Annotated in this window: 102 protein-coding genes and 5 tRNA genes (1 of these 107 running past the window's edge); 77 read left to right on the forward strand and 30 right to left on the reverse strand. The window is 43.9% G+C overall.

The annotated features are described in order from the left end of the window. The 3 genes from PHE24_00945 to PHE24_00955 all read left to right on the forward strand — a co-directional run. A partial coding sequence (locus PHE24_00945; protein MDD4901682.1) for an elongation factor 4 occupies nucleotides 1–511 on the forward strand: 511 nt, incomplete at its 5' end. A gap of 409 nt (nucleotides 512–920) precedes the next feature. Beyond that, complete coding sequence (gene recJ, locus PHE24_00950; protein MDD4901683.1) at nucleotides 921–2,702, forward strand: single-stranded-DNA-specific exonuclease RecJ; 1,782 nt, start codon at nucleotides 921–923, stop codon at nucleotides 2,700–2,702. 117 nt (nucleotides 2,703–2,819) lie between these two features. Continuing rightward, nucleotides 2,820–3,248, forward strand: a complete 429-nt coding sequence (locus tag PHE24_00955; GenBank protein MDD4901684.1) for a ribonuclease HI family protein — start codon at nucleotides 2,820–2,822, stop codon at nucleotides 3,246–3,248. 135 nt (nucleotides 3,249–3,383) lie between these two features. On the opposite strand, the gene PHE24_00960 is transcribed toward PHE24_00955, so the two are convergent. The 8 genes from PHE24_00960 to PHE24_00995 form a co-directional block, all read right to left on the reverse strand. Beyond that, nucleotides 3,384–4,316: a thiamine pyrophosphate-dependent enzyme gene (locus tag PHE24_00960; protein ID MDD4901685.1), complete on the reverse strand. Its 933-nt coding sequence runs from the start codon at nucleotides 4,314–4,316 to the stop codon at nucleotides 3,384–3,386. A 48-nt stretch (nucleotides 4,317–4,364) separates the two neighbouring features. Continuing rightward, nucleotides 4,365–4,793, reverse strand: a complete 429-nt coding sequence (locus PHE24_00965) for a hypothetical protein (protein ID MDD4901686.1) — start codon at nucleotides 4,791–4,793, stop codon at nucleotides 4,365–4,367. Between the two features lie 15 nt (nucleotides 4,794–4,808). Next, the gene (locus PHE24_00970; GenBank protein MDD4901687.1) at nucleotides 4,809–5,930 is read right to left on the reverse strand and encodes a hypothetical protein; all 1,122 of its coding nucleotides are present in this window, start codon (nucleotides 5,928–5,930) and stop codon (nucleotides 4,809–4,811) included. Between the two features lie 198 nt (nucleotides 5,931–6,128). Then, the gene (locus tag PHE24_00975) at nucleotides 6,129–7,430 is read right to left on the reverse strand and encodes a hypothetical protein (protein MDD4901688.1); all 1,302 of its coding nucleotides are present in this window, start codon (nucleotides 7,428–7,430) and stop codon (nucleotides 6,129–6,131) included. Between the two features lie 104 nt (nucleotides 7,431–7,534). Further along, entirely contained in the window at nucleotides 7,535–8,764 is a 1,230-nt protein-coding gene (gene porA, locus PHE24_00980) for a pyruvate ferredoxin oxidoreductase (protein ID MDD4901689.1), read from the reverse strand. A 112-nt stretch (nucleotides 8,765–8,876) separates the two neighbouring features. Beyond that, the gene (locus PHE24_00985; GenBank protein ID MDD4901690.1) at nucleotides 8,877–9,167 is read right to left on the reverse strand and encodes a 4Fe-4S binding protein; all 291 of its coding nucleotides are present in this window, start codon (nucleotides 9,165–9,167) and stop codon (nucleotides 8,877–8,879) included. Between the two features lie 109 nt (nucleotides 9,168–9,276). Then, a complete protein-coding gene (locus PHE24_00990) occupies nucleotides 9,277–9,840 on the reverse strand; it encodes a 2-oxoacid:acceptor oxidoreductase family protein (GenBank protein ID MDD4901691.1) in 564 nt (187 codons plus the stop codon). 149 nt (nucleotides 9,841–9,989) lie between these two features. Further along, on the reverse strand, nucleotides 9,990–10,604 hold the full coding sequence (locus PHE24_00995; protein ID MDD4901692.1) for a thioredoxin domain-containing protein: 615 nt from the start codon (nucleotides 10,602–10,604) through the stop codon (nucleotides 9,990–9,992). 82 nt (nucleotides 10,605–10,686) lie between these two features. Between PHE24_00995 and PHE24_01000 the strand changes: the two genes are divergently transcribed. The 21 genes from PHE24_01000 (at nucleotide 10,687) to PHE24_01100 (ending at nucleotide 41,609) form a co-directional block, all read left to right on the forward strand. Next, nucleotides 10,687–10,824 carry a hypothetical protein gene (locus PHE24_01000; GenBank protein MDD4901693.1) on the forward strand — a complete coding sequence of 46 codons (138 nt, stop codon included), beginning with the start codon at nucleotides 10,687–10,689 and terminating at the stop codon, nucleotides 10,822–10,824. Between the two features lie 191 nt (nucleotides 10,825–11,015). Beyond that, the gene (locus PHE24_01005; GenBank protein ID MDD4901694.1) at nucleotides 11,016–11,909 is read left to right on the forward strand and encodes an exodeoxyribonuclease III; all 894 of its coding nucleotides are present in this window, start codon (nucleotides 11,016–11,018) and stop codon (nucleotides 11,907–11,909) included. A gap of 20 nt (nucleotides 11,910–11,929) precedes the next feature. After that, nucleotides 11,930–12,163: a hypothetical protein gene (locus tag PHE24_01010; protein MDD4901695.1), complete on the forward strand. Its 234-nt coding sequence runs from the start codon at nucleotides 11,930–11,932 to the stop codon at nucleotides 12,161–12,163. A gap of 58 nt (nucleotides 12,164–12,221) precedes the next feature. After that, nucleotides 12,222–12,449 carry a hypothetical protein gene (locus tag PHE24_01015; GenBank protein MDD4901696.1) on the forward strand — a complete coding sequence of 76 codons (228 nt, stop codon included), beginning with the start codon at nucleotides 12,222–12,224 and terminating at the stop codon, nucleotides 12,447–12,449. A 139-nt stretch (nucleotides 12,450–12,588) separates the two neighbouring features. Next, nucleotides 12,589–15,597 (forward strand): class I tRNA ligase family protein, encoded by a 3,009-nt coding sequence (locus tag PHE24_01020; GenBank protein ID MDD4901697.1) that lies wholly within the window; start codon nucleotides 12,589–12,591, stop codon nucleotides 15,595–15,597. Nucleotides 15,598–15,705: 108 nt separating this feature from the next. Then, nucleotides 15,706–16,944 carry a hypothetical protein gene (locus tag PHE24_01025; GenBank protein MDD4901698.1) on the forward strand — a complete coding sequence of 413 codons (1,239 nt, stop codon included), beginning with the start codon at nucleotides 15,706–15,708 and terminating at the stop codon, nucleotides 16,942–16,944. A 122-nt stretch (nucleotides 16,945–17,066) separates the two neighbouring features. Beyond that, nucleotides 17,067–17,909, forward strand: a complete 843-nt coding sequence (gene rsmA, locus PHE24_01030; protein ID MDD4901699.1) for a 16S rRNA (adenine(1518)-N(6)/adenine(1519)-N(6))-dimethyltransferase RsmA — start codon at nucleotides 17,067–17,069, stop codon at nucleotides 17,907–17,909. Nucleotides 17,910–18,062: 153 nt separating this feature from the next. After that, a complete protein-coding gene (locus tag PHE24_01035) occupies nucleotides 18,063–18,659 on the forward strand; it encodes a hypothetical protein (GenBank protein ID MDD4901700.1) in 597 nt (198 codons plus the stop codon). A gap of 33 nt (nucleotides 18,660–18,692) precedes the next feature. Further along, nucleotides 18,693–27,143, forward strand: coding sequence for a hypothetical protein (locus tag PHE24_01040; protein MDD4901701.1), 8,451 nt, complete (start codon nucleotides 18,693–18,695; stop codon nucleotides 27,141–27,143). A gap of 327 nt (nucleotides 27,144–27,470) precedes the next feature. Next, complete coding sequence (locus PHE24_01045; GenBank protein MDD4901702.1) at nucleotides 27,471–28,631, forward strand: hypothetical protein; 1,161 nt, start codon at nucleotides 27,471–27,473, stop codon at nucleotides 28,629–28,631. A gap of 564 nt (nucleotides 28,632–29,195) precedes the next feature. Further along, nucleotides 29,196–29,756: a hypothetical protein gene (locus tag PHE24_01050; GenBank protein ID MDD4901703.1), complete on the forward strand. Its 561-nt coding sequence runs from the start codon at nucleotides 29,196–29,198 to the stop codon at nucleotides 29,754–29,756. Between the two features lie 111 nt (nucleotides 29,757–29,867). After that, nucleotides 29,868–32,696 carry a hypothetical protein gene (locus PHE24_01055; GenBank protein MDD4901704.1) on the forward strand — a complete coding sequence of 943 codons (2,829 nt, stop codon included), beginning with the start codon at nucleotides 29,868–29,870 and terminating at the stop codon, nucleotides 32,694–32,696. Nucleotides 32,697–32,719: 23 nt separating this feature from the next. Continuing rightward, entirely contained in the window at nucleotides 32,720–33,667 is a 948-nt protein-coding gene (locus PHE24_01060) for a hypothetical protein (GenBank protein MDD4901705.1), read from the forward strand. 23 nt (nucleotides 33,668–33,690) lie between these two features. Beyond that, nucleotides 33,691–34,065 (forward strand): four helix bundle protein, encoded by a 375-nt coding sequence (locus PHE24_01065; GenBank protein MDD4901706.1) that lies wholly within the window; start codon nucleotides 33,691–33,693, stop codon nucleotides 34,063–34,065. 36 nt (nucleotides 34,066–34,101) lie between these two features. Then, the gene (locus PHE24_01070) at nucleotides 34,102–35,673 is read left to right on the forward strand and encodes a hypothetical protein (protein ID MDD4901707.1); all 1,572 of its coding nucleotides are present in this window, start codon (nucleotides 34,102–34,104) and stop codon (nucleotides 35,671–35,673) included. A gap of 93 nt (nucleotides 35,674–35,766) precedes the next feature. Next, the gene (locus tag PHE24_01075) at nucleotides 35,767–36,258 is read left to right on the forward strand and encodes a PrgI family protein (protein MDD4901708.1); all 492 of its coding nucleotides are present in this window, start codon (nucleotides 35,767–35,769) and stop codon (nucleotides 36,256–36,258) included. A 120-nt stretch (nucleotides 36,259–36,378) separates the two neighbouring features. Then, nucleotides 36,379–37,059, forward strand: coding sequence for a hypothetical protein (locus PHE24_01080; GenBank protein MDD4901709.1), 681 nt, complete (start codon nucleotides 36,379–36,381; stop codon nucleotides 37,057–37,059). Nucleotides 37,060–37,172: 113 nt separating this feature from the next. Continuing rightward, nucleotides 37,173–39,098, forward strand: coding sequence for an ATP-binding protein (locus tag PHE24_01085; GenBank protein MDD4901710.1), 1,926 nt, complete (start codon nucleotides 37,173–37,175; stop codon nucleotides 39,096–39,098). A 97-nt stretch (nucleotides 39,099–39,195) separates the two neighbouring features. Then, a complete protein-coding gene (locus tag PHE24_01090; protein MDD4901711.1) occupies nucleotides 39,196–39,810 on the forward strand; it encodes a hypothetical protein in 615 nt (204 codons plus the stop codon). 84 nt (nucleotides 39,811–39,894) lie between these two features. Continuing rightward, complete coding sequence (gene radA, locus PHE24_01095; GenBank protein MDD4901712.1) at nucleotides 39,895–41,238, forward strand: DNA repair protein RadA; 1,344 nt, start codon at nucleotides 39,895–39,897, stop codon at nucleotides 41,236–41,238. Between the two features lie 161 nt (nucleotides 41,239–41,399). Next, nucleotides 41,400–41,609 carry a hypothetical protein gene (locus tag PHE24_01100; protein ID MDD4901713.1) on the forward strand — a complete coding sequence of 70 codons (210 nt, stop codon included), beginning with the start codon at nucleotides 41,400–41,402 and terminating at the stop codon, nucleotides 41,607–41,609. Between the two features lie 286 nt (nucleotides 41,610–41,895). Here the strand turns inward: PHE24_01100 and PHE24_01105 are convergent, their stop codons facing one another. The 9 genes from PHE24_01105 to PHE24_01145 all read right to left on the reverse strand — a co-directional run bounded on the left by PHE24_01105 (nucleotide 41,896) and on the right by PHE24_01145 (nucleotide 48,533). Then, nucleotides 41,896–42,018, reverse strand: coding sequence for a hypothetical protein (locus PHE24_01105; GenBank protein MDD4901714.1), 123 nt, complete (start codon nucleotides 42,016–42,018; stop codon nucleotides 41,896–41,898). Between the two features lie 116 nt (nucleotides 42,019–42,134). After that, nucleotides 42,135–44,357 carry an ATP-dependent DNA helicase RecG gene (locus tag PHE24_01110; protein ID MDD4901715.1) on the reverse strand — a complete coding sequence of 741 codons (2,223 nt, stop codon included), beginning with the start codon at nucleotides 44,355–44,357 and terminating at the stop codon, nucleotides 42,135–42,137. Between the two features lie 229 nt (nucleotides 44,358–44,586). Beyond that, a complete protein-coding gene (locus tag PHE24_01115) occupies nucleotides 44,587–45,039 on the reverse strand; it encodes a hypothetical protein (GenBank protein MDD4901716.1) in 453 nt (150 codons plus the stop codon). 127 nt (nucleotides 45,040–45,166) lie between these two features. Next, nucleotides 45,167–46,123, reverse strand: a complete 957-nt coding sequence (locus tag PHE24_01120) for a hypothetical protein (GenBank protein MDD4901717.1) — start codon at nucleotides 46,121–46,123, stop codon at nucleotides 45,167–45,169. Then, nucleotides 46,116–46,571 (reverse strand): hypothetical protein, encoded by a 456-nt coding sequence (locus tag PHE24_01125; GenBank protein MDD4901718.1) that lies wholly within the window; start codon nucleotides 46,569–46,571, stop codon nucleotides 46,116–46,118. Before PHE24_01125 ends, PHE24_01120 begins: the two co-directional genes overlap by 8 nt. A 37-nt stretch (nucleotides 46,572–46,608) precedes the next feature. Further along, a tRNA-Arg gene (locus PHE24_01130) sits at nucleotides 46,609–46,680 on the reverse strand. A 278-nt stretch (nucleotides 46,681–46,958) separates the two neighbouring features. Continuing rightward, a complete protein-coding gene (locus tag PHE24_01135) occupies nucleotides 46,959–47,573 on the reverse strand; it encodes a hypothetical protein (protein ID MDD4901719.1) in 615 nt (204 codons plus the stop codon). 148 nt (nucleotides 47,574–47,721) lie between these two features. Further along, nucleotides 47,722–47,793 (reverse strand) — tRNA-Arg (locus PHE24_01140). A gap of 164 nt (nucleotides 47,794–47,957) precedes the next feature. Further along, nucleotides 47,958–48,533 (reverse strand): hypothetical protein, encoded by a 576-nt coding sequence (locus tag PHE24_01145; protein ID MDD4901720.1) that lies wholly within the window; start codon nucleotides 48,531–48,533, stop codon nucleotides 47,958–47,960. A 117-nt stretch (nucleotides 48,534–48,650) separates the two neighbouring features. Between PHE24_01145 and PHE24_01150 the strand changes: the two genes are divergently transcribed. The 5 genes from PHE24_01150 to PHE24_01170 all read left to right on the forward strand — a co-directional run bounded on the left by PHE24_01150 (nucleotide 48,651) and on the right by PHE24_01170 (nucleotide 54,844). After that, nucleotides 48,651–48,740: transfer RNA gene (locus PHE24_01150), tRNA-Ser, on the forward strand. Between the two features lie 240 nt (nucleotides 48,741–48,980). Next, complete coding sequence (locus PHE24_01155) at nucleotides 48,981–51,242, forward strand: glycosyltransferase (protein ID MDD4901721.1); 2,262 nt, start codon at nucleotides 48,981–48,983, stop codon at nucleotides 51,240–51,242. 121 nt (nucleotides 51,243–51,363) lie between these two features. Further along, on the forward strand, nucleotides 51,364–53,757 hold the full coding sequence (locus PHE24_01160) for a plasma-membrane proton-efflux P-type ATPase (GenBank protein ID MDD4901722.1): 2,394 nt from the start codon (nucleotides 51,364–51,366) through the stop codon (nucleotides 53,755–53,757). Continuing rightward, nucleotides 53,744–54,352 (forward strand): MFS transporter, encoded by a 609-nt coding sequence (locus PHE24_01165; protein ID MDD4901723.1) that lies wholly within the window; start codon nucleotides 53,744–53,746, stop codon nucleotides 54,350–54,352. The genes PHE24_01160 and PHE24_01165 overlap by 14 nt, the downstream gene beginning before the upstream one ends. Nucleotides 54,353–54,385: 33 nt before the next feature. Beyond that, nucleotides 54,386–54,844, forward strand: a complete 459-nt coding sequence (locus tag PHE24_01170) for a hypothetical protein (GenBank protein MDD4901724.1) — start codon at nucleotides 54,386–54,388, stop codon at nucleotides 54,842–54,844. Here PHE24_01170 and PHE24_01175 read toward each other — a convergent pair. Beyond that, nucleotides 54,841–56,202: a recombinase family protein gene (locus PHE24_01175; GenBank protein ID MDD4901725.1), complete on the reverse strand. Its 1,362-nt coding sequence runs from the start codon at nucleotides 56,200–56,202 to the stop codon at nucleotides 54,841–54,843. The two genes, PHE24_01170 and PHE24_01175, sit on opposite strands and share 4 nt — an antisense overlap. A gap of 185 nt (nucleotides 56,203–56,387) precedes the next feature. Between PHE24_01175 and PHE24_01180 the strand changes: the two genes are divergently transcribed. The 6 genes from PHE24_01180 to PHE24_01205 all read left to right on the forward strand — a co-directional run bounded on the left by PHE24_01180 (nucleotide 56,388) and on the right by PHE24_01205 (nucleotide 68,424). Beyond that, nucleotides 56,388–59,660: a helicase-related protein gene (locus tag PHE24_01180; GenBank protein MDD4901726.1), complete on the forward strand. Its 3,273-nt coding sequence runs from the start codon at nucleotides 56,388–56,390 to the stop codon at nucleotides 59,658–59,660. Beyond that, entirely contained in the window at nucleotides 59,657–62,917 is a 3,261-nt protein-coding gene (locus PHE24_01185; protein MDD4901727.1) for an N-6 DNA methylase, read from the forward strand. Before PHE24_01180 ends, PHE24_01185 begins: the two co-directional genes overlap by 4 nt. A 4-nt stretch (nucleotides 62,918–62,921) precedes the next feature. Then, nucleotides 62,922–65,261, forward strand: a complete 2,340-nt coding sequence (locus PHE24_01190; GenBank protein ID MDD4901728.1) for a hypothetical protein — start codon at nucleotides 62,922–62,924, stop codon at nucleotides 65,259–65,261. Between the two features lie 106 nt (nucleotides 65,262–65,367). Beyond that, nucleotides 65,368–66,066: a hypothetical protein gene (locus PHE24_01195; GenBank protein ID MDD4901729.1), complete on the forward strand. Its 699-nt coding sequence runs from the start codon at nucleotides 65,368–65,370 to the stop codon at nucleotides 66,064–66,066. Nucleotides 66,067–66,112: 46 nt separating this feature from the next. Further along, nucleotides 66,113–66,898: a nuclease-related domain-containing protein gene (locus tag PHE24_01200; protein ID MDD4901730.1), complete on the forward strand. Its 786-nt coding sequence runs from the start codon at nucleotides 66,113–66,115 to the stop codon at nucleotides 66,896–66,898. Between the two features lie 365 nt (nucleotides 66,899–67,263). Continuing rightward, nucleotides 67,264–68,424 carry a thermonuclease family protein gene (locus tag PHE24_01205; GenBank protein ID MDD4901731.1) on the forward strand — a complete coding sequence of 387 codons (1,161 nt, stop codon included), beginning with the start codon at nucleotides 67,264–67,266 and terminating at the stop codon, nucleotides 68,422–68,424. A gap of 34 nt (nucleotides 68,425–68,458) precedes the next feature. On the opposite strand, the gene terL is transcribed toward PHE24_01205, so the two are convergent. From terL to PHE24_01230, 5 genes are all read right to left on the reverse strand, one after another. After that, nucleotides 68,459–69,994, reverse strand: a complete 1,536-nt coding sequence (gene terL / locus PHE24_01210) for a phage terminase large subunit (GenBank protein MDD4901732.1) — start codon at nucleotides 69,992–69,994, stop codon at nucleotides 68,459–68,461. Between the two features lie 13 nt (nucleotides 69,995–70,007). Then, nucleotides 70,008–70,436 (reverse strand): hypothetical protein, encoded by a 429-nt coding sequence (locus tag PHE24_01215; GenBank protein ID MDD4901733.1) that lies wholly within the window; start codon nucleotides 70,434–70,436, stop codon nucleotides 70,008–70,010. Beyond that, nucleotides 70,433–71,182, reverse strand: a complete 750-nt coding sequence (locus PHE24_01220) for a DNA methyltransferase (protein ID MDD4901734.1) — start codon at nucleotides 71,180–71,182, stop codon at nucleotides 70,433–70,435. Before PHE24_01220 ends, PHE24_01215 begins: the two co-directional genes overlap by 4 nt. Further along, nucleotides 71,169–72,464, reverse strand: coding sequence for a DNA modification methylase (locus tag PHE24_01225; protein ID MDD4901735.1), 1,296 nt, complete (start codon nucleotides 72,462–72,464; stop codon nucleotides 71,169–71,171). Before PHE24_01225 ends, PHE24_01220 begins: the two co-directional genes overlap by 14 nt. Before the next feature lie 164 nt (nucleotides 72,465–72,628). Further along, nucleotides 72,629–73,042, reverse strand: coding sequence for a hypothetical protein (locus PHE24_01230; protein ID MDD4901736.1), 414 nt, complete (start codon nucleotides 73,040–73,042; stop codon nucleotides 72,629–72,631). Between the two features lie 125 nt (nucleotides 73,043–73,167). On the opposite strand from PHE24_01230, the gene PHE24_01235 reads away from it, so the two are divergent. The 5 genes from PHE24_01235 (at nucleotide 73,168) to PHE24_01255 (ending at nucleotide 77,069) form a co-directional block, all read left to right on the forward strand. Then, entirely contained in the window at nucleotides 73,168–73,800 is a 633-nt protein-coding gene (locus PHE24_01235) for a S24 family peptidase (GenBank protein MDD4901737.1), read from the forward strand. 12 nt (nucleotides 73,801–73,812) lie between these two features. Continuing rightward, complete coding sequence (locus PHE24_01240) at nucleotides 73,813–74,022, forward strand: hypothetical protein (GenBank protein MDD4901738.1); 210 nt, start codon at nucleotides 73,813–73,815, stop codon at nucleotides 74,020–74,022. A gap of 1 nt (nucleotide 74,023) precedes the next feature. Next, complete coding sequence (locus PHE24_01245) at nucleotides 74,024–75,013, forward strand: hypothetical protein (protein MDD4901739.1); 990 nt, start codon at nucleotides 74,024–74,026, stop codon at nucleotides 75,011–75,013. A gap of 4 nt (nucleotides 75,014–75,017) precedes the next feature. Beyond that, nucleotides 75,018–75,902: an S-4TM family putative pore-forming effector gene (locus PHE24_01250; protein MDD4901740.1), complete on the forward strand. Its 885-nt coding sequence runs from the start codon at nucleotides 75,018–75,020 to the stop codon at nucleotides 75,900–75,902. Nucleotides 75,903–76,760: 858 nt separating this feature from the next. Continuing rightward, nucleotides 76,761–77,069 (forward strand): hypothetical protein, encoded by a 309-nt coding sequence (locus PHE24_01255; protein MDD4901741.1) that lies wholly within the window; start codon nucleotides 76,761–76,763, stop codon nucleotides 77,067–77,069. Between the two features lie 140 nt (nucleotides 77,070–77,209). Here PHE24_01255 and purD read toward each other — a convergent pair whose 3' ends face one another. Then, the gene (gene purD / locus PHE24_01260) at nucleotides 77,210–78,511 is read right to left on the reverse strand and encodes a phosphoribosylamine--glycine ligase (protein ID MDD4901742.1); all 1,302 of its coding nucleotides are present in this window, start codon (nucleotides 78,509–78,511) and stop codon (nucleotides 77,210–77,212) included. A 281-nt stretch (nucleotides 78,512–78,792) separates the two neighbouring features. Here purD and PHE24_01265 point away from each other — a divergent pair, with 281 nt between their 5' ends. From PHE24_01265 to PHE24_01330, 14 genes are all read left to right on the forward strand, one after another. Next, nucleotides 78,793–79,521, forward strand: a complete 729-nt coding sequence (locus PHE24_01265; protein ID MDD4901743.1) for a ZIP family metal transporter — start codon at nucleotides 78,793–78,795, stop codon at nucleotides 79,519–79,521. A 65-nt stretch (nucleotides 79,522–79,586) separates the two neighbouring features. Continuing rightward, entirely contained in the window at nucleotides 79,587–80,420 is an 834-nt protein-coding gene (locus PHE24_01270) for a C39 family peptidase (GenBank protein MDD4901744.1), read from the forward strand. An 84-nt stretch (nucleotides 80,421–80,504) separates the two neighbouring features. Further along, entirely contained in the window at nucleotides 80,505–80,900 is a 396-nt protein-coding gene (locus PHE24_01275; GenBank protein ID MDD4901745.1) for a hypothetical protein, read from the forward strand. Nucleotides 80,901–81,120: 220 nt separating this feature from the next. After that, nucleotides 81,121–81,207 (forward strand) — tRNA-Ser (locus PHE24_01280). A gap of 285 nt (nucleotides 81,208–81,492) precedes the next feature. Further along, nucleotides 81,493–82,611 (forward strand): hypothetical protein, encoded by a 1,119-nt coding sequence (locus PHE24_01285; GenBank protein ID MDD4901746.1) that lies wholly within the window; start codon nucleotides 81,493–81,495, stop codon nucleotides 82,609–82,611. A gap of 36 nt (nucleotides 82,612–82,647) precedes the next feature. Further along, nucleotides 82,648–83,352 carry a hypothetical protein gene (locus PHE24_01290; protein ID MDD4901747.1) on the forward strand — a complete coding sequence of 235 codons (705 nt, stop codon included), beginning with the start codon at nucleotides 82,648–82,650 and terminating at the stop codon, nucleotides 83,350–83,352. Nucleotides 83,353–83,415: 63 nt separating this feature from the next. Next, the gene (locus PHE24_01295) at nucleotides 83,416–84,180 is read left to right on the forward strand and encodes a C39 family peptidase (protein MDD4901748.1); all 765 of its coding nucleotides are present in this window, start codon (nucleotides 83,416–83,418) and stop codon (nucleotides 84,178–84,180) included. Between the two features lie 24 nt (nucleotides 84,181–84,204). Beyond that, a complete protein-coding gene (locus tag PHE24_01300) occupies nucleotides 84,205–84,528 on the forward strand; it encodes a YbjQ family protein (protein MDD4901749.1) in 324 nt (107 codons plus the stop codon). Nucleotides 84,529–84,543: 15 nt separating this feature from the next. Beyond that, entirely contained in the window at nucleotides 84,544–84,687 is a 144-nt protein-coding gene (locus PHE24_01305) for a hypothetical protein (protein ID MDD4901750.1), read from the forward strand. A 129-nt stretch (nucleotides 84,688–84,816) separates the two neighbouring features. Then, nucleotides 84,817–85,164, forward strand: coding sequence for a hypothetical protein (locus PHE24_01310; protein MDD4901751.1), 348 nt, complete (start codon nucleotides 84,817–84,819; stop codon nucleotides 85,162–85,164). An 18-nt stretch (nucleotides 85,165–85,182) separates the two neighbouring features. Next, a complete protein-coding gene (locus PHE24_01315; GenBank protein ID MDD4901752.1) occupies nucleotides 85,183–85,752 on the forward strand; it encodes a hypothetical protein in 570 nt (189 codons plus the stop codon). A gap of 19 nt (nucleotides 85,753–85,771) precedes the next feature. Next, complete coding sequence (locus tag PHE24_01320) at nucleotides 85,772–86,080, forward strand: hypothetical protein (protein ID MDD4901753.1); 309 nt, start codon at nucleotides 85,772–85,774, stop codon at nucleotides 86,078–86,080. 392 nt (nucleotides 86,081–86,472) lie between these two features. Continuing rightward, entirely contained in the window at nucleotides 86,473–88,176 is a 1,704-nt protein-coding gene (locus PHE24_01325; protein ID MDD4901754.1) for a DEAD/DEAH box helicase, read from the forward strand. 145 nt (nucleotides 88,177–88,321) lie between these two features. After that, the gene (locus PHE24_01330) at nucleotides 88,322–88,582 is read left to right on the forward strand and encodes a hypothetical protein (protein ID MDD4901755.1); all 261 of its coding nucleotides are present in this window, start codon (nucleotides 88,322–88,324) and stop codon (nucleotides 88,580–88,582) included. 44 nt (nucleotides 88,583–88,626) lie between these two features. On the opposite strand, the gene PHE24_01335 is transcribed toward PHE24_01330, so the two are convergent. After that, entirely contained in the window at nucleotides 88,627–89,184 is a 558-nt protein-coding gene (locus PHE24_01335; GenBank protein MDD4901756.1) for a hypothetical protein, read from the reverse strand. Between the two features lie 182 nt (nucleotides 89,185–89,366). Between PHE24_01335 and pyk the strand changes: the two genes are divergently transcribed. The 14 genes from pyk (at nucleotide 89,367) to PHE24_01405 (ending at nucleotide 102,169) form a co-directional block, all read left to right on the forward strand. Continuing rightward, on the forward strand, nucleotides 89,367–90,425 hold the full coding sequence (gene pyk / locus PHE24_01340; GenBank protein ID MDD4901757.1) for a pyruvate kinase: 1,059 nt from the start codon (nucleotides 89,367–89,369) through the stop codon (nucleotides 90,423–90,425). Nucleotides 90,426–90,448: 23 nt separating this feature from the next. Beyond that, nucleotides 90,449–92,275 (forward strand): hypothetical protein, encoded by a 1,827-nt coding sequence (locus PHE24_01345; GenBank protein MDD4901758.1) that lies wholly within the window; start codon nucleotides 90,449–90,451, stop codon nucleotides 92,273–92,275. Nucleotides 92,276–92,300: 25 nt separating this feature from the next. Next, on the forward strand, nucleotides 92,301–92,606 hold the full coding sequence (locus tag PHE24_01350) for a DUF2584 family protein (protein MDD4901759.1): 306 nt from the start codon (nucleotides 92,301–92,303) through the stop codon (nucleotides 92,604–92,606). A gap of 37 nt (nucleotides 92,607–92,643) precedes the next feature. Next, a complete protein-coding gene (gene mutM, locus PHE24_01355) occupies nucleotides 92,644–93,513 on the forward strand; it encodes a bifunctional DNA-formamidopyrimidine glycosylase/DNA-(apurinic or apyrimidinic site) lyase (protein ID MDD4901760.1) in 870 nt (289 codons plus the stop codon). 191 nt (nucleotides 93,514–93,704) lie between these two features. Beyond that, the gene (rpmG, locus tag PHE24_01360; protein MDD4901761.1) at nucleotides 93,705–93,860 is read left to right on the forward strand and encodes a 50S ribosomal protein L33; all 156 of its coding nucleotides are present in this window, start codon (nucleotides 93,705–93,707) and stop codon (nucleotides 93,858–93,860) included. A gap of 79 nt (nucleotides 93,861–93,939) precedes the next feature. Beyond that, the gene (locus tag PHE24_01365; GenBank protein ID MDD4901762.1) at nucleotides 93,940–94,353 is read left to right on the forward strand and encodes a hypothetical protein; all 414 of its coding nucleotides are present in this window, start codon (nucleotides 93,940–93,942) and stop codon (nucleotides 94,351–94,353) included. A gap of 28 nt (nucleotides 94,354–94,381) precedes the next feature. Then, nucleotides 94,382–95,440, forward strand: coding sequence for an AI-2E family transporter (locus tag PHE24_01370; GenBank protein MDD4901763.1), 1,059 nt, complete (start codon nucleotides 94,382–94,384; stop codon nucleotides 95,438–95,440). Between the two features lie 18 nt (nucleotides 95,441–95,458). Then, nucleotides 95,459–96,523, forward strand: coding sequence for an AI-2E family transporter (locus PHE24_01375; protein ID MDD4901764.1), 1,065 nt, complete (start codon nucleotides 95,459–95,461; stop codon nucleotides 96,521–96,523). Nucleotide 96,524: 1 nt separating this feature from the next. Beyond that, nucleotides 96,525–96,869 (forward strand): hypothetical protein, encoded by a 345-nt coding sequence (locus PHE24_01380; GenBank protein MDD4901765.1) that lies wholly within the window; start codon nucleotides 96,525–96,527, stop codon nucleotides 96,867–96,869. A gap of 36 nt (nucleotides 96,870–96,905) precedes the next feature. Then, a tRNA-Trp gene (locus PHE24_01385) sits at nucleotides 96,906–96,976 on the forward strand. 114 nt (nucleotides 96,977–97,090) lie between these two features. Continuing rightward, nucleotides 97,091–98,320: a DNA double-strand break repair nuclease NurA gene (locus PHE24_01390; protein MDD4901766.1), complete on the forward strand. Its 1,230-nt coding sequence runs from the start codon at nucleotides 97,091–97,093 to the stop codon at nucleotides 98,318–98,320. Between the two features lie 17 nt (nucleotides 98,321–98,337). After that, nucleotides 98,338–99,999: an ATP-binding protein gene (locus PHE24_01395; protein MDD4901767.1), complete on the forward strand. Its 1,662-nt coding sequence runs from the start codon at nucleotides 98,338–98,340 to the stop codon at nucleotides 99,997–99,999. A 5-nt stretch (nucleotides 100,000–100,004) separates the two neighbouring features. Then, nucleotides 100,005–101,216 carry a DUF4338 domain-containing protein gene (locus PHE24_01400; GenBank protein MDD4901768.1) on the forward strand — a complete coding sequence of 404 codons (1,212 nt, stop codon included), beginning with the start codon at nucleotides 100,005–100,007 and terminating at the stop codon, nucleotides 101,214–101,216. A gap of 44 nt (nucleotides 101,217–101,260) precedes the next feature. Then, the gene (locus PHE24_01405; GenBank protein ID MDD4901769.1) at nucleotides 101,261–102,169 is read left to right on the forward strand and encodes a restriction endonuclease; all 909 of its coding nucleotides are present in this window, start codon (nucleotides 101,261–101,263) and stop codon (nucleotides 102,167–102,169) included. A 378-nt stretch (nucleotides 102,170–102,547) separates the two neighbouring features. On the opposite strand, the gene PHE24_01410 is transcribed toward PHE24_01405, so the two are convergent. The 3 genes from PHE24_01410 to PHE24_01420 all read right to left on the reverse strand — a co-directional run bounded on the left by PHE24_01410 (nucleotide 102,548) and on the right by PHE24_01420 (nucleotide 104,482). Continuing rightward, nucleotides 102,548–103,597, reverse strand: coding sequence for a reverse transcriptase domain-containing protein (locus PHE24_01410; GenBank protein ID MDD4901770.1), 1,050 nt, complete (start codon nucleotides 103,595–103,597; stop codon nucleotides 102,548–102,550). A 16-nt stretch (nucleotides 103,598–103,613) separates the two neighbouring features. Continuing rightward, nucleotides 103,614–103,769: a hypothetical protein gene (locus tag PHE24_01415; protein ID MDD4901771.1), complete on the reverse strand. Its 156-nt coding sequence runs from the start codon at nucleotides 103,767–103,769 to the stop codon at nucleotides 103,614–103,616. A gap of 233 nt (nucleotides 103,770–104,002) precedes the next feature. Then, the gene (locus tag PHE24_01420) at nucleotides 104,003–104,482 is read right to left on the reverse strand and encodes a hypothetical protein (protein MDD4901772.1); all 480 of its coding nucleotides are present in this window, start codon (nucleotides 104,480–104,482) and stop codon (nucleotides 104,003–104,005) included. A 197-nt stretch (nucleotides 104,483–104,679) separates the two neighbouring features. Here PHE24_01420 and PHE24_01425 point away from each other — a divergent pair, with 197 nt between their 5' ends. Then, nucleotides 104,680–105,519 carry a hypothetical protein gene (locus tag PHE24_01425; protein ID MDD4901773.1) on the forward strand — a complete coding sequence of 280 codons (840 nt, stop codon included), beginning with the start codon at nucleotides 104,680–104,682 and terminating at the stop codon, nucleotides 105,517–105,519. 46 nt (nucleotides 105,520–105,565) lie between these two features. On the opposite strand, the gene PHE24_01430 is transcribed toward PHE24_01425, so the two are convergent. Further along, nucleotides 105,566–106,279: a ComF family protein gene (locus PHE24_01430; protein ID MDD4901774.1), complete on the reverse strand. Its 714-nt coding sequence runs from the start codon at nucleotides 106,277–106,279 to the stop codon at nucleotides 105,566–105,568. Nucleotides 106,280–106,386: 107 nt separating this feature from the next. Next, the gene (locus PHE24_01435) at nucleotides 106,387–107,625 is read right to left on the reverse strand and encodes a hypothetical protein (GenBank protein ID MDD4901775.1); all 1,239 of its coding nucleotides are present in this window, start codon (nucleotides 107,623–107,625) and stop codon (nucleotides 106,387–106,389) included. A 250-nt stretch (nucleotides 107,626–107,875) separates the two neighbouring features. Here PHE24_01435 and pilM point away from each other — a divergent pair, with 250 nt between their 5' ends. The 8 genes from pilM to PHE24_01475 all read left to right on the forward strand — a co-directional run. Next, complete coding sequence (gene pilM, locus PHE24_01440) at nucleotides 107,876–108,919, forward strand: type IV pilus assembly protein PilM (GenBank protein ID MDD4901776.1); 1,044 nt, start codon at nucleotides 107,876–107,878, stop codon at nucleotides 108,917–108,919. A gap of 142 nt (nucleotides 108,920–109,061) precedes the next feature. Then, a complete protein-coding gene (locus PHE24_01445; protein ID MDD4901777.1) occupies nucleotides 109,062–109,970 on the forward strand; it encodes a hypothetical protein in 909 nt (302 codons plus the stop codon). Between the two features lie 78 nt (nucleotides 109,971–110,048). After that, the gene (locus tag PHE24_01450; GenBank protein ID MDD4901778.1) at nucleotides 110,049–110,696 is read left to right on the forward strand and encodes a hypothetical protein; all 648 of its coding nucleotides are present in this window, start codon (nucleotides 110,049–110,051) and stop codon (nucleotides 110,694–110,696) included. A 75-nt stretch (nucleotides 110,697–110,771) separates the two neighbouring features. Beyond that, nucleotides 110,772–111,059, forward strand: a complete 288-nt coding sequence (locus tag PHE24_01455; GenBank protein MDD4901779.1) for a hypothetical protein — start codon at nucleotides 110,772–110,774, stop codon at nucleotides 111,057–111,059. A gap of 118 nt (nucleotides 111,060–111,177) precedes the next feature. Beyond that, nucleotides 111,178–112,941 (forward strand): GspE/PulE family protein, encoded by a 1,764-nt coding sequence (locus PHE24_01460; GenBank protein MDD4901780.1) that lies wholly within the window; start codon nucleotides 111,178–111,180, stop codon nucleotides 112,939–112,941. A gap of 168 nt (nucleotides 112,942–113,109) precedes the next feature. Further along, the gene (locus tag PHE24_01465; GenBank protein ID MDD4901781.1) at nucleotides 113,110–113,523 is read left to right on the forward strand and encodes a response regulator; all 414 of its coding nucleotides are present in this window, start codon (nucleotides 113,110–113,112) and stop codon (nucleotides 113,521–113,523) included. A 91-nt stretch (nucleotides 113,524–113,614) separates the two neighbouring features. Continuing rightward, nucleotides 113,615–114,631: an ATPase, T2SS/T4P/T4SS family gene (locus tag PHE24_01470; protein ID MDD4901782.1), complete on the forward strand. Its 1,017-nt coding sequence runs from the start codon at nucleotides 113,615–113,617 to the stop codon at nucleotides 114,629–114,631. 153 nt (nucleotides 114,632–114,784) lie between these two features. After that, a protein-coding gene (locus PHE24_01475) for a type II secretion system F family protein (protein ID MDD4901783.1) crosses the window boundary here: on the forward strand, nucleotides 114,785–115,343 show its beginning. It continues 647 nt past the right edge of the window; the window shows 559 of its 1,206 coding nt (coding positions 1–559); it begins with the start codon at nucleotides 114,785–114,787; the stop codon falls past the right edge of the window.

A 115,343-nucleotide genomic window follows, 5' to 3' on the forward strand; every position in this document is an offset into this window, starting at 1 on the left:
TTACAAAAATACCGAGTATCTTGACGAGTCGAGAGTAATTTTGCATTATGATCTGCCCATGGCTTCGATCTTGACTGATTTTTATGATAAGATGAAAAGCGCGAGTTCCGGATTTGCTTCGATCAATTATGAATTTTTGGATTATCGTCCGGCTAAAGTGGTCCGGCTGGATATTTTGGTGGCCGAAGAGCCGATCGAAGCATTATCGACGATCGTTTATGAAGATGAGGCTTTCCGGCAAGGACGGGCCGTGGTGGAAATTTTGAAAGATACCTTGCCCCGGCAGATGTTTGTGGTTAAATTACAGGCGGCGGTGCAGGGAAAAATAATCGCGGCCGAACGCTTGTCGGCTTTGCGCAAAGACGTTACGGCCAAATTATATGGCGGCGATGTGTCGCGCAAGAAAAAACTTTTGGAAAAGCAGAAAAAAGGCAAAAAGAAAATGATGGTTGCCGGGCGGGGATCGGTTGAGATACCGCCGGAAACATTTGTAAAAATTTTAAAGAAATAAAAGACTATTATAATGCAATACTAATGCCATACGAATACATACTAATATGACGAATGCCCGTTAAAAAATATTCGTTATATTAGTATGTATTCGTGCGATTAGTATTACATTTAGAAATTGAAAATAAAATAAATTAAACTTATGATAAAAATCAAAAGAAAATTAATAGTCAAGATTGTTTGGATCTTCATTTCCTTCATGGTTATTTTTTCCATGGTCGCCTGGACGGTCGGCACATCGTTTTAGCGGATAAAACGAATAAAGGATTGGCCCCGGCAGAATCTCCGCCGCGGGATTCTGCCGAACCGCGGATAGCGCCAGAATCCCCTAAACGGGAGATTCTGACGAGACCAATTTTCCGTGTTCGTAGTATTCGGATATTTCGTAGGTTCGGATTATATATTTTTATATGAATAAGGTTTGGCAGATCGCCCCCAAAGTCCGTGAAGAATTTTTCCGGAAGTTTCCCGAATATGACCGGGTGATTTTGCAATTGCTCCATAATCGCGGCCTAAAAGAGAGCGAAGAGATCGATCTTTTTCTGCATGGCCGCTTTGAAAATAATCTCAATCCTTTTTTGTTCAATAAAATGGAAGAGGCGATCAATTTGACCATCGCCCATATCAAAGCTGGAGATAAGATCTGTGTTTATGGCGACTATGATGCCGATGGCATGACCGCCTCCGCCTTGCTCAATGAAGTTTTAAGCACTTTGCGCGCTGATAGTTTTGTTTATATTCCCGACCGCGGGAGCGAGGGCTATGGCTTGCATCATGAAGCGATCGACAAGGCGATAAAAAAAGGCGCTAAGCTTTTGATCACCGTTGACGGCGGCATCCGCAATAAAAAAGAAGTCGATTATGCCGCGGGGCGAGGTTTAAAAATAATCATTACCGACCATCATACTCCGCCGGAGCAAGCGGCTGATCTGCCTCTTTGCCCGACCATCAACCCTCATCTTAAGGGAGAAAAATATCCCTTTAAATTTTTAGCCGGCGTGGGCGTGGCTTTTAAATTTTCCCAGGCCCTGGTGGAAAAATCAAAATTAAGCGTTGAGCAGAAAAAAAAGATTTTGGAAAAGACTCTGGATCTGGTGGCGATCGGCACGGTCGCCGATTGCGTGACTTTAATGGGTGAAAATAGGCTGCTTTTAAAAAAAGGCTTGGAAATATTGAATGCGACCAAACGGATCGGTCTGAAAGAATTGCTGAAAGCCGCTAAGATCGAAGACCGGGAATTAGAGGCTTGGAATATCGGTTTTCAAATCGCGCCGCGCCTTAATGCCTCGAGCCGGATGGGTTCGGCCGGCAACGCCTACAATTTGCTTTCCACCAAGGTTAAAGCTGAAGCGGAAAAAGAAGCGCAATTATTGAACGACCGCAATCAGCGTCGGCAGAAAGAAACGGAAGAATTGGTTGGGGAAGTCGAAGAACAGATCAAAAAACAATTGGACGAAAAAATAATCATCGGCATTTGTCCGGAAAAATCTCAGCCGTGGAACGAAGGGATCATCGGTTTGGTGGCCGGAAAGATCGCCGAGAAATATTATAAGCCGACTTTGATCATTACCAAAACCGGGAAGGGGTATAAAGGCTCGGGACGGAGCATTGAAGAATTTAATTTGTTCAAGGCGATCGAGGAAGCCGGCGATTTTTTAGGAAATCATGGCGGCCATCCAATGGCTTGCGGGTTCAATTTATCGATTGCTAATCTGCACGCTTTTGCCGATCAGATCAGAAAAATAGCCAGGCGCGAACTAGGCGAGATGGAATTGGAGCCGAAATTAAAAATTGACTGCGAGATTTTGATCGATGAAGCCAGCCGTTCGCTTTATCGGGAAATATTGCGTCTGGCGCCCTTTGGCCAGCATAATCCTGAACCAAAATTTTTGAGCGAGAATATTCAAATTAAAGATATTGTGAAAATGGGAGCCTCAAGCCAGCATATAAAATTTCGCTTTAACTCTTCCGAAGGCGCCAGGGCTGGCGGTTTGTGGGGAGTTGGTTTCAATCACGCTGAGGAATGGGGAGATTTTAAGATCGGCGACACGGTCGATGCGGTTTATACTTTGGATGAGAATGAATTCAACGGCAATACCAGTCTGCAGTTAAAACTGGTTGACCTTAAATTGCATGGCAGCGAATTGATCAAAAAGGGGCATTGGTCGCCGGAGATGGTCTACGTTGATTAAAAATTGCTACACTGTTTCATTGTTACATTGTTGCGCAACGAAGTTAAAATTTTTAACAATGTAGCAATGTAACAATGTAACAGCGAAACAAAAAATTATTTGTAATAAAATTTTATTATGGCGACGGATAGTAAAAATAAGAAATTAATAATCTATACTGATGGCGGCGCCCGGGGCAATCCCGGTCCGGCGGCGATTGGCGCGGTTTTGCAAAACGAGGCAGGGGAGACGGTCGCGGAAATTTCCGAATACATCGGCGAGACCACCAATAATCAGGCAGAATATCGGGCAGTGATCGCGGCGATGGAGAAAGCGAAAAAGCTCGGCGCCGAGGAATTGCAGTTTTTTTTGGACAGCGAATTGGTCGTCTGCCAATTAAATCGCGAATACAAAGTCCGCGATAAAGGGCTGGCCCCGCTCTTTATGAAAATTTATAACGGATCAATGAGCTTTAAGAAGGTCACCTTCAAACATATCCGCCGGGAACTCAATGTTGAAGCGGATCGATTAGTTAATTTGGCGCTGGACAAGAGAGAAAAGGGTTAATTAGTTAATTGGTTAATTAGGTAATTAGTTGTAAAATATTAAATTTCTCGATATAAAAAACCGTTAGCTCGTTTCGCGCTAACGGTTTTTTAAAATTCAAAACAAATTGCCTATAACAACTAATTAACCAATTAACTAATCAACTAATTTATATTTTTTAATATTCTGATTAGCCAATTCCTGGATATATTCGATTTCTTTTTTTCCGGCATCAGAAGAGAACAGGTGCTTGAAGCGCGACTGGATCTTTAGATATTCTTCGACTTTGACCGGAGTTTGTATTTTGGAAACATTGACGAGCTGGCCGTCGACATATTCTAGCAAGGGATAAAGGCCGGTTGAAACCGCCAGCTTGGCAACCTGCATCGCTTCGGAAGTCTTGATGCCAAAGCCAGGAATGCAAGGCGACATAATCTGGATATAAGCCGGACCATTTGTTTCGATCCCTTTTCTGACTTTAGCCGTGATATCCAAGGGATAGCCGGCGGTGGATTGGGCGATATATTTTACTCCGTGGGCCAAAGCAATGGCGAGCATATCTTTTTTACGTTGCGTTGAACCGAGCGAAAATTTTCCCGGCGGAGTTGTCGTAGTGGAAGCGCCGGGCGGAGTCGCGCTTGAGGCTTGGACGCCGGTATTGGAATAAACTTCGGTGTCGTAGCAAATATACAAAATATTTTCGCCCCGTTCCCACATTCCCGAGATCAGGCCAAAACCGATATCGAAAGTCGAGCCGTCGCCGCCCTGGACGATAACTTTTATCTCCCCTCCTTTCGAAGGAGGGGTCTGGGGGTGGTTCTGGGGGTGGGAGTTTTTGTAATCCAGCGCGGCCCTGATTCCGGAAGCGACCGCGGCCGGATTCTCGAATAAAGAATGGATCCAGGGAACTTTCCAGGAAGTTTCCGGATAAGGCGTGGTGGTCACTTCCAGGCAGCCGGTGGCATTGGCGATGATCACGTCCGGACCCATGGCGCGCGAGGCGGCGATGGCGGCGATCATCTGCCCGCAGCCGGCGCAAGCGCGATGGCCGGGCGCGATCAGTACGTCGCCGATTTTTATTTCCGTCATTTTTTTAAAATCATTTTGCATAGTCGATAAAGCGAAACAATAATTTAATTAAAACGGTTTGCCGTTAGGGCAGAAGCTTAAGCCGAAATTTATTCCGGCTGCATCAGCGTTGACGCTGAAAGGCACTAATAGTTGGACATTCAACCGACAAGCTTGATCTTTGCCGATTTTTAGAGTTGCCAGAAAATCCGCCTCGGCCTTAACGCGAGCCGCTTGAATATCAGAATTAATTATTGTAATGATAAATAACTTGTCTTGAGCATAATAATTTAAGGTGTAATCAGCTGTTGCTTTGTATACCAAGACAGAGTCGGGCAGGGTTTGCGCCGGATTTTTAGTGATATCGTTGACTTTAACCGTTCCCTTATTTGTTGTTATTGATAATTTATTAATATTGCTCAGATAATAATAACCGATGATGCCGGCGGCGATTATAACCAAGATAATAATTAAAATATAAATATTTTTTTTGCGCATATGATATATTTTTAATTAAAAAGCCGATTTACAATTTTTTAGATAATATCCCCATTGACCCCATCCCGAGGCAGAATATATTCCGTAGGCCGCCGGGAGATTGATATCCGGATCTAAAGCCGCATTGACACAATCATTATACAGACTCGGATTGGTTACATGGCAATTGTGGCTGGCCGCATCGCCGGTGTATTTATTGGAAAAAGCCGACGGGCAGTTCAGTCCGTTAAGTTCGTGAACTGTTAAGTTAATTTGAAAAAGACCAATGGAAACCGGGTTATTATCACCGAGGCAAATATCAGTAGTGCTTTTTAAAAGCGTGCCGTTAGCGCTTTCTCCGTTGCAAATAGCCGAGGCCTGTCTGGCGATAGTGTCATCGCCAAAACCGGTCATTTTATCGACGGCGCAGGCGCCGCTGGTGACGGGCTGGCATTGTCCGGCGGCTTGAGCGGCGACCACCGGAACGCAGCAGCAATGAGAAGAATTATCGATATAAGTGCCGTCGCCATTATCTTTGATGTAATTCGGTCCGCAATCCTTGGTGCCCTGGGATATCTTGCCGTTGGGAAAAGGCAGGATCAAATCGGTTTCACCCGTGCCGCAGGGGGCATGCGACCAGTGGCAAATTTTTTGCGCTGTTGGCGGCGCCGTCGTGGTTGTCTGAATTCCTATCAGGTTTGAACTTAAATTTACCAGCGCCGGGTTGATCTGGTCGAGAAGCAGATAGGAAGCTAAGACTAAGACAAAACCGGTGAGAGAGGCGGTGATCATTGCTTTTGCTTCGGTAACATTGGAGGCGTTGCCTCCGGCGGTGATCCACATCAAGCCCCCGATCATCAGCACTACGGCCGCCACGATCCCGACGACGCCGACGGCATAGTTGTAGATCAGTTTGATATAATCGGCGATCGGCTTGGTCGAGCCGCTGAAGTTTATCTCGGTGGTGAGGTTAATCTGGCCGCCGGATAAAGTCGGGATCGGCACTTGCAATTTGAGCGGTGGATAAGGGGCTGCTTGCGCTGTTGCGGGCATAAAAAATAACGCGGCGGCGGCAATCGCTTGCACCAGAAAGGCGGCGGCAAAAACGGATATCAAGATAACCGAAAATGATTTTTTGCTGGTAAATTTTTTAGCCATACAGCGATAATTTTGTAATTTTTAAATTTTGTAATTTTTTTAAAAATCGAAATTTTTTCAGCCAGTGGCTGATCAGCCTTTGGCTGAAATTTTTAAATTCCTTGCTTTATTCAGGCTTTTAAAAATTAAGGTTTAAAAATTATTTTAAAATTCAAAAATTATAGAATTAAAACTTCCGTGCTTTTATAATTCATCATCTTAAGGCTCGACGTGAAGATGAGTGCCGGTACCGGTGGGATATTTTTTACAGTTTACCCCGGCATTCGTATAAGGCGTGCAGCAATCAACCGAGCCATAGCATTCATATACGCTTTTTAAGCCGGCATTTTGAATTTGAACTTGATCAGCTTTTATTGCGGCCGGCGTATCGACTCCGTCGGCGGTTATATCCGCGCAAGTGCCGTTAGCGTGGCAAGAATCAAGGTGAGTGACTGTTGGCGGCCAGGCTTCTCTGATGGTGAAAGAAACCGTCTGACTTAGCACATTGAGCTTGTTTAAGAAATCGGAATTTAATTTTACGTCGTTTTTTGTCAAGTGGTAGATGCTGCCATCCAAATATTTAAAGGCATCGGGCAAGGATTGGCAATTTAAGCAAGTTGAGCAATTTATTGTTGGGTCTTGGATGCATCCGGCGGCGTTAGTGACGGGCCCGCTGACAGCCGGGCAGCAGCACCAATTAGCATTGCCGAGCGTGCCGCATTTTTTTACCGCCTCATCGCCGGTCGAGAAAGATTCGTTGGCTTTACAATAATCAGCGCCGTTGTTGCTAATTAGCGTTTGGCTATCGACCGGCGCGGAGGACCAATAACATTTAGTGGTAGGATCCTTGATATAAGAACAGCAACATTTGTAGGTCGAATTTTGGCCAGGGGAAGCGGGCATTGCCTTGGTGCAGGCGCTTACATCATCAGAAGCTTGGCCGGCGGCAAAACATCCGCCGGTGATGCCCAGACCCGGAATAGTTGTTTGAACTATCCAGTCGCAGACGCCCCTGATTGTCAGTGGCGCGCCCGTGGTGATTTGTTGCGTTACTGTCGGCGTGCCGATTACGCCTGATTGCAGATTTACCAGCGCCGGATTGATTTGATTGAGAAGCAAATAGGAAACAAGCACCAAGACAAAACCGGTTAGCGAGGCGGTGATCATTGCTTTCGCTTCGGTAACATTGGAGGCATTGCCGCCGGCGGTGATCCACATTAATCCCCCGATCATCAAAATTACGGCCGCGACGATTCCGACTACGCCGACAGCATAGGAGTAGATCGCTTTAATGTAATCGGCGATCGGCGCGGTAGTACCGTTGAAAGTGACGGTCGCGCTCCCGCCATGAAGAGTGGGGATGGGTACTTGCAAGGTAAGGGGAGGATAGGGAGCCGCTTGCGCCGCGGCAGGCATAAAAAACAAAGCGGTAAAGGCAACGGTTTGCGCCAAAAAGACAACGGCGAAAATAGACATAAATATCGCCGACAAGGATTTTTGGTTGGCAAATTTTTTAAACATAATATAATATTGTTGCATTGTTAAACTGTTACATTGCTACGCAACGATTTAAAAAATGATTAGACAAAAAACAATGTAACAATTTAACAATGTAACCAAAAATTTTATTTTCCCACAAACTCAACTTCTCCGCCTTTTCCGACCGCTTTAGCAATGATACTTCTGATCATTTCCCGCGTTACGTCCCGGCCGCCGAGCCCGACAATGAAATTTTTAACGTTGGCGTTGATTTTTCCCTGCACCGCCGCTTTTACCTCCAGATATAATGGTCCGGCATAGCCTAAGGAAACGGCTTTTTCCGCGACCGCGACATTTTTGGCGCCGACATCTTTCAAAATTTTTATTATCTCTTCCGCCGGAAAGGGCCGGAAAGTTTTTAATTTCAAGACGCCGATGCCGCCACCGGCACTGAATATTCCGCCGGACGATTTTTTTTCATCAATCACTTCCTTAATCGTTCCAACTACCGAGCCCATGGCGACGATCACGGTCTTGGCCCGCGGCGATCCGTAATATTCAAGAAGTCCGTTGTCGATAATTCCCCTCTCGAGAGGGGTGGATCCGCCCCTGGCGGAGACGGGGTGTGTTAAGCTTGGAAAAGCTTTATTATATTTTTCATACTCATCTTTAATGACCGGCAACGCAGAAATCAAATCATCGTGCAATTCCTGGCGGATCTCCATATAATCAGCCGGCGTCGCGAACGCGCCTAAAGTGCGCGGATTAGCCGGATCAAGATAGGTTCCGTTTTTCGGCTGATAATCCGGCAAGAATTTTTTAATGTCTTTTTCCGAGGGTATAGAAACTTCTTCATAGGAATGGGTTAAGACAAAGCCGTCGACGTTGACTATCACCGGCAGATTTAATTTTTCGGCGATTTTGTAAGCCAAAATATGTTGCGTCACCGCTTCCTGATGATTTTCCGCGAACAGCAAAATCCAGCCGGCATCGCGGATCGTCATCACGTCCTGGGCATCGTTCCAAATATTGATCGGCGCGGAAACGGCGCGGTTGGCGCAAGTGATCACCACCGGCAAGCGCATGCCGGCGATATTGAAAATCACCTCGGTCATCAATAATAATCCTTGCGAGCTGGTTGAACTGTAAACGCGGACGCCGGTCGCCGAAGCGCCCAAGATTATGGAGGCGGCGGCGAATTCGCTTTCGGCCCGCACGTATTCATAATCAGCTTCGCCATCGGCTTTGAAGTGCGCCAAATCTTCCACGATATGCGTTTGCGGCGTGATCGGATAAGCGGAAACAACTGAAGGTTTTATGTTCTTGATTGTTAAGGCAATAGCTCTTGATCCTTCAAGAATTTGTGGCTTAGACATAATATGGAAATAATTTTTAATTTTTATAATTTTTAAAGAAATCCAAATTTTTAATTTTTAAAAATTAGACCTTAAAAATTCTTTAAAAATTTAAAAATTACAAAAATTAAATTTATTTTCGTTCCAGTTCCATCTTAATCACCTTGACCGGGCATTCGGAGGCGCAGACGCCGCAGCCTTTGCAGAAATCGTAATCGGTCTGCGGCTTGGGTTTCGGAACCACCCCCAGCCCCTCCTTCGGAAGGAGGGGAGCCGTCATCTTGATGCAATTTTCCGGACAGACGCGGGCGCAGGTGCCGCAGGAAATGCAGTGCTCCAAATCCGTGCTGGGGCGGAAAGTGCGCCAGCCACCCGTCTTATTAATAGTGGTTGAACCTGGTTGAACAGTAATATCTATAGACATATTGTAGAATTTTTAATTTTTAAATTTTGTAATTTTTAAAGAAATCGAAAATTTTTAATTTTTAAAAATTATGCCTTAAAAATTCTTTAAAAATTTAAAAATTACAAAATTAACTATTATAGGCTTTCTCTATCGCATTGATATTTTTATTTACTATCTCTTCTCCTTTTTCTTCGAATTTTTCTTTGATCGCTTCGCGCAAGCCGTTAATACTGACGAGGTCGATGGCTTTGGCCAGTACGCCGAGAATAGTCGTGTTGGCCAGATTGCGTCCCAAGATTTCCATGGCGATTTTACTGGCATCAACCGCGAAAATATCCGCTACCGGTACCGGTAATTTTTTCGGTCCATAAGTGAGTTTGAGTTCGCCGGCCGGTTGCGTGGTATTAACGATAATTTTTATGCCCTTGCCGCAATCCGAGGTCATATCGACCAGGCCGATCAAAGTCGGATCAAGAATAATCAAAATATCCGGATGATAAACCTGCTCGCGGTTGCGGATGAATTTGTCGTCGATGCGGGCAAAGGCCTGGATCGGCGCGCCGGTCCGCTCCACGCCGAAAGAGGGGAAGGCCTGGGCTTGGCGGCCGTCGGCATAAGCGGCAATGGCGATGAGCTCGGCGGCGGTGACGACTCCCTGTCCGCCGCGGCCGTGTAATCGGATCTGCTTCATAAATATTTTTTGCTCAATTGTTGAATTGTTTTGTAAACGTAATACTAATCTACGAATACATACTAATATAACGAATATTTTTTAACAGGCATTCGTCATATTAGTATGTATTCGTATTAAATTAGTATTACAATGAGTCAATCCGATTTTTACTTTAAAAACCGCTGGATTATTTCTTCAAACTTGTCGGCCGGAATTTCTCCGGCCAACTTATAGCCATTGATGAAAAAAGTGGGCGTACCCGCTACTCCTAAAGATTGGCCGTCGGCATAATCAGCCCTGATGTCATCTAAATATTTATTGCTCGATAAGCAATTGGTAAAGACGGTTTTATTGGCGCCCACCGAGATCGCCAGATCAATGAGGGAGCTGGTGGCGAATTGGCCTTGCAAGGCGAATAATTTATCATGCATCGGCCAGAAAAATCCCTGTTCGCCGGCGCAGCGGGCGGCTTGAGCCAGATCAAGCGAGTTGCCGTGCAAAGGAAAATCTTTAAAAATTATTTTGACTGATTTTTTATATTTATAGCCGATTTCCCTGACGACAGTATAGTCGTTGCGGCAATAGGGGCAGGCAAAATCGGCGAATTCAACAATAGTGATTTTCGGCGTGGTGGTGCCGAAAGAATAATCGGCCGGCCGATCCGGCACCACGAATTTTTGCGCCGTTTCCGTTGGTTTGGCCGGCGCCGTAAAATGCGCGATCAGCGCGCCAACAACAATTATCGCCGCGAAAACAATGACCGCGATCGTTTTTTTACTCATATTATTAATTGCCGGCGATAAAAAAATAATCTATAATACAGCTAGCGGAGAATTGATTTTATTATATCATTTTTTACTTTCTATGGCGATAGCCAATCTTAATCATTGGGAAAAAAAGGCGTTAGCGAAAAGCGCCAAGCGGGAGAAGAAAAAAAAGCCGAAGATGAAAGTATCGGGGGCTTCAGTAAAAAGGCTGCAAAAAATTATTAATGAAAAGTGAAAACACCTTTTTTTGTCATCCTGATCCCGCTTTGGCGGGAGAAGGATCTAATGGGCGAGAAGTTCGTATAATAACTTTAAAAATTTTTGTCGAAAAAATCCGCAGTTCCTGCAAATTAGATCCTTCGTGCGGCGCTTCCTCCCCAAGGCGGACAGGCAGGATGACAAAAAGGGGGATGTGAATCGAAAATTATGAAGATTTTTTCTTGGAATGTAAATGGTATAAGAGCGGTAGTAAAAAAAGGCTTTACGGATTTTTTAAAGAAAGAAAGACCCGATATTTTATGTTTGCAGGAAATCAAGATTTCCGCTGACGCGCGCAATAAGGAAATTTTTGATTTTGCCGGCTATCAGGAATTCTGGCATTCGGCTCTGCGGCCCGGCTATTCGGGGACGATGACTTTGGTCAAGGACGATCTTGTCATTGCGAAGAGCGGAAACTCCCAAGTTTTAACACACCCCGTCTCGCGCGGCAGTGATTCTCGGAAACCCACCCCGTCCGGCCAGGGGCCGTCCACCCCTCCCGAGGAGGGGAATAGCCACCCCTCCCGAGAGGGGAATAAATTAATTGGGCTCATAGATTTTCCCGACGACCCGGAGGGGCGGGTGCAGATTTTGGAATTCGCTAAATTCTATCTGGCCAATGTTTATTTTCCGAACGCCAATCATGAATTGTCGCGGCTGGATTTTAAATTGAAATTCAATGACCGCTTGTTGAAATTTTTGAAGAAGTTGGAAAAGACCAAGCCGTTAGTTGTCTGCGGCGATTATAACGTCGCTCATGAGCCGATCGATCTTTTCCATCCCAAAGAGAACGAAGGCAACGCCGGCTATACGGAGGAAGAGCGGGACTGGATGACTAAGTTCTTAAAAGCCGGTTTTGTCGATACTTTCCGCGCCCAAAATCCTAATAAGGCGCAATATTCCTGGTGGAGTTTCCGGATGAACGTCCGAGCGCGTAATATCGGCTGGCGTATTGACTATTTTTGCGTTTCGTGGTATCTTTTTAAGTCAGTTAAAAGTTCTTTCATAATGGATAAAATACAAGGTTCTGACCATTGCCCGGTCGGGATCGAATTAAAATAAATAAATGAAGGGGGTTCAAGATGACACCATATGGGAAAAAAGGATTGATCCGTACAATGGTAAGTTTTTTCGTCGCTATGGTACGCCGTCTCGTTGCCGCGCTGAAGATTACCGGAGAGGCAATGGTAGAAGGCGCCATTATTTTTTTATTCATGTTCGTGAGCGTATTTTTCTTCCTGATCTGGCGCCGGCGAGCGTACGCAAAATACCGGGAGTTGATCTGGCGAGAGAGAGACGAAAAAAAGCCGCAATAAAAGCAGGGGATCGATATGATTTTATCAACTCACCTTTAACCGCGAGAGGGCAAGAATAATGTACCAAAAAGTCGTGCGGAAAATCGGAACGGGAACGATGGGGGCGCTGGGATTTAATGCGATTGTCGCCGCTATTCTGGCAGCAGCCAACATGTCGGCCTCAAAACCGGTATTTTTTTTCGGAGCTTATGCCGGAGCCAGCGTACTGGCTTTTCTGCTGGCGATTTTCCCGTTTTGGGATAACGTCGAAAAGAGCAGAAAAAATATCGCGTCAACGCCCGACTAAAAAACGGGCAAAGCAATCAACGTTCGGCTGAAGTAATATTCAGCCGTTTTTTATTTGCTTTTTTGTGTTTTTTTCGGTAAAATGACATTATGATTTTTGTAATGTCATCACCGCGCGAGCGGGGATCCAGTTTTATTGTATGCAAGACAAATTCGATCATAAAGGAATTGAAAACAAGTGGCACGGGGTCTGGGAAGAAGAAAAGATCTATCTGACCCCCTCGGCTTCGCTCGGGGCAGGCGGCGAGGATAAAGCCAGGCCGAAATATTATGTTTTGGATATGTTTCCTTATCCTTCGGGCGCCGGGTTGCATGTCGGCCATCCCAAAGGTTATATCGCCACGGATATTTTGGCGCGGATGAAAATGATGAGCGGTTTTAATGTTTTGCATCCGATTGGCTGGGACGCTTTCGGCTTGCCGGCGGAAAATTACGCTCTAAAGAATAAAGTTCATCCGCGGATCGCCACCGAAAAAAATATCGCCACCTTCAAGAGCCAATTGGAAAAGATCGGCCTGACTTATGATTGGGAGCGGGAAATAAATACTACTGACCCGGAATATTATAAATGGACGCAATGGGCTTTCATCAAGATGTGGGAAAAAGGCTTGGCTTATGAATCGACCGAGCCGATCATCTGGTGTCCGACTTGCCAGACCGGGCTGGCGATGGAAGATCTGGAAAACGGCAAATGCGAGCGCTGCGAATCCGAAGTGGTGCGCAAACCGATGCGCCAATGGGTGATCAAGATTACTGATTATGCCGAGCGATTATTGAACGATTTGGATAAGCTTTCCGGCTGGGAAGATTCGATTAAAGAAATGCAACGCAACTGGATCGGGCGTTCGGAAGGAGCCGAAGTGAAGTTTGAAGTAAGAAGTAAGAAGGCAGAAGAAAAAAAGTCCCCCCTTGCTTGCCCCGCAAAGCGAAGCGATGCGTGGGAGAGGGGTGGCGCCGCCGCGGCGACGGGGTGTGTGACGGTTTTTACAACTCGTCCCGATACTTTGTTCGGTTGTACTTATGTGGTTTTGGCGCCGGAACATCCGGAAATTGGAAATTGGAAATTGGAAATTGGAAATTGGAAAGAAGTTGAAAGTTATATTAATGAAGCCAAGAAAAAAACTGATCTTCAACGTACTGATTTAAACAAGGATAAGTTTGGAGTAAAGCTTGAGGGCGTGATGGCAGTCAATCCGGCGAATCAGGAAGAAGTGCCGGTGTTCATCGCCGATTATGTCCTGCCGAATTATGGCACGGGCGCGATCATGGCCGTGCCGGCGCATGATCAGCGCGATTTTGAATTCGCGCAAAAATATGATTTGCCGATTAGAACTGTCGTCACAACTAATAAAGATAATATTGTTGGTGTCGGCGCGATGATCGAAACGAAAGAAGGAAAATTTTTATTTCAAAGACGAGATAAAAAAACTGATCGGAATCCGGGCATGCTGTCTTTTTTTGGCGGTGGCACAGAAAATAATGAAGACACCAAAGAAACGTTAAAACGAGAAATAAAGGAAGAATTAAACTTGGAAATAAAAAACAATTTTGTTTTATTGAATAAATTCGAAAGTATTAATCATCCCGGAAGATTTTTAGATCTTTTTTACGTTAATAATGTTGACGAGGAAAACATGAAGCTTGGTGAAGGAGCGGCGATTGAAAAATTTGATTTAGCAGAAGCTTTACAGCGCGACGATGTTACGCCGTTTACAAAAAATGTCATAAAATATTTGCAAGATAAAAAATGTTTTACCGAAGAAGGCATAAATGAGAATTCCGATTTTCTCGATGGCTTAAAAACAGTCGAGGCGAAGAAGAAGATGATCGAGTGGCTGGAAAAAGAGGGGAAGGGGAAAAGAAAAATTAATTACAAATTGAATGACTGGGTTTTTTCAAGACAGAGATATTGGGGCGAGCCGATCCCGATGGTGCATTGCGAGAAGTGCGGGACCGTGCCGGTTGCGGAAAAAGATCTGCCGGTGCGCTTGCCCGAAGTTGAACATTATGAACCGACCGGAACAGGGGAATCGCCTTTGGCAAATATCACTGAATGGGTAAATACGACCTGCCCGAAATGCGGCGGCCCGGCCAAGCGCGAAACCAATACTATGCCGCAATGGGCCGGTTCGTCTTGGTATTATTTAAGATATATTGATCCGAAAAATAATCAGGCCTTAGTTGATAAAGAGAAAGAAAAATATTGGTCGCCGGTGGATTTTTACGTCGGCGGCGCCGAGCATGCTACGCGCCATCTTATTTACGCGCGCTTTTGGCATAAATTTTTGTTTGATATCGGCGTAGTGAATTACGAAGAGCCGTTTGCCAAATTTACTCATGTCGGCTTGATCATGGCCGAAGATGGGCGGAAAATGTCCAAGCGCTGGGGCAATGTCATTAATCCGGATGATATAATAGAAAAATTCGGCGCGGACGCGATGCGCGTTTATGAAATGTTTATGGGACCATTCACTCAATCTTGCGCCTGGAGCACCAACGGCTTGACCGGCGCGCGTAAATTTTTGGATAAGGTATGGGTCATTGCGGAAAATTCCCCTCTCGAGAGGGGTGGCGCGCCCCTGGCGCGACGGGGTGTGTTAACGCCGGATAGCACTAAAGAAATTAAATCCTTGCTTCATAAAACAATCAAAAAGGTTTCCGAAGATATCGCGGACTTTAAATTTAACACTTGCATTTCGGCAATGATGATTTTGTCCAATATGATTGAGGTGGCAACCACCCCTGACCCCTCCTTGGAAAGGAGGGGGATTGGCAAAGAAGATTTTGCTAAATTCATCCAGATTCTCGCGCCGTTCGCGCCGCATCTGGCTGAAGAAATCTGGCGGGAGAAATTAGGCAATAAAGAAAGCGTTTTCAAATCCGCCTGGCCTGAATATGATAAAGAATTGATCAAAGATGAAACGGTAAATTTGGTAGTGCAGGTTAACGGAAAATTGCGCGCGACTATCTCCGTTCCCGCGGGAATTTCTAAAGATGAAGCCAGGGATTTGGTTTTAAAAAATGAGAATGTAAAAAAATGGCTGGCAGGGAAAAAAGTGACGAGGGATATTTATGTTCCAGACAAACTTTTTAATATCGTGGTTGTCGAATCTTTTGATATGAAGAGCCTTGCAAATCCTAATTCGTGATACCCGATTATAAATTTTTTGGCAGAGTCCCGAGGCGGAGACTCCGCCATAGCCAATATCGTTGTAAAATAAATTTTTTACTTTTAACTTTTTACTTTTAACTTATTTATGTTTCGTCCTTCCTATCTTAGCAACCGCCTTTCCGGAGGCTTGGTCTCGATCTATTCTTCCCGGATAATTTTGAGCATCGCTTCATCACTGATGGGCCTGTTTTTACCGATCTTTTTATTTGAGATTTTTGATCTGAAATTAAGCTATACGCTGATTTATTTTTTGATCGATTATGCCATTTACTGCGCTTTTGTTTCTCTGGGCGCGAAATTCGCCTTGAACAAGCTGGGGATGAAGGCAGCCATCATCATCAGCACTGTCTGGGGCTCGGTTTATTATTTGATATTTTATTTCATGACCGGCGCGAACAACACGGCCGTATCGGCTTTGGGGATGGGTCATGAAAGAACACTGATACTTCTGGGGGTGTCGATATTCTTTATGAATCTGCATCGCCTTTTGTATTGGGTGCCGGTGCATACCGAGATGACCAAGTTCACCGACCGCGCCAATCTTACCCGGGAATTATCCTTGCTCGAGGCGACCTGCATCGCTTTCAATGCCGTGGTGCCGGCTTTCGCGGGCTGGATTCTGGTCGCTTTCGGCTATAATATCCTTTTTGTCATCACCATTTTTATTTTTTTCCTTTCGGTCGTCCCGCTTTTTTCCCTGCCCCGGACGGAAGAAAAATTCAGCTGGACTTATTGGCAGACCTGGAAAGAATTTTTTTCCAAGAAGCGGCAAAAAACCGTTTTGGCTTTCATGGGCGACGGCGCTGAAAACGTGGTTTCAGGTATAGTCTGGCCGATCTTCATCTGGCAGATCTTGCAAGGCAATTATTTGACGGTCGGCGCGATCTCTTCGGCGATCGTTTTGTCCACCATTATTTTGGAATTGTTCGTGGGCAAATTCGCCGATTCGGGCAAGCGCGACAAGATCCTCCATTGGGGCACGTTCCTTTACGCTCTGGGCTGGTTCATTAAAATTTTTATCGATACCGCTTTCCAAATCTTTGTCGTTTCCACTTATCATAATCTTGCCCGTATTTTTACCCGCACGCCGTTCGATGCCGTGCTTTATGAGCGCGCCGCCGATCAGGGGCATTATGTCGATGAATATACCGTGATCCATGAGATGGCCTTGATGGTCGGCCGCATCTTGATAATTCTCCTCATGCTTCTTTTGGTGCCGGTTTTCGGCATCGGCCTGACCTTTATTTTGGCCGCCGCCTCCACTTTATTAATGAATCTTTTGATCGATGAAAAAACCGTGCAGGAGATCAAAGCGAGAATATAAACATGATGCGAATACTACAAATTTTGCGCGAATACCGCGAATAGATTAACGAATTATCTAAAAATAATTCGTTAAATAGTTCGTAGTATTCGCGAACGATTCGCAGGTTCGTATCATATTTTATGGATTTATTAGAAAGAACCAAGAAAATATGCAAACTGTATGATATCTGGCCTTCCCGTTCCAAGGGTCAGAATTTTTTAATTACCGAAAGTATTTATGATAAAATAGTCGCGGCGGCGGATTTATCCAAAGATGATATTGTTTTGGAAGTCGGTCCGGGCTTGGGATTCCTTACCGCCAAACTGGCCAAGGCGGCCAAGCGGGTGATCGCCGTGGAATTGGACGATAAACTCGCCGCCTATCTTCGCGACGCGATTTCCGCCGGTGATGTCAGTAACGTGGAAATAGTCAACGAAAATATCCTTGATGTTCAGGTTGTGGAATTTTTTTCCAAATTCCAAATTCCAAATTCCAAATTCCGCATTGTTGCCAACCTTCCTTATAATATAACATCGGTATTTTTACGAAAATTTCTGTCCAACGAACCGCGGCCCGAATCCATGGTTTTGATGCTGCAAAAAGAAGTGGCCCAGCGCATCTGCGCCAAGCCTGGTGATATGTCGCTCCTTGCCCTGTCAGTGCAATTTTACGCCGATCCGGAAATAATCGAAATTGTCCCGAAAAATAATTTTTGGCCCGCGCCGAAAGTGGACTCAGCCATCATTAAGATAAGAGTTAAGAGAGAAGAGAGAAAAGATGTCGAAGAAAAAAATTTTTTCCGGCTGGCGAAGTTCGGGTTTTCGGCCAAGCGCAAGATGCTGAAGAATAATTTGGCCGGCGGCCTGCGGATCAAACCGGCCGAGGCGGAAGCGATTTTGGTTAAAGCCGGTTTTAATCCCAAGATAAGAGCGGAAGATCTGGGAGTTGGAGATTGGCGGAAGATAGTAGAACAACGAACATAGAGCAAAGAGCAAGATACAATTAGCGGTCTTCAGGGAGCAAATATTCAAAGCTTGTTCTTTGTTCGCTGTTCTTTGTTCTGATCAAATATGTCATTGTCGTTTTTTGTCCAAATATGTTATAATTATGCACAAAGAAGATAAGGGGATTTTCGCATGGCTGAGACGAGGAATAATCTTGATAAAAGGCAAAAGTTGGCTTTAGCCGGGTTAACCGTTTTTGGCATTTTGTTGGTCGGAATTTGGCTTTTAAAATTAAATAGTGAAATCGTGGGTCCGTTGAGTTATTATTATTCCCCTGATAATTACGCCTCGACCACCGTCCAAGACGCGGCGGATAAATTAAAGAGTCAGGATACCGACGGCGACGGCTTGTCCGACTGGGACGAGCTTAATGTTTACGGCACTTCGCCTTATTTGGCGGACTCGGATAGCGATGGCATCGCGGATGGCGTGGAAATTAAAAATGGCACTGATCCGAATTGCCCGCAAGGAAAAATTTGCAATTCGGTTTTACCGGTCAGCGTCTCAAGTACCATTCCGACGATCGGCCAGCTCGGCGCGGGGCAAAGCGCCGCTTCCAGCAGCCAGCTGGAGATGATCAATTTGCTTACCGGCGGGAGCGACGCCGCCACTTTGAGGAATTTGTTATTGCAAGCCGGGGTGGATAAGGCTTCTCTGGATCAAATTTCCGACGAGGACTTAATGAAAAATTATCAAGCTTTGGTCGCCAGCAGCACCAAGGGGCAGTGAGCAATTTAGAGTTTCAAATATTAATTACAAAGTATGCTTCTTCAAGGGGATCCAATCAAACGCGGAAAAAAAGGAAAACTGATTAAGATTTTCGCTACCGTATTTTTGATTTTTTTCCTGTCATCCTCTTTTTTGTTCATGGCTCCGGCGCCGGCCCGGGCCAATTTGCCCGTGGTTGATCTTTTGGGCAACGCGTTAACAACGGGCAAAACCATTTGGGATAAGATTCAAAATGTCTTAAAAGTCTTGTTGGTTAAGGTGGCGGGTTCCGCGGTGGAATCAGCTCTCTCTAATACTTTGAAAACGATCGTTTACGACGAGGCGACTTATTTGGGGACCGGCCGCGAAGGCCAGAAGCCGCTTTGGGAAACCGGCAATATCGGCACGATCATGGGCAATATCGGCGATAACGCCGCCGGTAATTTTATTTCCCAGCTCGAAAAGCAATTCGGGGTTAATCTTTGCCAGCCGTCGCTGCCGACAGTAAAGTTATCGATCGGCTTAGGCCTGGTCGGCGCGAAACGGCCCCCGCAGCCGGATTGTACCGCTTCCACGATGGTAAAAAATTGGGACGCGACCCTTAAAGCGTTCGCTTCCCAGAATCGCCAGGATTTCTTGAAACAATTTGCCGGAATTTTTGACGTTACCGGCGGCAAGAGCGATCTCTCCGCCGCCTTATCCATCCAATCCGGTTTTATCGAAGCGCAAGCCACGGCGACAGCCAATAAGCAATTATCAATGCTCGCCGGCTCGGCCGGGCTGATGCTTGACAATCGCAATGTCGCCGGAACCGTCAAAGGGATCCCGGGAAAGAGCCAGCAAGATTTCAATAATACAATGGCAGCGGAAAAAGCTTCCCTGATGAAATCCACCCAGAGCGACTTGTCCGACCTGGTTTCAATCTTTATCAAGCAGCTTTCGATCACCGGCATTCAGACGATAATGAAAAAATTTACCGAGTCTTTGAACCAGCCCGCGGCCAATTCAAGCATTTCCAATCCCTATGCCGCGCCGCAATCCGGCGGCATTGCCGCGGCCCAAGGCGTGCTGCGCAAGATAATCGAACCGCAATTTTCCAGCAAGGCGGATTATGATATTTTACAGCAATTGTCAGTTTGCAATGTCGGCGTTTTGGGCGGTGTGGGTCCGACCGATTGCGTGATCGACGATAGTTTCAGCCAGGCGATCTCCAACCGCAAAACAGTGGGGCAAGCTTTTGTCAACGATACCAAACCGTTCGGCTTTATCGCCGGTTCGGCCAATAATTCCGCGCCGATCGAACCGTCCTATACCCAAGGCTATCCTTACCGCTCGATGTCCATTTTGCGCAAATACCGGATCATCCCGGTCGGCTGGGAATTGGCCGCGCAATATATCGAGGCGCATCCCGAAGTTATCAGCGGCAATCATAATAATTTGAAAAGTTTGATCGCCTGTTACGATCCAAATGATTTATATCGCGGTTATAATGATAATGGCGACGAGAAATGGTGCCAGGGCTTGGTTGATCCCACCTGGGTTTTGAAAGCGCCGCAGAATTATTGCTCGAAACAGGGGTATGGCCCGCAGATCTTAAGCGGCCAATCGGTTTCCGGCGGCGTGGATGCCGACGGCAAGGCTTTGCAGACGGAATTTCAGGTGGTTCGTTCCGATTCTTATTGCGGCGACGAGAAATCCTGCATCAAAGAAAACGACGACGGTTCCTGTAAATATTTCGGCTATTGCACCGAAGATAAGCGGTTGTGGAAATTCGGCGCCAGCGGCTCTTGCGACGCGCAATATAATACCTGCCAGACTTTTACCGATAGCCAGGGCGGCCGGGTTTCTTATTTGAAAAATTCGATACAATTTTGCGACCAGATCAACGCCGGCTGCCATGAATACGCGATCGCCGCGCCCGAAGGTTATAATTCCGCGACGGAAAATTTGGACTGGACGAAAAGTCCGGACTCGGTTTTTCTTAATAAGAGCGCCAAGACTTGCGATCAAAGCAATGAAGGCTGCCATGAATTTTTACGGTTCTCGAGCGGGCTGGGAACGAATTTAATTATTAATTCGGATTTTTCCCTGGATACGGATGGCAACGCGCCGGCTCATTGGCCTGCCGATGTCCTGGCCAGGGTTTCCGGCGCCAATCCGGGCGGACACAGCGGCAATGTGGTACAAATAAATTCCAACTCGCCGGAAGCTTTTTATACCAAAGATTGGTCAGCCTCCGCGGCCGGTTTTATTTCGGCCTTCCCCGCCGGCTTCGTGATGCAACCGGAAGTTTCTTATACCTTGAGCGCCGAAGTTAATTTGCAATCAGGCGACAGCGTGACCATCGGCATCGGCCGGAGGGAAAGCACCTGGAAAGAAGCCAGGACAAAGGTTAAAGGCTGGCAGCCGCTTTCCATCACCCTGCTTAATAATAATGATATTCTGGCCAACGAGATCAGGATTTACGGAACCAGCGCCAATGGCACGGCGGTATTTTACGTCGCCAATATAAAATTCGAAGTCAGCACCGGTCCGACCGCTTACAGCGCTTACCGCGGCAATAATCTGGTCTATGAAAAATTTATGCCCGATTATTTGCGGGACGCCTGCTATGCCGATCCGGCTAACGGCGATTTCCGCTTAAAAGACAAATTGACTCGTCCTTCGGCCTGCGATAATTTCGCCCGCCAATGCAACGCCGATGAGGTCGGTTGTGATTCTTACACCAGGAATGACAACCCGGGCCAGCAGCCGATCCCGGCGGCCATTACCGAAGTTGATAATTGTCCGGCCAAGTGCGTCGGCTACAATACTTATATCCAAAGCCAAAATAATTTTACTACCGCTCACGTTAAATATTTCATTCCTTCGACGGCGAAAGCCTGCTCGGCGGCTTCAGTCGGCTGCCAGGAATTCACCAACTTGGCTTCCAGCACGGCCGGCGGCGAGCGCAAGGAATATTATTCCTATCTGCGGCAATGCGTGAAGCCGACCGACCAGAACGCCAATTGCGGAGATTTTTACGCTTGGGAAGGCAGCGGCACTGGGGGCCAGCAATTGGTCAAGTACAGTTTGAAAACCAATGGCGGCGCGCCGGCCGTAACCAGCGACGACCAGGCTTTGTGCAACCCCTTTGTTTATGGTCTTAATCCTTTGAACCCGGCCGCTAATGCCGATTGCCGCCAATTTTACGATAACCAGGGCAATATTTCCTTCCATCTTTATTCCCGCACGATCTCTTGCAGCTCTAATTGTTCCGTTTATCGCCTGACTAAAAAAGATAAACTTGATAATATCAATAATTCGGCCGATTGCGCCGGCGGCAATTGGGATGACGCGGCCCAGGCCTGTTATGTCTGCAAAAACGGCGGGACTTGGAACGCAAATCAGAACGCCTGCGTCTATCAGGCGCTTCCGGCCGGAAGCGCGGCTTGCTCGGCGGCTGACAACGGCTGCGCCGAATACAACGGCAATAGCGGCGCCAATACGCAGAATGTTTTCTATAATGATTTTGAAAACGGTACGGCAGACGGCTGGAGCGGCGGGTACGGCGCCAGCGTCAACACTTCCGCTTATATCGCCGGCACTCATTCCTTCTCATTCACCAGCGACATCGTTAAGACTATCGGCGCTTCCGCGGTCGTGCCCGGTTCGTCTTACGTCCTGACTTTCTTGGCGAAAACCGACAATGTCGATGTTACTTTGAGCGCCGAACTTAATAATCAAACCGGCGGGGGCGTGTTGTCTTTTGATAAATCAGTCACGGTCAAACCGAGCGAATGGCGGATCTATAGTTTGAGCTTGCCGGTGGTCAATCAAATAGTCGCGGCAGGTGAAACTTTGACCATTAAAGTCGTTTCCGGTTCGGACCAAATTTACCTCGATAATATCCAGCTGATGAAAATATCCGATCGTTATTATTTGGTCGATGGCTCCTGGAAAACTCCGGCGGTTTGCGATCAGGATACCAATGGCAATGCTTATCCTTTGTTCACTTTGGGCTGCGCTTCTTATAATAATCTTGCCGGCCAGACGAAATATCTGCATAGCTTTGACCATATTTGCCAGGCTTCGGCCGCCGGCTGCGAGGCGATCATCGACACGCAGAATACCGATTCGGCCGACGCGGATATTTCTCACGGCGCGACCACGACTATTGCCGCGGATCGCGTGGTCAATGTTGTTTACGATCAGAATTTGCTTTGCGATAAAACTAATCAGGGCTGCGAGCGCCTGGGTTTGAAAAAACCCTATGCCGGTCAATCAACTTTCCAGGATACTTATGTCCTTAATAATCCCCAGCTTTACAGTTCCACTCTTTGCTCTCAGCGGGGAGTCGGCTGCGATCTGTACACTTATACTTTGGGCGCCGGACAGAGCGTGTCGCAAGCTTATTTCAAAGACCCGGGCGATCAGGTTTGCGAATGGCGCCAGTCGCCGGGAGTCGCTTCCAACAACGGCTGGGGCTGGTATAAAAAGAAAGTAACGAAATGCGGCGGTGTTGCCGCCGGCGAGGTTTGCGTTTTCAATAAGGATTGCCCGACCGGTTCCTCCTGCGCTCTGGAAAAAACCGACACTCCCTGCCCCACGGAAAAATTAAAAACTATCGGTTCGGGCGGCTTAGGCAATGAAGTATTCCAGCCGGGAAGCGACGGGATTTATCAATGGACCGGCCTTTGTCCGGATACGCAATCAAGCTGCGCGGAATATATCGATCCGGTCAGTGATTTTTCCGGCAATCAGGTGGCCAACGCCGACTTCAGCCAGCATATCGGCAGTTTGGATGTCGCGGATGATTGGGAGAAAACCAGCGGAATTCAAAATATCAACTTGGAAGGCGGAACTTTATACGTTTTGGCGGTCGAAGGGCAAAACACCGCCACCTTGGATTTCAGCACTTTCATTTCCGGCGTTAAACCTTTCCATGTTCTCCAGACTGACAATAGTTTTGCTCCGGCGATTGAAAAGATTCAAGTTGGTCCTGATTCCAGTGAACTATTTTATACCGATAACACGATAAAAGAAATAAAAGTCGCTAACGTGGCGCCTCGCGCTAATGGCAATCAAAGCACAATCATTTTAAGAAAGGCCATTGTCAATTATCATTTGTCCGAGGGTGCTGACGGCGTTGATAATAGTTCTTGCACTCAAGGCGCCAATCCTTCGGCCGGTTGCGTTTTCTTCAATGAAAGATCGGCGACTGTCTCGGGAACGTTTAAGCCTTTGGATCCGGGTCCGACGATCGACCCTTGGGCAAGCTATGGCATTACCGGCATTAATTCCGGCGCGATCAATTTGGCCAACGGCCCCCTGCCGCTTAAAGTGAATCCGGACCGGGATTGCGCCCAATGGCTTGCTTGTAAGAGCTATATCAAAGATGAAAATACCGACAGCAATGTTTGTTTTGACATTGCCAATTGCAACCGCCTTGACGATTCCGGCAGCTGCGCCAACTTCACGGTTTTGGCCGACAATCAAACCGGTAATCGCATTTTCCCGACCTCTACCGCGGAAAATATCGAGACGATCAAAAATCTGACCGGTTATGTCAGGGTCGGCTTTCCGACTGTCAATCCCTTGACTGATCTGAGGGATATTCCCGATGATCTGCTTAATCCGGGAGTAATGGCGCAAGTCGGAGCGAACGTGATCATTCCCAACGGCGATTTTGAATTAGCTACGGTAACTTCGACGCCGATCAATGCCGGCGTGAACTGGATCGGCAATCCGTCCAATTGGACGCCGGCAGGCGGCGGAAAATGGTCGCGGGACACGGCTGACTCGCTCTACTCGGTGATTTCCGATCCGGAGACCGCGCAAAATTACAGTTTCTTTGCTGATCGCCAGAAAAGCGCGAACACTTATCCGATGATCGGCAAATCATTCCTGCGCTATAATGCCACCAATCGCGACGGCACTTCTCCTAATTTCCCCAAGTCTGACGTAATTTACGTCCAATCGGGCAAAGATTATTATCTTAGTTTTTACGTTGATACTTTTAGCCTAAAGACCGGTTCGGATCTTACTCCTTATGCCCAGGTCAGCATTCTGGACGGTAATGGCAAAGTGATCGATTCGGTAACGCAAGACTACCAGGACGGCTGGATATTGAAAACGCAAAAATTCCGCGCCACTTCCAAGACGATCAGATTGCTTTTGGGCGCCACCGCTTCTTCGTCCGGCAATGTCTATATTGACGATATCGAGATTACCCCGGTGCTCTTGGCGCGCCAAGCTTCCAATTATCATGACGCCACGATCGGTAGCGGCCAGTCGGCGAATATTCCGGCTCTGTATGATCGGCAAACCTGCCGGCTTTACCCGCAAGAAAATTCTTTAGCTTGTGATTATTATGACAGCGCCGGCATTCTGCAAAAAGGCGACCGCGGCTATTGTCTGCAATATGATCGCTTCCCGGGCGACCCGAACGCCTGCATTCTCTGGTGGCCGATCGACAAGGTCAAAGGCGCCGGCATCCAAACCGGCCAGGCCAAGGGCTATTCCGGGCGCGCGCCATTATACTATTGCACTAAATCCCTCTATACCGATCTTTTTTTCACCCCCGCCGACTTTAAATATTTCAGCCCTTCGCAATTCGATTATAAAATTACCACTAACAACGGCGCTGGATTTGGGAAGATAGAGGGGAATATTAATCCTGAACCGAGTTGCTGTTCTATTGTGTGCTCTATTTTTTCTAGTATTTTTGGTTTTGTTCCCGGGTTGGCCGATCTTTTTGACACTATTAATTTTGAGCATCCAGAAAAGATAAGCAGCGACTTAAGTACTATTATCTCCGATGGAGGCAATGATAAACCTTTGAATTATGGAACAAATTACATTCAAGTAACCCTTATTAAGAATGATCTTAGCTGTCTCACCAAAGAGCTCCCCTCGTTGTTTCAGTTTTCCGGAAAATATCACTATAAAAATGGCGATCAAACAGTAACCAAAAGTTTTGATTTTGTCCAAATGTTTAAAGATTTGCAGGGAAAGAGCTGCGGTAACGGGACTTGTGCCGCCGATCAAGAGCAGATCCACAAATATTCTGACGGAAGCACTTTTCAAGTCTTGTATAGCTGCGGAACAGCAGCAAATAATGCTCATGACAATGGCGTGCAAGTTAAGTTGATAGGCTCCCAGGAGTTTATTAATTATGCTTCTTGCACGGGAGGCGATAAATTTGTAAGGTTAACCTATACATTTAACGCTCCCAGCGGTCCCGCTTGCGCGCAGATAGCCAATGTGGTTAATATTGACGGTCAAAACAAAGCTTGGGCAGAAAGAGTGCGGCAAGGAAGTTCTTATGCGGGGGCTACCTGCAATAAAAATATGCCCCCCGCCTTTTTTAACGCCAGTTTTGATCCTAGTCCGCCAGTCTTTGTTCCTGCTCCGACAACGGATCCCGCCGTCATCAGCAAGCTAATTCCAATTGATCCCCCGGGGAGTCCTGGCGGCAGTTCTTGTTCGTCGGTCGCGGCATCGCCTCCTTTTGGTTCGGCCAATTCGCCAGCCGGCGATTTAAGCGATTTGAGCGATCCGGCTGTTTGGAAAAATGCTTTGCCGTATTGGTCGTTGACTCCCGAGGAATCCGCAATTAATGGTTCGATGGGGCAGCTTTATGACAAGACTGATTTAAGCTATCTTTTCGCGCAAAGTAACGGCATTTGGAATTGGGATTCAACCAAGGGTTATTATGTTAAAGCTCCTGATACGGAAAATTGGTCGGCGCCTGCCAACAGATGCGATAATAATGTCCGGTCGGCTTGTTATCAATATCCTGCTTATGGCGTGGCAGAAACTATGAGGCATATGGTTTGCATCGCTGATCATACTGCCCTGCCGGATTGCCTGCAATTTCTCCGTATCGCCCCTCCGCTCGGAACTCCTGACTGCAATTGCGCCGTGGCCCCGACAGTTTCCAATATCAGCCTGAATAGCGCCGGCTCGGCTTATATTTACGGGCGGGGATTTGTGAATCTGACATTCAATTCCCAAGTTGATTCGGAACAAGCGCCACTGGTTTCCTATTCGATTGATTGGGGCGACGGCCTATCTTCGGCGCTGGAAGTTTCCGGCGCGGATATGAATCCTCGTCCGCCCGGCACGCCGCCGCATTCCGCCTATCACGCCTATGATTATTACGATCTGCTGAACAAATATAATAAGGGCGAGAGTGATAGTGATGGATTTAAAACGCTGCCGACCCTGGAGTGCAAAGATTCCATCGGCCAATGTGTTGTCAAACCCCGGGTCAAGATCGTCGATAATTGGGGCTGGTGTTCGGAGGGGGTGACCGGAAATCCTTGCCCGACAACCGATATTGGAAATACTATAAGCGGCCTTTGTATGAATTCCGCTGGAAGTATTGAAAATCCGGCTAGGCGTTGCTGGAGTAATAGCACGATTAAAAACGGAAGCAAAATTTGTACCAATAATAATTATCCTTATTGCGGCGATGGCTGGTATGAGTCAAGCGGACAAATAATCGTCTACAAACAATGAAAAATAAGACCGCAATTAATATTGCGGTTTTATGTTATCGCTTCGCGACCCGCGCTACGAATGCGGGACATCCGAATGTTTTTCTGATTTTAGATTCGGACAACCGGTTTGTTTTTGCGATAATAATTTTTTATTTAAAATTAGCTAAGATATCTTAATTTTATTGACCGTTCCTTGAAAATATGCTATTGTTATAATAGCAATTTATACCCTGCAAAAGGGATAAAGTGATCTTTCAAAAATGAGAAGGAAATGTCCCCCTCCTTTTTAAGGAGGTGTTAGGGGTGGTTTGGTAAACACAGTAAAATTAACCAATTGGAGGAACAAATGAAAAAGGCATTAGTAACCTTAACGGTTCTGGTTTTCGCGTTTGTGTCAGCGGCGCAGGATTTTCCCGCGTCGGATTGGAAAGTTCTTAATCTTGTCGGTAACGCCGGCGGTACTCATTTTATCAAAAAGAGTCCCGCGGGCGCATATTGTCTTGATGGGGCGAATATTGATGCTTCCACCGGGGCAGGTCTTCCTGATTTTCCCCTAAATATTGCCAGAGACGTTGATTGGGATTCGGCAGGCAACACATACGTAGCTAGCGATAATGGCCTTCGCCGTTATGGTCAGAAGGATACTTCCATCTATTTGATCACGAACGGGATGCCCGCCAATTCGCTGCGGACGCTGGAGTGGGACAAAGCGAACAACCGTTTGATTGTCGGAACGGACAATGGCTTGTCGGTCGTAAAGCAGGACGCATCAGGCAAACCGCTGTCATACCAGAACTTGTTGGGCGGACAAACTTTCCATAAAGTGGGAACTTATGGCCAGGAAATGTGGGCCGTAAATTCTCTTCGTGTTTATCATATTGTGGGAAGCGACACCGCTGTCTATGACACGGGTAATTCGACCATCAAATATCCCTACGGCGCCTTTGTCGCTCCAAGCGGCAATGTCTACGTCGGAAGTGATAGTATGGTTGGCGCCGGCGGCTATGGGTATATCGCCGTTTTTGATCGGCAAGCCGGTTCATGGAGTAAAATCATTCCTGACTCCGGAGCGACCAAAGATTCGCGGATTCCGAGCGTTGTAGTTGATAACCAGAATGCTTTGTGGCTAACTTGCATGAAGTATCTGGTACGCGTCGATCTTTCGACGATGAAGCAACGCCGATGGCCGCTTGATGGAAGCGTAGTGCCCTGGCTCAATGACGAGGGAAGTTCACTGGCGATTCCCACTCTCGGCCTGACTATCGACGGCTATCTGCTGATCGCGGGTAATGGCGCCATCGCTGAAAGGAAAAGCACTAACGCCGTGCGTTGGTATCCGGTCCTCGCGCCTAAAGTCGCCCGCGGGAGTTTCAAAATCATCGGCCAGATCGACCCGCTCGGTCGGCTCGTCAAATCCTTCTCGCAAAATTCGGCTTCCGGGGTCAGCTTTACGCTTATCCGGACAACCGAAGGACTGCAAGCGGTTAAAACGCTTATCGCTCGATAAGCTTCCGCTCGTTCTTCTTCATGGAGCTCGCGACACAATTGTTGCGGGCTCTCTTTTTTTATTCCCCTCCCCGGGAGGGGTGGCCGCCCCGGGCGGACGGGGTGGGTATATTCCCGACAATATTAATAAATTTTCAAAAATCTTTGCCACTTTTTTAAAAAAAAGTGGCGCAAACAAACCACCCCCAAACCCCTCCTTGGAAAGGAGGGGAGACGCGCAGGGCTTGTTTCCTATCACTCCGCCAGTCCCGCCGCGGCGGGATACGCTGCGTGATGACGGAAATTTTCCAATGCGCGCTATAAAGGAATTTATTTAAATTTAGGTATATAAATACTAAAAATTGCAATCAGATAAATTATGGAAAAAGGCGATTTTTATTTGTCTTGCTCCATGTTTTATGCTCTATGTTCCGTGTCTTTTTCCCTATTCAATATTTTTATCGATTATGTTATAATAAAGTCAGTAAAATGCGCAGGGAAATTCCCGTGTTTTTTGGTATTTGTCTAGCTATTTATCGTAGGAACGCAATATCTCGCGTTCCTATAAATTGAACGATCAAATCGCATGCCCAATAAAAATTTAGAATTACCAAATCAGCCGACTTTGGCGTCCGGGCAAGAGCCAGAAGCCGCCAGACAATTAGGGAGCGAACAGGCGCAAGCCAGAAATGGCAATGTTCCCGAAAATGAACCGCAAGGGGATACTTTGGAACAGCAGCAAAGCGCGGCCCGGATCGCCCAGGAAAAAGAAGCTTCGGCCAAGACTTCCGCCGGGGAGGAAGGAGCGCTCGACGCCAAACTCAATCCCACCACCAAACTTTTGCAAGGAGCCGAGCGCATCCTTATTACCCCGGGATTTGCCTTAGGTTTTGCCTGGATCAATATTCATGTTTGGTTTTTAAACAGGATTTTCGGCGAAAAATTATTTTGTAATCTGGGCAAGGAATGGGCTCCCACCGATCCGAGCCTGGCCGCGAGTTTAGGCCTGGGGGAAAAAATACTGCTGATCATTCTGGATGTTGTCGCCTTGGTCGCTTTGCTTGTGGCAGCGTATGTTATTTTGGAAATAGTCAGAAAATTATATCCGTTATTGAAAGTTTATTTATGGTTCGCGCAATTTTCTTAGGATGGTTTATTCCGCGTCGAATATTTTGAGCAGTTTTTTTTCAGGATTCATTCGGTATTTTTTCAGGATATTTTGAAGTCAATAATTTTTTTCGCGATGGGAGAAAGAAAGATGAAAAATAAAAAATTTCATTTCTTGAATGCCAAGACAGTTTTTTTTGTTGTCTTGTTTTTGCTGGTCGGCTTATTTTTTGCCAATCATTTTGTTTTCGCCCAACCCGTACCTGCCCAACAGACCGCGGGCATTCCTGCGGTTACGGGTGGCACCACTTTAACGGGAGGTACCGGCAGCACGGCTGCTACCGGTAGCGGCGGCGGCAGCGGTATTTCCGACTGGATCGCCAATACCCTTTCTTTCATCGTCGGCGGCCTGATCAGCACTGTGGGGGTTCTGCTCATGATATTAATGAAAGGAGTGATTTTCGTGGCCCAGTATAATGATTTTACCAGCTCGGCTCCGGTTACCAACGGCTGGGTGATCGTGCGCGATCTCTGCAATATGTTTTTTATTCTGATCCTCTTGCTCATCGCTTTTGCCACGATCTTGCGCGTCGAAGGATATGATATCAAGAAAATGGTGCCTAAGCTGATCATCATGGCAGTCCTTATTAATTTTTCCAAAACCATCTGCGGCCTGATCATTGATTTCGCCCAGGTCATCATGAACGCTTTTCTTAGTCCGATCGCGGTGATCGGCCCCGCGAATATCACCAGCATGCTCGGTTTGCAAGATTTGATGAAGTTTTCTCCCGGTACCACCACAGCCGCGGATAGTTGGAAAATTTTTGGCGCCTATGTTTTCGCTTTAGCTTATGTCTTGATCGCCTCCGTGGTCTTGCTGGTTATTTTCGCTGTCTTGATCGTCAGGGTCATTATGCTTTGGATTTACATCGTGCTTTCACCATTGTCTTATTTGTTAGCGACTTTTCCTCAAGGGCAAAAATACGTTTCGCAATGGTGGGATGAATTCACCAAAAATGTCATTGTCGGCCCGGTCTTGGCTTTTTTTCTCTGGCTGTCTTTTATTTCTCTGGGCAATTCAACTCCGGGAACCACTATTTTGGGAAATAACGCGCCAAGCGGTGATTTAGTCAAAATAACCGATTCAATGCCCAAGGAGTTAACCAGCGCGATGACTCTTGACGCGCTGATCAAATTCGCCATTGCTATCGGGATGCTCGTCGGCGGCCTGATCGTCACCCAGCAGATGGGCGGCTATATGGGCAAGATCGCCGGCCAGGGCATGGCCAAGATCCAAGGCGGCGCCAAACTCTTGGCCAAGGGCGCGCGGAAAGCCGTGACTGCTCCCGTGAAATATGCGGGTGGTTTAGGTATTGACGCGCTCCAACATAAAGGCATCGTTGATTTGAATATTCCCCGGGCTTGGAAAGGATTTCAGGAGAGAAGACAGGAAAGGAAAGCATCGCTGTATAACCTGGGCCAAAAGCAGGCCGCGGAACGTTTACAAAAGACCGGTATTGTTGGCGGCGCCTTGGCTTTGACCGCCATGCCGCGCGATGCCTATAATCAACTTAACAGCAGGGAGGGATTAGTGGAAAGACTGCGGGGAGGCAAGAGAACGGCGGAGTTAAGAACTGAAAAAGGGAAACAGCTTGCCGCAGAGGAGAAGAAATTAACCGTCGCTCAACGTTTAAAAGAGATTGATGATCGGTCAATTCCCGCGGTGATGGCAGAGCAGGACGACAAGGCAAGAATTCAGGCGCAAATGGCGGGATTGGATCACGACCAGCGCAAGAACGGTATTACTAGCGAGAAAGATGAAATTACTGCCGCTAAAAATAGAATAGCAACGCTTCAAGAGGGTCCGGCCAAAGATCAGGCTGAAGCAGAAGTGCGCGAAAAAGAGAAGAGGCTGGATTGGATGAAGCAAGTTGACGCAGATATCGGCGATGAAAAAGGCGAGAAAGCCGATCCGGAAGCGATTGCGGATAAAAAAGCGGCTTATACTGCTGCTGCAGACCCGGTCGCGAGGGCGGAGCAAAGGCAAAAAGAAGCGGCCAAGAGACAAGAACTGGCAAAGGAATTAAGTTCTGCCGATTTGGCGACTTATGAAAAAGAAAAATCAACTGAGCCTTTTGAACAAAGGGTGAGAGCGGCGAGGGCAAAGCAAGGCGCTTATGCGCCTTTCTACAATGCCGAAGCCAGAAACGCCGGGCAGCAAGCTGAAGCGGTGGAGGGGGCAAAGACTAAAGATATTCTGGATTCCGACGAAAAATTAAGAATGTTAATTTCCGCGATTAAAAATAAAAACCAGCCGGCGGTTAGGGCGATTTTCAAGCAAATGGCGATGAATGGCGATGATAATGAAGCTCTGCAGCCTTTGGTGGGGGATACTTCCGCTTTCGGCATCCAAAAGCTGATGAGAGCTTTATCCGGTACTTGCACTAAGGAAGAATTGGCGGAAAACCCCGATTTAGCCAATCTTAACGCCGGCTTCTCCGAGCAGGACTCTATGGCTTTGGGTTCTGAAATCGGCATGATTAACAAACAGACTAATCATTGGAACGCTACGGCGCCTTATAAGATGCGAGGCGGCGTTTGGGAGAAAAGCACGGAAAAAGATATGTCGGATTTCCGCAGCGCGGAAATATCCAAAATGGATCCCCAGGTGATCGCCAGAGCTTTTAACCGGTTGGCTTACGGCCGTGAAAATAACAAGAGAGAATTTAAGTTGGATGCTGCCGGCGTGATCAGTTTGAGGCTATTGGATAACGAGAACGGCATTAAGCAGATTGACGGAAGAATGACGCAAAATACGGCGACGAAGTTGACTCAGGGTGATTCAGGCAAGAAGCTGATTGAATTGGCTAAAAATGGAATTTTATCCCAGCAGATTGTCGATATGCTTTTTAAGCGGGCGAGAACTACGGCTAAAAATCCAGCAGCCGATTTGGATGAGATACATAAGGTTTTGGGGTAATATTAAATTTTTGAGCTTGAATTATGGCGATAAATTCTTTGCCGACAAATAAAACCAGCTATCAAGACCCGTCGTTTTTAACCAAGGTTGAGGATTTTTTAAATTCTGCCGCGGCCGAGGATGATTCTAAGCGGGCCCTGGTTTTAAGCCGGATTATTGCGGAATTTTTGACGCGGAAAAAAAGTGAGTTAGAACGCAATCCTGACATTTACGATTTTTACCGGAAGGCCTTGGTAAAAGCGCAATTCATCGCTTTGCCGCTTTTGGACAATAATGTTGTTATTGATCTCCTTAAAAATCATTTTGTCAGCCAGTTCGAGATTGATCTGTATAATCTCGCGGATAAATTTAGGACTAAATTGATTGGTATTCCAGTCTATGAAGACCGCGACGCTTTGCGGAGAGAAGTCGGCAAAATTATTTTAGCCAGCGGGCAACTTTTGACCGGCGGGGCAACGCCGCCGCGCACGGTCGGCGAATGGATCAAGGATTACAGCGCCAAATTAGGCGTCGGCCGCGTGGACAGCTTGAAAAGAACCCAATATTTTCTTGATCTGGGCCGGGAGAAAAAGTTAAACGAGAAAGACCAGGGAAAATTAAAAATATTGTTTGATCTTTATGAGGAAACCAAATTATCCTCCTTGGATCCTTTTGGCTATGATTATGACGTTCCCGTGATAGTCCAAAATCAATATTTTAGCTACAAAAGAGGCTTGCTGGAAAAATTGGGAGGAAATGAAAATGAATTGGCGAAGATCAATGAGTTATTAAAAACCGGTACGTTGACCGCGGCAGTAGCCGGAGAAAAACCGGCAACTGTCCCGGGCGCGCCGAGCCGGCCGCCGGATGCCGCCGCCGACAAGCGGATCGCCGACTTAAAACAAACCGCGGCCCGATATCGTCCCGGCAGCCTGGAAAGAAAAGCGGTGGAAGCGGAAATACGGAAATTAGAAGTTAGAAGTAAGAAGTAAGAAATATTAAACAGTTATTTAATATGAGGGAGGGAAGTTATCAAGATATTGATCAGCGGACGTTTAATTTTGCCAATAGAGTTATAAAGATGGTTCCTCAATTGCCTAATAATGTGGCAACTTGGAAAATTGGCGCCCAGGTAATTGATTCGGCCACGTCGGTTAATTCTAATATTGTTCAAGCTCGCGGAGGATTATCAAAAAAGGATTTTACCCACCACTTAAGGATCTCTTTAAAAGAAGCGCGGGAAACAAAGAGATGGCTGGAAATGATCGTTGCTGTCGGCTTGACCGATATTCAGAGAATGCAGCCTTTGTTGAATGAAAACGAGGAAATAATTTGCATATTAGTAACAATGATAATAAATTCTCAAGATGAAGATTTGAACAAGAAGTAATTTCTTACTTCTTACTTCTAACTTCTTACTTCAACTGTGTTGGAATATTTAGAAAAATTTAATAATTTGCCCTCCGAGGTTAAGCAGAAAATTTCTTCCGGCGCGGTAATGGCCGCAATCGAAGAGTTGGAGGGCGAATATGGCCTGGAACTGGCCGGCTTTGTCATCAGAGTCATGGTGGGCGAATTGTATTATAAAAATCTTACCGCTAATCTGATCATTGAATATGATTTAGAACCGGAGGTGGCCGAAAAGTTGGCTCAGGATTTGCAGAATAAGATTTTTGATTCAGTGACGGACTATTTAAGCGGAGCAAGGCCGGCGATGAGTCTCAAACAGCCGGAAGCCGGTTCGCCATTTTTTGGCAATCAAGCCCCGTTAAAATCGCCCTTGCCCCGGGTAGCGGCACCGGCTGGGAGCAACCCGGCTGTTGCCAAGCCGATCGCTCCGATAGTGCGGCGCGCGCCGATAAATCCGGCGGCCGCGGCCAATTACTTGGAAGAAGATCAGGCGGATATCACCGCGGCGGGAAAAATAACCACGGCGATGAAAACGATGCCGCAGGAAAAATTCAGCGCGCTATTGGCGGGAATAATCGCGGAAGCGAAAATCAGTTTTGCCAGCGAAACTTTGTCCAAAAGATTCCAGGAAATTTTGCTTTCTTATTTGCGCGGCGTGCGGACTAAAGTCGGGGTTAAAGAAAATTTATTGAAAGATTTTGCCTCGGGCGGCGTGAAAATGTCCGAGTCCGAAGCGGACCGGATCTTGAATATCGCGCAAAAAAAATTGGCCGGCGATGAAGAAAAATTTTCTCCCAGCCCCGGCAAAGTCACGGCCAAAAGTAACGCGGGCGGCACCAATTTTATTTTTAACGAGGAAGAGATCAAACAGGCTCTTGCCCAGCGAAACGGGATGATGAAAAGCAAGACGCTTGATTTGGGGGTGTCTGGCGCTCGCGATGTCGGTTATGATCTATCGGCTTTGAAAAATTCCTCCTCCGCCAAGGCTTCCGCCTACGCTAAGGCTTCGGCGGACAAGACGGAGGACAAGACGGAGGACAAGTCGGAGGGCAAGCCGGCCGCGGCTCAAGCCCCGGTGAAAAATATTCCGCCCAGCGTTCCTGAAACTACAGAAATCATACTCAAGCCGCTCGCGGCAATTCCGGCTAGTCCGGCAAAGGTTGAAACCCCGGCGCCGGAAAAAATATCAGGTAACGAACCGAAGCGAACGGCGGCCGTGGTGGGAAATAAAAAAAGAATGGAAGATATCAAGCCTTCGCCGCGCGTCATGAGCCCGATTGACGAATTGGCTTATATGGATTTGGTTAATTTTCGCCGGCTTGATATTGCGCCGGCCAATCGGGTGGCCAAGATCGAAGCCAAGATCGCCCTTTTGGAAAAAGAAGGGATTGATAAAAAGATCGAGGGCATCCGGGTCTGGCGGCTCAATCCGGTCAATAAAACTTATTTGGCGATGGGGCAGGAAAGCATCGGTTCAGGCAAAACCATTACTGATATAATCAAAGAGCGCAAAGACCAGGGATTGAACTACCTTTCCCAGGAAGAATTCGAAGCGGTGATGGATTTAAATAACAATCTTAGGTTTTAGTAAAAAATAATTTCGAAAAGCAGAACATTAACCCATTTTAAATTACGGAAATTTGATATTAGAAATTGGAAATTTGTCGCTTCGGTAGTGACCATGAAACCAATTTCCAATTTCCAATTTCCAATTTCGTCCGTGCAGATGTTCACTGTTCCTCAATTCATCGATGTTGAGGATAAAATTATCGGGCCGATCACTACCAGGCAATTCATCATTTGTCTGGTGGGTTTGGGCGTTTTGGTTCCGGCTTGGCGATTGTTGGATCTTGTCTGGTTTATTTTGGTGGGCTTGCTTGATTTCGTGATCGTCGGCGCTTTCGCTTTTGCCAAGATCAACGGCCGACCTTTTCATTATTTTGTTTTGAATGTCATTCAGACCATGAAAAAACCGAATTTGCGCATTTGGAATCATCATAATCCGCTGAAGGATCTGCTTTCGGCCGAAGAAATAGCCGCCGAGGAAGTGCGGACAGTGACCAAGCCAACGGCAACCCGCGAACGCCTGGTCAGCTCCCATCTTAAGGAATTATCTTTGATTGTTGATACCAAGGGAGTTTACAAGGGTGAAGAAGGGGAGGAGATTGTTTAGAAGAACATAGAGCATAGAACAGAGAGCAGGCACGTGGAAATGTTCTTTGTTCTATGTTCTATGCTCTTGCTTGAATCAGCCGAACAGTTTGTTAAAAATAAAACACCAATTAATTATTGTATGCCAACAAATCAGCTCGCTAAGGGAAAGATTTCCATTTCCACCCAGCAGTATTTGGATATTGCCGAGGTTAAGGATGACGTGGTGGTGATGCGCGACGGCACTTTGCGGGCCGTACTTTTGGTTTCCAGCATCAATTTCGCTTTGAAAAGCGAAGACGAACAGGAAGCGATCGTTTCCTCTTACGTCGGCTTTTTGAATAATATCAATTTTCCGGTGCAGATCGTCATCCAGTCGCGCCGGCTGAATATCGAAGGCTATTTGGCTGAATTGAAGCAAAAAGAAAAAGAGCAATTGAACGAACTGCTGAAGATCCAAACGCATGAATACATCCAATATATCCAGGAATTGGTGTCCTTGGGAGATATTATGAGCAAGAGTTTTTACGTGGTGGTGCCGTACAATCCTTTATCCGACAAGCACAAAGGATTTTTTTCCTCGATCAACGAAGTTTTGAAACCGGCGACCTTGGTGCGGATGAAAGGAAAAAGATTTGATCGCTACAAAAAAGAATTGGACCGCCGTTTGGAATCGATCGCCTCGGGTCTTGCTTCGGCCGGCCTGAAAACCGTGCAGCTGGATACGCAAGGTTTGATCGAATTGTATTATAATACTTACAATCCGGTAACTTCGGAAAACGAAAAATTGACCGAGATGAAGAATCTGCAGATAACCGAATAATTCTCGCAACCCGTAACCCGTAACTCGTAACCCGTTACGCGACGAGATAATAATTTAGAAAAATATTCATAAGCACGCGTTACGAGTTGTGAGTTACGCGTTATGAGAATCAAATGATTGACATAAGAAGATCTAATTTAGAAGAAAAAAAGCCGCCAACCGAAGAGGAGGTGCTGAACGCGCAGGCCGGCAACGAGAACGTGGCGGTCGTTTCCGAGCTGATCGAGGAGGAAAAAGCTTTCCGCCGCGGAGTTTTGTCAGTGCTGGATCTGATCGCTCCGGCCGCGATGCAGATGTTTCCCGATCATCTCCGCCTGGGCGATAAATTCGTGCGGACGATTTTTATCATCGGTTATCCGCGCTACATCAGCGTCGGCTGGTTCGCGCCGGTCATTAATTTGAACGAAGTTTTCGATGTGGCGATGTTTTTCTATCCGGTCAATACGGCGATCATTCTTAAGCAATTAAAGAAAAAAGTAGGTTCGCTCGAAGCGCAGATAATTTCCGACGCGGAAAAAGGCGCGGCCCGCGATCCGCTGCGCGAGACCGCCCTGAAAGATATCGAATATTTGCGCGACGCGCTGACGCAAGGCATTGAGAAATTTTTCCAGTTTTCTCTTTATGTCACGATTTACGCTGATAATAAAGAAAATTTGGATAAGCTGTCCAATCAGGTCGAAGATATTTTCGGTTCCCGCCTGGTCTATTCCAAAAAAGTTTTTTTCCAATCCGAGCAGGGCTTTAATTCCACTATTCCGCTTTGCAATGACGAACTGTACATCACTTTTAATATGAATTCTTCGCCGGCCGCTTCTTCTTTCCCTTTTATTTCGAGCGATCTGACCTCTGATCACGGAATTCTATACGGCATCAATCGCCATAATAACAGCTTGATCCTCTTTGATCGTTTCAGTTTGCAGAATGCCAACAATGTCGTTTTTGCCACTTCCGGAGCGGGCAAAAGCTATGCCATCAAGCTGGAAATTCTGCGTTCGCTGATGATGGGCACGGACGTGATCATCATTGATCCGGAATATGAATACAAGCATTTAGCCGAATCGGTCGGCGGCACCTACATTAATATCTCGCTGGCTTCGGAAGAGAAGATCAATCCGTTTGATCTGCCCCAGTCGATCGGCGGCGAATCCAAGCCGGCCGATATCATCCGCGGCGCGGTGATCACCGTCAAAGGTTTGGTCAGGCTGATGCTGGGCGATCTCACTCATACCGAGGATTCCATCGTTGACCGGGGACTTTTGGAAACTTACGCCAAGAAAGATATCACTCCCGACGCCGATCTGTCGCAAGTCGAGCCGCCGGTGATGGAAGATTTCCAGGAGGTTTTGGAAGGCATTGAAGGCGGCGCCGACCTGGCGATGCGTTTGCGCAAATACACCGAGGGAACTTTTGCCGGCATTTTGAACAATCCGACCAACGTCAAATTGGACAATCAGCTGGTGTGTTTTTCCGTCCGCGATCTGGAAGACGAATTGCGGCCGCTGGCGATCTACACGATCATCAACTACATCTGGAATATTGTCCGCTCGGAATTGAAGAAAAGAATTTTGGTGATTGACGAGGCCTGGTGGCTGATGCAGAACGATGACAGCGCCAAGTTCATTTACGCTTTGGTCAAGCGCTGCCGCAAATATTATCTCGGTGTTACTACCATCACCCAAGACGTCAATGATTTTTTGCGCTCGCCGTACGGGCAGGCGATCGTCACCAATTCTTCTTTGCAGTTGTTATTGAAGCAGTCGCCGGCGGCAATCGATCTGATCCAGAAAACTTTTGTCTTGACCGAGGGCGAAAAATATTTGCTGTTGGAATCGGGCGTGGGCGAGGGGATTATTTTCGCCGGCAACAAGCACGCCGCGATCAAGATCGTCGCTTCTTACAGCGAAGATCAATTGATCACTTCCGACCCGCGGCAATTATTGGAGATCGAAGAAGCCAAAAAAGAATTTGCCGCTTCAATGGGCCAGGAAGCGCAAGGAGAGCCGGCTGCCGCTCCGGCCTTGCCGGATATGGAAATATAATCAGAGAACATAAAACATAGAACATAGAACATGAAAAAGAAAGAACATGATTAAGCTAATGTTCTATGCTCTTTGTTCTTTGCTCTATTTATAAAATATGAATAAACGAACAATCAGGACGATTATTTTGATCGCTGTCATTATTTTGCTGCTTCTCATCATTGCCTATTTTCTTTGGATGTTTAAGTTTCCGGGAAGCGTGATTCCCAAAGCGGTTAGCAAGGCCACGACCAGCCCGATAACCAATACGATCGGTCAGAATTCAACTATTGCCGCGACCACGCCGGTTACGCCGGTTAAACCAAGCGTTCCGCCGGCCTCCAGCGAGACGATTACCCAGGCCAACTTGGTCAAGATCGCCGACTCGTTCGCCGAACGCCTGGGCAGTTATTCCAATCAATCCAATTTCAGCAATATCAATGACTTAAAACTTTTGATGACCGCCTCGATGCAATCTTGGGCGGATAAATATATCGCCGCCAACCAAAAAGCGGCTTATTCCGGCGTTTACCAGGGAGTAACCACCCGCGCGATTTCGACCGAAACCATTGATTTTAATGACGCCAAAGGCCAGGCTGACTTTTTGGTGCATACGCAAAAAGTGGCGCAAACCGGCGCGGACAAGCCGGTGGTCACTTATCAAGACATCAGTATTGCTTTCGTCAAGCAAAATAATATCTGGCTGGTGGACAATGCGGTGTGGAAAAAATAGAAAATTAGAAAATTAGAAAATTAGAAAATTAGAATCTCTTCTTATTTCTCGCCTATTAAATTATCGAAACAAGGAATTATTGCAATGGCTAATAAGGTAAAGAACGTTTACGTCTGCACGAATTGCGGCGCCCAATCCATCAAATGGAGCGGGCGTTGTTTGGAATGCGGCGGCTGGGGAACTCTGACGCTTGAAACCGTGGCCGAAGGCGAAGCTAAGATAGCGGCAAGCGCGGTGCCGGCGGAAATCGTTGACTTGAGCAAGATCAAGGAGACAAATTTGAACCGGCTCGCGACCGGGATCGGCGAATTTGATCGCGTGGTCGGCGGCGGCATCGTGCCTGGCTCATTATTGCTTCTTTCCGGCGAGCCGGGGATCGGCAAATCAACTATCGTGGCGCAAGTGGCGGACAAGATCGGGCTCTCGGGCATTGGAAAAGTTTTTTATGTTTCCGGCGAAGAATCGGCCGCGCAGGTGAAATCGCGCCTGGACCGGCTCAATTGCGGTTTGGATAATATCAAGTTCATCAGTGAAACCGACGCGGATAAAATTTGCGCCGCGCTCGTCAAAGAAAAGCCGGCTTTGGCGATCATTGATTCCATCCAAACCGTTTATTGTCCCGAAGTCGCTTCCGAAGCCGGCGGCTTGAGTCAGATTCGCGCCGCGGCCGTAAAATTTTTGGAAGTGGCCAAGCAAAAGGGGGTTGCCGTGCTCTTGATCGGCCATATTACCAAGGACGGGCAGATTGCCGGGCCGAAATCTTTGGAGCATATCGTTGATACGGTGATATATCTGGAAGCGGATACGACCAATGATTACCGCGTCTTGCGGGCGATGAAAAATCGCTTTGGTTCGGTGAATGAATTGGGAATTTTTGAGATGACCGGCGCCGGCTTCAAAGAAATCATCAATCCGTCGCTTGTTTTTGTGGAAACCGGTTTGGAAAATATTTCCGGCTCGGTCTTGTCGGCGGTGATGGAAGGCACGCGTCCGTTTATTGTCAATGTCCAGGCTTTGGCTACTAAAACGGTTTTTGGTTATCCCCAGCGCCGCGCTTCGGGCTTTGATCTTAATCGTTTGCAAGTTCTGGCCGCGGTGCTGACTAAAAAAGCCAAAATAAATCTGATGGCCGAAGATGTGGTTTTAAATATTGTCGGCGGCTTGAAACTAAATGATCCGGCCATGGACTTGGCGGTTTGTCTGGCGATCATTTCTTCTTTATTAAATAAAGTCATCGATAATAAAACGATCGTTTTGGGCGAGGTCGGCTTGGGCGGGGAAGTGCGCTCGGTGCCGAAATTAGCCGAGCGCCTTAAAGAAGCGGAAAAACTTGGCTTCACGCGCGCCATAATTCCCGATGCCAAAATTTCCAGCGGCAAATTAAAACTTACCAAGATCAAGAGTGTTTCCGAGTTATTGGACATTTGACAAAAATAGTAAAATGAGCTATGGTGCCTTGAAGCGTTTTTTTATCGAAATAAAAACATTTTCAAGGGAGGTTTATTTTGCAAGTTAAAATTTGCATTCCCGAAGGGCATGCTGCTGCGAATGGAACTTCTTTCATTGGAAGTTTTTTTCTTTTTAAATCAATGAGCAGGAGGGGAAAGCCCAGATTCGATTTTCACGATAGCGCTGAAAAAACTAAATTTAGCCGCGTGATCGAGGTACTGGAAAAAAAAGAAGGCGCAAGGTTGGATAATTTTTTCACCGAAGCCAGAAGCCGGCACATGGCGAAACGGCTCGGAGTGGTAGTAGTTGTTGAAAAACAGGCCTATTTTCCGGAATTGATCGTGGCTTAAAAACAGCGAATTTAGCTCAAAAATGACGAAAATAATAGCGGTTTCCCAATGAAATCGCTATTTTTATTACTATTGACTTTTTATTATTTTTATGCTATGATAATAACAGGTTTATAATTAATATTTGAACCTTGAAATATACTAATTTAACCTAATAGAAGGGGCTAAAATGGAAAATGCCGCTATCGGTTTTCAATCAGGAACGATGTTAAGGACAGTGAAAACAGTATGGGTCAGAAATATTTGGCGCAAAATTACTCCGAAGATTAAGAGCTGCTGGCACATTTTACTGCAGATAACCCGCCTTTGCTTCTATTTTTTCATCAGTCTTTATTTTGTTGGCATTTTTCTTCTCTATCAGATTTCCACCAAAGAAATCGCTGATGGATGGACGAGATTTCCTTTTCATATGGCATCGCATCTTTGGCAATATTTACTGCGTAATTTCGCGGGATGATTGCATTTTTTTTCACAGTAATAATGAGCCCGGTTCGAAATCGAACCGGGCTCAAATTTTTTTAAATGCTATTCCAAATGAATTTTTTCTTCGAAAATTTCCATTTCCTGCTTTAAGGCAGGATTTTTTTTAAGGTCTGGATCGATGTTGAGCAAGGCGACGGCTTCGTTTTGCGCTTGTTGCATTAATTCATAATCCCAGAGCGTGGCGATCTTCAATCCGGGGAAGCCGGATTGGGCCGTGCCGAAAATTTCGCCCGAACCGCGCAATTTTAAATCCATCTTGGCCAAGGCAAAACCGTCGGAAATTTTTTCCATCGCTTCCAGGCGGCGGCGAGTTTTTTCATCGTTGGAAGAAGGGAAGAGAAAACAATATGATTGCTCGGCGCCGCGCCCGACCCGGCCGCGGAATTGATGCAATTGCGCCAAGCCGAAACGATCGGCGCCTTCGATCATCATAATAGTTGCGTTGGGAACATCGACGCCGACTTCGATCACGGAAGTGGAAACCAAGATTTTATATTCATTATCCAAAAAGCCGCGCATGATTTCTTCTTTGTCTTTGGCCTTAAGTTTTCCGTGCAGGGCGGCCATCTTTATTTCCGGAAAAATTGCTTTGTCTAGTTTGATAAATTCTTCTTTGACTGATTTCACGCCATAAAGATCAGATTCTTCAATCAGGGGACAAATGACAAAAGTTTGCCGGCCGGCCTTGATTTGTTTCCTGATAAAATCATAAGCGGCGGCGCGTTTTTCTTCCGGAACGATACGGGTCATGATCGGTTTGCGCCCGATCGGCATCTGTTTGATCACGGAAATATCCAGATCGCCAAACAGCGCCAGCGCCAGCGAGCGGGGGATCGGCGTGGCCGTCATCGATAATAAATGCGGCGTCAAATCCGAATGGCCGGATTTGGCCATTAAAGTTTTTCTCTGCTCCACGCCGAAGCGGTGCTGTTCGTCGATTACGGCTAAAGCCAAATTTTTAAATTTCACATCTTCCTGCAATAACGCATGCGTGCCGATAATGATATCTATTTCGCCCGCCCCGACCATCTTTAAAATTTCCGCCCTGCCGATTTTTTTCCCTCCTTGCGAAGGAGAGGTTAGGGGTGGTTTGTTTTTGTCATCCCGCCTGCCCGGCCAGGGAGCACAGGCCGCCTCGGCGACGGGGCAAGCAGCTGAAAAATCCCCTCTTGGGAGGGGTGGCCGCGCCGCGCGGACGGGGTGGGTATATTTATTTTCGTTATTTAAGAGTCGATAATTATTTGTCAGTAAGGCAATTCTTAATGGAAAATTATTTAGCAATCGCGAAAGCGAATTAAAATGCTGCTGCGCGAGAATTTCCGTCGGCGCCATCAAAACGCCCTGCTTATTATTCAGCGCCACGTTTAGCAAGGCGATGACCGCTACCAAAGTTTTTCCCGAGCCAACATCGCCGTTCAAGAGCCGCGACATCGGCCGCGTTTTGCCCAAATCGCCTAAGATCGCCCAAGCGGCTTGCCGCTGGTCGTCAGTTAATTTGAAAGGCAAACCGGCCACAAATTCCTTGGTATCTTTTTCCTTGAATTCGATTTTTACAGCAGTTGCCAAATCGCGGTCTTTTTTTACCAATTGCGATTTTAATTGCAGCAAAAATAATTCATCGAAGGCCAGGCGGCGGCGCGCCGTCTCCGCGTCAGCCCATTTTTTGGGGAAATGGATCAGTTTTATCGTTTCCTTGAGCGGTAATAAATTAAGTTTTTTTCTGATTTCTTCCGGCAGAGCGTCGGGTAAATTATGGCTAAGATCGATAACCTGGCTGATTAAAAATCTTAATTGTTTTTGGGTGATCTTTTCAGTCAAATGATAATTGGGCACCAAGCCGGAAGTGTGAATCAGTCCTGATGTGCTGACCCGTTCATAAACCGGCGAGGCCATGGTCAAAACGCCCTGATCTTCGGCTCGGCCGGCGAGCGAGATTGTGTCGCCGACGCGCAAGGTTTTGCCGATGAACGGCTGATTGAACCAGATCACTTTTAAAGTTTCCGTTCCATCGTTAATGAGCGCTTCAGTGATATACATGCGGCGATGGTGGGCGCGGCGATTCTCGATCAATTCGATCTGGCCGATGACATTGGCGGCAATTCCCGGCCGCAAATCCTTAATTTTGGTCGAATGGGTAAAATCGTCATAACGATAGGGAAAATAAAAAAGCAGATCTTCTGCGTTATTAAGACCGATCATTGCCAGACGCTTGCCGATGCTCGCGCCCACGCCTTTGAGGGAAGTTAGAGGAGTATTTAAGTCCATAAATATAACGCGAATACTGCGAATTTTACGCGAATACAACGAACTATTTTTAATTCCCCTCCGCGGGAGGGGTGGTCCGCCCTGGGCGGACCGGGGTGTGTCATCCGATTCATAGAGTTTGCGGTATTCGCATTATGTATCTGATTTTACCTTTTTTCACCTTTTATTTCAAATAAAAATCCCGCACCTTTTGTAGAGAGTATTCTCAAAAAGGTGCGGGATGCGAGATTTAAGCAAGCAATTTGGCGACTGCTTGTTTTATTTTTTTGTTGAGTTTGATGGAAATGTTCGGGTCGCCATCGCGGCCTGTTCCGGGACAGGGGATGCAAAGATAATTATGATCGCGGATAAACTTGGCTTGCTCGGCCGCGTCGCCCCCGTAGTGATTGATCAGCCATTGGCTTTGATTATCGATAGTGGCCTCGATTAAGCCAAAAGCATTTTGTAATGACTCCTTTTTCATTATCCTGCACCCAGTCACTATTTCAGAAGGGCCGTGAACGACTCGCCAGGCTACGTCATAATAATTTTCGGTGAAGTTTTTTGATATTGTTAATTGTTCCGCTCTTCCGCCAATGGCCAGATAGCCATTTTCTCTGATAAAATTTGTTATCCGCATTTCATCGCCATGACTGTGCCACCAATCGGGACGCTGTTTTAACCGAGGTATTTTTGTCGCCATCAGAACCTCCGTTTTTGTTTTTAAGTTGCAAATTTAAGCCGATTAGCTTAACAGATTATATTAAGGCAAAACAACAAAAAAGGCAAGAAATAAAAAAGCCTGGTTTTTGAGGCCAAGCTTTTGCGAGTCAGAGTGAAAAAAAACTCGATTTCTTCTTTTTTTGCTTAGTATTTTTGCTTTTTTCCGGAGCGGGCGGCAATTTGATTATGTCATTAATCGGGTGGCAAATGGTTTCGGTTGGCGCTTTGCGACGTTTAGGAGACTCCGCCGAAGCCGTTTCGATGCCATATTTTTTTCCCAGCGCCAGATAGATTTCCATGAAGATTTTTTCCGCTTCCTTGATCATTGATGAGCCCGGGGGATAATTGATGATCGGGTCTTTGATAACCAGATAGTCGGCGTTGGAATTGATTGCCGCGGTCGGGGTAATCGTTTTCCCCAGACAATTTGACGAACCTTTCGGGTCAACACCATAGATCATTTTCTTAATGTGTCCAAAAGCGATTTTGTCGTCGTATGATTTAATATCTCTGGGGCTGCAAATCACCCCATCTAATTCGCGTCTGGAAACAATATCCTGGAAAGATTTCATCCGGCCATAAAATTCGCCAAAAATCGGCGCAGCAGCACACGGTTCAAGGTTAATGGGTATGGTAATGGCAAAGATCAACGGTCGGAACGGCAAACTGGACGAGCTTTCTTCCGGCTGGATTTCCCATGCTTCCCGAAATGGCCTGGTGCCTTTGTTCATTTCATCAACGAAATTTTCGATTGCTTTAAACCCGGCGGAACAATGGATGCTGACCATTGCCGCTCCGCTGTCTTTGAGCTTTTTTCCCAGATTACCCATTTCATCGTCAGGCACATTGATGTTCAAATTAAGGAAAATGCGCGTCTTTAAGTCTTTAGCCGCCAAGAGTATCGCATAGTAAGAACTTAGGCTGGCTGCCAGATTTACGCAAAACCCTCCGACATGGGGAGATAATTCCCGCATAATCGGATGGGCCTCATCAAAATAAGCAAAATCAGACATGTCGACCATCATTATGCCTCGAGCTTTTAGTTTCAGGGTGGCTTCATCCATGATAATGTCCTTTTTTAAAGTGTTTAAAGAGCATTACAAGTTTTCTATCTAAAATACCATAAAGATTAAAATTAATCAATGGGTACGTATGTAGCGGGATATTGATAAAATAAAAACAGGCCTCGTCGGCCTGCTTTAAATTGTGCTCTCGACAGGAAATCGAATCGTCGCTTCGCTCCTCTTTGGAAGGGGTTTCCACCCCTTCCAATACCATCCCCCGAAAACAGCGGGGAACTACCGTTCCCCAAACCCCTCCCGTTCGATTCCTGTCGGACAAAACAAAAACGGCCGCCGATGCGTCCGCTTTTGTTTTGTGCTCTCGACAGGAAATCGAATCGTCGCTTCGCTCCTCTTTGGAAGGGGTTTTCACCCCTTCCAATACCATCCCCCGAAAACAGCGGGGAACTACCGTTCCCCAAACCCCTCCCGTTCGATTCCTGTCGGACAAAACAAAAACGGCCGCCGATGCGTCCGCTTTTGTTTTGTGCTCTCGACAGGAATCGAACCTGTATCACAAGCTTCGGAGGCCTGCGTCCTATCCGTTGAACGACGAGAGCTAAATGTGTTTCTTTATCTTTTTTTACTTTGTAAAAAGTGTAAAACGCGCCCGGCCCTGCCGGGCATCCGTTGCCACCCAGAGGGTGGTCCGCCTTTGGCGGAAACGACGAGAGCTTCTAGTTAATTATAAATTAAAAATTATAAATTATAAATAGGCGATTTGTTCATAACAAATAAAACCCTTCAAAGGGTTCTATTTGTACAATTTTTCATCTTTAATTTTTAATTGATTCATGTGCCCTTATGGGGACTGGATTGGAACCGAATACTGCGGGAATTAAGGTTTTGGCAGGGAGTGCTCCAGTCCGCCGAATAAGCGTTTCCTGTATATGGAAAAAAGTATTAACGTGTTCGCAATAAGTAAATAGATTTGAAATGCAGAATTTTCTATGTTCCATCTTGGAATAGACGGAAGAACCAACACTACTGCAACCAGGCTAGCAATAAAGGTAACCCCAGTCTCTGTTTCGGGATGCGTCCAGGCTTTACGAATTGTAGGAAGTGATGCAAGGCCATCACCAAGAGCCGCTAGTAGTATTGCACTACGAGGAGAATCAGCTAACGCCCAAACAATTAGTGCCAACACCGAACATAAACCACACGCCAAATCAAATCTTGTTAGTTTCCAATAGCTCTGCTTATTAACAAATGAAACAAGAAAGACGAGTAAGGGTAAAAAACCAGCGAGGAAAATTCTAACCGTTGCCCAAACATCAGCGTGGGCATAAAGAGCGGCGGCAGTTCCTATAAGTGGGGCAAGTGCCCACATAGACCAAGAGATGCGGTTGGGTTTTGTTTTACCATTCAACGTATCTCGAATATAGGCAAATGAGCCAAGCACGCTTATAACCGCACTTATTATGACCAGCCAATGAATTAAAGGTAATCCCATATTTGTAGCTTATCGTAGATTCAAATAGTTTATTATGGATTGGTGCTCTCGGCAGGAATCGAACCTGCATTACAAGATCCGCAATCTTGCGTCCTATCCATTGCCACCCAGTGGGTGGTCACCCTCTGGGTGAAACGACTTGTGTAAGTGCTCTCGGCAGGAATCGAACCTGCATTACAAGATCCGCAATCTTGCGTCCTATCCATTGAACGACGAGAGCTCAATAATTTATCCATTGCCCGCTACATCGGCCTTTGGCCGTGAGCGGGTCCGCGCACGCCGCATCTGGCGGCGATGTCGCGGAAACGACGGGCGCTTTTTTAAAATACCCCTCCTTTCCAAGGAGGGGATGGGGTGGTTTGATTCACCGCTATGAACATCTTGCTATAACCGGAACAGTTTTGTCAACTGTTCGGACAGGGGGATGGTCGTTCTTTCCAGATTTTCTTTGACGTATTTAAGCAGATTCCGGCGGATGACGATCGGATTCATATCATCCAAGGGGATGGAAAAGCGGGTGCGGGCGAAATTGACCAGCCAAAAAAGCCAGCTATAGCGGGCCGGTTCGTTGGCCGGCAAAGCGGGTCGGGCAAATCTCTTGAATTCCAAATAAAGATTTTTTACTCCCTCGTCCGGCTCATAAATTATAAAAAAATCCTGAATAAGGCCATAATCATAAAATTCTTTGCCCACTGTCACGCCCCGATCGCTTAAAGTGACATTAAGCGATCCTGGTCTGCCACCGTCAAAAATTACGAGCAAGACCGCCGCAAAAATAATAATGATGGCAAAAATCAGATTTTGCGTAAAAATCGCGTAGGTCAAAAGAGCGATGGCGATGAGCGAGTAGATCGCGTACCAAAGCTTTGTTTTCCCTTCGCTTTGATATTCGGGTATTTGCCAGCTGATGACGTCGGTTTCGGATTTGATGTCTTGAGTCGGCTTGTATTCTTCGGCCATATTGTTTGACAGTCAATTTTTTATCTTATATTATGATTATATCATATTTGTAAGTTAACGTAAAATATACCAATAGATAAATCGAAAATCTGAAATCTTAAATCGAAAATCGAAAGAGGAGAGGTGGCTGAGTGGCTGAAAGCAGCACACTGCTAATGTGTTAACCTAGCAATAGGTTCATGGGTTCGAATCCCATCCTCTCCGCCAAGATAACTAAGTATCGTGCAGACCCGAGTGGCTTTAAAGTGGGGAGTTCGCTGATAATAAAAAAATAACGATTTTAAAGTCGTTATTTTTTTATAGCAGAGGAATTTATACTCATTTGATAAGCGATTTTGAAGCCCACAGGCCGTCGCCAATCCGATACCAGCCATTTTTTTCTTCAAACGCTTGTATTGCAGCATCTCATCATTTACAAGACTCGTTTTTCGCGTTATTATTTTGAATATGTTCAAACATTTAAAAACGAAAAAATGGGTTGTTTATGTGTCAACTTTTCCGCCCCGCGAGTGCGGAATTGCCACCTTTACCGAGGATTTAATGGATTACTTCGACGAAATGTATAAGCCTCATGAAGAGGCGAAAGTTATTGCCATGAATCTTGATCGGACTTCCCGATATGCTTATGATCAATCGAGGGTTATTTATCAGATTCCCCAGCCGAGCGAATCCCGTTATGAGGACGCCGCAAAATACCTGAATTCTCTTGACCAAGTAGCCCTTGTCCACGTTCAGCATGAATTTGGAATTTTTGGCGGATTATATGGCGGTCATCTGATTCTTTTTCTGCGTGAGCTCAAAAAACCAGCGATAGTTACTTTTCATACGGTATTACCTTCGCCTAATCCCGAGCTGAAAGATATGGTGGGCGCGATCAATAATCACGTACAGAAGATCGTGGTCATAACGGAAACCTCAAAGCGGATACTGATTGCCGAATACGGAATCGACCCGGAAAAAATCGTCATTATTGCCCACGGCATCCATCCGGTTAATTTTTCTAACGGCCAAAAAAATCGCGCGGATTTAGGGCTCGAAAAATCCGTGGTTATTTCAACCTTCGGCTTGATTGGAAGAGGCAAGGGGATAGAGTACGGCATTGAGGCCATGGCGGAAGTCGTCAAAAAAAATCCCAACGCCATTTATCTTATCATCGGCGCTACGCATCCGGTTGTTTTAAAAAACGAAGGCGAAGCTTATCGGAATTCGTTAGAGCAAAAGGTCCATGATCTTGGCCTCGAGGATCATGTTTTCTTTTATGATAAATATCTTGAACTCCACGAGTTGCTTTATTTTCTGGATGCCACGAATATTTATTTGGCGCTTTCCCAAGATCCGAATCAAGCTGTTTCCGGAACTTTATCTTATGCGCTGGGCTGCGGCCGTCCGGTTGTTTCTACGTCGTTCGCCCAGGCCAAGGAAGATGTCACCGAAGATATCGGCATCTTAGTCGGTTTTAAGGATGTAACCGGCATAGCTGAAGCTCTTTCTCATTTGATAAATAATTCAGAGCTTCGCGGCCAGATGGGCAAGAATGCTTATTTTAAGACGCGAGTCAGAACGTGGAGAAATTCCGTGCTCCGCCATATGAATGAATATATCCGCCTGGTGCCCTCTTTGGGAGAAGAAGAAAAAAATCTGCCCAGGATACGGCTTACCCATCTTAACGCCATGACTGACAGCTTTGGCATCATCCAATTCGCCAATCTGATAACGCCGGATCCGTCCTCCGGATATACTCTTGATGATAACGCACGGGCATTGGCGGCGGCGGTAAAATATTATGAAATTTCCGGCAAGAAAAAAGTTTTTCCGCTCATTCATACTTATCTGAATTTTATCGAGTATGTTCAAAAGGACGGCGGAGGTTTTCATAATTACGTGGATGCTAAAAGAAAAATTATCGGTAATGAGCAGCTTGATGAAAATCTCGAAAGCGCCAGCACCAGGGCGATGCATGCTTTGGCGGCAACCGCCGCTTCTCCTTCTTTGCCGCAACAGTTCCGCGAAAAGGCGATTGCAATGTTTAAAAAGAACCTGCCTATGCTATTAGCCGTAACTTCTCCCCGCTCAATCGCCTATGCTATCAAGGCGCTCCGTTTTTGGAATTCCGCTTATCCTTCTCCCGATACGGTCCAGGCCGCGGCCAAGCTTGCCGACAAGCTGGTTGAATATTACGAAAAGACCAGCGCTCCCGATTGGCATTGGTTTGAAGATATCCTGGCTTATGCCAACGGCATCATGCCCGATTCCCTGATCGACGCGTATTTGCTTACTAAGAACGAAAAATATTTGAGCATCGCCCGCGAATCGCTCGATTTTCTCATCGGCAACAGCTTTAAGGAAAATATTTGCGTCCCGATCGGCCAGAACGGCTGGCTGAAGCGCGGCGAAAAGAAATATAACTACGATCAGCAGCCGGAAGAGGCGGCCAGTCTGGTTATAGCTTTAAAGTCAATGCACGAGGCCACTCGCGATGAAAAATACGCGCGCCGGATGCGCCAGGCTTTTGATTGGTTTTTAGGGAACAATCTTCTTCGCCGCGTCGTTTATGATCAGAATTCCGGCGGCTGCTTTGACGGCCTCGGCGAAAACGAGGTTAATCTTAATCAGGGCGCGGAATCCACTATCATGTATCTTCTGGCGCGCCTTGAATTCGAGCAGTCTTTAGTAGGGCGGCAAAACGAGGACATTAAGGACGCGGTTTAGAGTATTTTTTGGTGAAGTAATTTTTCATAGGACGGATACCGCTCATAAGCCTTATTTTTGGGAGGCTTTTTTATTTGTCTTAATTGGATTTTTATGATTTTTTGTGTTATTTTTAAGATATATGACTGATCAAGATTATCCCGGACTATCAACCATTGAGGCGGAAAAAAGATTGGAAAAATTCGGGCTGAACGATGTTGAAGAAAGGAAGAGCGGCTTGGTGAAAAAGTTTTTAGCGCCTCTATACTCTCCCATCTCGCTCATGCTTTTGGGAGCGGCTTTTTTGTCGTATATAAACGGCAAGATTTTCGATTTTTATTTCATTATCGCCCTGTATTTCGTTAATTACTCAATCCAAAAATGGCAGGAATTCAAAGCGGACAAAGCCATCAAGGAGTTGCAGGACAAACTGTCGTTCGATGTCTGGACTTGGCGCGACGGAAAATGGGATTATGTCAATGCCAAACGGTTAGTTCCCGGCGATCGCATCCGCCTGGGTTTAGGCAGTATTATTCCGGCCGATGGAACAGTCCTGTCAGCCAAGAATCTTTCCGTGAATGAAGCGGTCCTGACCGGAGAATCGCTGCCAAAAGATAAAAAAACAGGTGATAAGATATTTTCCGGTTCGTTCATCGCCGCCGGTAATTTTGAAGCCGAGATCACGGCTACGGGAAAAGATACGAATTTCGGCAAGACAATATTTTCTATCGAACAATCGACGGAAAAAAGCATTTTGGAAAAAGACATTTTAAACATTACCCGATTCTTAACAATTGTCAGCATTGTGTCAGTAATAATTCTTTCCGTTGTTTTTTTTCTCCGTGGTTTTTCCATCGCCGATCTTCTGACGCTTGACCTGAGCTTGATAATCGCGGGCATCCCGATCGCCTTGCCAGCAGTGATGGCAATAATCTTGAGTATCGGGGCCGGCGGCTTGGCCAAAAAGCAAGTGGTGGTTAGGCGGCTCTCGGCCTTGCAGGATTTGGCCAATGTCAATTTGCTTTTGACTGATAAGACAGGGACGCTGACCAAGAATGAAATCAGCGTCGTCAGCGTCGTTTGCTATCAGCCGAATTTGAGCACCGATGATGTTATTGAATTGGCGAGCTATGCCGCTTCCAACGATATTCCCGATGCGATTGACTCGGCAGTTGTCAAAAAATTCAAGGAGACCGGCCGGCAGCCAGCCAAGATTGAAATTATCCATTACACTCCTTACGACTCAGACCGGAAGAGATCGACAGCCTTCATTAAGAAGGGCGAAGAAAAAATACTGATCAGCCTGGGCGCGCCGCAAGTGATAATGGCTTTTGATGAATTCGGCTCGAAAGAAACGGCGGAAAAGTTCGAAAAAGATATTCAGGATGCGGCCAATGAGGGCTATCGGGTTTTGGCAGTGGCGGTCAAGAATGGCGGCGGCGATGAAGAAAAGCATATGCGGATCGCCGGCTTGCTTTTGCTGGCCGATCCCTTGGACGAAACTTCGAAAGAAGCGATGAGGTTTATGCGGGATAACGGCATCGGCGTCAAAATGCTTACTGGCGATAATAAGGTCATTGCCGAACGGATCGCCAATGAGCTGGAATTTTCCGGAACGATTTTGGCCGCGGCGGAAGCGAGAAAATTATATGAAAACAAAAAAACTTTTCAAAAGAAGCTGAATGACATTTCGGTTTTCGCAGAAATCCTGCCCAAAGATAAATATGAGATCGCCAAAGCCTTCGAGAAGAAATACGTTGTCGCCGTTACCGGCGATGGCATCAATGATCTACCCGCTCTTAAAGTTGCCGATGTCGGCATTGCCGTTTCCGGCGCCGTCAGCGCCCTGAAAAGTCTGGCAGACATAGTTTTGCTCGGCCAAGGACTCTCGGTTATCAAAGACGCTATTTTGGAATCGCGGAAGATTTTTGTCCGTCTTTATAATTATACGGTTTATCGCATCTCCGAAAGTTTCCGGCTCATCATCACTATTTTGATCCTCGGTTTATGGATCGGCGCTTATCCGCTTCAGCCCTTGCAGCTTATCCTTTTGGCTTTTCTTAATGATATTCCGATAATCTCCTTGGCTTTTGACCGGGTAAAAATTTCCGCCAAGCCATCAGAAATAAATAACAAAGAAAGATTGGTTTCTAGTTTGTTGTTCGGTTTGGTAGGAGTATTGAACAGTATGCTGATGTTTTTTCTGATGGCTAATATTTTTCATCTATCTTTGCCGGTTATCCAAACGATGTTTTTCCTTAAGCTGACCGTGTCCGGCCATGCCTTGATTTTTGTGGCTCATACCAAGGAGCGCTGGTTTAAATTCTTGCCTGCCAAGCAGGTGATCATCGCCACCTTGGCCACGCAAGCGATTGCGACTACCTTGGCCATTACCGGTTTTATGATGCCGGCGGGAATCAATCCTTTGTATGCCTTTTTCGTCTGGTGCTGGGCTTTATTCTGGATGCAGATCGGTGAATTAACCAAAGATTTACAGACAAAGTATGTGAAAATAATAAAAAATGGAACAAGATAAAAAAATAAAAAAAATATTTGCATTAATTTTTCCTCACACAAGGCTGAATAATAGCCTGCGAATTTTGGTAACAACTAACGCCATTTTCGTTTTTATTATAGGCCTGTTTGCGCCATTTTATGCAGTGTTTATCCAGCATATCGGCGGGAACATTGCTTTTGCCGGATTATCGTGGGCTATATTTTCAATTGTTAGCGGCGTGCTGATATTTCTTTTTTCGAAGTGGGAATTAAAGGTAAAAGAGCCAGAGCTTTTGATTGCATTGGGATATATTTTGCGCAGCGGCGTATTCTTGAGCTATGCTTTTATGACAAGCATTACCCAGCTAATTGTCACCCAAGTTTTTTGGGGAGTGGCAACGGCTTTGGGAACACCGGCATTTGATTCTGTCTATGCTAACCACACAACTAAAGAAAATTCCATTGTTGAATGGGGACAATGGGAGGGTATTTCAGCTATTGTCACGGGCACAGCGGCGCTTGTCGGCGGATTCTTTATTCAAACATTCGGCTACCAGGTAATTTTTATTATTATGGCGATAATATCTGCTAGTTTGGGAATTTATATTTGGAAGTTGCCGCGTGAAGTTTTATAAAATAAATAATTATTTTAATAAAATTATAAATTTATGCGCCGAAAATTTATCCTATCCGTATTAAACGTTTTAACACTCTGTGTTGTCATCGCCGCCGTTAGCATATCTTTTGTTGAAAACAACAAATGGATGGGCATTGTGTTAATTGTTCTTGCTATTCTTTGCGTTGTTTCTCTTATACCTTTTAAAATTAATTTAAAATCCGCCTTGCCTGATATTTTTTTTGGCGTAATTGATAATGGTATTTTGGCCATTTTAGCTATATTTGGCGGTCATTTTGCGGGCGTAGTCGGCGCAATTATCGGCGGAGTTGTCGGCAACGCTATAACCGATGGCATCGCTGGCATATTTGAAGGACATATGGCAGAAAGATTAAGATTACGGTTTGTTAATGAGGAGAGAACGATGCTTAAGTCGGCCGTCGGGAAAATGGCAGGCTGTCTTTTGGGTGCGGGAGCTGTTTTGGCCGCAAACAGTATTATAAAATTTTAAGTTCTTTCATATTTTAAAAGAGTTAAAGTTTTGTCTTTGTAGACTATTTTTGATCTTAGATTTCCAAGCAGTTCGCGTTTTTCCGATACCGACCCCTCTTTAAGAATATATTTAGCGTAATTACGAATATCCATATCATCCCTGGTTTTTACTTTATCTGTACTGCCCAGCACCGATCTTTGGAAGATATTGAACCGGGCAATTTCGTCTTCTAGCCGTTTTCTCATGCCAAGTTCGTTGATATCTACCTTGTCTAATATTTTTAACAGTTCTTCTATTAATTCTTCTTCCCGGATATATTTATTTTTGCAATTCCGGTCTCTCGCCCTAGAACAAGAATAATAGACATATCTGTTGTGCGTGCCGTCTTTAAGCTGTTTGTATTTTTCTTCGGCCGAGATGCCCGATCCGCAATAGCCGCAAGTGAATAATTTGGTGAAGGAAAATTCATGATTTTTTCTCGTGATATTATCCCTCTCTAATTGCGCCTTAGCCTTTTCGAATAACTCCTGGGTGATAATCGGCTCGTGTTTGCCGGTATACCAATTGCCGCTGTTCAGCGGACGTTCGAATACTCCATAATAGAAAGGATTATTCAGGATGCGATAGACTCCGCTTAATGTCAGCGGTTTGTTGCCCCGAGTATAAAAATTCAGTTCATGCCTGAGCCAGTTATATATCTTTCGGCCTGAATAATTATCAAAAGCGACTTTCTCAAACATTTTTTTGATAACCGGCGCCCTTTGCGGGTCTAATATAATTTGGCATTTTTTATCCATCCGATTTTGATTCAGATAACCCAACGGCGCCAGCCCTGCCCAGAGCCCCATCTCGGCTCTAGTCCGCAGACCGCGTTTAACATTTACTCCTCGGTTATCGTTTTCTAATTTTGCCTGCGATCCTAAAATCATTAGTAAAAATTTTTCATTGGGGTTGTTGCCGAACCTTTGGCCGTAAGTTCGGATGTCTTGCAGTAACCCCGAATCCATTAAATCGACGATTCTGCCTAAGTCCCCGGCATTCCTGGAAATGCGATCCGGTGCCCATGTCAGAATACCATTAAATTTTTTCTGCTTGATTTCATCGATAATCTCATTAAAAACCGGCCGTTGGCCGGTTTCTTTGGCAGAATGGGATTCTCGCTTCATGGTCACTACTTCCAGATTTTCCTTTTCGGCCAGCAAAAGCATCTCTTTAATTTGACTGTCGATTGAAAGGACTTGCCGTTCCTCGGATTCGCTCGATTTCCTAGCATATAAGCAGTACTTCACCGGAACGTCCAAAGAAACTGAATTTGACCCCGAATTTCGCCCCGGGCTCGCGGATAATACCGCCGTGTTTGTTGCCTGTTGTTGCATAATGTTGTTGGTTAGTTACTTAATTACAACAACATTGATGACGCAACGGTTGGAAGGAGTCCAGAGGGTCCCGAGTAGGTAAAATGTTGATAACCCTAAGTAAAATAGACTGAAAATTGTCTATAATCCGCCTTTACTTTTGGCTAAAAGTATTGTAAATTAGATATATAACCATAAAAAATATTATGCCAGCTATAACTAATACGGGAACAAATACGCTATCTAGCAAGCTAAAAAGTATGCTTCCCGATTGCGATAAAATCGACGCCCTTGTCGGCTATTTTTATTTTTCCGGGTTTAAAGACTTGCACAATGAGTTGAGGGATAAACAGATAAGGATTCTTGTTGGCATGGATATTGACAAAAAGATCATTGAAAAGGTTTCAACGCTAAAAGATCTTGATTTGGATTCCCATGTCGTTGAAACAAAAAAATCTTCTAGAACGGGAGCAAAAGAGGACTATATTGAAAATTTTTCGAAGATTTTTAATGATACGGACTATTTTGATAATGATGAGTCCCAAAAAGCATTTGAAATATTTTTGGATAAAATAAAAGATGGAAGTCTTCAGATTAAAAAAACGGCGGTCGCTAATCACTCGAAATTTTATATTCTTCACAACAAGACCGGTGACGGCGTTGTGATTGTTGGATCAAGTAATTTAACTGTCTCCGGCCTTAGAGAGCAGAGAGAGCATAATATTTTGCTTTCAGAAAAACATTATTATGATAGCCATGTAAAAGATTTTGAAGAGTGCTGGGATGACGAGGATAATATAACAATTACGGATATTGGTTCGTCAGATAATTTTATTACTGAAATAAAAAGTAGAATCTGGCTTTATTCCTTGCCTGACCCAATTTTGATGTATTACCGCGTTTTAAGTGAGTATTTTGCCGTAAGCGAATCTGCTGATATGAAAACGCCGATGCGCATTACCGGCGGCAAATTTTTTGACCTCAAGTATCAGAAGGACGCGATCAATCTTGGTATAGATAGAATTAAAAAATTTGGCGGCGTTATTATTGCTGATGTCGTCGGTCTTGGTAAAAGTATTATCGCTTCTGCGATTGCGCATAATCTTGGCATGCAAACGATTATCATTGCTCCGCCTCATCTCGAAAGTCAGTGGAAGGATTATATGGCTGAATTTGATTTCAAGGGCCAGGTTTATACGACCGGCAGAATCGAGGAGGCCCTCGAAAGACATAAGGACAATGGAGGGAAGCTTTTGATTATTCTTGACGAAGCCCATAAACATCGTAATGAAGATACTGATAATTATAAGGTGTTGCATAGATTGTGCGCCGGTAATTTTGTCATGGCTTTGTCGGCGACACCGTTCAATAATGATCCGAAAGATATTTACGCCTTGATAAAATTGTTTAGTACCCCCGGACAATCTACTGTTCGAACCGTAGAGAATTTGAGCATGTCTTTTCATATGCTTTTCAAGCGATATAAAAAGGTTAGAAAAGATTTGAGAAAAAACAGCGATGGTGATGAAAAAGATAAATTAGAAGTTAAGACAGAATTGCATTCTATCGCAGATGAGCTCAGAAAAATGATTGAGCCACTTGTTATTCGCCGTTCGCGTTTAGACCTAGAAGAGATTGAAGACTATCGTGAAGATTTAAAGAGGCAAGGAATTTCCTTTGCCAAGGTGAAAGATCCGGAATTGCTCGAATATAATCTTGGCGACATGCTTAATTTGTATATAGACACTCTTGAAAAAATATCACCGGACGATAAAAGTACCAGCTTTATTGGCACACGCTATAAACCGGCAAGCTATATTAGGGAAGGTTCAGAATTTATAAAGAAATTGGCAGAGAGTGAGGATGATGATGAAAGTGGCGCTTCCCCGGAGGAACAGATGCAAAGAATTAAGCAAGCTCAGGTTAACGTGGCAAAGTTCATGAGAAGATTGTTGGTTAGGCGCTTTGAAAGCTCGATCGGTGCCTTTAAGATATCCCTTGATCATATGATCACTTCTTCGGAAACAATGCTGGATTGGTATGTAAACAGACAGCAAGTTCCAATTTTTAAAAAAGGAGCACTCCCTGAAGTCGATGAATTGGAAGAAATGGAAGATAAGGAAAGGGAGGAGCTATTTTCAAAGCTAGAAGGAAAAGGACTTATACTTATCCCAGCCAAGGAAATTGATTTGAATTTTGAGCGCGATTTAAAAGCCGATATTGAATTGTTGAAAAAAATTCAAACGGAATGGTCTCAAAATAGCAATGATTATAAATATGAATTTCTTAAACAAAGATTATCAGAATCAATTGCCAAAGATAGGAGTAGGAAAATAATTATATTTACTGAGTTTTCAGATACGGCTAATTATGTTTACGAAAAATTAAGCAAAGATGGTTTTAAACGCGTGTTTAAATATAGCTCGGCGGATTCATCGGACGAAAATAAAAAAATAATTCGGACTAATTTTGATGCCGGCTTAGATTTAGCAAAACAATCCGATGATTTTGATATAATTATCGCGACCGACGCGATTTCGGAAGGTTTCAATCTTCATCGCGCCGGGACGATTATTAATTATGATATTCCCTATAATCCGACCAGAGTTATTCAGCGCGTTGGCCGTATAAATCGTGTCAATAAAAAAGTTTTTGACGAGCTTTATATCTATAATTTTTTTCCGACAGCCACCGGCGAGCAGGAAACGCAGACAAAAGCAATTTCAACTTTAAAAATGGACCTTATCCATACTCTTTTGGGTGAGGATACAAAAACTTTAACATCGGACGAAGATTTAAAAAATTATTTTGCTAAACAGTACAAAGAAGAAAACGCGGAAAATGAAAGTCTGTCATGGGATGCGCCGTATAGGAACACTTGGCTGAAAATTAAGGATGATCAAGCGATAATGCAAAAGATTTCGGAAATTCCTCATCGTTCAAGAATTGCCAGAAAAGGAAAAGTGGCCGGGGTGGTGGCGTTTGCCAAGAAAAGCGGGAATTATATTTTTGCCTTTGGTGAAACGCCGGAAACGGTTAGTATTGTGTCGCCGCAAGTGGCATTGCCGCTATTTGACGATACGACTGATTCAGAAAAGGCATTACAAACAAGCGTCAACTTTGACCCCATTTATAAAATGGCTAAGGAGCATATTTTTAAAGAAAATACTAAGCCGCCGGTTGAAACCGGAAGGAGACAGGATGCTTTAAACAAAATTAAGATTTTAGCCGATAATTACCCCCAGGCGCATGATTTGTGTCTTGATGTGATCAAAATAATTAAAGATCTTGATGGCTTGCCCAATGGATTGCTCAAGGACATTGCCGAAATAAAGATTGATAAAAAGGATTTTGATTCTGCGCTTAAAGCACTAAAACAGTTGGTGCCAATTAAATATATTGAAAGTATTTTTAATACGGCGGAGCGGGCTAACGATACCGGCAAGCTTATTGTTTTATCGGAAGAATTATTTATATGATTAAATTTAATGAGAAATATGATTCAGGCAATTTTTTGCAATTTCTGCAGGATTTTTTGCCTTCTGATTTTGTAGAAAAAGAAGAAGATGTAGTTATAAACAAAGATAGGTATAAAGAAATAACCAAGGCTAAGATATTGGGCTATTGTGAATCTCTTGATCTTTACATCTTAGAAATGGAGCACTCTAGAGAAAAAGATCCTAGGGTGACTATTGCCACTGATGCATTCAAAATTTTAGCTGATCACTGGATCCATAAGGCGTTGGTTATTTTTGAAAATAAGGACTCTGATAATTATAGATTTTCCTATCTCACAATCTCTTTAGATTTGAATGAAAAAAATAAGGCGGTAAAAAAATATTCAAACGCTCGCCGGTATTCTTTTTATTTGGGGGTTAATGCGAAAGTTAGAACGCCAGAGCAGCAACTCATTAAGAAGGGGAGACTTCAGAACATAGAAGATTTGTTTAACAGATTTTCCGTCGAGGTGGTAAATAAACAATTTTATTTAGAGGTTGCAAGATTTTTTGATGAATTAGTTTCTGGATTATCACTTCCCAGTGTTTCCCAGGAGAATATAAATATCAAAAAGACTTTTGCTGTCAGATTGATCGGCCGGCTTATGTTTTGCTGGTTTTTGAAGCAGAAAAAATCAGCATCCGGTCAGCTTATACCTGATGAAATACTTTCTTCTAAAGTCGTATCGAATAATTATTATCACGGGATTATTGAGCCGCTTTTCTTTGAGGTGCTAAATACCAGCATTGAAACCCGTGGAATAAGAAATGATTTATTTGATAAAGTTCCATATTTAAATGGCGGTTTATTTAATCCCCAGTCAGAAGATTATTACGAATTAGACAGGGGAACGTTCACCTCGAAATTTATCAACACTCTAAAGATAAGTGATGATTGGTTTAAGAATTTTTTTGAGCTTCTTGAAACGTATAATTTTACTATTGATGAAAATACTGTTTTTGATCAAGAGCTTTCGGTTGACCCGGAAATGCTCGGGAGAATTTTTGAAAATTTGCTCGCTGAAATTGATCATAAAGAAGGCAGTAGCGAACAAAAAAGAACAGGGAGCTTCTATACCCCACGTCAAATAGTGGAATACATGGTAGATCAATCGCTCATTGAATATTTAAAAACAAAGACTGGCATAGAATCGGAAAAGCTCTCAGCTCTTTTAAGTTATGATTTAAATGACGACGAAGATTATCCGCTTAATGATATTGAAAAGCAAGAAATTGTTGAAGCTATTGGTTCTTTGAAAATTTTAGATCCGGCGTGTGGGTCAGGCGCTTATCCCATTGGTGCACTTCAAAAAATTGTTTACGCCCTACAATTAGTTGATCCGGATTGTAAATTGTGGCTTGATTTAAAATTAAAAGGCGTCCCAGATTTATATAAGCAAAAAATAATCAATGAGGTGCAAGAAAACCCTTTTGATTATGTCCGCAAGCTTGATGTTATAAAATATTCAATCTTCGGAGTTGATATTCAGCCAATAGCCGTAGACGTATCGCGCTTGCGTTGTTTTTTAACCCTTGTTGTTGAATCTGAAATTGACGACGCTAAATCAAATAGGGGAATTGAGCCGTTGCCTAACCTGGATTTTAAATTTGTCTGCGCCAACACTTTGATTGGTTTGCCGAAGGTTGAAAAGACCGGACTTTTTGATGATCATTCCGGGATCGCCGAGCTTTCAAACATAATGTCAGAATATTTTTCTTGCAATAGTCAAGGTAAAAATGAAATAAAATTAAAGTTTGCCAATTCACAAAAGATGATTCTGGAAAAAACAATATCGGCTTTTAGGGGAAGCACGGGGGATTTGACTTTAAAACTAGTTAGCTGGAACCCTTTTAGTAATAATTGCAATCCTTGGTTTGATCCGGAGTGGATGTTCGGAACTGAGGAAAAATTTGACATCGTGATTGGTAATCCGCCCTATATCAAAGAATACACTAACAGAGGCGCATTTGATGGGGTAAGAGAAAGTGATTATTATCAGGGCAAGATGGATATTTGGTACATGTTTGCCTGTATGGGGTTTGATTTTTTGAAGGAAAATGGCGTTGAGTGTTTTATAGCTCAAAATAACTGGGTAACAAGTAGCGGCGCTTCAAAGATGAGAAATAAAATAATAAGAGATAATCAAATAGTAAGTATTCTTGATTTTGGAAATTATAAAATTTTTGAAACGGCTGGGATACAAACAATGGTTATGCTTTTTAAAAAAAGCAGCTCATTGGATAATTATCAAATTGATTATAGGAGGCTCAAGGGTGAAGACCTTGTTATTGGTGACGCCCTTGATCTTCTGATGAAAAAAACAAACCCCAACGCTGAGTATCTAACCCCAGAAATCAGCAGAAAGGAGTTGTTTGATAAGAAAATTACATTTAGTGATTCGGTGTCGGACAAAATACTTAAAAAGATTGTCAAAAATTCAAATTTTAAATTGACCGAAAAAGAAGTTGCAAATGGTATACACCATCATCACGATAGGATAAATAAGGATAGAAAAAATATTCTTAATGGCCGGTATAAAGTTGGCGATGGAATTTTTGTGCTTAGCAATCAAGAAAAAGATAAAATTTGCTTTACTCAAAAAGAATTAGAATTAATAAAGCCATCGTATACTACCAAGGAATTGATAAAATGGTACGGAAACCCTCATAATAAGGAATGGGTAATTTACACCGATTCAAGTTTTAGAAATGAGGACAAAATTAATGAATATCCAAATATAAAAAAACATCTTGATCAATTCAAAGAGGTTATAACTTCGGATAACAAGCCATATGGATTGCATAGATCTAGAGAAGAGTATTTTTTTAAAGGAGAAAAAATAATTGCAGTTAGAAAATGTCTAACCCCGACATTTACGTATACTGATTTTGATTGTTATGTTTCGGCGACTTTTTATGTAATTAAAACAGAAAGATTAAATCAAAAATATTTAACTGGATTGTTAAACTCAAGCTTGATAAAGTTTTGGTTAAGGAATAAAGGCAAGATGCAGGGTAATAATTTCCAGATAGATAAAGACCCTATAATGGATTTGCCACTGAGCATCGCTACTAAAGAAAAGCAATATGAAATTTCTAATTTAGTAGATAATATTTTGGCATTAAAAAGGAATGACCGTAATGCGGATATCAAAAGTTTTGAATCGCAAATTGATAAACTAGTTTATGAAATTTATGGTTTAACCGAAGACGATATTAAAATTGTCGAAGCCTCTTAAAATTATGCCCACCACTTCGCTTTCAATAAAATATCGTCCGGTAAAAATAGGCTTTTTGGTTAGAGATGGAAATATCGAAGATTTAGTTAGGGCCGCTGAAATCAATACCTTGTTATGGGGAGGTGTGCGCAACCCCATAATTCCAGTTTCAGCATCAAATAAAGATTTTTTTGACCAGCTTGTAAAACTGTTTTCCGTCGATGTTTTTTTTGCAATTTCCCATACGCCTGAAATTGATAAAATAATTAGTGACAACCAATTCCTTAAAAATCCTAATCATTATGCCGAAAATATATTTTATGAGGATTGGGATACTAAAAAGAATGCGCTCGGGTATTTAGATTCAATAAACATCGTTAATTATTATTGGGAAAAAGAATTTAAAAATAAATCTAAAGGTTATAGAAGTAATTGCACTCTAGTTGAGTGGGATGGAAACGATCCTTGTAACGATTTATTTTCAATACTTTTTGGACGCTTTCCAGAATCGTTCAATCTAAAAGATGATTTTAAAAACGCTTTTCTTAAAGGGTTGTGTTCAAGGGAGGTTATTATTGCTCAAGGCGGTATTATTGACAAGGTTATTTCTAAAAGTGTTAACCCGCTTACAGCGACAACACTCGAGTTAAGCGGTTACGGAGGGACATGGCGTGGTAATGGACTTTATGTAGGCTCTGGAAACAACTTTTCAGACTTAATGTCTTTTTGGAACTTACGCGCATCTGGATTAATGCTTGAATTTTTGCCCAGAGAGCATGTTGATAGATTTGATGAATTTATCAAAGCTTATTTAAAGAGGCTTGACGATTATCCTAATAGAAATCCAAATATTGAAGATTGGATAACCGTCTATTATGGTGGTGGCCATGAGGTCGTTAAAGAAGTAATCAAAGGTTTTACAGTAAAGAAACGTTTTGTTCTTTCGCATTGCGATGAGGTTACTTGGAATGGTTTAAATATTAAACCGGCCGATTTTTATTTTAATTGGCAACAAGTAACAGCAAGTGTAGAAAAAAACTATGATAGATATAATGTTTCTGTGACATTGCCAAACAAAAAATTTCTTGATCCCGATCAGGGTAGACGAGATAGGAATATTGATTATCAGAGTTTGGTTGTTTCGATAGATCCGATTGGTGAATTTGGATATCCTGAGCACACACTAAAACCGCCGTTCATTAGAGAATTAAATGAATTTTATAGTAGGGAAATCGAATTTGATCCGTGGCGTGTCAGGTCTGAACAAAATGGCATTGGCATATTAATACAGGCTCACGATAATTCACTTTCTCTTTACCCAATCGCTCATTATAAATTGATGGAAAAAATTTTCGAGCTCGCTGGGTACAGGGCAGATATGAGTCAGGCTGGGTTACTCGCTAAACAGATTGTACGCGGAATGAGGGAGGATAACCCCCTTGAAGCTTGTCGAGTATTTAAGATAACAGGCGCACGAAAACTCATTAGTTCACTGAAAGCCGATGAAGATGTTGAATGGAAAAAAGCAATTAAAACAATAGGAGAAAATAGTTTTGATAAATTCAAAAAATTATATATCGAATCAAGAGAGACACCAGAGCTGACCCCAATTGATGTTTTCAGTTTTTTGCTAAAGAAAAAAGTTTTTTCCCCAAAAATTAGAATCCGATACAAGATGCTTAGATCAAAATGGAAATTTAAATGTATAAATTGTGGACTGGAGGAAAAAATTTTAGTTAAAGATTTTGAGAGTTTTTGGGATTGCCCTTATTGTGGGTACAAACATTATATGCCTTCTTACATAGCAGAATCTTTCAAACGCAACCAGAATATTTATTGGAATTTTAAGAAAAGCGGTTTGTTTGCAAAAGACAATAATCAGGAAGGAGCTGTTCCGGTAATTGTTAGCTTACTTACTTTTGCCAGAATTTTTAATAATAATAAATTAATTTATTCCACATCGTTAAATTTACAAAATTCTAAAAAATGCGAGATTGATTTTTGCGTTCTGCAACATGATCGTGGCGATAAGATCCAACTTGGAATCGCGGAATGTAAAAGCGAGGGGCAGGAAGTTAACCAACAAGATGTTAATAATTTAAAGCGTGTTCAAGACGATATCAATAAAGTTGGGATTGACTGCTACATTATTTTTTCTAAAACCGCAGACAATTATGAGGCGTCTGAGATAGAGCTTTTTAGGACATTAAAAAATGAAGGTCGAAAATTTGTAATTTTGAGTAACAAAGAACTCGAACCATATCATCCGTATTGGGAAATGGAAAAAACCGACAAGTTGCCGGAAAAATACGCCCTAGATTTAATGGGCATGTATAGAAATTCATTATTTTTATACCTCAATTAATCTCGTAGTTATTGGGTCAATTTTAAATAGGTAATGAATTTAACAATTAAAACAGCCCTTGATCTTCATACGTGGAGTGGGATACGGTCAAGAGGGGGTTGATAATATGAGTTTAATAGAATTTATAAAAGAATATCAGACTTTAATCGGTTCTCTTGTCGGTTCGTTTTTTGCTATAATATCATCTATCGGATTGTGGTGCCTAAAAACATATGTTGAAAAAAAGCGTCAGATAAAGGGGGATAAAAAAGAAGTAGAGAATATTTTTCTCAGGGCTTCCAGGGAGTGTCAAGATTCAATCGGCAATCTTAAAAATTTTGTAAATAAGTCGGGGGAGATATTAAAAAATAGGACAGCAGAATTAAATGTAATTTTTCCGGCGAAATTTAATAAAATATATATTAATGAAGAAAGACTGTTTGTTTTAAGTAAGAATTTTCATTATATTATTTCACAACAAATTGACATAGCTGTTTCTGCGGCTAAAAAATTTAATTCTTGGCTGGAGATGTACGAGGAATTCCCTGAAATTTTTTATAATCATAACATCGAAGATCTGAAGGTGAATATTAAGTCAAAAGACGAGATGATAAAAAGTTTTCAAGAAGATCAAAGACAATATATTTTAGGAATAGAAGATTGTTTGAAGAATAAAGTTAAAACAATTCAAATTCAGTTGTTAAGACCTGCGGTTGCACTGCAAAAAAAAGATAATGAACTGGAGGGGATGGCGCTATCTGGTAATTTGGATAAAATTCTAGATCATGAAGCAAGATTTAATTTAGAGTCGAATGATGCGATTTAATTTCGGTTTGCATTTTTGGCGTTATTTAAATTAGCAATTTGTAAAAATGAAAACTATCGGAAATAAAAAATCATATTCTGAAAGCCAGCTTAGAAAAAATAGAATAATAAAATATAGCGCGCTAGTGACTCTTTTGGTGATTTTTATAGTTCTAATAAAATACGCCATCTTGCCTATATTTCAACCCAAGGTATGGATGAATGCGAATTCTTGGGTAATTTTAATACTTATAGTTTTGGGGGCTATTACCGGAATTGCCGCGCTGGCTATGTCAAAGTGGTTAGAATCATTTTTCGACAAGGTGAATTATAATATAAGCATTTCGGCAGCAGGGGACGAGGGTGAGAAAAAAGTTTATGATGAGTTGCGTAAAGTTTTAGACGATAAATATACCGTTTATCCTAACTATATTATTCCCGGACATAAATTCGATCTCGATTTTTTGATAGTCGGGCCAAAAGGATTGATAGTGATGGAAGTTAAGAATTTTTCCAATTCGACTGTTTTTTCTGAAGATAAAGCCCTTAGTGTAAAAGAGTCTGGGTATAAGAAAGAAGTTACAAAACTGGTCGGCAGTTCCGATCCGCGCAATAAAATTGATATTCATTGCAAGGTTATGAATAGTTATTTAAATTATTTGAATTTTGATAATATTAAAATCAGAAAAGTTTTAGTGTTTGCGAAAGATCACATTACAATTGAAGGAAAATCTAAAATTTATATCGTTAAAAAAATTAACGAATTAGGTCAATATTTTGATAGTCTTTATCGAGACGAAAGATTTACGCCGGAATTTTGCGAGGAAATAAATAAAAAGTTATTAATTAATTAACTTAATTATAAAATTTTTAATTATTTAAAATTTGTTCCAGAAAATGTAGTAGATAAGATGTAGACAACTAGCCCTTCGCAAATTAGCTATTCTAAGCTAAGATACACTGGACTTTAACCCATATATTGGTTAAACTATAATTGACAATTTAAGCCGGGTAAAACCGGGCGCCTAAACTCGTAAGACCTCTTGCGGGCATGGTGCGAAAACTCGTTGAAAATACTGATCCCCACGATCAGCGACTTTTCAACGAGTCATATCTGGAAACGGGTATGGGACCGCAAGGTCTAGCTGGCGTGGGGTTTAGTGTTTCTATGACCAGCTAAACCACTTAGTTGGTTTTTTATTATTAATTAATAAAAAATATGGAAAATTTAGTCGCCACTTTATTTTTAGCCTCATTTGTTTGTCTGATTATCGGCCTGGTTCGTCCGAATTCATTTAAGGGATTATTTAAGGGTAAAGAACTGAATAGAAAATCCATTCTTAAAATATTCGGAACAGCTACGGCTGTTTTATTTGTTTTCACGTTGTTTTTGGCTCCGCCGGCAGAAAAGTTAAGTAATGACACAAAGCAAAGCACTGCAACCACTTCGAAGATCACGGATCAGAATAGTGCTTCGCCGTCGGCAGGGGATTTGGAAAAAACGCAGTCGCAAACGGCTCCGGCGGCCACCGGCACGGAGGAGGTTATTGATAACGGATCAGGTATTGTTGCTGACGCACCAGTTAATAATAAGTTGGCAGATAATTCAATATCGGGGCGGGCGACAATTTCAGCCGAAAAGAATACTCCGCCCGCAACGGCGCCAGTTAAGACGAATGATCCGGCGCCAACCATTCCGGTTACTGCTAAACCGAACTCCCAGTATGTATTTTATTCGGTGACCGATGTTGTCGATGGCGATACGATCAAGGTAAATATAGGCGGTACGATTACGACGCTTCGTCTTATCGGTATCGACACGCCGGAAACAGTGGATCCGAGAAAGCCGGTTCAATGCTTCGGCAAAGAGGCGTCGAACAAAGCCAAAGAACTCCTTTCCGGCCAAAAGGTCCGGCTGGAAAAAGACCCTTCGCAAGGCGAACTGGATAAATACGGCCGCACCCTTGCCTATGTCTATCGCGTAGATGGTTTGTTTTACAACAAATATATGATCGCTCAGGGCTATGCCCACGAATATACTTACGATACTCCCTATAAATATCAGGCCGAATTCAAAGCGGCGCAAAAGACGGCCCAGGATAACCAGTTGGGATTGTGGTCGCCCAGCACTTGCAATGGCGACACTACGCAAGCCGCCGTGTCCTCGGTACCATCCGCAAATACGAGCGCGACTGCCGATTCTACACCGTCCGGTAAATTTTACACATCTTCATATAGCACTTCTAAGTATTATTATCCGGCCGATTGTTCGGGCTGGCAGAGCCTGACTCCTAAATATCTTAAGGCGTTTGATTCTCTGGCCGCGCTATTAGCCGCTTATCCATCCCGGACTTTAAGTCCGCAGTGTCAGAAAGAGTAAAAAAAGCTTTGTGATCCCGTTACCCGTTTCAATATTAATCGCAAACAACGTCTTGCGGGTACTCGTCGTCATCTTCGCCAATAATTATTACGGGACTATCGATGTATAGGGTGTGATCTCGATGGATCATTTTAGTCGTCAAACAGGTAAAAGCATCTACCAAGTCATCGTGTTTTTCTTTGCCGAAATTAACCATTTGATTTATTAACTCCTCGGCGCCATGCTTCGGAAATAATATTTTACCGTTTTGAATATAAGGGCTGATAGCCGCCAACCTGGCTCTTTTATCTCCTTTTGGTATATAATCCTCAATTTTTAATCGTTTAGGTTCACCCCAGGTTTTGTAGACATTATCAATATCTTTTTGAAGCAATTGAATTAATGCTTGCTGATATCCAACACCTTCGATAAATATTCGATTTTTTTTGTAGGAGCTGTTCAGCTCAATTAATTCTCTGACGGTTTCCACCGTTTTCGGAAAAGTCAGTCTCTGGTTAAGGGGATTGGGTAAAATATATATTCGAAAAAATTCTTCCGCCCCGAACATTTCCGCTGATACCATAGCCGTATAATCGGCTGATTCCTTCTCTGAAATTGCCAGATCAATGCCGGTGCCGTGAAAGCGGAATCTGTCCTCTTTGGTCTGCGTTTCGTAGTCGTTTGGTATTTCGTCGTAATAATGTATCCATTCGGGATGAACAACCCTTTCCTGGTCGGAAATTATTCTTAAAAGATATTCTCTCTGCCAAGATGATTCGTTGGCGATTTTTTTTCTCTCTATTTCAATTTCGTCCATATTCTTAAATTTTCCAGTCCAGGTTATTTGGTTTGCTTCGTCAATCAAAGGAACGGTCAGCAGTCTGGCATTCATTTCTCCGGCTTCAATTTTTTCTTTTATTCTCATAAGCAAAGAATCCTCGTGGAGCAAGTTGCCGACGAATATTATTTTAGTGCTTTTATCCCCGGCCGGAATAACTTCGCCTGATATCCATTGATGGATTTTGTCCCTGCCCTCTTTTGTTTTAACGCTTTGCAGATCCTCAATATCGTCGCAGATTATTAAATCCGGACGATACTGCATGTGCTTCATGCCCCGGATGGTTTGCTCCATGGAAGCGGCAGTAATGCGCGCTTCATATTTCGGAATTACTAAAGACATCGATCCCCACTCATCTTCAATTTGCTGAAACGGTCCGAGGTCTGCTCTTAGCAATTCGTTTCCTTCCAATTCTTTGCGGATATTTATCAGATGTTGCCTGGCTTGCCGCTGGGTTTGCCCAAGAATGATAACAAATTTTTTTTGCGGTTTGCCAAGGATGGACCAAATGGGATAAGACAAGGTAAAGATCGTCGATTTTGCGCTGCCCCTGAAAGCCATGATTAAGGCTGTGTTGATTGTTTCATCTTCCGTTATATTGAACATTTTGTAATGAAAATCGGCAAAGGGATAAAACATGTAATGGTTGAAGTAAACGCTGAAAAACCAAAGATGGCTGTCGTTGGTTACGGCGACTCTTGATTTGCGGTCGCGAATCATTTCTTCAACTTGCTCTTTGTTGATCTCGGCCATATGTTTTTTATAGTTAAGAAGAAGCAGGTTTTTCTTCTTGGCTAGTAAGTAAATTATTGTTTTCAAACAATGAGGCGAGTTTTAATGCTTGCTTGATGCTTTCCTCTTGCTCGGGCGTCAGGCGGCCGTTGTCAGTTTTTACTCTCCCGTCTATCTCCAGTTTGTTGGCGTAGTTTTTATGATTGTGGTTGAGCCAGTAAATAATCGCCGTAAGATTGTTATTTTTAATAGCGGTGAGCAGTTGTGATTCGGCAAAATCATTTATCAAGTGCCGTCCGTCGCAGATAGCTTTGTTGACGGCTTCGGCGAATTTTTCGTCATTTTCTTTCCAGCGGTAAAAGGTTGTCCGGGGAAGACCGATTTTTTCGCAAACGACCTGCACAATCGGAGTTTTATTCAATTGCTCGATGGCTAATTGTTTTAATTTTTCATCGTCTTTCATATTTTTTCAGATTTTAAGCCTGCGATTTTTTCCCAGCGGGCGATAATAGTTGAACAATGGCCTTCGTCTATTTCGACTAATAGACATTTTCTTTTAGTTTGTTCGCACCCGATTAAAAGCGATCCGCTGCCGGCAAACCCATCAAAGACAAAATCGTTTATTTTGGTGCTGTTGAGGATTAAGCGCCTTAATAATCCGACCGGTTTCATGGTACTGTGCAATTTGCTTTTATTTGGTTTAGGATAGAACAAGACGCTCTTATCCTGGGAGTGGCGGAAGTCATGGGCGCCATACCAGCCATAGGCGATTAATTCATGCTGGGGCAGATAATCCAAGCGGCCAATTACCGCTTGTGATTTAACCCAAATGAGCAACTGGGTGAATTTGTATTTGGCCTGAAGCATTGCCTCTCGCAAGGCGAAAATCATCTTGTCGCTGTTAAAAATATAGACGGCATTTTTTCTGGCCAGATACGGTTTTATGTTTTCCAGCCACTGAATCGTGAAGTCGCGATATTCTTCGTCGCTTTGCGCCTGGTCGTTGGCAATGATTTTTTCACAGCCCAATTTTTGCTTGAACCCTGATTTGCTCTCGACGTAGCCAACTCCATAGGGAACATCGGAAATAATCGCGGTAATTTTATCCTCGCCGATAAGGCGTTTTAATAATTCCTTATCATTAACATCGCCGCAGGCCAATCGATTATTGCCCAAGCGGAAAATTTCTCCCGTTTTAACTTTTTTCATGGTTGTATTTTGCCTTGTTGAGCTTCTTGGCCCTCAGGCCACTAAGCTTTTCAAAGCGATTAATTATTAATTGGCAAAAAATTTGATCCTTTTCGATTAGGTATGCCCGCCGTTTTAATTGCTCGCAAGCGATCAGCGTCGATCCTGATCCGCCGAACAGATCAAGCACGATGTCATTGATCTTGGTGCATCGTCTGAGGGCTTTTTCATGTAGAGTCGGCGGCTTTGATGTTGGGTGCTCATAATCCTGCCCGGGCAGACGTTTAACCAGCCAGATATCAAGAAGATCGAGAATATCTTCGATTGTTCGGTTGCCGGTGCCGATTTCTTTGTTTAGGATTTCATTAAGGTTGTTGATCGGCGCTACGTAGGGCTTGTTTTTAATGCCGTAAACTACTGGCTCATAGCATTTGTTGAAAGCGACTTGCGGGGTTACATTAAATCCATTTTTCATCCAGAGGCAGGTTCGCTGGTATTTTATGCCGAGTTCGGCATACAGCGCTTGGATCATGCCCACATACTTCTGATCGCAATACCAGAAAAAATGCAGATCCGGCTTGCTGACCGACAAGGCGGTTTGCATTGCCTGTTTGGTAAACTCTCTGAATTCTGCGTCGGTTTTGTTGTCATTGACTTGTCCGCCGTAGTTTTGTTTTCCGCCCAAGCCTTTAGCGTAGTCGAGGGAAATATTATAGGGGCTATCGCAGTAGACCATGCTGGCTCGCTCTCCGGCCAACAGAATTTTTCCGTTATTCTGATCGGTCGAATCGGCGCAGAGGAGGCGATGGCTGCCTAACTGGAAAAGGTCGCCTGTTTTAATGCTGGTCTCCTTTATTTTTTCTAATTCCTTTTCTTCTTGAAAATCGTCGTCCTCGATTTCTAAAACGTCATTCCAGATTGCGCCGATTTCTTCGGAATCAAAACCCACGTCCAGCAAGGTTTCGATTTCAAAGTTTTTCAATAGCTCAAGATCCCATTCTCCTTGCGCCTTGTTCATTAATAAATTCAAATCTTTTTCCTTTTTGGGATTTAAATTTACGAAAATGACCGGCACTTCTTTGTAATTTAATTTTTGGGCGATTTTCCATCTTTGGTGGCCAGAAATTATCACGTTCTCGCGCCCTTTGAATCGGTTGGCGACGATTGGATCCAGAAGCTGGTAAGTTTCAATGCTTCTGGTTAATACTTTTTCCTGGCTGGCCGTAAGGCGTCGAGGATTATATTCGGCCGCCTTGAGCTGTGCCGGAGGCACCATTATGATCTTAGGATTGATTTTCTTCATACGGATTTAGTTTTTAGTTTATTAATAAATCGCGCGGAAATAAAAAAACCTACTCCGCACGCGAAATAAAAGAAGTCGACGCTTCGCTTATTTCTTGCGCGGAATAGGCATGGCTCTTTGAGCGCTACACTACTCGCTTTTTACTACGCAGTATTATTTAATTTTTAACTTTCATTTTTTGCCAATCTTCTTAAAATCCTTTTTCCTTTGACGCTATTTTTAAATTCAACAGCATCCTTTCCAAGAAGGATCGGCACATTATTCGGCACGCTTATTAAAACGCGCCTTCCTTGCTTTCGGCATTCGTTTATCGTCTCTTGCAGAACCGGATCATTCAGGCCCATGTCAATATTAAAATTAATTATACCTTCTTTATTTTTTTCTTGCGGCGGAAGAGGGGAGTAGAGTCTTGCTGGTTTTTTCCAAAAAATCAACCTTTTAAAAAATTTGCCAATCTCATTTGTAGTTCGGGTATTTGTGTGAAGCTGAATATCGGTCATTTGTAAAACAATATCCTCTGGTCCGGGAGCAGACTGAGCTGGCTTAAGTTCTAATTTTTGGATTATTTTTTCTTCCATGTCTTAAGTATAGCACGCCGTACAAATTACGCAAGAGGTACAACAAATATTTGACTTGTTTCGAGCTCTATGCTAAGCTTGTGATAGCTAATATAAAAGCACGTAAAATTCAACTTATGAAAAAAATGAACGAAAATCAGCAAAAAATTCTCAAACTTGCTTTAAAAGAGGATATAAGCAAGTTGACCCCAATGGAAATAGCTAGAAAAACGGGCATTGATCACGTCTTCAAAGTTCAATACCATATGGATCAACTTAGAAAAAAGGGCTTGCTTTATTTCAATAAAAAAGACAAAAAAAGCGAAGTTGCCAAGAGTGGATCGTTTGTTATTGATAAACTTTTACGCATTCCGATTGTTGGCGCGGCTAATTGTGGTCCGGCTACCGAACTGGCTCATGAAAACATAGAAGGATATTTGAGTGTATCCAAAGAATTTTTGCCTAAGGCAGACCAGAATAGCTTGATGGCGGTCCGAGCAGTTGGCGAATCGTTAAATAAAGCCAAAATTGATGGCGAGAGCGTCGAGAGCGGCGATTATGTTATTGTCGACTGCAATAGAACCCCAGAGCCCGGTGATTACGTCTTGTCGGTTATTGATGATGCCGCCAATTTTAAAAAGTTCTATAAGACCGGAGACGAGGTTAGGCTTGTATCGGAATCGACCCTAGACATTCCGCCCATCGTTTTACACAAAAAAGATTTAGACTCTATCGGCTACGCCGTTAACGGCGTAGCGATAAAGGTATTTAAAAAATAATATTTTAAATGTATGCCTCCAAAATACATTCGCAATGCCGGCAAGCAATGGACTCCGACAGAAGTGAAACAATTAAAAGTCCTTGCTAAACAGGACACCCCAACTCGTGTAATCGGTTTAAAATTAGGCCGTCCGGTTGCCGGTGTTCAGAGTAAAGCCTCGGCTCTTGGCGTGAGCTTGAAACCGACAAATCAAGCGCCGTATAACCGCAGAGGAAAATAATATGATAAACACTTTATTAGAGAATTTTCTTATTAAGAAAATTAATCCGGATCCGGAAATCATTAATCAAGCCTCTGAAAGCCAGGAAAGACTTAGAGAAATTTTGGCAAATAAGTTGGAAGAAGACAATAGCTTGCCTTCCGTTCTTGAGGGCGAGGATTTTCTCTACGGATCTGCCATCAGGGGAACAAAGCCAGCACCGTTTGATGATGTTGATTTAATGCTTGTTTTAGATGGATCAACCTTGGTTGCCAAAGAAGGTGGTCAGGAAATGGGTCCAGCATATGGAAGCGGGAAAACATTTAATCCGCTGACTTTGCCGCAATATAAAGATGAGTTCGGAAATATATCTTCTCAAAAAATTCTAAACCGCATCCGCGAAGTTTTAAGTGAAACTTATTCTCGTTCCGAAATCAGAAAAGATGGGCAAGCAATTAATGTTTGGTTGGATGCATATGGTTTTGGAATTGATGTTGTCCCTGCTTTTAAAATCGCACATACTAGAGCCGGTACCCATTATTTTATTCCCGAAGGAACAAATTCGAATATGTGGCAATCTACGAATCCGCTTTCTGATATTGAAGCATTTAAAAAAGAAGATGCAAGATTGGGCGGTGTTTTATCTTCAAGTTGTCGACTTATGAGAAAATGGAATGAGTTGAGTAACGCTGACAGGCTTTCAGGATTCCATGTGGATGCGCTTGTTTATCGTTCGCTCTTTGGGAAAAATATTACGACACTTGAAAATGCCTTGCGAGAGTGTTTTAATTTGTTTGATCAGCATCTTGTCTTAACTTGTCCGCAATTTTCTGGGTTTGCCCCACATATTGATTACAAACTTTCGGCTGAGAATCGAGCACAAAGCATCAAGATGGCACAGGAAGCAAAGAATTGTTTTTCGGCGCCTGGGTCTGGTCTACTCTTTTCCCTGCCAGCAAGCACTAATATGCGACTTTGGAATAAAATATTCAACGGGGAATTACTTAAGTAAAAGTATGAATAATATTATTGCCAGACAAAATCAACCCGATCAGATTAATAGATTGGCCGCCCAAAGGTATCTATATTCTAAAGCGAAAAATTTTTTTCTTGCTCGGCTGTTTTTATCCCTCGTGTTTGCAATCATCGCTCCAATTTTAATGTTAGAATTTAAAAATACCCAATATTATATCGCCATATCCGCAGTTTTTTATTTGTTTGTTGACTTTTTCTTTTTAAGAAGAGTTGAGAATTCTGATAGAAAAAATGCGGCAAAAATTCAAGAAAGTTTTGATTTGGAATTATTTGAACTGCCGTGGAACGATATAGTTGCTGGGAATAAAATTGAAGAAGAGAAAGTACTTTCGTCCTCGAAAAAGTATAAGAAAAAAGTGAAAAATAATTTGGCAAATTTGTATGATTGGTATTCTAAAGAAATAGGAGATATTGATCTTCTGCCCGCGGTTGCCATTTGCCAGCGGACAAACGTGTATTGGGACGTGTCTTTGCGAGAGAAGCTTTTTTGGTCAATTATGGCCATAATTTTATTGTTAAGCTTCGTATTATTTTTTTGGGGCAAAAATTCAATAGTGTTTTTATTTTCAGTTCTTCCTTTTTACGAAGTTATCATTGATTATGCGGCATCGCAGTATTCTTCGGTAGGCAGAATTAAGGAACTTAAAAATAAAATTGAAGAATTACTGGAAAAGCTACCTGAATTTAAAAATATCAACAGTGGCATAAAAGGCAGTCTAAGAGCAATTCAGGATCAGCTTTTTAGACACAGGGAGTCGTGTTCGTTTGTTCCAGATTGGTTTTATAAAATTTTTAGAGACAGACAGGAGGAGGAGATGAATTATTGTGCGAAACATTATGTTGATAAATTCCTAAGTAAAGTGTAGCAGGTAATGAGTTGTGCTATGTTTTGATATTTTTGTCAAATGGTGCATAAAAGCAATCCCTTTTTATAGTGTCCCATTTGTCCCATTTTGTTTTTAGACCCTTGACCCAAGTGCCTCATTTTTGCCCCTGGACGATGTCGCATAAAACCCTTATGATGATTGTATAACTGGGGTACTTAACCCAAGTGTCCCGCTAACTAAAATAACCTGACCTGCGTCAGGTTATTTTAGTTAGAATGGAAAAGGATAGGATTCGAAAGGCGGAGCGATGTTGGCCGAGCTTTTTGGCGAGGCCAACCGCGAGCCGGGGTCGCGACCGAACGAGCGGAAGCGAGTGAGAGTTGTGACCGAATCCCATCCTCTCCGCTCAAATATAAAATCACGGCTCGTCGCCGTGATTTTATATTTGAGAAGAAAGGGAAGGGGATTCGAACTGGTTGCGAGCGAGCTATGAGTCGCGAGGGAACGAGCGACGAATAAGCGAGCGACGCCAGACGCGACCCGCGGGAGCGTTTGGCGGCAACCCTGGACAAGAGAGCGAGCCGCTTTCCGGCGGCGAGCGAACGCGTTTCTTTCTGACCTGCGTCAGGTTATTTTAGTTAGAATGGAAAAGGATAGGATTCGAAAGGCGGAGCGATGTTGGCCGAGCTTTTTGGCGAGGCCAACCGCGAGCCGGGGTCGCGACCGAACGAGCGGAAGCGAGTGAGAGTTGTGACCGAATCCCATCCTCTCCGTTCAAAATATTCAGATTTCCAAAAGTTATTTTTGGTATTTGACGCTTACCGATATTCATGCTATATTTCGGATAAGAAAATTACATCGTTATTTATCAATAAATCTTTACCAAAGGAGGAAGTTGTGAACAGAATCGTGAGAAGCGCGGCCGGAAGCGTTTTTTTGGCGCCGAGGGGCCTTGTCGCGCCCGTGAAGTCCAAGATGATTTCGAAGAGAAGGATTCGGAAAGATTGGCGGCTGGATTTGAAAACTCTGGTGTGGATGCTGGCGATTACCATTTCTGGCGGATACGTGATTGCCAATTGGGATGAGCTCGCGGCAAAATTCAGCTCACCAATTTCGTATCAGTATGACAAATTCACGTCGCTTATCGAGCGCGGAGTTGTCGCGCTGGAGCGTGATGCCAACAACGGTACGCCCCGGCGTCCGTAAAGATCAATCAAGCCGAAAAGAAAAAGGCGGTGGGAGTCAGAACTCGACCGCTTTTATTTTATCTAAAAATTTTTTTGATTGAAATAAAATAGCCAGGAAAACTGATTCCTGGCTATGCGCTATTTTTTTTGAGATCCTTTTTATGCCCGTCCGATGGCTTTGAAGCCGATGTCAGTGCGGTAACGCGCATTTTCCCACCTGATCAGCTTTACTGCCTGGTAGGCCCGAGTTTGAGCGTCGAATAACTTGTCTCCCTTTGCCGATACATCGATAACTCGCCCTCCTGCCGTCAAATACACGCCGGATCGGGGGTCGAGTCCGGTGGCCGCGTGTAATATTTGCACATCGGCCAGGCAGGCGGCTTCTTCCAGTCCGGAAATCGGAAGTCCGGTTTTGGGTTTTTCCGGATATTCGCCCGACACCATTACCACGCAAAGAGCCGGCCGCGGATCCCACTGAATCGTCATGCCGGCTAAACTTCCTTTGGCCGTTGCCAAAAGGAAGGGCAGGATATCAGACTTCATCCGCAGGAGGATCGGCTGGATTTCCGGGTCGCCGAAACGGATGTTGAATTCCAGCACCCGCACGTCTTCGCCGTCGATCATCAGTCCGGCGTAAAGGAGGCCGCGGAAAGGCATGCCTTCGTTCTTCATCGCTTCAACCGTCGGCTTCATGATCGTCTCCATGATTTTTTCACTTAAAGCGGGGGTAACGACTGGCGCCGGAGAATAGGCTCCCATGCCGCCGGTATTGGGGCCTTGGTCGTTGTCGCGGGCTCGCTTATGGTCTTGGGCGGTGGCTAAAGGTAAAACGCGCTTGCCGTCCACGAAGGCCATAAAGGAGGCTTCTTCGCCCGAAAGGAAATCTTCGATGACGATCTGATTGCCGGCATCGCCGAATTTCTTGTCCACCATCATGGCGCGGATCGTATTTTCAGCCTCGGCAAGCGTTGGGCAATCAATCGCCCCTTTGCCTGAAGCCAGGCCCGAGGTTTTGATGAACACGTGCGGGTCTGTTTTGCGACGCATATATTCCAGCGCGGAATCGGGATTGGAAAAGGTATCGAAGGCCGCCGTAGGAATTTCGTATCTTCTCAGCAGCTGCTTCATGGCCGCCTTGGAGCCTTCCAAAATCGATGCTTTTTTGGACGGACCGAAAACCGGGATGCCCGCTCTCCGCAAACGGTCAGACAAACCGGCCACCAGGGGCGCTTCCGGCCCGATCACCGCCAAGCCGATCTTCTTGACTTTGGCAAATGACACTATGGATGACGGATACTTAGCATCAATAGGTACGCACTGGGCTGTCCGGCTGATTCCGCCGTTGCCCGGCAGGCAGTAAATTTTTCCTGCCAGCGGGGATTGGCTGATTTTTTCCACGAGCGCGGCTTCACGGCCGCCGCTGCCGATCACCATGACATTGAGTTTAGCTTTTTTGGCCATCGACTCCTCCTTGATTGTTGAGTGATTGGGGATTAGAAAATATCGACTTATTATGTGGAATAATTCAAAGGGCTATCAAAAAGATTTGTCGGAACGCTTTTTGTTTTTTTTTCAGAAACAAATCATCCAGAATCAATAAATTTTATTCCTATATTTTTTATCTGTCAATGTCAATGCCGATCAAGACAGGAGACTTTTTTATAAAACTTTGCCGACTGCAGAAAATAAGATATAATATATTCGGTGATTATAAATCAAATCGTTAATTTAAAAATGAGAACATGAATATTTTATTTTCTATCATCTTGGCTTGTTTCGCGATCAGCTTATGCGTCTGGGTGGCGGTTTTGTTTTTATTTTTCAAGAGAGAAACGCTGAGCAAGATAACGATATTCTTGGTGTCGCTTTCCGCCGGAGCTTTGATCGGCGGCGCTTTTTTGCATCTTTTGCCCGAGGCGGCGGAGAAAATGGATTCGACCATGCTTTATTTCATAGTTTTGTCCGCTTTCATTTTTTTCTTTTTCATGGAAAAATTATTATTTTGGCGCCACTGCCACGAGGAGAATTGTTCGGTCCACTCTTTCGGTTATATGAATTTGGTCGGGGATTCGGTGCATAATTTTATCGACGGGTTGGTGATCGCCAGCACATTTTTAATCGATATCAAATTGGGAATAATCACGACGCTGGTTATCGCCTTGCACGAAATCCCGCAAGAGATCGGCGATTTCGGCGTGCTGATCCATGCCGGATTTGAAAAAAAGAAAGCCCTGATAGTGAACTATATCGTTGCCTTAACCGTTGTTTTGGGCGGAGTCGTCGGATATTTTATCTCCTTCGCCCTTAATAATATTATTCCCTTTCTTTTGCCTTTCGCGGCGGGCGGATTTATTTATATCGCCGCTTCCGATCTGATGCCGGAAATAAGAAAAGAAACCAATTTAAAGAAAGCCGTCAGCTCTTTTGTGATTTTTATCCTGGGCATTGTTTTGATGTTCGTGCTAAAATAAATCGGTGGTTAAGAAAAAATTACGGCCCACTTGTTTTTTTATTAATTTTTTGATAAATTTAAAATATGATGAAGAAAATCAGTTATTGCGCATTGGGCGCTTTTGTTTTTTTGGTGATCGTTATATCGCCTTGTTTGGCGCTGACTGCGAGTTCGGCTAATTTGACAGTGCCCTATATCAGGGAAGTTCCGGCCGGCACCTCGGGCGGCCCATGGAAAAATGCCTGCGAAGAGGCATGTTTTGCGATGCTGGAAAAATATTATACTGGCAAAAAAGTGATGAATCTGGCCGAAGGCAAAGCATTCATGATTATGCTTTTTAACAAGCAGAATGTCCTTTATGGTTCAAATGTCAATTCTGATATGGCGCAAAGCAAATATCTGATCAATACTTATACGGTTTATAATGCCAAGATCGTGGAAAATCCCACCATTGCTCAAATTAAAAGCGAGATCGACGCCGGCCGCCCGGTAATTACGCCGCATTACGGTTTTGCTTTGCATAACCCGAACATTCCTTTTTTGCGCACCGGCACTTCTTATCATATGACGGTCATTACCGGTTATGACGATGCCAAACAGCAATTCATCACTAATGATCCGGGAGATACGGTCGACGGCCAGAGCTATCGTTACGGTTACGATCTGTTTATGGGGACGATCCACGATTACAGCTATAAGACAAAAAAGGCCAACGGTCCGGCGCGGGCGATCTTCACTTATCCGAAATTGGTTAAAGTCGCGGGCAGTTCGAGGATTTATTATCTCCATGATAATATCTGGCAATACGTGACCGATCCGGCGGCTTTTAAAAACCATGGTTGGAAATGGGAAGCGGTAAATGTCGTGGACAGAAAATGGCTGGCCACTTTCAAAATGGGCGAGAATATTAATAAATGATGGTTGACAAGTCTTTTGTGTTATTATCGAACAATTGCTCATTGATTATAATCATTTAACGATAGCAAGAAGGGAATAATGCCTATGCCTCATGTTTCTCAGGGAAAATTCGGCACTGTCATCAATTGCATGGACGGCCGCACCCAGCAAGTTGCGGCTGATTTTTTGCGATCGCGCTACGGTTTGGATTGGGTTGATACGATCACCGAACCCGGACCGGACAAAATTTTAGCCGATGGCTTGGAATTTAGCATCATCGAGAATATCAAGCATCGCTTGGGAATTTCCATCAACAAACATGAATCAAGCCTGATCGCTGTCGTGGCGCATGAAGAATGCGCGGGCAATCCGGTGGAAAAGGAGGAGCATTTTAAGCATCTGCGCCAGGCGCGGACCAAAATTGAACAATTCGGTTTTGCCGCCGAAATAATTCTGCTTTGGGTGCCGGCCGGCTGGGATAAAGTTGAAGTTATTGAATAATAATTTAACCGGAAAGATAAATTGCGGTAGCCAAAAGCTGCCGTGTTTTTTATTTGACGATTAGCACTAAAATAAGGTATTTTACCAAGTAGAGTAATACTGGAGGTGTGCTAGAGTGGTCGAATAGGACAGTCTTGTCAGCCAGAGGCTGATCCGCCTTTGGCGGAAAAACTGTTTGCCTGTTAGGGTAAAGATGATATTTTTAAAAAAGAATAAATTCGGAGGTGTGCTAGAGTGGTCGAATAGGACAGTCTTGAAAACTGTTAGGCCAGCAATGGCCTCAGAGGTTCGAATCCTCTCGCCTCCGCATAAAATTCAAAATGACCTTTTGTCTTTTAAATTTTATATGAAACAAGAGAGATTCGAGCGGGGAAGGTTTGGAAACCGGGAGGTTTCCACTGTTTCCGGGGGATGGTATTGGAAGGGGTGGAAACCCCTTCCAAAAGCGAGTCGCCCCGGGCGGCGAGCGCGTTCGAATAGCGAAGCGCCTCTCGCCTCCGCATCAGTTCGCCCGGGTATTTACCCGGGCGCCCCGTCGGATGACGGGGCGAATCTCGCCCTCTCCGCATTAAATAAATAACAAATAACAATTATGAAAAAGAAATTTTTCATCGCGGTAATTCTGTTTCTGGTGGTGATTATTATCGTGGGAGTGGTAAGTTATTTTGTTTACCTCAAACGTCAGACGCAGCCGCCAAATCCGCCCAACGTCATTACTTCGATCGTGATTGACTGCGGCGATAGTTATGATTGCCTGGGCCAGCAAGTTTCTCAAGGCAAGGCTGCCAAAGTCGTGATCGATGAAAAAATTACTTCTTTAAATTTGGAAGAAAAAAGCGAGGTGAAGATTGAGCCGGCGAACGGTCAATTCCGGGTGACGATGACCGAATTGGAATTGAAAAAAATTGTCAGTCCGCCGCAGCCGACCAAGTCGATCGTCGGTTCGATTGTTTCAGGTGGAACGGGTGGAGCTGCTTGCCCAAAAATACTTGATAATCTTTTATCCCTTGAATCAACTACTGCCACGTGTTTGACTGATACGGCCGATGAAGCGTGGACTCTGGCTAAAGATGGATTGTCAGATTCGGCGATCAAGAAGTATTCCTGCCAGGGCAGCTTGATCGATGAAATAAAAAGAATTTGCACCAGCCCGGATTATCCCAATTTTCCTCCCTATGTTAAAAAACCCGCTGTTTATCTTTATCCCGAGCAGCCGACCAAAGTTAGCGTGGCGGTTGATTTGAAGGGAATCATCACCAAGAGCGACCCGGAGTATTATCAGGGTTGGGAAGTAACTGCCGAACCCGGCGGGCTGATCAACGGCCAATATGATTATTTATTTTACGAGGCGCAATTGGACCAGCTCCAGCTGCCCCGCGAAGGCTGGGTTGTTGCCGGTGAAAAATTAGAAAATTGGTTTGATTCGAATTTGCCAAAACTCGGTTTGAATGGCCATGAAAAATCGCAATTCAAGGAATATTGGTTAGCCGAGCTGCCGCCGGCGGAATATTATGAGATCAAACTTTTGTCCGATTCTTTTCTCGCGCAAAATATGAATTTAAAGATAAGTCCGCAACCGACCACGTTGATCCGACGCGATTTTTATTTCCAGCCACTGGAAAAAAAGATTATTCTGGCCGAACCGCGAATCATTACTCCGGAGCGGAAAGGTTTTACCGTCGTTGAATGGGGCGGAATGTTAAATGAATAAAAGTTTCGCGATGATTTATTTATAAATATTATTTTTATGGATCAAAAAATTTCGCAATCTGGCAAACGGCCATTTTTTCGCTTGCCTTCTTTAACGGTTATTTTGGTCGGTGTCGTTGTTGTTGCTGTTCTTGCGAACCTCGGTTTTTATTGGTATCAACGGACTAAATATAAAAAAGAGATTATCCCCTTGAATTTTATCGGTGAAAAGGTCGCCGGCGATTACCAATGGACTGATACAACCCTGGAGGCGAAATACGCCAAAGTGCCTTGGGATAAAATTATCGCCACTAAACTGGTCGGACTTTCCTACGGCGGACCTTTGGTGGAAAAAAAGACGGACGGCTGCGGGGCCAGCGATGGCGGGGATTATCTGCGCATTGAAGGCGGTTTATGCGCTACCGGTTATTGGTTGGAAGATTCCAATGGAACAAAAATTGATTCAAAAGAAAAATTGGCTGCCCGTTTCGCGCCAATCAAAAGCGAGACCGTTGCCGCGTCTTATGTTGCCGTGACGCAAAGCAGCCTGGTGCTCGACGAGGACGGAATTCCGGCCGGCAATACTTTGACAATCACCGATGGATTCTTGGTTCAATTATTTTATGGCAATGCCTATGGTTGCGGCACTCATCAGCTAACCGGCGTGATTTATAAAGTTTCGTCCAGCGGGGAGATCAAACAAATAGCCGCGGAAAAAGAAAAACCGCCTCAGCCGGGTGAGCCCATCATCTGCGTTGATTAACAAAGTCCTTTCTCCCGCCTACGCACAGCTTCGGCGGGCAAGGCAAGAGAGGGTCTAAATCTTATGACCAAGAAAACTATAAAAATTGTGCTTTGGTGGGCGCTGTTAGTAATTATTCTAATAGCCATCGGTTGGGTGGTTTGGGAATTTACGCTTGATGATACCAAGGGAGAAGAAAACCCGGTGAAGATCGCGGTCAGAACGGCTTATTATAAGGTCGCGCTGGTTATCCCGACCAAGTCAAAACCAGCGGTTAAATTGGCTGTGCCTTATCATCGCCAGCAACATAATCTTTCCTGTGAAGTCGCTTCGCTCGTTATGGCGCTGCAATATCAGGGAGTTAAGGTGACCGAGAATGAATTAATCGCGCAATTGCCAAGCTCTGATCCGGGACCGCGCAATCCGGGAAATATCTGGGGCGATCCGAATTTAGGCTTTGTCGGCAACATCAACGGCTCAATGCCTAACACCGGCTATGGCGTTTACGAGCAGCCGATTTTTGACTTGGCAAACAAATACCGCGCGGCCAAAGTTATCGCGAGCGGCACACTCACTGATTTGATCACCGCGTTGACCGATAATAATCCCGTGGTTGTTTGGGGCGTGATCGGAAAGGGGAGAGATATTTCCTGGCAAACTTCCGCCGGTTTGATAATTAAAGCGAAGATGGATGAACACGCGCGAACTTTGATCGGTTACACCGGCACCTCGGATAATCCGCAATTGATGATATTGCTTGATCCGATCTTCGGCGAAATCAGAATGAAAGTCGCGGATTTTTTAACCAACTGGGGAAAGCTTGATAATAAAGCCGTGGTTGTATATTAATTTTTAAAAATTAACTAAATTTTTATGGACAAATCCAACATCACGACAGCTTTTGAGTTGCATGGTAAAAAGATCGTCAAGAATTTCGGGCTGGTCAGAGGCATCACCGTCCGCTCGCGCTCGATCGTCGGGTCGATCGGCGGCGCGCTGCAAACTTTATTAGGCGGCAACATCTCGCTTTTCACCTCGCTCTGCGAAAAGTCTAGAGAAGAAGCTTTCGAGCTGATGATCAAGCACGCCGAAGAGCTGGGCGCCAACGCCATCATCAGCGTGCGCTACGACGCCAATGAAGTCATGAGCGGAGTCACTGAAGTGCTCTGTTACGGCACGGCGGTGAAAGTCGAATAAATTAAATTTAAAAATATGAGGAAAAATTGGTCATTGGGATTTTTGGGGTTAATGGGGATCAGAGGTATAATAGGGATGATCAATGGCGATTGGCTGGAAGCGATCTGGGTCGCCTGGTTTGCCTGGTTTACCTATTTTATTCCCGAGAAAAATGAATAACCACGCCTTGTTTTAATAAACTGGCTTGGAATAAAATTCGGCGAAGTGAACAGCAATTAATATTGTCGGGAATATACCCACCCCGGCAGCTTAGGCGTGGCCACCCCTCCCAAGAGGGGAATAAAATTTATGTCTAATCTCATCAAGTCATTTTTGTCGGTCAATTATTTCCATTGGCTGCTCATTTCGATGGTTTTTTACGCGGGCGGAGAATTTTTTTCCAAGAAATTCGCCATGGGCCCGAAGGTAAGCATCTTAATCGTGGTTTTAGTTTTTTATTCCTTGAATGTCTTGGCTTGGCTGGCAGCGCTTTGGAATAAAGAGGAACTGGCGATCGTCGGAACGACTTGGGCGGTGCTTAGCGTGATGGTAACGATTTCCATCGGGATTTTTATTTTTGGCGAAAGATTGAATGGGTACGGGATCGCCGGAATAATTTTTGGTGTTGTCGCCATCGCCTTATTATCAATGGCTTAATAATTAATGATGAATTTTATGAACCAATTTTTTAAAAAAATAATTTTTATCGCGGTTATCTTGGCTTTGGTTTTTGGCTTTGCTTATTCGATCTGTCAGCAAGTTTTGCGCCAGGGCGCCAATGATCCGCAGATCCAGATTGCCCGCGACGCTGCCGTCAAGCTGGCTTTGGGCGAAGGGCCGGATTATTATCGCAGCGATGTTTACGGCCAAGTTGACATTGCCAAGAGTTTATCGCCGTTTTTGATGACTTTTGATGGCTCAAGAAATGTTTTATCCACCAATGCCACCTTGAACGGCAAAGCGGCCGTTCCGCCGGCCGGAGTTTTCGCTTATGCCAAAAAGCATGGCGAGAATCGGGTGACTTGGCAACCGGCCAAGGGAGTCAGAATTGCGGCAGTAATGGTCCATTATAGCGGCGTGGGGGAAGGTTATGCCTTGTCCGGCAGATCATTAGCCGAAGTGGAAAAGCGATCTGGGTCGCTCGAATTTTTAACTTTTTGGGTATGGTTATTCTCGGTAATAGTTTCAGCAGTATTAATTTTTGTCGGTGAAAAAAATGTCGTACCAGCTCGAAGATTCAATTAGTTTTAACTTATTTATCAATATGAAAAATTCAAAATTAGCCGTTTTAGCTCTTCTACATTCCTTGGGGATCGCGGTTTATATCGCCATTGTCGCCCTGATCATGCAAAACGCCGAAAAAATGTTCGGCAAAATGAATGATATTTTTGGGCCGATCGCTTTCTTGCTCTTGTTCGTTTTGTCGGCGGCGATCACTGGCTCGTTAGCGCTTGGCCGCCCAGTCATACTTTTTCTGGATAACCGCAAAGCCGAGGCGATAAAAATGTTTCTCTATACCATCGGCTGGCTTTTGGTGATTACCGTTATTGTCTTTTTGATTAAGATTCTTTAATGATATTGTCTGGCTAGTTGACAGAATTTTTTATCTATGCTACAATGATATTACTAATAAATTAGGCTATTCTATTAATAGATAGCCTTGATTCGATCTCATTGCGTTTGCAACTCTCTTCTATATAAGATTGGCGACCATTGTTGAACTCGGGTCGCATTTATTTTATATTGTCATTACGCTTCATTTGTTGTGGCGGATAATGATTTAACTTTTTTTGTCATCCTGATCCCGCCTCAGCGGGAGAAGGATCTATTTGCGCGAAGCGTGAGTACTATCGACAAAAATTTTTATCGTCTTTATTCGAGCTACCTCATCATAGATCCTTCGTCGCCCCGCAGGGCGGAACTCCTCAGGATGACAAAGAAAACGGAACGACAATCAAATCAATTATGTCAGAAGAAAAAAACGAGACCTTGAGTTTCAATGGCCTTGGCATTGCCGAGAAGCTTTTGGAAACTATCAACAAGCTGGGTTTGTCGGAACCGACGCCCATCCAATTTAAGTCTATTCCTGTCGCTGTCGAAGGAAAGGATATTATCGGTGTGGCTCAGACCGGAACTGGCAAAACTTTAGCTTTCGCTATCCCCATGATTCAGCGTTTGGCTTTGTATAAAGGTAAGGGATTAGTGCTTTTGCCGACCCGCGAGCTCGCTTTGCAGGTGGATGAAAGTATGCGCGCTTTTGGCGCTTCGATCGGATTGCGTACCGCAGTTATAATTGGCGGCGAATCGATTAATCGACAGCGCGAAATGGTGCGCCGCAATCCTCATGTCTTGATTGCGACTCCGGGCCGGATGAATGATTTTATCCAGCGCGGTTGGATTAATTTAAGCGATGTCAAAGTATTAGTCTTGGATGAAGCTGATATGATGTTGGATATGGGATTTGCTCCCCAGATCGAAACCATCATCAAGAAAATCCCCAAGGCAAGGCAGACCATGCTTTTTTCCGCGACCATGCCTAAGGAGATCATCAAATTAGCTGCCAACCACATGGCCGAACCGATTAGCGTGGAGGTGGCGCCGTCCGGACAAACCGCCGCCGGCATCAATCAGGAGATTTATATCATCCATAAAGACGCCCGCTTGAGTCAATTGGAAAAACTTCTGCAAGAATCGGCCGGTTCGGTTTTGATTTTCTGCCGCACCAAGCGGGGAGTGAAAAAATTGACCGAGCAAGTGGAAATGATGGGCCATCGCGCCGCGGAAATCCATTCGAATCGTTCGCTGGAACAGCGCCGCAAGGCCTTAGCCGGCTTCAAGTCCCGCAAATACCGGGTATTAGTTGCAACTGACATTGCCGCACGCGGCATTGATGTGAAAGACATCGAGTTGGTTGTCAATTTCGATCTGCCGGAAGATCCGGGCGATTATGTGCACCGCATCGGCCGCACCGGACGCGCCGGCAAAACCGGCAAAGCGATTTCTTTCGCCATGCCGGATCAGATCCGCGACGTGCGCGCGATCGAACGCCTGATCAAAAAAACCATCCCCTTAACCAAATTAGCTGAGTATAACGAATCAAGTTCGTATGCTTCGGCTCCGGCTCGCCATTTTGGCAGAAAATTTTCCCGGCCATTCAATCGAGTCCAGGCTGGATTTGCCAAAAGGGGCCAGGAAAGATTCGGTTATAAAAAATTTAATCACACTGATCAACCTAGCGAACGCGGCTTTAGTAAATACAAGTCTAAACCGGCTGATAACCGCTCTGATTTCGGTAATGATAAATTCAAACCCAAACGGGAAGGCTTCCGCTCTGATTTCGGCCATGATAAATTCAAGGCTAAAAAAGAGGGATACCGTTCTGATTTTGGTCGCGACAAATTCAAACATAATAAACCAGGTCTCCATTCTGATTCCGGCTACAATAAATTTGCGCCGCATTTGCGTCGCAGTCCCGCGGCGGAGACTGCGGCGGGGCAGAAACGCGGTTTTGATCCGTTAGAATATTTTTCCAATCGTCCGGAAACCCGAGTTATGACTGATAAAGAAAGATTCCGCGCCAGCTTAAGAGAAGGCGATGATCGCCCCTCGTTCGGCCGCAAGAAGAATTTTTCCGGCAAAGGCCGCCGCGATAATCGATTTCATCGATAAAAGATTATAATAAAACAGCGCTGCAAAAAAATGTCAGCGCTGTTTTTTATTGGCCATGCAGCAGTCTCGCGTTTAGCGGACTGCTGCCAACGGCAAAAAAGTCCCCTCTCGAGAGGGGTGGACCGCCGCCTCGGCGGGACGGGGTGTGTTACAACTTTTTTATGGTAAAAAATTTTCGCCACTTTTTTTAAAAAAAGTGGCACATCCCGCAAAAATGACGGGACAAGAAAAACTGCGCGCTGGACAAATTTTGGGACGCTCCGCCATGAAACCTAGTAAAATTTCGAACTCGCTTGCGCGGCGCAAGCTCAAACAACGAAATTTTGCACGGTTTCCACGCTGTGCGTCTTATCCAAAATTTTCCAATGCGCGCTACAAGGAAGTTTATTTATTGATTAATGAATAAAAAATAAAAAAGGCGAGTAGCTGATGCTAAACGCCTTTTGTGTGTTACTTACGAACGGCCAGGACGCGAATATCTCGGCTTAGATATCCGTTGGCTGTATCAAGCCAACTTAATGTTATGGTTACCTTGGAAAATTGCTCGTTCCAGTAAGTATACGGTATTCGGGGACAACCTTCGTCATTCCAGATTGACCCTATTTCAAGGATCACGTGCGTTTTTGATTCATCGGGGTAATACTGACCGAATATTAGAAGCTCCGGCAATGTCCCTGGACGAAATCCCGCGTTGTCCAAATCATTTAGAAGATTTTTGTCTGGGGTGTGATCTTTAAACTGTACAAACTGAAGATCAACTTGAACCTTCCCATGACCGGTAACGGGAAAGTTTTCGGTGGTATAGTCTGGCCGGTAACAACCATAATTGCTCAAGGATATCATTGAATCCAGGGAGAGAGAATAATCAATCGATACTGGAAAAATATTTGACACTGAAAGAATGTCTGGATTGCCAGATGGTCCCGTGGGGGAATTTTTTGCGCAATTTGTAATCATGGTTAAACCGATAATAGTGGCAAGGGCAAGACAAATGGTTTTGTGAAACATGGTGGAATACCTCCATTTAAAGATTTAAAGAACAAGTTTGTTATTCTATATACTGTATGCATATCATATTTTAGCAAAAAAGTCAATGGTGACGTAATGGAATTGAATAGACAGATTAATTTGGATAATTTATAATATTGACACGGCCTAGATGCCGTATTTATATTAATTTTTAGGCTGTTATGAAACAAAAGATAATCGCTACAATCGGCAAGAAGACTGAAAGTTATGAGATGTTGAAGGCTTTAACTTTGGCCGGGATGGATATTGCCCGGATAAATTTTTCCCACGCCACTTACGAGCAATGGAATGATATCCGGGAAAAATTGAAAAAAATTAAGGAAGAGACCGGCAAGGATGTGAAGATGATGATGGACTTGCAAGGCCCGCGCATCCGCGTCGGCGTACTGCCTCACGAATTGCATTTGAATGAAAATGAAGTATATTGTTTTTCTTCCCGGGACGCCGATATTGAAAAAAAAGAAATTCCGATCGATCATGAAGAATTGGTCGATGATGTGAAATTGGGTGATCCATTTTATTTGTCCAACGGCTCGATCGAAATGAACGTCACGGAAATTAAGGATAAGAAAATTTGCGCCCGGGTCGAACGTGGCGGATTTTTGGCCTCGCGCAAAGGGATTAATGTGCCAAAAACTCATTTGTCCGGCGGCGGTTTTACTCCAAAAGACGCTGAAGACGCCAAATTCGGCGCGGAAAATGGAGCTGATTTTATATGTTTATCGTTCGTGCAAACTCCCGATGATGTTAGAAATTTGAAAAATCTTTTAGGCGATAAAAAAATTCCCGTGATCGCCAAGATCGAGCGGGCCAACGCCTTAGACGTGATTGATGACATTATCAAAAATTCCGACGGCATCATGGTTGCTCGCGGCGATTTGGGGATCGAAGTTCCTTATGAGGATCTGCCGATCATCCAAAAAGACCTGATCCGCCATGCTCATTGGCATGAAAAACCGGCGATCGTGGCCACGGAAATGCTCGCTTCGATGAGCGAAAAGCCCAAACCGACCCGCGCCGAAGTCGCTGACGTGGCCAACGCCATCTTTGACGGCGCCGACGCCGTGATGCTTTCTGATGAAACCGCCGTGGGTAATTATCCGATCGAAGCGGTGACGGTGATGCATAAAGTCGTTGATCGGACTGACAACTTTTTCAACACCACGAATTATTTTGACCAATGCAAGGTTGGCGAACAATCAATAAAAAATAAGCTGTAATTTATTTATAATTTATTAATATTATGGACAATTTTGAACAATTGCCGCCTCCGGCCGAGGAAAAAAAATTGCCGGGTCCGGCTCTGCCCCAGGCGTCTTTGGCGGATATTTCGCCCGCCTCGTCTCTGCCTACAAACAGTCAGCCGCAGCCAAAAGCACGGCGGCCGAAATTTTTGTTAATTTTTTTGATAATTCTCGTTGTGATTTTATTGTCGGCGGGTGGCGCTTTCGCTTATGTTTATAACTATAAGCCGGAACTGATGCCGAGTTTTCTTTCTTCTCTGCTTAAACCGCAAGATGTGCTGAAAAGAATGTATTTGGCGGTTACCGAGCTTAAATCATTTGAATTTGACGGCAGCGATGTTTCCGCTATCAGCTATGAACCGACAACTCCCGCGGCTAATGCCGCGGCCACCGGAACAGAGGATATGTTTGCCACCGAGGTCAATCCTTTCGCGCCGACAACGCCGGGTAATTTTAACTTGAACGTTACTTATCAAGGCGCGCTTGATTGGCATGATAAACATGATTTCAAAGTTCATGCTACCACGGGTTTGGAATTAGGCGGCGATGGCTTGGATCTTGGTTTCTTTAAAATTCCTCCCTTCAAGCTTCAGATTGATTTGAAGAAATTCGCCCAGAGTATTTATGCCAAAGCTAACCTTGCCCTGAAAGGCGATGATGGGATTTTGTCTGCTTTGCCGGTAGATTCTGCGCAATTTTTCGACAAATGGGTAAGGTTCGATCTGGCTGCGGCAACTTCAACCGATCAGGAATTGAGCGTTAAAGAAGCTTTTGATAAATATAAAGCCAAGTTCGAGTTGACGGACGAGCAGATCGCGGCGATCAAAAAACTTTTGTATAATTCCAATATTGTTAAAGTAACCGCCAAATTGCCCGACGAAAAGATCAATGGCGTTGATACGTTTCATTATCGCTATTCTTATGATAAAGAGGCGTTAATAAAATTCGTCGAAGCGGCTGACGATGTAAGCAAGGGCAAACTTTTGGCGGACGTGAATAAAGCTGATTGGATTAAACAAGTCAGTGAAGCGAAATTTCCGGAAAGCGAGATTTGGATCGGTAAGAAAGATTTTCTGCCTTATCAAAGTTATTTTTCCTCAACGACGGTCTCCGAATTTGCCGGGCTTAAAGTTACGGTTAAATCGGATTCGACCCTGAAGCTGAAAAATTTCAACCAGCCGGTAACGGTGGAAAAGCCGGCCGCCTCGGTAACTTTGGCTGAACTACTGGAAAATACTTTGGGAGTCGCGCGCGCCAAAGCGCGGGACGCGAAACGGGTGGCGGACATCAAGCAAATCCAAACCGCTTTGGAACTTTATTATGATGATAATGGCCGTTATCCCGCCTCGTTTGATCTTAGCGGTTCCGGCAGCCTTAAGTCAGACACTGCCACTTATATGTATATTCTTCCGGCCAATCCTGAGCCCAGAACCGACGGCGGCTGTCCAGATGAAAATTATTCTTACTCGACCGATTCCGCCGGCACAAGTTATCAGTTGAATTATTGTTTAGGTGGGGAAGCGGCGGGAATTCCGGCCGGACCGAATATTGCGACGCCTTCCGGTATCAGCGATCGGACCACTAACGGCAGCGCCCATCCGTTGAATTCCGGCGACACGGTAAGTTCTTCCGCGCCGGGGAATGCGCAGAGTGATGTCGACAATGGCCAAGATTCCGATCAAGACGGATTAACCGATTGGCAGGAAACAAATATTTATCATACCGATCCAAACATTGCCGACACCGACGGCGATGGCTATCAAGACGGTGCCGAGGTGGAAAGCGGTTATAACCCGAACGGCCCGGGAAAATTGTCGCCCTGGTAAAATTAAATTAATAACAATATTTTTTATGGGCTCAAATTGGTCGCAACAGGCATGCTTGAAATTAAGCCCGGCGCAGGGTTTGATCAGGCCGCCAAAGCTAAAGGTGGGGGGAATTTATAATTTTAAAAAAGAGAAACAGCGGCTGTATATGATCGATACGCCGATGAATCTTTTGAGCGACAAATGGGAAGCGATCGGCATGGTTTTGATCACGGAAATAACTGTTAAACAAACATATACCAAGGGTAAGTATAAAGTGCTGAAGATCTTCAATCCGAAGGACGCGGCAGCGATTTCTAGGAATTTGATACCGTACTATAAATTTAGATAATTTGTAATTCATAATTTGTAATTTGTAATTGAAGTCCATGCCCGAACTGCCGGAAGTTGAGACGATTAGACACGACCTTGCCCGGAAAATAGTTGGCGCGAAAATCAGCGCGGTTGAGGTCAGAGATAAAAAATTAGGCGAAGCTAAAAACTTCGCCCGTGTTTTAGTCGGCAATAAGATCATCGCCGCCGAGCGGATCGGCAAGCTTTTGATAATGAGATTGAATGATAAAAATTTTTTGCTGATTCATTTGAAGATGACCGGCCAGCTGGTTTACGAAGATCAGGAAGAATTGCTGGCAGGAGGCCATGCGTTTAAGGAAGGGGATCTATTAGAGGAAATCGGGGGAAAGTTGCCCAATAAATACACCCGCTTCATTTTGAATTTTGCCGGCGGCAAAAAATTATTTTTTAATGATACGCGCCGTTTTGGTTATGTTAAGATCGTTGACAAAAAAGAATTGGCTGAAATTAAAACCAGATTCGGCATCGAGCCGTTGCAAGCTAATTTTACTTTGGCGAATTTAAAGAAAATTTTGGCGGACAAGAAGATCAATATCAAAGCCGCGCTGATGGACCAAAAAAATATCGCCGGGATCGGCAATATTTACGCCTCGGAAATTTTATATGTCGCCCGCGTCAAGCCGACTCGTCCGGCCGGAAGTCTGAAAGCGGATGAGATCGGAAAAATTTTTCAAGCTTCAAAAGCGGTTTTAAAGAACGCTATCAAACATCGCGGCACGACTTTCAGCGATTATGTCGATACCGGCGGCAAAAAAGGAAATTTTTCCAAACTTTTAAAAGTTTATGAGCGGGCAGGGGAGAAATGCCAGGTTTGCGGCGGAACGATTAAAAATACTAAAATAGCCGGTCGGAGCACTTATTTTTGCCCGAAATGCCAACATTAGTTAATTAGTTGATTGGTTAATTAGTTTCGGCTGAACCAAGTTCGCCTCTAAAGAATACGCAGTCTAGAATGATGAACTTTGTTTTACTAAAACTAATTAACTAATCAACCAATCAACTGCCTTGACTTTTCCTTTAAAATTCAATAAGATACTAACATATCTAATTATTTAAACAGCATAATACTAACGATATGTCTCAAGACAATTTGATCAAGTTCGAATGCACGGAATGCAAAAAAATCACTCATTTTTCCCACAAAAATAAGAAAATTTTGAAGGAAAGGCTGGAATTGAATAAATATTGCCAGAATTGCAAAAAGCATACTCTTCACAAGGAAACAAAATAGTTAATTAGTTGATTGGTTAATTAGTTTTTTAGATACGACGTTTCGTCTGTTTTTTGTATTTGGTTAATTACCGTTCGTTATGCTTATAAATAAAAAAATCAAATTTGCTATATTATTTTTTTTGGTTTTTGTTTTGTCCGGTTGCCAGACTTTTGGCGTGAGCGATGGCTTGAAGATTTTAAACGATAATCTGGGCAAGGCCTTGAACAGTTTGGGAGAAAATCAAGCCAGTTCGACTTTTAACTTCTTTGGCAAAAGCAATTCGACTAAGGATAAGGCGCTAACCTCGGCCGATCTGTCCGCGGCCGACAAACAAGCGATCGACGATTGGCTCGTTAAAAAAAGTTTGAACCGCTACGGCGACGCCAAAAACGCGCTTTATACCGGCGGCACGCCGCTTTTTGATGAAGCGACCGGCAAAGCGATTGAACGCTATGATTATATCCTAAATAAATTCCCCGGTATTTTGGAACAAATTAAAAAAGGGGATTGATCCGGGGCCGCAAGGCTAACCTAAAAATATGGATAGAATTTTAATGACAAGAGTTTTTTTATTAGTGCTTCTTTTCGCGGTTTTGGGAGCGTGTTTTTTGGTTTTTAAGCCGTTCTTGATTGTTATTTTAGTGGCTGCCGTTTTAGCTTCTATTTTTTATCGGCCCTATGAATGGCTGGCGAAAAAGCTCGGCGGGCGGAAAAAGATCGCCGCTTTAATTATGTGCGTCTTGATCATTCTGGTTATCATTATTCCGTTGACAAATTTGATCGTTTTCGGGGCGCAAAAGTCGGTGGCCGCTTATTCAGACATGATGAATTTTTTAAATACCGGCGGTCTTGAAAATACGATTGAGAAAAGCGCTCTGAAAAATTTTCAGGAATTGTTCAATGTCGGCGGCGAAGGATTAAAAGCGCTTATCTTGGATGTCGCCCAGAAATCCAGTAACTTTTTAATGAGCGGCGCGGCCGGGTTTCTGAAAGGGACGACGACTTTCCTTATTTCTTTGATCCTGATCATTTTCACTCTGTTCTTTTTCTTTATCGATGGCCAAAAAATGCTGGAGCGGCTGATGTATTGGACGCCGCTGCCGGATAAATACGATCATCTGATAATCAAAAAGTTCCGCGATGTAAGCTATAGCGTTTTCCTTTCGACTTTTTTGGTCGCGCTGGTGCAAGCATCTTTAATAGCCGCGGTTTTTTTTATCGTTGGTCTGCCGGCGTTTTTTCCGGCGATCGCCACCGCGCTTTTGTCGATGATCCCGTTTTTCGGCGCCTGGCTGGTCTGGCTGCCGGCCGGCATTTATCTTCTGGCAATCGGCCATATTTGGCAGGGAATTTTCATGATTCTTTTCGGCGCGGCGATAATCAGCACGGTTGACAATGTGATCCGGATGTTTGTGATCAAGGGCAAGGCCGAAGTGCACCCGATATTTATTTTGTTCTCGGTTTTGGGAGGCATTGCTTTGTTCGGCTTCTGGGGCATCGTTATCGGGCCGCTGCTGATCTCTTTGGCCGTGACCATTTTAAATATTTACGACGAATTGGAATACAGCAAGATTCTTCATAAAAAAGCGGATTTTTAAAATAACCGGAAATAAATTATGAACAAGAATTTATTAAGCAAAGGGTTTTTGATCACCTTGGTTGTCGCTTCTTTGGTTGCTTGTTATTTCGTCTTTCGCCCGTTTTTAGCGGAAATTTTAGTGGCCGCCATTTTAGCGACGATCTTTTACCGGCCGTTCGAATGGCTGGCTAAAAAAATTGGCGGGAGAAGAAAAATCGCCGCGCTGATCATGTGTATTTTGATCGTAGTGGTGATCATTGTCCCCTTGATCAACGTGATAATTTTGGCTGCCAAGGAATCCGTGGTCGCTTATGGGCAAACCGCTGATTTTTTCAATAAGACTGATTGGAATGCCATGATCCAATCCGGCCCCTTGTCCAAAATAAAGGGCTTGAATCTGAGCGATGGCAACATCCAAAATTTTGTAATGGATTTCATCCAGAAATCCAGCAATTGGCTGGTGAGCGGCGCCGCTGGCCTTATCAAAGGAACGACCAATTTTGTGATTTCCGTAATATTTATTATTCTTACGATGTTTTTCTTTTTTATCGACGGTCAGAAAATGTTGGAACGATTGATGTATCTTACCCCGCTGCCCAATAAATACGATCGTTCTATTTTCAAGAAATTTCAGGATGTCAGCTTGTCTTTCATTGTTTCTACTTTTGTCGCGGCTATTCTCCAGGGATTCGCCTGCTGGCTGGGTTTTTTTATCATCACCCTGCCGATCTTTTTCAATATTCCTTTTCCGGCCTTTTTTGCCGGCATTGCCGCGGCCTTCCTTTCTTTGATTCCGCTGTTAGGGGCTTGGTTTATTTGGCTGCCCAGCGCGATTTTTCTGGCGCTTACGGGCAATATCTGGGCGGCGTTATTCATTACCCTGTGGGGCATTTTGATCATTCATCCCATTGATAATATTGTTAAGCCGCTGATCATCCATAAAAAGGCCGAAGTTCATCCGATATTTTTGTTATTCTCTATCCTGGGCGGCATCGTCTTATTCGGTTTCTGGGGCTTGGTCATCGGCCCGCTGATCGTCGCGGTTACGGTCACGATTTTCCATATTTACGAATTGGAATATAAAAACGTCTTGGAAAAATAATATGATTAATGAAAAAAGTTTTGAACCAAGTTTTAATGCGGCAGAAAATACCGAGCAGCAAAAATTTGATTGGCGGAAATTTCTTGATAAACCAGAAATGATTCCAGCAAGATTAGCCGAACAACTTGATACGATTACACAGTTTGTCAATGATGATACTGAAGGAGCCGGAGAAATTTGGGAAACAATCAAAGCTGGGCAAACCCATGGCCATGTTCTGCAATATTTGACCGGTTGTTTCCGTGATGTGATAAATCAAGAAGATCGGGAAGAATTGAGCAAGCTTTTCAAAGAGGCCGGCGAAAAAAGAATGCCAATGGGAGATATGAGATTGAAGCTCGATTGATTTATAATTTTTAATCCATAATTTGTAATTGATTTTGCGGGGTTCGTATAGTGGTAGTACAGGGGTCTCCAAAACCTCTAGCGTGGGTCCGATTCCTACACCCCGTGCGTATATAAAATCATGTAAAGCGACCCGAAGGCCGATTATTTTCGGGTTCCAGACCCAGACAGGTAAAAGTTTTTTGGATAGAAAATTTTAATTTTAAGATTAGATTTTTTTATATGGCCTATAAGGACGTGTCTGACGACGCAATAAATTCAATAGCAAAATTTATTAATCAAAAGAGTAACAAGAATTACTCTATTCCTGTCGTTGGAGACGAGAACAATCCAGAGGTTCCACATATTTTTGAAATAATTCCGTTTAATGAAATCGATAAAACTTCAAGTAAATTTTATGCAATAGACGGAAGTTATAATTCTCAAGAATTCTATAACGGTATGTGTATTGCGGTGTACGCCGCTGGGTATGTTTGCTATAAAGATGGAAAGCAGGTTTGTTTGAATGGGTTAGACGATCCAGTGATATTGGGAAAATCCTACTTTCCTGAAAGAGTTTTGGTTATAAATGATGAGGATAAGGAACTGATATATGATGAGTTGTTTTCTCTGGATCCGGTCAAGAAGTTAATTGCTTTTTTTGGGGATCCTGTTAGGGATATTTTTGCGTATGACAAAAAGGCTGTTTGTACCACAACATCAGCATTACTATCTTTTTGCCAGAGCGTTCTTGAATTGGCACTCATATATGAAATTGCAAATCTTAAAACCACAGAAGTTGGCGACTTTATTTTACGAGATGGCACTTTAAGACCGATAGATGTTAAGCAAAAGTATTCTGTCATGTTGGGAGAATATTTAAAGAAAAAAGGAATTATTATTGTTGCCATAACAAAAAATTCTGGAATTAAGATGGAGCTCTCATATACTTTCAAACAAATTGATACATATCTTCAAGATAAATTAAAGCCGACATACTCATTTAAAAACCAAGATTCTAAATGTCAAAAACTTTGTTGTTGGTTTGAAGTTCCCACGACAGTTCTTTCCAGCGCATATGGTCAAATGTATATAAAAAAGGAGCTTACGGGCGGAAGAGGTTTTGGTTTGTTTTTTGTAGCTAGACTGGATTACGTTGAAAAATTACAGAATTACGATTGGCTCGTTGTCGACGTTAATATCTTTGATGCAATTCCTGGAATCAAAACATTTGATATTAAACGAGACATTTTATTTTTAGAGAGTCTTTTTAAAGAGCTTACTCGTCTTACCCAAGAACATTATATTCTTGGGTATCCTTATCCTTTAGTAGAGGTGCACAATTTTATCACTCTTAAAAAGACATTTAAAGATGAAATAATAAAGAGGGTAAAGTTTGCGTTATACGGCAATCAGCAAATGGATAATGTTGATATTGAAAATATATTTTTAGATATACACGATCGTTTTTAATAATTTAATATAAAAATATGATAAGTAAGGAAAATTTCGGAGTTTTGTATGGGCAAAAAACCACAGAAGATGCTCTGCTTATTTACTCATCTTATGCTGATTCTAAAGCAAGTCCTCAAACTGGTGATTTTATTGTTTTGGCGCCGAAGGATGAGAGCGGGATAAAGTTTCTCTCAAGAGTTGATGCAGAAATTTACGACGAGGATCCGATTTTTAAATCTCAGGATAAGACGCTTATCGCGGTTCACTATGCCCGAATTGCAGAGCGTGAGCTTTCCGAAAGAGATAAGCAAAAAATTTTTAGCTATACGTATAAAGTTAAAATTTTGGGTACGTTCACTAACAATGGAGGCGGTATAGATTTTACAACCGCCGTAAGAAAGCTCCCCACGGTTTCGTATCATGCCCGACATCTTTTACCGGAAGAAATTAAATATATTTTAAATAAGGATAATCAACAGGAAGGTAGCCAACCATCAGCTTTAGGATATCTTTGTATCGGTGATTCCGAACAAAAGGAAAAGGGTGAAATATTTTTCGATATCAATAAACTTTGTAAAAAAAGAACAATGGTCTTTGCTCAATCTGGTTTCGGTAAGACAAACTTGGTTAAAACCTTGATTTATCATGCTATAGGTGATACTGGCTACGGGAAGCTTGTCTTCGATTTAAACGGAGAATATGCTTTAAAAAGTCAAAAGACAAATGGTCTCGGCGATATTAATGAGCAGAAAATAAAAGACAATCTAGTTGTGTATACTGATAAGTCAATTCCAGTAGAGTACAATGGTCGTTTTATTGCTGGTGGAAAAGTCGCCTTAAACATGTATAAGAATTTATCCGTAGGTGATGTGCTAAATTTTACTACTGGTTTTTCTGATGTAATGAAATCTTTTCTTATTTATTTGAACGATGGTGCTGGAAATTTTATGGAAAAGATTGAAGATTATGCCAGTACTCCACAAAATTTATATAAAGATTTCCCTGATTTTTGGGGTCAAGAGAAGTCGGATAAAAAAACAGGAGAATTTAAAGATGATGCTAAAGCACGTCCTACAATAATGGGCATTAGAAAAAGAATTGGTTTTCTTTTGGATGAGAAGGGTGGCTTGCATTCTAATTCGTCAACTTTAGTGGAGGATGTTTGTAAATATTTACGAGAAGGAAAAACTGTTGTATTGGATCTTTCAATGAAAGATGACACCGAATCAAGTATTATTTCTACAATTATTGTGCGTAAAATATTCGAGATTAATAAAGCTAGTTTTACAACGGAAGAGGATATCGGCGAGCCAATTCCTTGCGTTATATTTGTTGAAGAGGCGCAAAATGTTTTATCGGAAGAATTCGTGAAATCAAATGCTAATCCTTTTGTGCGTATTGCAAAAGAAGGAAGAAAATTTGGAATCGGATTAGTCGGCATTACTCAGAGGCCATCGGCAATTTCTGAAGAAATAAGAACTCAGGCTGATAATTTTTTTGCATTTCACATGGGGAATAGTGATGATATACGTGCGCTAGTCAAATCTAATTCTAATTATGATGGTGTCATTGCTAAATTTATTCAAAGCGAAACAATCCCCGGTAATTTGTACATGGTTTCTTCTACACAGGCGTTTGTTCTGCCCATCCGAGTATATGAATTTGAGAAAATGATAAAAACAAAACTATACAAATAGATAAAATGTTACAACTTGATGTAAAAAAGAAAATAAATTTAGATACTCTTTTTGAAGACTTAGCCCAAAAAGACAATCTTGTTCTTGAGGAAAAAGTTAAACTCTTGATTTTGAGGGATCTTTTACGTTTAAATTGGAAAATAGATTTTGATAAAAACAAGATTGTTATTGCCCCTCCTGAGAATTATGATAAGGAGACTGTTCGTCTTGCCATGTCTCACAAACGTAAAGAGTCAATTGGTGATAATGCCGAATGGATAAGAAACAATATTGAATTTGCTAGAAATAATCTTGCGGATGGGAAAGATGTTTTAAGGTCAAAGATAAAACCAATAATTGAGGTATGTGAATCTCCTAGACAACACGATTTATTTAGACTGTATCGGTATTATTGGTCATCTGCTCATAGTGAATATGTTGGCAGAAGGATAAAATTAATTATAAGAGACGGTGGTTTGCCCAATAAGCCAGTTATAGGAATAGCTGCTTTAGGTAGTCCAATTATTCATATTCCTGATCGTGATAATTGGATAGGTTGGGATAAAAATTTAAGAACAAAAAATCTTATTTATGCAATGGATGCATATGTTATAGGTGCGCTGCCTCCTTATAATTATTTATTAGGCGGCAAACTCGTTTCTTATGTTTTAGCGTCCAACGAGGTTAGAAAGATATATAAAGATAAGTATAAAAATAAAATTACTTTAATTGACAAAAAGAAAGCGAGTGATTTGGTATGTATTTTTACTACCAGCTTGTATGGTAAGAGTGCTCAGTATAATCGGGTAAAATATAAAAGTAAATTACTCTATATGCCGATAGGGGAGACGAGGGGTTTTGGAACTCTACATTTATCTAGCGAAACTTTAGATGCAATGTTGGAATTATTGTTTTCAAAAGGAATTTTTGTAACAAATAAATTTGGTGATGGTCCAAGTTGGAGCATGAGAGTTATTAGGACGGTGGGGGACATGCTTAATTTCGATTCTGATTTTCTTCTTAGGCATTCTTTTAAGAGAGGAATTTATGTTGTTCGGCTCGCGAGTAATTTTCGTAATTTTTTAAATGGTAAAGACAAAAAACCAAAATATTATAACTATTCGCTTAAAAATTTAGTTTCTTTTTGGAAAAAACGTTGGTTTAAAAATAGAAAGCAGAATATTGATGTTATTCAAAAGGTTGAAGCTTTTAATAAATCCGATTTTAATATTCTTTAAAACTGTAGGTTAAATGACAAGATAATCAAGGACAAGCTAAATATATGGATATATCACAGGCAAAGGGTTATCTCTTTGAGTATGTAGTCCAAAATTTATTAAAAAAATCTGGTTACGTGAAAGTGAGGATGGCAAATATAAGAGGCAGGGGTGGCGATCATCAAATAGACGCCTATGGCTTATTATCAATTCCAACGCCTTTTATTTATCCAATAAGATTGATATGTGAAGCTAAAAATTACGGAGATAAAATTGGATTAGGAAAAATCAGGGATTTTGTTGGAGTAATGAAGGATATTTCGGAAAAATATACTACTCGAAAAAATGGCAAATATGAAAGATTTTCTGACTCCGGTTGCTATTTTTCAACAAAGGGTTTCACGATGGACGCTCAAAAATATGCATGGGCTCAAAATATTTTTTTGGTCTCTCATAATGGTATTGATAGATCTAATGAGATAGTAAAAGTTATTGATGAATTTTTATCTAGCAATCAGTTTGATGGTTTGAACAAGGGAGGGTTGATAGAAAGGTTTAAAGTATTTTTTGAAAGAAGATTTGACGATTTAGCAATTTCTTTCACGGTCGGTATTGTAAATGGTAAATATCCAACAGTAATTGTTGGCAATAAGGGGTTGGTCGATAAAATAAAGCAATTTTTGCCGTCTGATTCCGATTCTTTTGGGGCGACAAAAACATCGCGAGAGTGGAATGAAACTGATACATATTTTAATGTTTTTATAAATGAATTAGGGGAGGAAATAAAGGTTTCAGTCCCTAATTTCATAGCTAAACATATTGTAAATAAGATAGATAGGTCAAGGCCTGGTAATAAGATATTTTATATAGACGTGCCAGTGCTATCTAAAATAAGGCGTTTTGTTACTATTGATGTTTCATTGGGTGAATTTGAAACTGCGGATTATTTGGATAAATTGAGAAGGGATTCATAGTGGCCCAGGGCCATATAGTGTCCCATTTGTCCCATTTAGTCTGCCCCATATGCCGTATAAAATATCATTGAATAATGCCGAAACTACTTGTATAATGTAATATAGACCCGTACGTGGTGCTGAAAATAAAAATGCTGGCTTGCGCCAGTATTTTTATTTTCAGTATCGAGGAGAATGGAATCGGACTGGCCGTGAGCGAACGCGGAATTCCCTCTATCCCCGTGAATTAGATAATATCGCCTCATTAGCGATATTTTTTGATAGAAAAATTAAGCCTTTGTTATCAATAGCCGGCTTTATATAAAAAAACCGCCCGAATGGTTTTGGCCATTGGGCGGAGTAAAATTGCGTTTACTTTCGATTTGTACATTCCAAATTTCAAGTTCCGATCATTGCCAGAAGTTTTTCATAAGGCCGTCGAATTTGCTGCGGTAGGCCCATTTTTTTGTAAACCGGTTTCATTGAAGCCACCAGACCTAAAGCCCGGGGCCTTAACTCCGGTTTGGATATTGCCAAATGCAATAAGGCTCTGGCCAGTCTCCGCTTTTTCTTCGGACAGGTAATGCCGCCCTGGGTAATGAAACTGGTCAATCTCAGGCCGGTAAGCATAACTTGGCCGTGCTTCTTGTGCTGATAGGAAGTTTTTTGGGGATTGACCCGAAAACCCGATTGCTCCACGACCGTCACCAATTCCTTCCTTATTCCTTCAGGGATCGGCAGGGCCGAAGAAACCGCGATATTGTCGACATAGCAGGAAATCTTAAAATCTTCAGATTTGCCGAGTCGCGAAAGAAAAGTGGTCAGCCAGCTTCCATAAAGGGCGAGGGCGAAAAGCAGCGGAGCGGTTGGAGTCCCTTGAGGAACGATTCCGTCAGTCGTGGTCAGCTGTAAAATTAACTTGACCAAGCCGCGAAAGTCAGCCTCAAATTCAGACCAGTCGCTCCCCGCCAAAATCATTTTTCCCACCGAAGTGTTGTTCAAAAAGATATCTGACGTGTCCATCGCGTACGATGTAAATGCCGTCTCCAGCCAAAACGCCCGGTCGATAATCCGGCGCAGGAGATGTTCCCGCAAAGCCTTTAGATCTACGGACGGAAAAGCATTCTGCAGATCAAGCTGGTAAAACCAATAAGATGCGCTATGCTTTCGGGCGTGATCAATGTAGGAGCCGCTTCCTTTTCTTAAGCCGAAAATAAAATTATTATAATGCCGCGCCAGAGGGAAACAAAGACGGCTTAAGCACCGCTGTCTCAATATTCTTTGCAAGAGATGAAGCGGCGAGGCGGGAAGATAAACTTTTCTCGGAGTATTGTTTTTTCTCGGCAGCTCTTTGATCGTGTAATTTCCCACGCAAGCCAGAGCCTCTTCGATTAACGATCGGTCGGTTTGAATGATTTCGGATAAAAAAACGATCGGATCAATATTCATGTTGTCCTCCTCTATATTATTTTATTGTAAAGATCAAAAAAAGGGGGCAGCAGAAGGAGTTTTCCCCTTCTGCCGCAGCTTCCATGCTGAAGAAGTTGTCCTTGAAACTACCAGCTGCCAGATACTGACAGCCGCCGCCAGGTATGCCAGCAGAGAGGTCCGCCAGCTGCATATACTATGAATAGTACATGATACCTATTCGCAGTATTCAAGCTACGTGCCCCACTCGATATTATGGCAAAAAAATCTTTTTGTAAAGAGTCGCTTCTCTTTGGTCTTGCCGCAGTTTTGCCTTGGATTGCGGCAAAATGCGATTGTCGGCCGTCGCAGTCCGCGCTGATCCTGCGACGGAACCAAGCCAACAAAAAAACATCCGCCCGAGCGGATGTTTTTTTGAATGGATATTTAATCGGCGGAAATTTTGGAAGCGATGAGGAGCGCCAGTTTTTCCGTTTTCTGTTTATCCGGCGCGATGATGACGACGTAACTCTTTCCTTTATCGAAATAAATTACGGTTCGGCCGTCCGGCATCGTGCCTTCCTTGCCCACGCCGTTGGTAATGGGAAAAACTTTATCAGTGGCGGTATAAGAAAAAGATAATGAGGTACGGATATAATTGACCCGTTCATCGCTCACTAAAATCAAATTGGGCGCTTCCGAATCTGTCGCTTCGGCTTTTTCGGCCACGCTAAAGTAATAGGCTCCGGAATAGCGGCCGTTGGCGGCAGGCACTGCCTTGGCATCGGTAAAGCCGGCAATGGTTAGATCGGCGGCGTTGACCAAGGCGTTTTGGTCGGCGGCGGTTTGTGCTTTTGAATTGGCGATCCCGATGGAGGCGATGAGCAATAGCGCGAAAACGGCGCAAATAAATAATTTTTTGTTCATATTTTTCTTATCTTATTAGTTCCTTGTTTTGATTATAGCATAAATAATTTTTTATTCCACCTCAAATTAATTTAGTTACTTTTTATCCGCAGAGAATATGAATATCGTAGCTATTTACAAAATTATATTTTTATGTTATGGTACTTGGTTCTTTTGTCCTTTACAGCAACATAAAAATTCAACCAAGAGGTGAAAAGATGAAAATATTCACGATTATCGCATTATCATTGCTTTTTAGCTGTTCGACTTATCTGGTTCCGGATCGTAAGATCAAATTAAGTTCCGGGCTGGAATTTAGCGAGAGTTTTATCTACGAGGGCACGACGTATTCTCTCGATAAACGATACCAAAAAGCATTGAAACCGATCGCTTTATTTCCCGAGGCGAATATTCTTCTCTCGGGAGTTGACAGGCTGGTGGATGACCTTGACCATCATCAGAGCGAGGAGATGACCAAAAACTTTTATCTGAAAGTCAGAAATAGAGAAAAGTATGAGCAGGCAATATTCGAGTTGGCGGACAAATACGGCAAGGGCCGAAAATTGAACGAATTGAATGCCCGCGAAGCTCTGGTTTTGATTGCTCAAATCGTCAGGGGCCAGCTTGCGGATACCGGCGCGGTCGACAGTCTGATCGGAAAAGAAATCAATGAGCTGTTCCGGGTGCTGGAAACTAGGAAGAATTTTCACGTGAGCATTTTTGAGGTGATGAGTTTTGATGAGTATTTTTTGGCGGGATATAAAAATGCGGGCTATCGCTGCGGGATGGTTTCATGGAATGCGATTTACATTTTTGATCTATTGCAGGCTTATATTCCCGCGCTGGCCGATGTCCGCATTTACGAATGCGGCACTCGCGGACCAGCCCATAGCTTCAATCTTCTTCTTAGCCGCCAGGGCGATCGCGTCGGCGTTTATTTGATCGATTTTCAGAAAGAAAAATTCTGGGAATCTAAACTCGAGATGATGCCATTACCCTGGGAAATGGTAAATCAGCTTGATATGTCGGATATCGGCATATCTCGCCTGGGCAGATAGGGGTTCTTCGGAACCTCTTTTTTTTGTACGAATTGCTAAGCGAAGTTTATCCTTTGGCGATGACCAGTCCCCAAACTTTGCCGGCGCCGGCGGATTTTAAGATCCCGGCGGCTTCATTGAGAGTCGAGCCGGTAGTGGCCACATCGTCAACTAAAAGAATTTTTTTTCCGGATAGATTTTCGCCGCTCGGCGCAAAACAGCCCGTGATATTTTGTCTTCTGGCCGCCCCGTCCAATTTGGCTTGGGGCATTTTATGTTTGACGCGGATCAGAGTGTCTTGACAGGCAAGACTGGCGCGTTTGGCAAAATGGTTAGCGATTATTTCCGCCTGGTTGAAGCCGCGCCAATTGTATCTTTTCCGATGCAAGGGGATCGGGGTGACGATAAATTTCCGCAAATTGATATTTTTTAATTTTTCTTCGGCCGCCAATTTTTCCAGATAGCGGCCGGCGATCGCGGCCAGCACCTCGCCCAATTCGCGGGCAAAAGAATATTTTAATTTTTTTATCAGTTCGTTGACGACGCGGTCGGAGTAATCGGCGCAAACAAAAACGCCGTCCAAATTATAATTGGCGGCGCAAGCCGGACAAGTCGATCCGAAGGAATTATCTTTACCGCAGAAAAAGCAAGCGGTATTTCTTCCCAACGGCAGTTTTAGCAAGCAATCCGGGCAAAGCCAGACGTCCTCCTTGCCGCAGCCGGCGCATTCGACAGGAAAAAGTAAATTTAACAATTTTGATTTTATTGTTTTGTCATCCATGGCGGGCTGATCGCGAAAGAGACTTGATATTTGAAATTAGAAATTGGAAATTAGGCGTAAAAAATATATATTCCAAATTTCAAATTTCAAATTTCTAATTTCTCTATCTACTTCAATAAAATTTTATGCACCAATTTCGTGTTGCTGTCCTGGAAAAACAAGCTGCTGCCGTCATTGGTGACCACGAGATTGGACATATTATAATTGCCGTCCGGGACAGCGACCAATTTTTTTTCTCCGGTGGCAATATTGATCTGATAAAGATTGTCGCTGGTATTTTGCGCCAATTCCGGAAAAAGGCCGGCGCCCGTATCCAGGCTTTGCGGTACGCCGCAATACATCGTCGTGTTATTGGCAAAAGTGCATTTGCTTGCCCAGGTAGCAACGCCCAGATTCCGCCGATTGGCGCCGATCGAATCGCCCTGCGCGTCAACCGCCCACAATTCCGGCTTTAAATTATTGGCCGAGGAATAAACGCTATAGGCCAGCTGATCGCCTTGCGTTGACCATTTCGGCTGGAAACCGCGGCCCTCGATCACCGTTGATTTGAAATTTTCGCCGTTTTGTCCGAGAAAAAATACTTCCTGGCGGTCCAGATCGATCCCCTGGGTGTACATGGCGATGGTTTGATTGTTGGGCGACCAGGAATCATAAACCGTATCGGCGTTGGCTCCGATCTGCTCGATCGGCCGCCTGCCCGTGCCGTCATCATTGGCCACGGCCAAATAATTATTTTCCGTGTCGATGTTCGAGCTCTTCAAGACGATCTGGGAACCGTTGGCGGAAAAATCAAATTCATTCCAAGTGCTGGGCAAAGTAACTTGTTTTTTAGTGTCGAAATTATAAAGAATTTTGGAATTATCCGGATATTCGATGATCGCTTTGTTTTTTTGCGGCGCCCAGACGACATTACTGACATTATAAAATATCTGATCGGAAAGCAGCGTCACTTTGCCGTTATTGTCAACGCGATAAAATTTTCCATCATTTTGATTATAATATTGAACGCCCGAACCGTTTCCGGAAAGCGTCGGGTTGATCGTTGCGGCGGTATTGATCGCCGGAGCCGAGGTAAGGCCGCCGGCAGCTTTAGCCGTCGCGACCGGTTTGGCCGGGGCGATAGGAATGCCGCCCGGGCCGGTAGTCGCGGTCGGCGTGACCGGGCCGCCAGCGCCGGAGATGGGGAGTTTTCCGGTGGAAGTAGCGGTAACCGGCGGTTGGGGCGCGGGGGAGGGCAGGGAAGGCTTGATAAAAATAAAATAAAGCAAATACCCCAAAGCCGCCACCAGGACCAGAAAGCCGATGATGATGAAAACTCGTTGATATTTGGTGAAAAAATTCATCATAGATATTAAGCGTTAGAACATTGGAACGTCGGGGCATCGGAGCCTGTTTCAGTTATGGCGTTTTCCCCAAGCCCGGATTACCAAGATTCTTTTTTTGTGTTATAATTTTAAGAGGACTATGCTATAATATATTATAAGGCAAATCAGCGGTTAAATCAATTGCCGGTTGTTTCAAGGTGTGTGTAAAAAATTGCCAGGGTCGGCTGGTTTCGCAGGAACGCGATATTTCGCGTTCTGACAAAATTAATTTATGGCTTTATTTTCATCAAACAGCGCTTACATCGGAGTAGATATCGGGGCTTCGGCCATCAAAATGGTGGAGTTGGAAAAAAAACAAGGCCGAATCGAATTGGTTTCTTACGGTTATAGCGAAAATATCAAGGAGATCGCCGGCGACGGCTGGACGAAGAACACCGAGTACGTCGTGAAAGTTATCGATAAAGTTTATAAAAAAATGGAAGCTACCACCAATCTGGCGGTGGCGACTTTGCCGGCTTTTTCAGTTTTTTCTTCGATCATCACTTTGCGCAATGTGGACAAGAAGGGGCTGGCCGCGGCCGTGGAATGGGAGGCGAAAAAATTCATTCCTTTGCCGCTTGAGGAAATGATTTTGGATTGGAAGGTGATCAGCAGCGCCAAGGACAAAGAAAAAAACAATACCATGGTCCTTTTGACCGGTTCGCCGAAAAATTTGGTTAAACGGTACGTGAATATTTTCCGCAAGACTCTGGTCAATCTGACCAATTTGGAGCCGGAAACTTTCGCTTTGATCAGGGCGCTGGTCGGCTCGGATAAATCAACCCTGATGCTGGCCGAGATCGGCGCCGCCAACACTGACATTTTTATCGTTAAAGAAGGGATCCCCGTTTTATCGCGCAGTTTGGACATCGGAGGGAAAACGATCAGCAAGGCGATCGCTTCTTCGCTCTCCATCAGTTTGGAAAGAGCGGAACAATTCAAACGCGATCTGGGAATCGCCGGCAATCAAGCCGGCGGCGACGTGATCCCGAAAACGATCGGCAATGCTATCGTGCCGATGATCGAGGAAATCAAATATTTATTGAATTTGTACCAGAATAAAAACGCCGATAAAGTGGAAAAAATCATTTTAGCCGGCGGTTCGGCATTACTGCCCAATTTCTCCTCTTATTTGTCGGAGAAACTTAACATCAATGTTTTTGCCGGCGATCCCTGGGCGAGAATTTCCTATCAGCCGGAATTAAAACCGATTTTGGCCGAGATCGGACCTTCTTTCGCGGTGGCCATCGGAGCGGCGCTGAGAGAACTGTCGTAAAACATGATGCGAATACTACGAATTATTCGCGAATACCGCAAATTATTTATCGAATTATTTAATAATAATTCGATAGACCTGTTCGTAGTATTCGCGTAAAATTTGTTGTATTCGCATCATAAAATGAAGTATTTATAGATCTATGACCCTATTCTCTTTTTTACAAAAACCAAAAAAAGTTGAAGAGACCGGCGATGATTCGGGCAAGAAGATCGAGTTCGCGCAAAAGTTGCCCGCGGGTGAAGTCGAAGGCAAGGAAGCCTCAAAAGGCGGCAGTTTTAATTTTCTTAAAGGTTTGGATGAAAGGGAAGCGGGCGAGAAAGCCCCGGTAACGATCGCGCGCGAGCCAGAGGCGCCGTCTCCGGAAAATTCGGAGGAAGAAGAATCGGCCCCGGAAAAAAAGCCAAAGCAAGCCGGCCGGCTGGCTAAGTTTTTAAAATTCGATTTCGGCTCCCGAGGCGATAAAAATCCTTCTCGAATATTGGAAGTTAATTTGGTCAAAGGCGAGATTGTCAAATTTTTTGATTGGCAGAGAGGGATTTTGGTGCTCTTAGTCGCCATTTTTATCGCCATGGCGGTTTTGAGCGGCATCTATTGGGGGATTTCTTGGTGGGGAGCAAGCAATCAAAATGGCGTAAATAGCGATTATTTAGAGCAATATTATAAAGTCAGCAAGCAAATAAACGAGCTTAATCCGCAAGTTGATCAAGTCCTCGCTTTCAAAGCCAAGCTTGATCAAGTTAATTTCTTGCTGGAGCGGCATATTTATTGGACTAATTTTTTCACTTTTCTGGAAGACAATACTTTATCCAATGTTTATTTTTCCGGATTCGAAGGCACGGTCAACGGCAGTTATTCTTTGGCGGCGGCAACCGACAATCTTGACGCGATTGACGCGCAGATAAAAAAGCTGCTGGTTAATCCCGATATCGTGAAAGCCCAAGTCGATTCCGGAACAGTTTCCGGAGAAAAGGGCAAACCGGCCGTTTTCTTTTCTTTGTCGTTCGTCCTTGATCCAAAAATATTTTTATATTCAGAAAAAAATAAATAACCTTAACACCTTGAAAAGGGGAGTCTTGATCCCGCCGCGGCGGGACTAGCAGGGGTTTCCCCTTTAATCTGAATTTTTATGGCGCAAAAGAGTCCCGAAGAGATTGAAGGCAATATTGAAGAAAAAAAAATCCGCACCAAGCAATTCAATAAATTTTTCAGTGATTATTTCAATTGGATTGTCGGCGGCGTGGTGGTGGCGATTTTTATTATTGGTTTTTTTGTCTTATTGCTTCCTAAATACGGACAAACTGTCGATTATCTAAATATCTCCAATCAGCAGGAGATCTTGGATGCTTCGGCCAAGCGGGACGAGTTGAGCAAGATCCAGCAATTGCTGACCGCCTACAATAAAATCGATAAACAATATATCGATAAAGTCAACGCCATCGCTCCGGTAATCAAAAACAAGGAAGAGCTGTTTTCGGAATTGAATTATTTGGTTTCGGTGAATCAGCTTTTTTTGCAATCGATCAGTTTGAGCTCGACTGCCACTTACCAGGATCAAAACATCGTGCCGATCGCTCCGCAGGAGAAAGCGATCAGCGGCAGCCTGGAAACGGTGAACATTGTTTTAAGCGTCAAAGGAACGACTTATGAATCGTTCAAAAATCTTCTGTCCGATCTGGAGAATAATTTGCGGCTGATGGATGTTTTGAGCATTAAATTCAGCCCCAGCGGCCAGACGACCAGTTTGATCATCAATGCTTACTATTCGAAAAATTAATCATTTCGGCCGGGGAGCCTTGATCCCGCTCGGGCGGGACGAGCAAGAGTTTTCTCCTTAATTTGAACCTATCTTATGGCTTTGGCAAAAATTTCTCGCAACAATCAAATCATCATTTATCTGGCCATCCTTATCTTGGTGGTAATTTTCTTTTTTTATTTTTTTCGGCAGGCGTTGATAATGCCTAGCGGTTTAAGCGAATTGCAGGTTACGACCAAGCAAACCGGCGCGGTTATCAATCGGGCCGCGATAAACATCAATCTTGATCTGTTCGGGACGCCAAAATTCATGAAACTAAGATCGGAAGTGGCGCCAACGACCAGTTTTCAAAGCGGAAAAAGAAATCCTTTCGAACCGCAATAATGTCTGTCTAATAAAAAGTTGTCATCAAGGTAGTGCTAACCACCCAATTTTTTTAGTTTAACGAGACAGGGTGAATTTCTTTCGCGGCAATCGGGAGGTTTATTCCTTAATTTGAACTATGTTAAATGATAAGGAAAAAGAATTTTTGGATTTGCTGACCGCTAAAAATATCATTACGGGAGTTAAGCAAGCCGAGTTGGAAAAATTTTTGGCGGGAACGGAAAAGACCTTGGAAGACGTTTTGCTTGAGGAAAAAATTCTCAGCGCGGAGGAAATCGTCGCTCTCAAAGCCGAAGCGGCCGGCGTTGTTTACCGCGATATCAGCGATATTTCGGTTACCGAGGAAGCTTTGGGCGTCATCCCTTTCGAAGTAGCGCAGAATTATAAAATCGCTTGTTTTGAAAAAACCGGCAACAAGATCAAGGTCGGCCTGATCGATCCGTATAATTCTCGCGCGTTCGAAGCGGTAAATTTTTTGGTTAAAGAGCAGAATCTGAAAGTCGAGTTTTATCTCATCTCTGAAGAAAATTTAGACAATATTTTTAATAAATACCGGACGCTCTCCAAGGAAATTTCGACGGCCCTGGAAACCAAGGCCAGGGAAGCCGGGGAAGTGGAGACGATCGAGGAGGGCCGGGCCGAAGAATTGGCGGAAGAAAATGTTATCAGTGCGCCGGTGGCCAGGATCGTTTCCGTGATCATCAGGCACGCGGTTGAAGAAAAAGCCAGCGATATTCATATTGAGCCGATGCCCAAGGAAACCAGAGTGCGGTATCGGGTTGACGGCTTATTGCGGACTTCCTTGATTTTGCCCAAAAGCATCCACAGCGCCATCGTCGGCCGCATCAAAGTTCTGGCTAAATTGAAATTGGACGAAACCAGAATTCCCCAAGACGGCCGCATCCGCCTGCTGATCAATAAAAAGGAGATCGATTTCAGAATTTCCATCATGCCGCTCTTGGGCGAAGAAAAAGTAGTGATGAGAATCTTGGATTTGGGCCGGGGAATACCTTCGCTGGAAGAACTGGGCTATGATGAGCACGCCTTGAAAATCATCCGCAAAACCATCAAGAAAACTTTCGGACTTTTTTTGATCACCGGTCCGACCGGTTCGGGAAAATCCACGACCTTGGCCGCGGTGCTGAATATCCTTAATCGCGAAGAGATCAATATCGTGACTCTTGAAGATCCGATCGAATATTTCGTCAAAGGCACGAATCAATCGCAGATCCGGCCGAATATCGGTTATACTTTCGCTAACGGCCTGCGTTCGATTTTGCGCCAGGATCCGGACGTGGTGATGGTCGGCGAGATCAGAGACAACGAATCGGCCGAACTTTGCGTTAATGCCGGTTTGACCGGCCATTTTGTCTTATCCACCTTGCATACCAACAGCGCGATGGACGTGGTGCCCCGCTTGGTCGATATGAAAGTCGAGCCGTTTCTTCTGGCTTCGACGCTCAAATCGATGGTGGCGCAAAGATTGGCCAGAAGGATCTGTCTGAACTGCAAAAAGAATCTTAAAGTCGAACCGGGAGTGATCGAGCAGGTCCGGAGAGAATTGGCGCAAGTTCCTTCCTATATGCTGCAAGCAAGGTTGCCGGGCGTCAAAACCGTAAAAGACATCGACGAATCTTTTTTTTATTACGGTCCGGGCTGCATCCATTGCAAGAATACCGGTTATCAGGGGCGCATCGCCATTTTGGAAATTATCGACGTCAATGAAAAAATCCAGGAAATGGTCTTGAATCCCAAGAAAATCATCCGCGAAGATGATGTCCGCTCCAGCCAGGAATTCATTACGATCAAGGAAGACGGCATTATCAAATCCCTTCAGGGTTTAACCACCTTGCAGGAAGTGTACAGAGTCATTCAGGAGTAAAAGAATAAATCCGAAACTCAAAATCCTAAATCCGAAACAAATTTAAAGCACAAAATCCAAAATCCAAAACGTTTCGAATTTTTGTTATTTGGATTTCGGATTTGTCTCGGATTTTGTGCTTAGGATTTCGGATTTCAACGTTTGTTATGCTATAGGGATTAATATATTATGATTAAAGAAATAGTTGACAATAAAGACAAACCAAGGATTTTACTCTTGGAGGATTATCCCGATTTGATCGAGTATTACTTTGCCAAATTGACCGAGGCGGGATTTGCGGTGGATGTGGAAAGCGATGAAGACCATGGCCTCTCGCAAGTCTTAAAAGATAAGCCGGATCTGGTTATTTTAGATATCAGTTTGCCCAAAGCCGATGATTTCGGTTTTATCAGGGAAATGAAAAAGCATCCGGAAATAGCGGGTGTACCGGTTTTGATCTTAACCGATCTGGCGGACGAGAAAGACGTTGAGGCGGGTTTGAAAGCGGGAGCCAGCGTTTATCTGGTCCGGGATGATTTCGCTTTTGCCCAAGTTATTGATAAGATAAAGGAAGTGATCGAAAAAGTAAGAAGTAAGAAGTGAGAAGTAAGAAATCATTTTTAGTTCTGACTTCTTACTTCTAATTTCTAACTCCCTGTTTTATATGGATTCTCCCGTAGAATTTTTTAAACGCATGTTGCTCGATTTGGCCAAGAAAAACGCTTCGGGGTTGCATTTGTCCGTGGGTTCGGTTCCCATGTTGCGCAATTACGGCCGGTTGAACGAGCAAGAAGGCGAGGAGGTGCTTGTAAAAGAGGATTTGGAAAAAATCATCCGCTCTTTTCTTTCCGAAGAAGAGTTGAGTATTTTGGCGGAAAAAAAAGAGCTGCTTTTCGTCAAAGATTTCGGAGAAAATTTTCGTTTTCGCGTCAATGTTTTTTATCAAAAAGACAGCCCTTCCATTTCCCTGTCCTATATTTCCGAATCAATCGCCGATTTGGACAATCTGGGCTTTCCCAATACTTTCAAGAAAAATTTGTTAAACGCCACCGGGCTTTTGATCGTGGCCGGGCCGCCGGCTTCGGGAAAGACTTCGACGATCGCCGCCATCATTGAGCGGATCAATAAAGAAAAAAGAAAATATATCATCACTCTCGAAGATCCGATCGAGAAAATTTTCGTCAACAAAAAAAGTTTGATTGATCAGCGCCAAGTCGGCCGCGACGTCAATAATTTTTTTGACGGCTTGCGGCATTGTTTGGAAGAAGATATTGATGTTGTTTATATCGACGAGATCAGGGTGGATTTCGAGTTAGCTTTGCCTTATATTTTAGAATTGGCTTCGGGAAATACTTTGGTTATTCTGGAGATCAACGCGGAAAATTCCATCCGGGCGCTGGAAAAAATTCTTAACACGGCGAGCAAGAATTTAACCAAGGAATCCGTCCATTTTATGCTGGCCGACGTTCTTTTCGGAGTGGTCGCGCAAAGGTTGATCCCCAATCGGGAAAGCGGCCTTTCGCTGGCGCTGGAGGTGTTATTGTCCAATTTCGCCGTTAAATCATTGATCAGGGAAGGGAATATTTACCAATTGGAAGGGATTATCCAGAATTCGGCCGAAGAAGGAATGATCAGCATGGAAAAATCGATCAAAGATCTGGTTCTTTCCGGGGAAGTGGACCGCACGGAAGCGGGGGACATTGAAATTTGAAATTAGTTGATTAGTCAATTAGTTAATTAGTTTACGTTATCAAAGATTGGTTATTTTAAAGTCATAAAATAGAAAATTTTTCCATAGCCGATCAAATTTAACGAATCTGTTAACACCAAAACTAATTAACCAATTAACTAATCGACTAATATTATGCCAATATATAGATATGACGCCATCAATGGCCAGGGCAAAAAAACCAACGGTTTGTTGAATGCCTATAACCGCCGCGCCGCCACGGAAAGGCTGGAAGAGCTGGCTTTGACCAATATCGTTCTTAAGGACAAGACCGACAGTTTGGAATTGAAACTGACGACTTTTTTTTCGCCGGTCAAAGCCAAAGATCTGGTGATTTTTTCGCGGCAATTTTCCGTGATGATCTCCGCCAATTTGGCGCTGGTGCAATCGCTGCGGATCGCGGCCGAACAGACGGATAATGTTTCTTTGAAAATGAATATCTTTGAAATCGCCTATGAAGTGGATGGCGGATCGACTTTGTCGGCGGCCATGGCCAAGCGGCCGAAAATTTTTTCGCCTTTCTATACCAACGTGGTCAAATCAGGCGAGACTTCCGGCCGTCTTGACGAGGTATTGAATTATTTGGCCGACGAAATTGAAAATGATTATGACATGACTTCGAAGATCAAGGGAGCGATGATCTATCCGGCTTTTGTTTTGATCGGATTGTTCGCGGTGGGGGTTTTAATGATGG

The organism is Patescibacteria group bacterium, assembly GCA_028707065.1.
In the GTDB taxonomy this organism is placed as follows: domain Bacteria; phylum Patescibacteriota; class Patescibacteriia; order Patescibacteriales; family WJLG01; genus JAQTUZ01.

Bases quoted from the DNA above. Each gene is read 5' to 3' on its own strand.
- PHE24_01455 (MDD4901779.1), top strand. From the start codon at position 110,772: ATGGCTTTGGCAAAAATTTCTCGCAACAATCAAATCATCATTTATCTG.
- PHE24_01100 (MDD4901713.1), top strand. From the start codon at position 41,400: ATGAGCAGGAGGGGAAAGCCCAGATTCGATTTTCACGATAGCGCTGAA.
- PHE24_01175 (MDD4901725.1), bottom strand. From the start codon at position 56,202: ATGCAACAACAGGCAACAAACACGGCGGTATTATCCGCGAGCCCGGGG.
- PHE24_01180 (MDD4901726.1), top strand. From the start codon at position 56,388: ATGCCAGCTATAACTAATACGGGAACAAATACGCTATCTAGCAAGCTA.
- PHE24_01205 (MDD4901731.1), top strand. From the start codon at position 67,264: ATGGAAAATTTAGTCGCCACTTTATTTTTAGCCTCATTTGTTTGTCTG.
- PHE24_01370 (MDD4901763.1), top strand. From the start codon at position 94,382: ATGGATAGAATTTTAATGACAAGAGTTTTTTTATTAGTGCTTCTTTTC.
- PHE24_01435 (MDD4901775.1), bottom strand. From the start codon at position 107,625: ATGATGAATTTTTTCACCAAATATCAACGAGTTTTCATCATCATCGGC.
- PHE24_01470 (MDD4901782.1), top strand. From the start codon at position 113,615: ATGTTGCTCGATTTGGCCAAGAAAAACGCTTCGGGGTTGCATTTGTCC.
- PHE24_01085 (MDD4901710.1), top strand. From the start codon at position 37,173: ATGATTGACATAAGAAGATCTAATTTAGAAGAAAAAAAGCCGCCAACC.
- rpmG (MDD4901761.1), top strand. From the start codon at position 93,705: ATGTCTCAAGACAATTTGATCAAGTTCGAATGCACGGAATGCAAAAAA.
- PHE24_01195 (MDD4901729.1), top strand. From the start codon at position 65,368: ATGAGTTTAATAGAATTTATAAAAGAATATCAGACTTTAATCGGTTCT.
- PHE24_00985 (MDD4901690.1), bottom strand. From the start codon at position 9,167: ATGTCTATAGATATTACTGTTCAACCAGGTTCAACCACTATTAATAAG.
- rsmA (MDD4901699.1), top strand. From the start codon at position 17,067: ATGGATTTATTAGAAAGAACCAAGAAAATATGCAAACTGTATGATATC.
- PHE24_01065 (MDD4901706.1), top strand. From the start codon at position 33,691: ATGAGGGAGGGAAGTTATCAAGATATTGATCAGCGGACGTTTAATTTT.
- PHE24_01245 (MDD4901739.1), top strand. From the start codon at position 74,024: ATGATAAACACTTTATTAGAGAATTTTCTTATTAAGAAAATTAATCCG.
- PHE24_01155 (MDD4901721.1), top strand. From the start codon at position 48,981: ATGTTCAAACATTTAAAAACGAAAAAATGGGTTGTTTATGTGTCAACT.
- PHE24_01400 (MDD4901768.1), top strand. From the start codon at position 100,005: ATGTTACAACTTGATGTAAAAAAGAAAATAAATTTAGATACTCTTTTT.
- PHE24_01120 (MDD4901717.1), bottom strand. From the start codon at position 46,123: ATGGATGAAGCCACCCTGAAACTAAAAGCTCGAGGCATAATGATGGTC.
- terL (MDD4901732.1), bottom strand. From the start codon at position 69,994: ATGGCCGAGATCAACAAAGAGCAAGTTGAAGAAATGATTCGCGACCGC.
- PHE24_01310 (MDD4901751.1), top strand. From the start codon at position 84,817: ATGTCTAATCTCATCAAGTCATTTTTGTCGGTCAATTATTTCCATTGG.
- PHE24_01000 (MDD4901693.1), top strand. From the start codon at position 10,687: ATGGCGATAGCCAATCTTAATCATTGGGAAAAAAAGGCGTTAGCGAAA.
- purD (MDD4901742.1), bottom strand. From the start codon at position 78,511: ATGGCCAAAAAAGCTAAACTCAATGTCATGGTGATCGGCAGCGGCGGC.
- PHE24_01165 (MDD4901723.1), top strand. From the start codon at position 53,744: ATGGAACAAGATAAAAAAATAAAAAAAATATTTGCATTAATTTTTCCT.
- PHE24_01270 (MDD4901744.1), top strand. From the start codon at position 79,587: ATGATGAAGAAAATCAGTTATTGCGCATTGGGCGCTTTTGTTTTTTTG.
- PHE24_01040 (MDD4901701.1), top strand. From the start codon at position 18,693: ATGCTTCTTCAAGGGGATCCAATCAAACGCGGAAAAAAAGGAAAACTG.
- PHE24_01105 (MDD4901714.1), bottom strand. From the start codon at position 42,018: ATGAAAAGGAAATCTCGTCCATCCATCAGCGATTTCTTTGGTGGAAAT.
- pyk (MDD4901757.1), top strand. From the start codon at position 89,367: ATGAAACAAAAGATAATCGCTACAATCGGCAAGAAGACTGAAAGTTAT.
- PHE24_01410 (MDD4901770.1), bottom strand. From the start codon at position 103,597: ATGAATATTGATCCGATCGTTTTTTTATCCGAAATCATTCAAACCGAC.
- recJ (MDD4901683.1), top strand. From the start codon at position 921: ATGAATAAGGTTTGGCAGATCGCCCCCAAAGTCCGTGAAGAATTTTTC.
- PHE24_01020 (MDD4901697.1), top strand. From the start codon at position 12,589: ATGCAAGACAAATTCGATCATAAAGGAATTGAAAACAAGTGGCACGGG.
- PHE24_01290 (MDD4901747.1), top strand. From the start codon at position 82,648: ATGGATCAAAAAATTTCGCAATCTGGCAAACGGCCATTTTTTCGCTTG.
- PHE24_01080 (MDD4901709.1), top strand. From the start codon at position 36,379: ATGCCAACAAATCAGCTCGCTAAGGGAAAGATTTCCATTTCCACCCAG.
- pilM (MDD4901776.1), top strand. From the start codon at position 107,876: ATGGCTTTATTTTCATCAAACAGCGCTTACATCGGAGTAGATATCGGG.
- PHE24_01320 (MDD4901753.1), top strand. From the start codon at position 85,772: ATGAAAAATTCAAAATTAGCCGTTTTAGCTCTTCTACATTCCTTGGGG.
- PHE24_01240 (MDD4901738.1), top strand. From the start codon at position 73,813: ATGCCTCCAAAATACATTCGCAATGCCGGCAAGCAATGGACTCCGACA.
- PHE24_01005 (MDD4901694.1), top strand. From the start codon at position 11,016: ATGAAGATTTTTTCTTGGAATGTAAATGGTATAAGAGCGGTAGTAAAA.
- PHE24_01010 (MDD4901695.1), top strand. From the start codon at position 11,930: ATGACACCATATGGGAAAAAAGGATTGATCCGTACAATGGTAAGTTTT.
- PHE24_01075 (MDD4901708.1), top strand. From the start codon at position 35,767: ATGAAACCAATTTCCAATTTCCAATTTCCAATTTCGTCCGTGCAGATG.
- porA (MDD4901689.1), bottom strand. From the start codon at position 8,764: ATGTCTAAGCCACAAATTCTTGAAGGATCAAGAGCTATTGCCTTAACA.
- PHE24_01380 (MDD4901765.1), top strand. From the start codon at position 96,525: ATGATTAATGAAAAAAGTTTTGAACCAAGTTTTAATGCGGCAGAAAAT.
- PHE24_01325 (MDD4901754.1), top strand. From the start codon at position 86,473: ATGTCAGAAGAAAAAAACGAGACCTTGAGTTTCAATGGCCTTGGCATT.
- PHE24_01365 (MDD4901762.1), top strand. From the start codon at position 93,940: ATGCTTATAAATAAAAAAATCAAATTTGCTATATTATTTTTTTTGGTT.
- PHE24_01450 (MDD4901778.1), top strand. From the start codon at position 110,049: ATGGCGCAAAAGAGTCCCGAAGAGATTGAAGGCAATATTGAAGAAAAA.
- PHE24_00955 (MDD4901684.1), top strand. From the start codon at position 2,820: ATGGCGACGGATAGTAAAAATAAGAAATTAATAATCTATACTGATGGC.
- PHE24_01285 (MDD4901746.1), top strand. From the start codon at position 81,493: ATGAAAAAGAAATTTTTCATCGCGGTAATTCTGTTTCTGGTGGTGATT.
- PHE24_01345 (MDD4901758.1), top strand. From the start codon at position 90,449: ATGGACAATTTTGAACAATTGCCGCCTCCGGCCGAGGAAAAAAAATTG.
- PHE24_01115 (MDD4901716.1), bottom strand. From the start codon at position 45,039: ATGGCGACAAAAATACCTCGGTTAAAACAGCGTCCCGATTGGTGGCAC.
- PHE24_01160 (MDD4901722.1), top strand. From the start codon at position 51,364: ATGACTGATCAAGATTATCCCGGACTATCAACCATTGAGGCGGAAAAA.
- PHE24_01390 (MDD4901766.1), top strand. From the start codon at position 97,091: ATGGCCTATAAGGACGTGTCTGACGACGCAATAAATTCAATAGCAAAA.
- PHE24_01200 (MDD4901730.1), top strand. From the start codon at position 66,113: ATGAAAACTATCGGAAATAAAAAATCATATTCTGAAAGCCAGCTTAGA.
- PHE24_01025 (MDD4901698.1), top strand. From the start codon at position 15,706: ATGTTTCGTCCTTCCTATCTTAGCAACCGCCTTTCCGGAGGCTTGGTC.
- PHE24_00970 (MDD4901687.1), bottom strand. From the start codon at position 5,930: ATGGCTAAAAAATTTACCAGCAAAAAATCATTTTCGGTTATCTTGATA.
- PHE24_01465 (MDD4901781.1), top strand. From the start codon at position 113,110: ATGATTAAAGAAATAGTTGACAATAAAGACAAACCAAGGATTTTACTC.
- PHE24_00960 (MDD4901685.1), bottom strand. From the start codon at position 4,316: ATGACGGAAATAAAAATCGGCGACGTACTGATCGCGCCCGGCCATCGC.
- PHE24_01375 (MDD4901764.1), top strand. From the start codon at position 95,459: ATGAACAAGAATTTATTAAGCAAAGGGTTTTTGATCACCTTGGTTGTC.
- PHE24_01215 (MDD4901733.1), bottom strand. From the start codon at position 70,436: ATGAAAGACGATGAAAAATTAAAACAATTAGCCATCGAGCAATTGAAT.
- PHE24_01315 (MDD4901752.1), top strand. From the start codon at position 85,183: ATGAACCAATTTTTTAAAAAAATAATTTTTATCGCGGTTATCTTGGCT.
- PHE24_01350 (MDD4901759.1), top strand. From the start codon at position 92,301: ATGGGCTCAAATTGGTCGCAACAGGCATGCTTGAAATTAAGCCCGGCG.
- radA (MDD4901712.1), top strand. From the start codon at position 39,895: ATGGCTAATAAGGTAAAGAACGTTTACGTCTGCACGAATTGCGGCGCC.
- PHE24_01460 (MDD4901780.1), top strand. From the start codon at position 111,178: ATGTTAAATGATAAGGAAAAAGAATTTTTGGATTTGCTGACCGCTAAA.
- PHE24_01335 (MDD4901756.1), bottom strand. From the start codon at position 89,184: ATGTTTCACAAAACCATTTGTCTTGCCCTTGCCACTATTATCGGTTTA.
- PHE24_01295 (MDD4901748.1), top strand. From the start codon at position 83,416: ATGACCAAGAAAACTATAAAAATTGTGCTTTGGTGGGCGCTGTTAGTA.
- PHE24_00975 (MDD4901688.1), bottom strand. From the start codon at position 7,430: ATGTTTAAAAAATTTGCCAACCAAAAATCCTTGTCGGCGATATTTATG.
- PHE24_01015 (MDD4901696.1), top strand. From the start codon at position 12,222: ATGTACCAAAAAGTCGTGCGGAAAATCGGAACGGGAACGATGGGGGCG.
- PHE24_01305 (MDD4901750.1), top strand. From the start codon at position 84,544: ATGAGGAAAAATTGGTCATTGGGATTTTTGGGGTTAATGGGGATCAGA.
- PHE24_01250 (MDD4901740.1), top strand. From the start codon at position 75,018: ATGAATAATATTATTGCCAGACAAAATCAACCCGATCAGATTAATAGA.
- PHE24_01220 (MDD4901734.1), bottom strand. From the start codon at position 71,182: ATGAAAAAAGTTAAAACGGGAGAAATTTTCCGCTTGGGCAATAATCGA.
- PHE24_01405 (MDD4901769.1), top strand. From the start codon at position 101,261: ATGGATATATCACAGGCAAAGGGTTATCTCTTTGAGTATGTAGTCCAA.
- PHE24_01425 (MDD4901773.1), top strand. From the start codon at position 104,680: ATGAAAATATTCACGATTATCGCATTATCATTGCTTTTTAGCTGTTCG.
- PHE24_01170 (MDD4901724.1), top strand. From the start codon at position 54,386: ATGCGCCGAAAATTTATCCTATCCGTATTAAACGTTTTAACACTCTGT.
- PHE24_01090 (MDD4901711.1), top strand. From the start codon at position 39,196: ATGAATAAACGAACAATCAGGACGATTATTTTGATCGCTGTCATTATT.
- PHE24_00965 (MDD4901686.1), bottom strand. From the start codon at position 4,793: ATGCGCAAAAAAAATATTTATATTTTAATTATTATCTTGGTTATAATC.
- PHE24_01145 (MDD4901720.1), bottom strand. From the start codon at position 48,533: ATGGCCGAAGAATACAAGCCGACTCAAGACATCAAATCCGAAACCGAC.
- PHE24_01135 (MDD4901719.1), bottom strand. From the start codon at position 47,573: ATGGGATTACCTTTAATTCATTGGCTGGTCATAATAAGTGCGGTTATA.
- PHE24_01050 (MDD4901703.1), top strand. From the start codon at position 29,196: ATGCCCAATAAAAATTTAGAATTACCAAATCAGCCGACTTTGGCGTCC.
- PHE24_01300 (MDD4901749.1), top strand. From the start codon at position 84,205: ATGGACAAATCCAACATCACGACAGCTTTTGAGTTGCATGGTAAAAAG.
- PHE24_00990 (MDD4901691.1), bottom strand. From the start codon at position 9,840: ATGAAGCAGATCCGATTACACGGCCGCGGCGGACAGGGAGTCGTCACC.
- PHE24_01190 (MDD4901728.1), top strand. From the start codon at position 62,922: ATGCCCACCACTTCGCTTTCAATAAAATATCGTCCGGTAAAAATAGGC.
- PHE24_01230 (MDD4901736.1), bottom strand. From the start codon at position 73,042: ATGGAAGAAAAAATAATCCAAAAATTAGAACTTAAGCCAGCTCAGTCT.
- PHE24_01275 (MDD4901745.1), top strand. From the start codon at position 80,505: ATGCCTCATGTTTCTCAGGGAAAATTCGGCACTGTCATCAATTGCATG.
- PHE24_01415 (MDD4901771.1), bottom strand. From the start codon at position 103,769: ATGCAGCTGGCGGACCTCTCTGCTGGCATACCTGGCGGCGGCTGTCAG.
- mutM (MDD4901760.1), top strand. From the start codon at position 92,644: ATGCCCGAACTGCCGGAAGTTGAGACGATTAGACACGACCTTGCCCGG.
- PHE24_01420 (MDD4901772.1), bottom strand. From the start codon at position 104,482: ATGAACAAAAAATTATTTATTTGCGCCGTTTTCGCGCTATTGCTCATC.
- PHE24_01110 (MDD4901715.1), bottom strand. From the start codon at position 44,357: ATGGACTTAAATACTCCTCTAACTTCCCTCAAAGGCGTGGGCGCGAGC.
- PHE24_01445 (MDD4901777.1), top strand. From the start codon at position 109,062: ATGACCCTATTCTCTTTTTTACAAAAACCAAAAAAAGTTGAAGAGACC.
- PHE24_01055 (MDD4901704.1), top strand. From the start codon at position 29,868: ATGAAAAATAAAAAATTTCATTTCTTGAATGCCAAGACAGTTTTTTTT.
- PHE24_01235 (MDD4901737.1), top strand. From the start codon at position 73,168: ATGAACGAAAATCAGCAAAAAATTCTCAAACTTGCTTTAAAAGAGGAT.
- PHE24_01045 (MDD4901702.1), top strand. From the start codon at position 27,471: ATGAAAAAGGCATTAGTAACCTTAACGGTTCTGGTTTTCGCGTTTGTG.
- PHE24_01185 (MDD4901727.1), top strand. From the start codon at position 59,657: ATGATTAAATTTAATGAGAAATATGATTCAGGCAATTTTTTGCAATTT.
- PHE24_01060 (MDD4901705.1), top strand. From the start codon at position 32,720: ATGGCGATAAATTCTTTGCCGACAAATAAAACCAGCTATCAAGACCCG.
- PHE24_01035 (MDD4901700.1), top strand. From the start codon at position 18,063: ATGGCTGAGACGAGGAATAATCTTGATAAAAGGCAAAAGTTGGCTTTA.
- PHE24_01395 (MDD4901767.1), top strand. From the start codon at position 98,338: ATGATAAGTAAGGAAAATTTCGGAGTTTTGTATGGGCAAAAAACCACA.
- PHE24_01225 (MDD4901735.1), bottom strand. From the start codon at position 72,464: ATGAAGAAAATCAATCCTAAGATCATAATGGTGCCTCCGGCACAGCTC.
- PHE24_00995 (MDD4901692.1), bottom strand. From the start codon at position 10,604: ATGAGTAAAAAAACGATCGCGGTCATTGTTTTCGCGGCGATAATTGTT.
- PHE24_01265 (MDD4901743.1), top strand. From the start codon at position 78,793: ATGAATATTTTATTTTCTATCATCTTGGCTTGTTTCGCGATCAGCTTA.
- PHE24_01430 (MDD4901774.1), bottom strand. From the start codon at position 106,279: ATGGATGACAAAACAATAAAATCAAAATTGTTAAATTTACTTTTTCCT.